The sequence below is a fragment of the Pseudomonas sp. ZL2 genome, assembly GCF_054788455.1.
Map to the genome: position 1 here is coordinate 56,289 of NZ_JBGOGX010000011.1, position 112,293 is coordinate 168,581.

The window sequence follows — 112,293 nt, forward strand, 5'->3', positions numbered from 1 at the left end:
CGCTACTGTCTGGTGGTTCCGTGCGCTATCGCCTATACGCCCGTCACGGCATAGGCGCCGCCGAAGTCGCCCGGATGACCCTGTTCGCCAGCCTTTCCCTCGGTTGTGCCCTGCCGCCTCTCGCGGCCCTGGCGACCTTGAGCAATCTGCCGGCTGCCGCTGCAGCCTTGCACCTCTCGCCTGCGCTGCTGGCTACGATTGCCCTGGCCGTGCTTGGCTTGAGTGCGGCGCTGGTCTACGGACTTTATCGCCGACGGCTGCCCGAACAACCACTGGCGGACAATCTGCTGGTGCAGGCAGGCCGACGCACCCTGCGCTTGCCGGGCACGCGCCTGACCCTGCTACAACTGTTCATTACCGCCCTGGACGTTGCCGCTGCCGCCATCGTGCTTTACCTGCTGCTGCCGCAAGCACCGCCGTTTGGTGCCTTCCTGCTGGTCTACCTGCTGGCGCTGGCAGCCGGGGTACTCAGCCATGTGCCCGGCGGTGTCGGGGTGTTCGAAGCGATCCTGCTGGCGGCCTTTGCCGACAAGCTCGGCGCTGCGCCACTGGCCGCCGCACTGCTACTCTATCGCTTGATCTATGTGGTGTTGCCGCTGCTGCTGGCCTGCATTCTGCTGCTCGCCAGCGAAGCCCGGCGCCTGTTGTTTGCCCAACAGGCGATCAGGGCTGCTTCCGGGCTGGCGGCACCGGTGCTGGCGGTACTGGTATTTTTGTCCGGCGTGGTGCTGCTGTTTTCTGGCGCCACCCCGGAGATCGACGGACGCCTGGAACACCTGGGCTTTCTCGTACCGCACCGACTGATCGACGCCTCGCACTTCGGCGCCAGCCTGATTGGCGTGCTGTGCCTGCTGCTGGCCCAGGGCCTGCGGCGGCGCCTGTCGGCCGCCTGGATCCTGACCACCATCCTGCTACTGGTCGGCGCCCTGCTCTCGCTGCTCAAAGGCTTTGACTGGGAAGAGGCCAGCATCCTGACCTTGACCGCGTGCCTGCTGGCCGTCTTCCGGCGCTCTTTCTACCGACCCAGCCGCTTGCTCGAGCTACCGTTCTCACCGGTCTACCTGGCGGCCAGCGCCTGCGTCCTGGGTGCGTCGGTGTGGCTGCTGCTGTTCGCGTACCAGGACGTGCCCTACAGCCATCAGCTGTGGTGGCAGTTCACCCTCGACGCCGATGCCCCGCGCGGCTTGCGCTCGGCCCTGGGCAGCGCGGTATTGCTGGTGATCGTCGCCCTGACCTGGTTGCTGCGCACCGCACGTCCGGTGATCCACTTGCCGTCGGCCGAAGAACTGCAACGGGCCAGCACTATCCTGCAGGCCTCCGACCAACCCGACGGCGGCCTGGCACTGACCGGCGACAAGGCGCTGCTGTTCCACCCCAACGACGATGCCTTCCTTATGTACGCCCGGCGCGGGCGCAGCCTGGTGGCGCTATACGACCCCATCGGGCCGGCCCACGAGCGTGCAGAAATGATCTGGCAGTTCCGCGACCTGTGCGACGTACATCACGCCCGCCCGGTGTTCTACCAGGTCCGGGCCGAGAACCTGCCCTTCTATATGGACATCGGCCTGACCGCGATCAAACTGGGCGAAGAAGCCCGGGTCGATCTCAAGCGCTTTGACCTCGAAGCCAAGGGCAAGGAAATGAAAGACCTGCGCTACACCTGGAACCGCGGTGGCCGCGACGGGCTCAGCCTTGAGGTGCACGAGCCAGGCCAGGCGCCGATGGATGAGCTCAAACTCATTTCCGATGCCTGGCTCAGCGGCAAGAACGTGCGCGAGAAAGGCTTCTCCCTCGGTCGCTTCAGCCCAGAGTACCTGCAGCACTTCCGGATTGCCCTGATCCGCTTCGAGGGCCGCCCGGTGGCCTTTGCCAACCTGCTGGAGACCCGCAGCCTGGAACTGGCCAGCCTCGACCTGATGCGCGCCCACCCCGAAGCGCCGAAGTTGACCATGGAATTCATGATGATCGGCCTGATCCAACACTATAAGCAGCACGGCTATGGGCGCTTCAGCCTCGGCATGGTGCCGCTTTCCGGCCTGCAACCACGTCGCGGCGCGCCACTGACCCAGCGCCTGGGCTCGATGGTGTTCCAGCGCGGCGAGCAGCTTTACAACTTCCAGGGCCTGCGTCGCTTCAAGGACAAGTTCCAGCCGGACTGGGAACCCCGCTACATGGCCGTGCCGGCCGGACTCGATCCACTGGTGGCACTGGCTGACACTGCCGCCCTGATCGCAGGCGGCCTGACTGGATTGGTGAAACGCTGATGATTCGACGCTACTGGCTGTATGTACTGATCCCCTTGCTGCTGGCCCTGCTGGCCGCAGCCCTTGGCTTCTGGCTATGGACCCGCCCGGCACCCGAGGCGACCCTGGAGCACCTGAGCCTGACTAATGGCAGCAGCCTGATCCGGGTCAACCCAGGTACCCGTGCCAAGGCGCGAGTCGCCATCGCCGTGCCCCAGGACCAGGCCCTGAGCGAGAAACAACTGCTTGACCTGAGCCAGAGCGGCGAAGCGCAGCTGGTCCAGCTGATCCTCCCACCCGCCGATTGCAGCAAGCAGCAACAGGCCATGCAGCAGGCCCTGCAACAACTCAAGGGCGCTCCGACGCTGGTTGCCGGTATCGGCCCAGGCGCGGCCCAGGCCTGGAGCTGGCTGGCCAGCCAAAGCGATGACAAGGCCCAGGCAATCTCGGTGGACTTCAATCTGGAGCAACCCGGCTGCGCCACGCCACTGCCCAAGTCTGCCGCCCACGGCCACTGGAGCGTGGCCTGGAACGACAACCCGGATGACGCCAGCGCGGCCTTCGTGCGTGATCAGCCGAATGCCGAGACCAGCATCAGCGACTACGACATCCACCTGCCGCAGGTGCTCAAGGCCCAGTTGACCCAGGCGCTGGTCGGCGACGATGGCAACGCCATGAGCATCCCGGTGGTCGAGGTGCCGGCCGGGCAAACCACCGATACCGTGACCCTGTTCCTCTCCGGCGATGGCGGCTGGCGTGACCTGGACCGCGACGTGGCCGGTGAGATGGCCAAGCTCGGCTACCCGGTGGTCGGCATCGACACCCTGCGTTACTACTGGCAGCACAAGAGCCCGGAACAGAGCGCTATCGACCTTTCGGAACTGATGCAGCACTACCGGCAGAAATGGGGGACCAAACGCTTCGTGCTGACCGGCTACTCGTTCGGCGCCGACGTGTTGCCGGCGATCTACAACCGCTTGCCGGCCGAAGACCAGAAGCGCATCGATGCAGTGATCCTGCTGGCCTTTGCCCGCAGTGGCAGCTTCGAGATCGAGGTCGAGGGCTGGCTGGGCAATGCCGGTAAAGAAGCGCCGACCGGCCCGGAAATGGCCAGGCTGCCAGCCGCCAAGGTGGTCTGTGTGTATGGCGAGGAAGAGGCGGACGAGAGCGGCTGTACCGACCACACTGCCGTCGGCGAGCGCCTGAAGCTGCCCGGCGGGCATCACTTCGACGAGAACTACCCGGCACTGGCCAAGCGCTTGATTGGCGACATCGAGAACCGCCAGGGCAAGACCCGCGTCGCCGAGCAGGATTGAAGCGCGCCCCGGCGCGCAGCTGCAAGCTGTCAGCCTCAAGCTGCAAGCTAGAGCCAATCGCGCACGGCTCTTGCTTGCAGCTTGAGGCTTGTAGCTTGCAGCTACCTATATCTCTACCTGTGTACCCAGCTCGATCACCCGGTTCAACGGCAAATTGAAGAACCTCAGATTGCCGTTGGCATTCTTCAGCAAAAAGGCAAACAACAGCCCCCGCCAACGCGCCATGCCCACCAGCCGCGACGCAATCACCGTCTCGCGGCTGAGGAAGTAGGTGGTACGCATCGGGCTGAAATCCAACCCCTCAAGATGGCAGAGCTTCAACGCCGCTGGCACATCCGGCTCGTCCATGAAGCCAAAGTGCAACAGCACCCGGTAGAAACCCTCGCCATATGCCTCGACTTCAAAGCGTTCCTGCGCCGGTACCCGCGGCGTATCCTCACTGACCACGGTCAGCAGCACCACCTGCGAATGCAGCACCTGGTTGTGCAGCATGTTGTGCAGCAAGGCATGTGGCACCGCATCCGGGCGCGCAGTGAGGAACACCGCAGTTCCCTCGACCCGATGCGGCGGCTGCACGCGAATGCTGCCGATGAACAGCGGCAACGGCAGGCTGCCTTCGTCCAGGCGCTCGACCAGGATCTGCTTGCCGCGCTTCCAGGTGGTCATCAGGACGAACAGGACAATCCCCGCCAGCACCGGAAAGGCCCCGCCCTGCACCACTTTCGGCACGTTGGCGGCGAAGAACAGGCCATCGACAAAGAGAAAGCCCAACAGGATCGGTACCGCCAGCAGCGGCGGCCACTTCCACAGCAGCAACATCACCGTGGACACCAGCAAGGTGGTCATCAACATGGTCCCGGTCACCGCCACGCCGTAGGCCGAGGCCAGCGCCCCGGAGGATTCGAACCCAAGCACCAGAAGAATCACCCCGATCATCAGCGACCAGTTCACTGCCCCGATGTAGATTTGCCCCTGCTCGTCACTGGAGGTGTGCTGGATCTGCATGCGCGGCACATAGCCAAGCTGGATCGCCTGGCGGGTCAGGGAGAAGGCCCCGGAAATCACCGCCTGGGAGGCGATCACCGTGGCCAGGGTGGACAAACCGACCAACGGTATCAGCGCCCAGTTCGGCGCCAGCAAGTAGAACGGGTTGCGCGCCGCCTCCGGGTTCTGCAGCAGCAAGGCACCCTGGCCGAAGTAGTTGAGCACCAGCGCCGGCAGCACCAGGGCGAACCAGGCGCGGGCAATGGGTTTACGGCCGAAGTGGCCCATGTCGGCGTACAGTGCTTCGGCGCCAGTCAGTGCCAGCACCACGGCGCCGAGAATCGCCACGCCCATGCCTGGGTGGACGATAAAGAAGCGCACCGCCCAGACCGGGTTGAAAGCCTTGAGCACCTCAGGGCTCTGGATGATGCCATGCACACCCAAGGCGCCGAGCACCACGAACCAGGTGACCATCACCGGCCCGAAGAGGATGCCGATGCGCGCCGTACCGTGCTTCTGGATCAGGAACAACGCCACCAGCACGATCAACGCCACCGGAATGACCCAGTGATCGATGCCGTCGAAGGCCAGTTCCAGACCCTCCACCGCCGACAGTACCGAAATCGCCGGAGTGATCATGCTGTCGCCGTAGAACAGCGCCGCGCCGATCAGCCCACAGCCGACCATCAGCACCTTGAGTTTCGGGTAGGGCGCCGAGGCCCGCCGGGCCAGGGCGGTAAGGGCCATGATGCCACCTTCACCCTGGTTGTCGGCGCGCAGGATGAACAGCACGTACTTGACCGACACCACCCAGATCAGCGACCAGAGGATCAACGCCAGGATGCCCAGCACGCCGTCATGGTTGACCGGCACGCCATAACCGCCGGAAAAAACTTCCTTGAGGGTATACAGGGGGCTGGTGCCGATATCGCCGTACACCACCCCTACGGCTGCCACCAACAGGCTCAGCGGCTTTGCCGACGAATGCCCGCTATCGGTCTGACTGCTTGCCTGAACCATCCACCACTCCCGCAACCAAGACCCTTGAGGCCGGTAAGATTCGCGCCAGACGCTATGATTTCTGCTATCGCGCCGCCGGCACTGTCAGGGCCCGATGCAAACGCAGGCATATCGCCGCGAAGCATAGCTGAGCGTTCGTCGTATTTCTGCTGGTCAAGTGACTTTGCGCTCGCTAGAATTGCGCACTTTTTGATCAGAGGCGCCCAAAGCGCCCATCAGGTTTGCCCGCCTGTCCGGCCAGGCAAGCCCTTCAACACCGAGGTTAGTCATGTCCACCACCCCTACGCCCACCACGCCCAAGGTCGGCTTCGTTTCCCTGGGTTGCCCCAAGGCCCTGGTCGATTCCGAGCGCATCCTGACCCAGCTGCGCATGGAAGGCTATGAAGTCGTGCCCACCTACCAGGACGCCGACGTGGTGGTGGTCAACACCTGCGGCTTCATCGACAGCGCCAAGGCCGAATCCCTGGAAGTGATTGGCGAAGCCATCAAGGAAAACGGCAAGGTCATCGTCACCGGCTGCATGGGTGTCGAGGAAGGCAGCATCCGTGACGTGCACCCGAGCGTGCTCTCGGTGACCGGTCCGCAGCAGTACGAGCAGGTGGTCAATGCCGTGCATGAAGTCGTGCCGCCGCGCCAGGACCACAACCCGCTGATCGACCTGGTGCCACCACAGGGCATCAAGCTGACTCCGCGCCACTATGCCTACCTGAAGATTTCCGAAGGCTGCAACCACAGCTGCAGCTTCTGCATCATCCCCTCGATGCGCGGCAAGCTGGTCAGCCGCCCGGTCGGCGAAGTGCTGAGCGAGGCCGAGCGCCTGGTCAAGGCCGGGGTCAAGGAAATCCTGGTGATCTCCCAGGACACCAGCGCCTACGGCGTCGACGTCAAGTACAAGACCGACTTCTGGAACGGCCGTCCGGTCAAGACGCGCATGCTCGAGCTGTGCGAAGCGCTGAGCAGCCTGGGCGCCTGGGTGCGCCTGCACTATGTGTACCCGTACCCGAACGTCGACGACGTGATCCCGCTGATGGCTGCCGGCAAGATCCTGCCGTACCTGGACATCCCGTTCCAGCACGCAAGCCCCAAAGTGCTCAAGTCGATGAAGCGTCCGGCCTTCGAAGACCGCACTCTGGCGCGCATCAAGAACTGGCGCGAGCAGTGCCCTGAGCTGGTCATCCGTTCGACTTTCATCGTCGGCTTCCCGGGTGAAACCGAAGAAGACTTCCAGTATCTGCTCGACTGGCTGACCGAAGCCCAACTTGATCGCGTCGGCTGCTTCCAGTACTCGCCAGTTGAAGGCGCCCCGGCCAACGACCTGGGTCTGGATGAAGTCCCGGACGACATCAAGCAGGAGCGCTGGGACCGCTTCATGGCCCACCAGCAGGCCATCAGCACCGCGCGACTGCAACTGCGCATCGGCAAGGAAATCGACGTGCTGATCGATGAAGTTGAAGAAGAAGGCTCGGTTGGCCGCAGCTTCTTCGATGCCCCGGAAATCGACGGCAACGTGTTCATCGACGGCAACCACGGCTTCAAGCCGGGTGACACGGTACGCTGCCGGGTGACCGACGCCGACGAGTACGACATGTGGGCCGAACCGATCTGATTCGGCGCCGATAAAAAAAGCCCTGCCAGCAATGGCGGGGCTTTTTTTTGCAACTATGGTTTCTTCAGTTGCCCCGAGGAGACCACCGCAATGCGCAGGCATATGACCGTGCAGACCCCTGGCCTGCGTGACTACCCGGAGCTGGCGCGGGTGTGGGAAGCGTCCGTGCGTGCCACCCATGACTTTCTCCCCGACAGTTACATCTGCCTGCTGCGCGAGCTGCTGCTCAGCCAGTACCTGGACGCGGTGATGCTGATCTGCTGTAAAGATACCAGGCAGCGTGTCCATGGCTTTGCCGGGGTCGCCGGCGGGCGCGTGGAGATGCTCTTCATCGACCCCGAGATGCGCGGCCAGGGCCTGGGCTCGCGACTGCTGCGGGTGGCCATCGATGAACTGCACGCCGAGCAACTGGACGTCAACGAGCAGAACGCCCAGGCCCTGGGCTTCTACCTGCGCCAGGGCTTCGAGGTGGTGGGCCGCTCAGAAACGGACGGCATGGGCCAGCCCTATCCCCTACTTCACATGAGGCTGATTCGTACGCAGTCTGCCCGCACCGGCTGAAGGTCTGTGTAATCCCTCTCTGAAAAATGACGAAACTGCAGATTAATGGCCGGATCAACGAATGTTCCCGGCCCCAACCCCGCCGGGGCAGTTACAATGGGCACCTTTCCCTGTGTCTACGGCTGTCGTCATGTCTGAACCCATTCGCCTTTCCAAACGCCTTATCGAACTGGTCGGTTGCTCCCGGCGGGAGGCCGAGCTGTACATCGAGGGCGGCTGGGTCACGGTGAACGGCACCGTGATCGACGAGCCGCAGTTCAAGGTCACCGAGCACAAGGTCGAATTGCGCCAGGGCGCCAAGGCCGAAGCCCTGGAGCCGGTCACCCTGCTGCTCAACCAGCCCGCCGAGCTCGACCTCGACAGCGCCTGTGCCAGTATCAGCGCCGATAGCCTCTCGCAAGAGCACAGCTACAGCCGTCGCCCGCTCAAGGGCCACTTCGCCCGCCTGAGCTGCGCCGCCCCCTTGCAGCAAGGTGCCAGCGGCCTGCAGGTGTTCACCCAGGACTGGCGCGTGACCCGCAAGCTTGATGCCGACCTGGCCAAGCTCGAACAGGAATACATCGTCGAAGTCAGCGGCGAAATGATTGCCCACGGCCTGGAGCGCCTGAACCGTGGCTTCAACTGGAAAGGCAACGAACTGCCGAAGATCAAGGCCAGCTGGCAGAACGAAACGCGCCTGCGCATGGTCCTGAAAAACCCGCCAGCCGGGCTCATCAACCTGCTCTGCAGCAGTGTTGGGGTCACGCCGGTGAGCATGCGCCGGATTCGCCTGGGCGGGGTCGCCATGAGCAAGCTGCCACTGGGCCAGTGGCGCTACCTGGCAACCAGCGAAAGATTCTAAGCAACACGGCGCCGTCACCCAGACGGCGCCCCTGAACAGGATTGTCCCCATGATTCACAACGATGTACTGCGCAGCCTGCGCTACCTGCTGGACGTCAACGACGCCAAGCTCACCGATATCATCAAGTTGACCGGCTTCGAGGTGTCCCTCGCCGACATCGCCTCCTACCTCAAGAAGGAAGACGAAGAAGGCTTCGTGCGCTGCCCGGACGAAGTCATCGCTTACTTTCTCGACGGCCTGGTGATCTTCAAGCGCGGCAAGGACGACAGCCGCCCGCCACTGCCCATCGAACTGCCGGTGACTAACAACATCGTCATGAAGAAGCTGCGCGTGGCTTTCGAGCTGAAGGAAGACGACCTGCATGCGATCCTCAAGGCCGCCGACTTCCCTGTATCGAAACCGGAGCTCAGCGCCCTGTTCCGCAAAGTCGGCCATAACAACTACCGCCCATGCGGCGACCAGTTGCTGCGCAACTTCCTCAAGGGCCTGACCCTGCGGGTTCGTGGCTGATTCCCCGATGAACTACAGCGTTGCACCAATCGGCCACGTTCGCTCCTGTTTCAAGGAAAAGTTCGCCATTCCGCGCCAGCCACAACTGGCACCGGCTGCCCGTGGGGTATTGGAGTTGCTGCCGCCCTACGACAACGGCGAGGCCGTGGCCGGGCTGGAGCAGGTCAGCCATGTCTGGCTGCTGTTCCTGTTCCACCAGGCCCTGGAAGACAAGCCACGGCTGAAGGTGCGCCCGCCACGGCTGGGCGGCAACAAGTCCATGGGCGTGTTCGCCACCCGGGCTACCCACCGGCCCAACGGTATTGGTCAGTCGGTGGTCAGGCTGGAGAAGGTCGAGGCCGGTCGCTTGTGGTTGTCTGGTATCGACCTGCTCGATGGCACGCCGGTGCTCGATATCAAACCCTACGTGCCCTACGCCGATTCGGTGGCCGGAGCGGTCAACCTCATGGCTGATGCGCCGCCTGCGCCGATTGCGGTGAGCTGGAGCGATACTGCCCTGTCCCAGGCACGCGAGCACGCCCTGCGCCTCGCCGAGCCACTGGTGGAGCTGATTGAACAATGCCTGGCCCAGGACCCGCGCCCGGCCTACCAGGTACCGCCACCCGAGCGCGTGTACGGGGTCAAGTTCTGGGATGTACAGGTGCGCTGGCACTACCCGCAGCCGGATCAGATCCGCCTGCTGGAAGTGGTGATGGACCAGTAGGGCACAAAAAAAGCAGGCCGAAGCCTGCTTTTTTTGTTTTCAGCGCCGCTTACTTCTCGACGAATGCACGCTCGATCAGGTAATCACCCGGCTCGCGCATACGCGCCGAGATCTTCAGGCCGAAGCTGTCGAGCACTTCGCTGGTCTCGTCGAGCATGCTCGGGCTACCGCAGATCATCGCTCGGTCGTCCTGCGGGTTGATCGGTGGCAGGCCGATGTCGCTGAACAGCTTGCCACTGCGCATCAGGTCGGTCAGGCGACCCTGGTTTTCGAACGGCTCGCGGGTTACGGTCGGGTAGTAGATCAGCTTGTCACGCAGCGCCTCGCCGAAGAATTCGTTCTGCGGCAGGTGCTCGGTGATGAATTCGCGGTAGGCGACCTCGTTGACGTAGCGTACGCCGTGGACCAGGATCACTTTCTCGAAACGCTCGTAGGTTTCCGGGTCCTGGATGACGCTCATGAACGGCGCCAGGCCAGTACCGGTGCTGAGCAGGTACAGGTGCTTGCCCGGGTTCAGGTCGTCGAGTACCAAAGTACCGGTAGGCTTCTTGCTGATGATGATCTCATCGCCTTCCTTCAGGTGCTGCAGCTGGGAGGTCAGCGGGCCGTCCGGCACCTTGATGCTGAAGAACTCCAGATGCTCTTCCCAGTTCGGGCTGGCAATCGAGTAGGCGCGCATGAGCGGGCGGCCATTTGGCTGTTGCAGGCCGATCATCACGAACTGACCGTTCTCGAAGCGCAGGCCCGGGTCGCGGGTGCACTTGAAGCTGAACAGGGTGTCGTTCCAGTGGTGAACACTGAGGACACGTTCGTGGTTCATGTTGCTCATGTACGGGCTCCTGAAGAAAAACGCGGCGCTAAGCGAGAGCGCGATTGCGCAATAGTCTAGTGCCAGCGACAATATCTGTTAAATGAATTATCAAGATATGTCTTATCGGTTATATAGATATGCGATTTACCCTTCGTCAGCTCCAGGTGTTCGTTGCCGTCGCCCAGTACCAAAGCGTCTCGCGGGCCGCTGGGATACTGGCGTTATCGCAGTCGGCCGCCAGTACATCGATCACTGAACTTGAGCGCCAGTCCAGCTGCCAGCTGTTCGACCGCGCCGGTAAACGCCTGAGCCTCAACGCCTTGGGCCATCAACTGCTGCCCCAGGCGGTGGCCCTGCTCGACCAGGCCAAGGAAATCGAGGACCTGCTCAATGGCAAGTCGGGTTTCGGCTCGCTGGCGGTGGGCGCGACCCTGACCATCGGCAATTACCTGGCCACCCTGTTGATCGGCAGCTTCATGCAGATTCACCCGGAAAGCCAGGTCAAGCTGCATGTACAGAACACTGCGCATATCGTGCAACAGGTTGCCCATTACGAAATTGATCTGGGTCTAATCGAAGGCGACTGCAACCATCCGGATCTGGAAGTCCAGCCCTGGGTCGAAGATGAACTGGTGGTGTTCTGCGCACCCCAGCACCCGCTGGCCAAACGCGGCCAGGCAAGCATGGAAGAGTTGACCTACGAGGCCTGGATCCTGCGCGAACAAGGCTCCGGCACGCGCCTGACCTTTGATCAGGCCATGCGTCACCACCGCTCGAACCTCAACATCCGCCTGGAGCTGGAACACACCGAGGCGATCAAACGGGCGGTCGAGTCGGGCCTGGGCATTGGCTGCATCTCGCGCCTGGCCCTGCGCGACGCATTTCGTCGCGGCAGCCTGGTGCCGGTGGAAACCCCCGAACTGGACCTGGCCCGGCAGTTCTTCTTCATCTGGCACAAGCAGAAGTACCAGACTTCCGCCATGCGCGAGTTTCTTGAACTGTGCAGAAGCTTTACCGCAGGCGTCAGCCGCAGCGACGAGATCGTCCTGCCGACCATTGCTTAAAGCAGGATCACCGCCCAGACCAGGCCGACCATGCTCAGGGCGACGAACTGGGCAGCACTGCCCATGTCCTTGGCATTTTTCGACAACGGGTGGCGATCGAGGGAAATACGATCGATCGCTGCCTCCACCGCCGAATTCAGCAGTTCGACAATCAGGCCCAGCAAGCACACCGCGATCAGGATCGCCCGCTCGGCGCGGCTGACATCCAGCCAGAACGCCACCGGGATCAGCAAGACGTTGAGCAGCACCAGCTGCCGGAACGCAGCCTCGCCAGTGAAAGCGGCGCGCAGGCCGTCAAACGAATAGCCCGCGGCATTGAAAATACGTTTAAGGCCGGTCTGGCCCTTGAAAGGCGACGACATAGAAGATCACTTATTCCACTGAAAGCGCTGCAGCCTAGTGTAGATCGGGTTAAAAAAGCGTGAAGGCCAATGGCCTTAACTGGCTGAAACCGATTCCAGTTGTTGCAGCAGCAAGGCGGCCTGGGTACGGGTACGAACGCCGAGCTTGCGGAAGATCGCCGTGACATGGGCCTTGATAGTCGCTTCCGACACGTTAAGCTCGTAAGCGATCTGCTTGTTCAGCAAGCCCTCACAGACCATGGTCAGCACCCGGAACTGTTGCGGCGTCAGGCTCGCAAGGCCTTCACTGGCGGCCTTGGCCTCGGCGGACACGTCGACTTTCTCGAAGGCCTGCGGCGGCCACCAGACCTCACCATCAAGGACCTTCTGCACGGCGTCCTGAATCACTTCCAGCGGGCTCGATTTGGGGATGAAACCACTGGCGCCGAACTCACGCGACTTGACCACGACTGCGGCTTCTTCCTGCGCCGAGACCATCACCACCGGAATCTGCGGATACTGCCCGCGCAACAGGACCAGCCCGGAGAACCCGTAGGCTCCAGGCATGTTCAGGTCCAGCAGCACCAGGTCCCAGTCGGACTTTTCAGTCAGGCGGGTTTCCAGTTCGGCGATGCTTGCCACTTCAACCAGACGTACATCCGGGCCCAGGCCCAGGGTGACGGCCTGGCGCAACGCACTGCGAAACAGCGGGTGGTCGTCGGCAATCAGGATTTCGTATGTGGCCATCGATCTAATGATCCTGTTCTGTGCAGGCGCAGGAAGGAAGAATAGGCGCCTGGCGGGCAACTCGAGGCTACGGCAACGCCGTAAGCCCAAAAGGCACATCGAGGCCAGGAAAAACAGCGTTTCAAGCCTTCGTCGTGCCCGAATCGGCGCCAAGGATGCCGAGCCTGGATCGGGTGGTCAAGTTCAATACCCGCCCCTGCTCGCCCCCCTGGCCACCAATCCGAGCATTATGCCGCAAAGTGCCGCGCCTGCCCCTTGTACTATAGGAAGGTATGCAAACGCTGGTGCACGGTGTCCTGTTCATCCAGCGGCAATTGATGCTTGGCACTCAGGTAATGGGTGGTGAACACGTCCAGGTAGGCGTCCAGCGCCTCGGCAGCGCGTTGATCACCCGCCAGTTCCAGGCACATGGCCGCCACTTCGGCGGTGCAAAAGTGATCGTCACGCTTGGAGCGGCGCAGGCGATAGCGCGAAATCTGCTCCGGTTGCAGGCTCAGTACCGGAAAACGGTTCAGGTACGGGCTCTTGCGAAACATCTTGCGGGCTTCGGTCCAGGTGGCGTCCAGCAGGATGAACAGCGGACGCTTGCCCGGTACGCGCGCCACCTCGTTGACCACCCGCCCAGGCTCGACGAACTCGCCGGGGAAGACAATGTAAGGCTGCCAGTGCGGCTGCTCGAGCAAGGCCAGCAAGGACTCGTCGACGGCCGTACGCTGCCAGCCGAATGCCGAGGTGTCGGCAATCAGGTCGGCGATCAGCCAGCCGGTATTGGTCGGTTTGAGTGGCTCGGTGTCATGCATCAGCAGGCACATGCCTGAATCGGCCGGCACTTGCGGGCGCCAGGCACACAGGCAATAGCTGAAAATCACCCGGCATTGAGGACAGCGCGGCGCCCGGGAGCCGCGGGCAACGAAGGGTTTGACACTGCGCGCCAGGCGTTCGGCGCGCAGGCGCGATACGGCATGGCTCATGACTGGGCACAACGTGGGCAAGAAAGGGATGGCACTGCTCGGACTCGGCAAGACAGGAAACCCGCACAGTTTACCAGAGCCTGCCTACTGGTTGACGGGATTTGCCGTGCAGCTCTAGCGCCGACTCCCTATAATCCTCAACCTGTCGCTACCCGCTGGCATTGCCGTTGCGCCCGTGACGGAACACCGTGCGCCGTTGTTGGTCCAATTGCCAGTTACCGAACCAGGAGAGATTCATGCTGCGTTTCATCGCCCCGTCCCTGAGCCTGTTGCTCGCCCTGCCACTGGCGGCAAATGCTGCGTCCAAGCAGGAATACGAGCTGAGCCAGATGCTGCAAAAAGTTGCCAAGCAGAGCAGCGTTGGCACGCCGCGGGCGATCAACGAAGACATCCTCGACCAGGGCTACACCGTCGAAGGCAAACAGCTGATCAATCACCTGAGTGTGCTCCCCAGCCATGCGCAAAAAATGCAGGCCGACCCGAACAGGGTGCGCAGCCAGTTGGGTGACAGCGTGTGCAAGAACTCCGGCTTTCGCCAGTTGCTCGCCAAAGGCGCGGTGCTGACCTACCGCTTCACCGAGTACAAAACCAACCGCCCGGTTAGCGAACAGGCATTCAATGCCGCCAGCTGTGGCCTGAAAATCCAGAAATAACTGTTTTAGGCCACTCGCTCCCTGTCGCGCCGCTGTTTTTCATCGGCGCGCAGTTCGGCCACCAGCGCCTGGATATACCGCGAGTGCCGCTCCCCTCCCCCCAGCCGTCGCAGGCACTCCTGTTCAAGGCTCAGGTTATTGGCCTGCGCCGCGCGCTCAAGCATCCGGTACAGCTGCTCGTCGAGCTCTAGGTTAAGCCGTTGCATGCTGCAGCCTCCCTGCACCGCGACTGTCGCTCTGGACTTTCAGTTAACCAGACCCACGCAATGATTGGATCCTGGCTGACGAGCGGTCCCTGCTCATGCCCGGTTCAGAGCGGATCATCCTGCATAAACACGCGCCAGGGTCTAGATTGATAGCAACCACCCTGTATTTTTCGGGCAAGCAAAGGGGGTTGCCCATTGCTGCTATGCGTTGCACTTGAAGACATGAAGAACAATAAGTTGTATGCACCCATTACCACTGCACTGAGACCTTGCAGGTCTACTGCAATGCTCGGGGGCCACACTCGAGCCACGGCAGCCAGCGACACATGCAGTGTCGCGGCCGGGCAGCCCATTGCCACCCGGTCAGAGGTTTTGCTGCAGAAGGAGACGTTTGAATGCCTTACCAACCGAACGAACTGCTATCGAGTCACTTCAGGAACAACGGAATCGACCTGAGCAAGATTGAAGAACAACTGAACCTGGTCGCGCCCAACAGCCCCAACCTGCCGCTGTACCGCGACATGATGCTGACCGTCCTGCGCATGGCCCATGACGACCGCAACCGCTGGAACGCCAAGATCACCCTGCAAGCCCTGCGCGAGCTTGATCACGCCTTTCGCACCCTTGAACAGTACAAGGGGCGCCGCAAGGTCACGGTGTTTGGCTCGGCTCGAACACCCATTGAACACCCGATGTATGCCCTGGCCCGAGAACTTGGCGCAACCCTGGCACGCTCCGACCTGATGGTGATTACCGGCGCCGGTGGCGGCATCATGGCCGCCGCCCATGAAGGCGCAGGGGTGGAACACAGCCTGGGCTTCAACATCACCCTACCCTTCGAGCAACATGCCAACGCCACTGTGGACGGCACCGACAAGTTGCTGCCGTTTCATTTCTTCTTCATTCGCAAGCTGTTCTTCGTCAAGGAGGCCGACGCCCTGGTCCTGTGCCCAGGCGGGTTCGGTACCCTGGATGAAGCCCTGGAAGTACTGACCCTGATCCAGACCGGCAAAAGTCCGCTGGTGCCGGTAGTACTGCTGGATTCGCCAGGCGGCACCTTCTGGCAGGAAGCCCTGAATTTCATCACCCGCCAACTGGAAGAGAACCGCTACATCCTGCCCAGCGACATGAAACTGCTGCGCCTGGTGTACACCGCCGACGAAGCGGTGGAAGAAATCAACCAGTTCTACAGTAACTACCACTCCAGCCGCTGGCTGAAGAACCAGTTTGTGATCCGCATGCAGCATCCGCTCAGTGAAGCGGCATTGTTTGATTTGCAGGAAGGGTTTGCCGATTTGCGCCTGAGCGGCAACTTTCATCAGCACGCCTACGGAGGCGAGCAGCATGACGAAGCCCGCTTCAGTCATTTGACACGCCTGGCCTTTGCCTTTAACGGACGCGATCAGGGACGCCTGCGCGAACTGGTGGACTTCATCAACCTGTCGGAGAACTGGGCCAAGCCGGAGCCCATGCACACCACCCAACGGGCACGTGAAGCGCTGAAAGTCACCTGAGCCGTCAGTCGTCCAGCCCTCGGCCGCTCAACAGGCGGCCGACCGACTCCATGGAGAAGCCACGGTAAACCAGAAAACGGGTTTGCTGTGCGCGGCTGCGCGGATCGACAGGTAACTGGCCGGCAAACTTGCGCTGCCAGACATCCAGTAACCGGGCCGACCAGTCCACCCCGCATTCACGCAGGGCCTGGTCGATATCACCACGGTGCAGCCCGCGCTGGCCCAGCTCTTCACGAATACGCGCAGGGCCATAGCCCGAGCGTGAACGGTAGCTGATGAAGCTTTCCAGGTAACGGGCTTCACTGAGCAGGCCCTCTTCCGTCAGACGGTCGAGCTCCTGATCAATCAATTCGGGGGGAGCGCCGCGCTGACGCAACTTGCGCGTCAGCTCGACTCGACCGTGCTCGCGACGTGCGAGCAGGTCCATGGCTGTCCGCCTTACGGCGACGGGGGTATCGAGTACGGCGGACATGGGGGCGATCAGTAGGCGTCAGCTTCGGCCACATCGTCTTCAGGCTCAGCAGTAACCGCAGCAGCTTTGCCAGCCGCTTCAACGGCACCGGCATTCAGCAGCTTGTCGCGGATCTGCTTCTCGAGAGTCGCGGCGATTTCCGGGTTCTCCTGGAGGAACTTGGCCGAGTTGGCCTTGCCCTGACCGATCTTGCTGCCCTGGTAGCTGTACCAGGCACCGGCTTTTTCCAGGAAGCCGTGCAGCACGCCGAGGTCGATGATTTCGCCGTTGCGGTAGATGCCCTTGCCGTAGAGGATCTGGAACTCAGCCTGACGGAATGGCGGTGCCACCTTGTTCTTGACGATTTTGACCCGGGTTTCGCTGCCGACCACTTCGTCGCCTTCCTTCACCGCGCCGGTACGGCGGATGTCGAGACGGACCGAAGCATAGAACTTCAGCGCGTTACCACCGGTGGTGGTTTCCGGGCTGCCAAACATCACGCCGATTTTCATGCGGATCTGGTTGATGAAGATCACCAGGCAGTTGGCATTCTTGATGTTACCGGTGATTTTACGCAGCGCCTGGGACATCAGACGAGCCTGCAGGCCCACGTGCATGTCGCCCATTTCGCCTTCGATCTCGGCCTTGGGTACCAGGGCTGCCACGGAGTCGACGATGATCACGTCAACAGCGTTGGAGCGCACCAGCATGTCGGTGATTTCCAGGGCCTGTTCGCCGGTGTCCGGCTGCGAGACCAGCAGGTCGTCGACGTTGACGCCCAGCTTGCCGGCGTATTCCGGGTCCAGGGCGTGCTCGGCGTCGACGAAGGCACAGGTAGCGCCAGCTTTCTGTGCCTGGGCAATCACCGACAGGGTCAGGGTGGTTTTACCGGACGACTCAGGGCCGTAGATTTCGACGATACGACCTTTTGGCAGACCGCCAATGCCCAGGGCAATGTCCAGGCCCAGGGAGCCGGTGGAAATGGCCGGAATCGCCTGGCGCTCGTGATCGCCCATGCGCATGACCGCGCCTTTACCGAATTGACGCTCGATTTGCCCCAGGGCCGCAGCCAAGGCGCGCTTCTTGTTGTCGTCCATTGAAGTCCTCACGTAATCGATAGGGCCTGACGGCCAGAACACCTGTATAAGTAGCCAGTATTATTCCACAGGGTTTTCTTCCCGCCTACCCCCGATGTGCGATTTACTCTGCACCAAGCTGTAACAAGCCCTCTAGCGCGGCGATTACCGTTTGTCGGCGAACCGCGTCACGGTCGCCGTCGAAGTGCCTGCGCTCGCTGCTGACATCGCTGCCATCGGCCCAGGCCAGCCATACCGTACCCACCGGTTTCGTCGGCGAGCCGCCATCAGGCCCGGCCACGCCGCTGACCGCCACGGCAAAACGCGCGCCACTGGCGGCCTGGGCGCCACGGACCATGGCCTCGACCACTTCCTGGCTGACCGCCCCTACTTGAGCGAACAGCGCCTCGGGCACCGCCAGCTGGCGGGTCTTCTGGCTGTTGGAATAAGTCACGTAACCGGCCTCGAACCAGGCCGAGCTGCCCGGAATGCGGGTAATGGCCTCGGCAATGCCACCACCGGTGCAGGATTCGGCCGTAGTCACCTGGGCATTGAAGCGGCGCAGATGTTCCCCCAGGCGGGCGGACAGTGCAGTGATCGGGTCCATGACAAGCTCCTTGTTCAGTGCAGATGCTTGCGCCGCGCCAGTACCTCACGAGGGAAGCGAAACAGCAGGTTGTAACTGAAGAATGCCATCACATAGAACGCCAACAGTGACAGCATCGCGACAAATGGAAAGAACGCCACGCTCAACCCGAAAAAGCGAAATTTCCTCGAGTGAGTGGCAAAGTCGGTGAACGTAAAATAGTTCTGGTAGATCAGAAAAGCATCCAGCAGCACACAACCCAAGGCGATCACGGCATATTTGCCGATAGAGACCTGAGGAGGCGCAGCCGGCTGCAGCCGCGATCGCCTCATGATACCTACCGTGATCCACAAGGAGAAAACCGGAGCCGCCACGGCAATGTAGTTGCCGATTGCCTTGGCCGTCAGCGGGAAGAGCGACGACCAGACACCCACCTGGCCAAACAAACAGCCATCGAGAAATCGGTCAAGCTCGAAGTAGAAGCCCTCATGTGCCTCGGCAGGTACCCGCCAGGCCAACAGCAAGATCGGTAGCAGGCTGACGGCAATCAGCAGGTACGGGATATGCAGGTAGGCCCCCTGCTGTTCGCTCCCTTTCAGCACATTCATCCTTCAATCCGCCCTTTCATTTGCTCGTCAGGGTGCTACTGCATTGAGCACCATCTGATTGAATGACTCCATTGCCTGCGCATCGATATAAGACGAAACGGCAGCCAGAATCACCCCCGTGGCAATGATACCCGCACCAGCGGCCAAGCCGGGTGCCAGCACCAGCGCCAGGCCCGCCCCCAGCACTGCACCGGCGGCAGCCCCCACCAGCGTACCCACGGCAATGCTTTCAAGCTCGAGAAAAAACGGTTTCCATTCACCGCTGCTGAAACCGCTGGCCGCCTTCTGCGCCAGGGTCGTTGCCTGGACCACTTTACCGGTGACGCCAAAGGCCTTGCCCAAGCGTTGCAGGTTGTCGGCATAGGTTGCCGCATCCAGGGCGTTGAGGGCCTGGGCGATGGTGGCGGTGTCCTTCTGGTTCATCTTGAAGCCCGGGTTGCGCGTGAGTTTTTCAAACGCCTGCATGGCTTGATCGTAGCTTTTGACCGTCTTGCCAGCGATGCCTTGCTTCAGTTCCTCTGCAGCCTTGCCCATCTGTGTGCCGAAGCGGCTGGAGACTTCCTTGCCGACATCACTGGCAAAGGCCAACGCACTTTTGTACGCCTCCTGCTCCGCGACCTCGCGCGCTTGCGCCTGCAGCTTGTCGAGCTTTTCCTGAAGCATGGCATTGGCACTGAGGTCGACATGCAGGCTCAAGCCAGCGGTCAGCACGTCCAGTACCTGGTCGATGGCAGGCGGGATCTGCTCGTCGTCGAGGGTTTTCAACTCAGCGACCATCTTGTCGATGTTGCGCTCAAGCAGCTCGCTGCCGGGCGAGGTGGACAGACGCAGGCGGTTGAACTTGATCAGTTCATCGCGCTTGGCCATCATCCCTTTCACCGCACTGACGGAGCGTTCAAGCTTTTGTGCCGGGCTCAGGGCAGCATCACTGCCTGCCGCGGCTTCGGCGGCTTTTTGCTCGGCGTCGAGGGTAGCCGGCAGGTTGCGCTCCTTGACCACGAAACTGCCGCGAATCTCGTCGCGCACTTCCAGGATCTGGTAGGGAAGAATGCCCCAGACCCCGACGCCAACATCGTAGTAGGCGTCGATACTGGGCCAGCCGTCCCCGGACAACACCGATTCGACGATGGTGGAGTTGAACACCACCGCGCCATTGAACGCCGGGCCGGCGGTTTTGCTGACGCCGTCGATCGATACCGACACGGAACCGACCACGGAGCTGATATCACCAGCGCCCCAGAAGCCGCCGAGTATCCCGCCACTACCGGCACCACCACTGCCGTTGCCGGTGTTGCCCGGCGGAATGCCACGATCGACAACAATATTTTTTTCACCCATTACAAAGTCCTTTTCGTTGAAACGTCATTAAATAGATGTGCGTTCAGCGCACCAGCCCGCGCACGTACGCCTGGCAAGCGCGCAAGGCGATCAGTCCGCGGTCACCGTCTTCGGTGATGGCGATAATTCGTCGAGCATGCGCCGGGTCAAGTCGGGCGCGTACGGGGTCATGATCCACGCTGCCGGTGCCGGCGGTGGCAGGCAGGCCGGCGCAACCGGCGGCGTCGCGCTCGACCAGGACCGACAGCCGCAGGTCAGCAGTAGCCAGGCGATCACGCAGGCGTGCCTGAGTCTGTTGGGCATCGAGTAGCTCCTGATAATGGTGTTGCTCACTGACCTCCAACCGTTGCGCCAGCCCCTGGCGTTGCAGGCGTTCGGCGACCAGTTGCGCGGCAGCGGATTCGGCCTGTGCTTGCCATTCCCGCCCATGCAGTTCGGCTTGCTCCGCCAATTGCCGGCCCATGCGCCAGCCCTGGACCTGCCAGGTCAGCGCACAGGCCAGCAGCGTCAGCAGCAGCAATGCTCCGAGCTGCAGGCGGTTCAACACAGCACCTCACGGGCCCGCGCCCAGAGTCTCAGGCGATCCTCCAGGCCGTTGAGCCCGCCATTGATATGCCGGGTGATACGATTGAATTCGCCGCGGTCTGCCAGTTGATTGAGGCCGCGCGAGTGCCAGAACCAGGCCGCCGACTCAGCCGCCCATTGCGGCTGTTCGAGCAGTTGCGGTTGCTTGAGCAGGCGCTCGTCACTGAACAGGGCCATGCTGCAGGCCCGATAGTTGTTGCGCCCGGTGACCTGGATCAGGCCGCGGCCGCAATACAGCTGGCCGTCGCCATCAGCTTCGGGGGTATTGCCCAGGCGCAGGGCCAGGGTGCCGGTGTCGTAGCGCGCCAGGTAGCGATCGTTGCCCAGCTCTTTCACATAGCGCAACTGGCCGGACTCATGCCCGATCTGGGCGAGGAAAGCCGCTTTGCGCCGCGGGGTGTCGATTTCCCAACGGGCCATGGCGACTTTCAACGCAGGAACGAAAACGCCCGCTTGCTGGCGGGCGTCGGGGAAAATCAATTTCAGCGTTTTTTCAGTTAGCTCCATAGATTCCTCACGCGTATTGCTAAGTCCATTCAACGGGAATCACCGCCCTTGCGCGGTCTGGCGCCCTTGGCCCGGGCCTTGCCCTGCTTGCCACCATTGCATTCGACCGTGGTCGTCCAGCCGGAAGCCGTGAACACCTGCTCCACCGACTCCACCAGGTACTCACCATCGAGTCCGATCTTGAAGCCCTTCAATTCCACGCTCCGCTCGGTAAACACATCTGTACGCCCGGGCATATCCAGACGGACACTGGCGGTACTGCGGTTGAGCGCCGCCAGCCTGGCTTTGGCCACCTGCTCGGCGGAGGCCTTGTCAGGGTAAAGGTGGCGGTCAGTGTGAACCGGCGCCATCCCCTGCGGCGTCTCGTCGTTCGCCAGGTCGACCACCACGAGCTGACCACTACGCTTGTCCTGATGGCGGGTCTGCACCGCCTTGTAAGTCCCCTTGTCGGCCAGGCGAAACTGCCAACGGGTGACGTCCGCACGACGCAGGCCAACCACGCCAAGCGCCTTGCCACTAGCGCTCTGCCCACCCTGACGCGGCAGCACCAGCAGGACGCCGTCGCCAATCTTGGCGGTGCAGTCGTACTGCTTGGCCAGGCGGGTGATGAAGTTGAAGTCCGACTCGTTGAGCTGATCGACCCGTAGCACCCTGGTCAACACCGGGCACGCCGGCTGCCAGCCGTTGCGTGCGGCAATGTCGCGCACGATCTGCTGCAACGGGATGCCCTCCCAGCTGCCGCTGCGCGTGGTCTTGCCGGTACCGCGCATGTCGCTGGCCTTGCCACGGATGACGATGCTGTCAGGCGGGCCGGATAACTCGACTTCATCCACCGTGTAGCGCCCCAGACGGGTCAACGTCTGACCGGCGTACCCCAGATGAACCTCGATGAGTGCCCCGCGTGCAGGCAAGGTAACCGCGCCATCGCGATCATCGATACGCAACTCGAAATCGTCCGACTCCATGCCAGGCTTGTCCGAGGTGCGCAGCAGCAATAAGCGATCATTGATTAGCGCAGTAATGTCGTTGCCATCGGCGACGATACGAAACACAGGTTGCATGGCTCATGCTCCAGAAAAGCAGACCCCGCACGAAGCGGGGTCTGCTGGTTGTACGCAAGTCCGGAGCGTCAGTCCCATAGCTGCACCGTGGCATTGGCAGCGTTGATCAGCTCTGGCAATTGAACCAGCACCCCGGCACGAAATGGCTGGGGTTCGTCGGCCAGCCCCTGATTGGCATTGAGCACCGTCTCGACGCTGCCATTGAGATGCCCGTAGTAGTGATGGCAAAGGGTGTCGAGCACGTCCCCTTCAGAGGTTCTGCAGGTCGTCGCCATAACTCACAAACTCCAATGTGAAACCCTGTTTTCGCGGGATGCCACCCGCCAGTAAGTTGCTCTGGTCTTCATCGATGCCGAGCAGGCACCAGTTGCCCAGCACCTCGCCGTAACCGGTGATCAGGCTCAGGGGACGTAACAGCCGTCCGATGCTGCGCAACGTCTGTAACTGGCCAAGGCCACCCTTGAAGGTCGGGAATATCGCCCCCCTGATATTAATTTTTTCCTCGCCAAGGCCCACCGCCTGCTGGGCAGCACTGCGCGTCAGGCGCTCCTGGCCGACCCAGCGAAAGCTGGTCTGGCGACGCAGCTCTTCGAAGGCCGCCGTATCGAGGTTGAAGTAGTAACCCGGCGACTCGCCATCCAGCGGTTGCAGGATCAACAAGTGCGGGAACGGTTTGACTGCCTCCGCAGCCGGTGTCACCTGGGGCGCAAAACTGCCGGTGGGCAGGATATTGCCCAGCGACGGGCTGATCTTGCCGGCAATTCGGTTGATCGTCGCCGCGGCCTTTGCAGCCTGCTCGCCGAATGCCTGAACCCGCTCCTGCACCTGCACCACCACGGCCAATCCCTGGTCGTATTTGGCCGAGACACGGTTGACGGTCGCTTGTGCGCTATGAATGGCGCGCATCGTACGTTGCAACTTTGCCCCGATGATCGGCCCGACAAAAGGGATGGCCTCAAGCTCGGCGACTGCGCCGCTGATGTCGCTGACAGCACCGTTCATGGGCGCCAGCATTTCATCGGCGCTCCGCCGCCCCGCCTGCCCTGCCGCCACCACGGAGCTCAGCGCCGACTGTAACTGCTGCATGTAGGTCATGGACTCTCCTTAAACATACACATGTGGAACGTCGGACAACTGCCGAGAGGTCGCCATGCGCATCAGCTCCTCGAACTCACGGCGGACCAGGGCCTGCAGGTTCTGGGCGAGCAGCGCAGGGTCGGTAACACTGCCCTGGACCGTGATGGGCATGCTGGGGGTAAAGGTGAATTGCTGGGTGACCGATTGCGGCTGGGCAATGCCCTCCCCCGTTGGCTTGATGGGCGCTTGCAGAGCGTCGCTTGCAGGCATGGCACTCGCCAGAGAACGCGCGACATCGCCAGGCTGTGCCGCCACCGGTTTGCTGCTCTGATCCTGCTTGTCTGCAGGCTCTGCCTCTTGATCGGAAGACACCATGCGCTTGCCCAGCCAGCCACCAATTGCCTCGCCGGCCATGCCACCGAGCACGGCGCCAATCGATGTACCGATTACCGGGACGAACGAGCCGACGACTCCACCGATGACGGACCCGACCAGACCGCCTGCGGCGGCACCGTAACCCTCGGCTTTTTCTTCCGGGGTGTCGGCAGTCATGAACGTGGCGACAGTATTGATACCCGCCGTCAGCAACGCCGGGCCGCGAACGCCCTTGATCGCCGCACCAATCTTGCCAGCTGTCCCCACCGGGCTGGCGGGAGGCGCTGGCGGTGGTGTGGACGGACCTGGCGCAGGTGCTCTGGGCGACGGAGCCCGCCGAGTCGTTGAACGAGGCTGGCGTTGCGGTGCCCTGCGTTGTGACGTCCGGCCTTGCGGCGCCTTTCGTCCGTTTCGGGACGGCTTGCGTCGCTGACCCGGCTTTCTCACGCAACAACCCATGTCACTGGCATTGACGACGAACACATTGAGCGGGTCATTGAGCACATTCACGTTCGACAGATCACTGCCCTGCCCCGGATCATCCGCTGCGCCCACCGACGTCGGCTTGCCTTTGAGCCATTCAAGGCCTTTGCTCAACACACCCTTGGCAGCTTCACCGCCTTTGAGTGCGAGGAACGTCGTACCGAGCACCGTGGCACCCGCTATCAACCACTTGATCGCATCCGGAGCGCCAGTGAATGCCTTGGCCGTGCCAGTCACGGTCTCGGCCAATCCATCCGTCAACGGCCGCATGGAATCACCCAGGCTGCGCAGCGATTCGTCAACTGCGTTGGACGCTTCGGTCAAACGCTGATCGGAAGTCCCCCGGCGTGCGACCAGATCCCTGTCGAGCACGCCCCTGGCCTTCGAGGGTTCCTTACTGTCCAGGGCCTGGTCCAATCCTTGGTTCTGCGACGCAGACAGGCTGTCGGTAACTCCTTCGCCGGTACCCTTGCGCTGAAACACAATGTGCTCCAGCGCCTTTTCCAGTTCATCCGGTCCACGCACCCGAGGGTTCTTCTGAACCTCGCCGACCAGGCGTGCCGCCTCCTTGGCTGACACATCCTGGCCAACCGAGAACTTGGCCGTCGCGGGGGCAAAGTCCAGGGCTTTATCCAGGCCCATCCCCGTGTCGAACAACTGCTTGATCAGCTCGGCTGCCTGGTTACGCTCCATCCCGGTTGCCTCGGTGATCGCCGCCACCTTGGCGATGATCGCCTGCTCCTGCGCCGAAGGGTCCGCTCCGTCGGCTCCCCCGGCGCTGATCGCAATGTCGCGGGTGATCTTTTGAAACTGTGCGCTGATCTGGGTGGGTAGCAGCAACGCCCGAGAGATCTTCAATGCCTCGCCGAGTACCGGAAGGTCCTCGATGACTTTCAGGTTGTCTCTCTCGGGTGCTACCTCCGTTGCCGGCGGCCCGGCCTTGTCCACAGCCATCACTACTTGCTGCTGACGAAACTGGCCCAGCGCGACGACTTGCTGCTCAAGCAGGTTCAGCGTTGCTTGCAGGTAGGGCCGCAGCTCACCCAACCAGGCGAAGCTGCCTTGCGACGCAGGCGTCCCGCCGTTGCGCAAGCTTAAGAGCCCAGCGTAAATGCTCTCCAGAACCCTGGTGTTTTTCTTGATTCGGTCTTCGACCGACTTGAACGCAATGCCTACCGTGAATGCGGCGGTGGCACCAAGCTCCAGTTTCAATGGCGGATTGCTCGTCATCTGATTCCCCTATAGCCACGCCACAGGCTTAATCCGAGAGCCACCAGACCATATCGCTGAACGACATGGTCATGATTTCAGCGGCAGTAAAGTTCAGCTCCCTGGCCAGTCGCTTTGCCGCCGCCCTCTGCACCCTGGGGTCAAACCTCGTCGTCTTGCACCAGGCGAAAATAACCGGCCTGCAAGCGGCTGTAGTCTTTCAGGGCAAGCCCTTCAAGGTCCTTGACCCCCACCTCGGCCAGCGAGGCAAAAAGGTTCAGCTCACGTTGCTCATCGTCACTGTTCGCCACCGATTGCGCGGCACGAATGTCACGTACGGTCGGTGCCCGCAGGGACAGGCTGTCGACGTGAACACCATTGGCCTCGGACGGCCTGGTCAACGTCACGACAACCCGCTCGGCGCTCACGGCCAGCCAGCTCGGCGTCTTGTTTGCTTGAGTCATGTGATCTCCTTACAGGCCCAGGGCCGAACGTTGGGCGGCGAGTTGGTCGACGCCGTTGATGACGCGCTTCATGCCCAGCGGATCGATTTCGTAGACCAGGCGGCCATCGACTTCGAGCTTGTAGTAGGTCACGGCCACGTTGTGCTTGATCTCGGCCTTGTCGCCCGGCTTCCAGTCGCCCATGTCGACTTCTTTCAGCGCCCCGCGCAGGGTGACGATGACCGGGGTGATCTTGCCTTTGAGGCCTTTGAAGGCACCGCGGAAGGTGCCGTTGAAGGCCGAGCCGTCGGCCAGGCCGAAAAACTTCAGCGACTCGCGGCGCACGCCGGTGGTGACGAAGCCGGCTTCCTGCTTCTCCATGCCCTGGTCGATTTCAATCGCCATGTCCATGCCGCCGGCACGGTGCTCCTCCATCTTCAGGGTGAGCTTTGGCAGGGTCAGGCTGGGGACGTCACCTTGAAAGCTGACGCCATCGACGAACAGGTTCAGGTTCGCCAGGGTTTCGGGAATCATTGCCATGGTTATTGCTCCTTAAACGGCTTGGTCGAGGACTTCGGTCAACCACTGGTTGGTGACCTCGACACGGAAGTTCGGGTTCTCGGCTGGCGGCACGTCGGTGAAACGGATGTTCCAGTAGACCTTGCCTTGCTCCAGCTGGCTGGCGGTGTTCAGCTCGGGGTCGGCGAACACTTCGAAATTGATGATTGCGCCCTGGGCTTTCAGATCACGCATGAACGCCTGCAGACCTTCGGTCACATCCTTGACGTAGGTTGCGGTGATCGAGCGGTCGACTGCCCACTTGTGGCCGTAGAGGATCGCGTCCATGACGATGTCCATGGTCCGCACGCGGGTGACGAAGGCCCACTTCGGATCGCTGCTCAGGGTACGGTTGCCCCACAGGCGGAAACCGTCATCGCGGATCACGGTGGTGATGTTGGCGTTGTTGAGCAGGTTGGCCCGGCAGGTGGCATCGCCATCCAGGTATTCGATCGCGCGGCTGGTGCCGGTGATGCCGACGAACTCCTTGTTCGATGGCGAGGCCCAGAAGCCGTACTCGCTGTCGGTCCAGGCGAACAGACCGGCAACCCAGGCCGACGCAGGGGCATCGAGGGTCGCGCTCTTGCCGGTGTCCCAGTACTGCACGCCCGGGTCGACCAGGTAGGCACGCTTGGCGCCGAAGTTCTCGGCGTAGGCGATGGCCGCCTCGTCGGTGGTGTTCGGGCCATCGATAATGGCCAGGCCGCGCAGCTTGTCGGCCAGGGCCACCAGGGCAGTACCGACCGCCAGGGTGGCGCTGTGTTTTGGCGTCACCAGCAAGCGAGGCTGGGCGTTGAAACGGCTTTTGCCGTCCAGCAGCGCCTGCAGGCCGGTGCGTTTGCCGTCGGCCAGCACGCCGCCGATGATGGCCGAGGTCTGCGCCGCCTCTTCTTCAAGCTTGGCCACGCCGCAAGCGACGATCACCGCCTTGGCGCGGCTATAGATGGCCTGGCAGGCGCGGGTGATTGCCGCATCGGCGCCGAACGCGGCGATGGCTTCACGCTCGCTGGTAATCAGCACCAGGTCGTTGGCCTTGGCGGTTGCGCCCGGGCCTTCGGTGAAGGTGTCGACCAAGCCGATGATCGAGGAAGAAGGCAGCGCGATGGTACGTGCGCCGGTGTCGACGTTGGTAACGGTAACGCCGTGGAAGAATCCACTCATGGGTAAGTCTCCAGAAATGCAAAGGCCCCGCGGTGCGGGGCCTTCAGAGGGTTTGTTGCGGATAAGAAAAAGCCCCGGCGGTGCGGGGCTTTATTGGGTTTGGGTGGTGAGCCAGGTGGGGGCGCTCGGACGTTTGGATGATTCGGGGAAATTACTGGTCTGCGGCCAATCGCGCAGCTCCTGGCGGTAAGTCAGCACTTCGCCGTATTGGCCACTGGTCAGCGTCGTGGATCGCCCTATGCCTTGCTCATCACGGTGACGAGTCGTCAGCCATTCAGTTGCCTGCAGCTCACCATCACGCCAATCCCGCTCTAACTTCGCGAAATCCGGCACCACTTCGAGAAGCGGCTCTTTCTGAATAGCGCCGTCAGCTTTAAGCCGCCACACGCCATCCTGCTCGTTGACCAGCCGGAACCATAGTTCATCTGCAACTTTTATCGCGTGTGCAGGAATATCGTGCACCCCCTCAATGAGGCGGTACTGCAGCGAACCGTCTTCGTTAAACGTTGCGTATTTCATTAGCACCCCACTGAAAAGACCCAGCTACCAGCAGCCGAACCCGCACTAGACCGGATAATAAATTGTGCCTTATTGATGATAGCCGCCGCGTGGTAGTTGAGCACTCCACTACCGGGCGTGTAACCACAGGTGGCAAACACAGCGAGCGGACCATTGGGATAGGGAATGACGAAGTTATGAGTTGTGTCGACCCCGTTCCCAATCGGGCCTGGCTGCCATTGCAGGATAAGTCCACCTAGCCAGGTCGGAAAAATCACATAACCAACTCCAGACGGGTAAAACTGGAACCCAAGGCGCATCTTTTTGGGCGTTACCGCCACATCATCACCTGTACCCGTATCGACTTGGCCCTGCGTACCGATTTTCAGCCAACCTGGCACCGTCTCGGTTGCCTGCTTCAAAACTTTGGCAATGGCCTGAAATACCCGAAGGGCCGTCATAGGCTTGGCTGCATCGGTCCCAGCCTCGGCCTCGGCCTGGCTAGCTACATTTATTCCATAACCAGCCAAAGTGGTGGCCTTATCTGCTTTAGTGTCTGGCTCGAAATTTCCCGAGTGCCAAATATTTCGCCAGGTTCCAATCCCCTCAGGATCTGTACGCCGAAATGCTAGTAAGTCACTACCTAGGTTATAAGCAAGGGTGAAACTGTAGTCTTCATACGCATGATGAAAGGCTGCCGATCCCGAAAAATCTTGTGGACGATTTGGTGTATCTCCTCGCCCAAGATGATAAAGCCCGGTATTGGAAACATCGTTGTAATCGCTGCGAAAAATAGAGTTGGCAAACCCATCCACAATACCATACTCAGCCAACGTAGTAGGGTTGAAGCCTTCTTGCACGACACCACGATCGTTAATCCTGACCCTATTGTAAGTCCCTGCATTTTTGTTTACAGGTAGTACATTCAAGATACCCGAGTCAACATACTCACGAGTCGCTAGCACAACGGCCGGATCAATCTTGAGCAGCACATTGGCCGTGCTGGTAACAATAATGTTGAGCCGTACCACCTGAGTCTTGCCGGTACCCTGATTGAGCAATGGCTTGAAACTCGGTGCACAGTTGGCCACCGCAACCAAGTCACCATCCACGTCGTACAGGCCGATCTCCCGAATCCACCAGCCCCCCACGTCCGGCGGTATCACTTGCTCGGCAATGATGATGCTGGCGTTGTCCGGGTCAACCTTGACCTGGTTGAGCGGCGCCCTGCGGCGTTCGTTGATGAGCTTTTTCTGATCCCTCGATGGGATCGGGTCGGTCAGGTTGGCATCACCAACCCCCATTTGTGCAAAGGTCCAAGGCACGCCCAGGGCGTTGGCGTTGGCCTGCTTAGCCTCCCCCGCCGCCGTGAGAATGGCGAAGAACTGGCTTGTCTGGTCAGTCATGAGTACACGTCCAGGGTTTCAATTTGGTGTTCACGGCCCACAAGGCCATAGCTGCCGCTGACTTCAATGTCGCGAGAGGTCGGCGGATAGATGTCGATTTCATCGCCTTCAGAAAGGCTTATTCCCAGGCGCAGATAGCCACTGCTGGCGAGCGTGATCGCAAGCCCCGTCAGGTGGCGACTGACCGGCTTGGCGTCATCGATCAGCCGGGTCAGCTCCTGATACATTTCCTCGGAGATTCCGTTCTCCAGTACCCCGACCTGAAGCGCAAAAGTGCCCGGCACGCCTTGCGGTGCCGTCTGCCACCACTCCTTCACTTCGATCAGGTAACCCAGCGGCTCCACCACCCGGCGCAACGCGCCGATAGTCCCTTTGTGCGCATGCACATAGAACGCCGAGCGGATCACCGAGCGCTTGATTGCCTCCGGCCAGGTTTCATCCCAGCGGTCTACCGACCAGGCCCAGGCCAGTTGGTGCAGCAAGTGCGCCGGGCAGGTGTCGGGGTTGTACAGCGCACGCAGGGGTATTTCGGTAGTTTCAAAACCAGCGGCCTCGATGGCCTGTTCGAGATCGGTACCGTTGAGCGGGAGCAGACTGTCCATGTCAGCTTCCTCGCGTCACAGTGATCCCTTCGCACCAGGCCGCTTGCGCCCGGGTCGGGCGGAGGTCGGCCCAGTTGTTCAGGTCGACCCGGCTGACGCCGTTGATGTGCAATTGGGCATCCACGCCCGAACGGGCCACTTCGACACCCAGGCGCCGGCGCGGATTGATCCAGGCTTGCAGCCGGCGTTTGCACTCGGCAAGCGTCGCTTCGATCTCCGGGCCGTTGCCGCTCATGTGCACCACCGCATCGATGCGGTAGCGCAGAATCTGCGCGCCTTGCACCGTCAGGCGGTCACCAACCGGACGCACGTCATCGTCATTGAGCTTGAGCCGTACGGTGTCCAGTAGCTCGGCTGCGGCGCTGCCATCGCCCTCGAGCGCCAGCACCGTCACCACCACCTGGGCCGGCAACGGGCTTTCGGCCGTGGCATCGGCCACCTGCCCGGAAGCGTTGCGGGCATGCAGGATATAGCTGTTGCGCGGCCCCGCCGTGGTCAACCCTTCATAGACCAGTTGCACCCGCTCGCGCAGGGCGTCGTCTTCTTCGAGCACCTGTGGCGTTGGCGGTACCGTGCCGGGGTCTTGTGCCTGCACCACCAGCCGCTGCAGCTGCACATTGGCCGCCAGTTGATCCAGGTCGGAACCCTGCGCATAAGCCAGCAACAGCGCCTTGGCGGCATCGTTGACCCGCGCGCGGTTGAGCAGCTTGCGATAGGCGCCGACTTCCAGCAGCTTGGTCACCGGATCGCTTTCGACTGCGGCGTCCCAGTTGTCGCCCATATGCGACCGGAAGGTCGCCAGGTCAGCCTGGAAGAGCGCCTCGAAATCGAGGTCTTCCAGCACCTGCGGCGCGGGCAGCGCCGAAAGATCCACACTACTCATGCCGTCACCTCCAAAGTCTGGTTGGCTCCCAGGTACTGTCCGCTCAGTTGCAAAGTGATCCGCCCACCAACCACCCCCGTTACCCTGACCCGCTCCAGCTTCAGACGCGGCTCCCAACGGCCCAGTGCGCGAGCCACCTCCGCCTGCACCGCGCTTTTCCAGCCTTCGTTGACCGGCAGATCGACGAAGCGGCGCAGCTTGCTGCCGTATTCCGGGCGCATGCGCCGGCTGCCGAGCGGTGTGGTGAGGATGTCTTCGATGGACTGACGCAAATGTGCAATGCCGGATAACGGCTGGCCGCTCCGGCGATCCATGCCGATCATTGATGTTCTCCAGGCGTAAAAAAGCCCGCAGTGGGCGGGCTGGTTTTCAGTGTTTGTGATTGGCGGTGTTGCCGCCCGTGTCGATGATCTTGCCGCCACCGAGGATGTCGCCGGTTACCCGCAGCGGACCGTTGATCTGCACCTCACCGGTCAGGGTGATGCTGGCGGCTTTCGCCTCGATGGCCTGGTCGGTCACCACTGCCGAACTGCCGCCGACCTTGATGCTGACGGTACCGCTGGGCAACTCGATGCTGTAACTGCGGGCCTGCCAGTCGTAGACCAGCGAGCCACCATCGTCGAAACGCCAGACCTCGACATGCTCGCGGTTGTCCGCTGGTGCGCCGGCGTTACCGTACAGGCCCGGCACGAAGGTGCCTTGGGCCGGCTCGCCACTTGGGCTGATCAACACCCCTTGCTCGTTAAGGCTGGGTGCGCGCCAGTGGCGGGCCTTGCCGGCGGCCTGGCTATGCCAGCGCAACCAGGCGCTGGTCCAGCCGGCGCCGTCGGACACCCGCACCCGGGCGGCGGCAAGGTCAACGGCGACCACCCGGCAAGGAATCACCAGGCCGGCGAGCATGCGGTCGTGCATGGCACTGGCGTAGCTCATTGCATGTCCTCCGGCGATTGGTAATCCGCTTCATAGCCCGGACCGGTGTCGGGGCTGAAGGCAAAAGCAAGTGGGCCCGGTTGATCAGGCCATGGCCACTGCACGGTTCCCAGGTGCAGGATCTGCTGCCATTGCACCAACCAGCCAACGGCAGGGGTTGCCCCCGGAACCGGTTGAACAGGCTCGGCCAGCACACTCATCGCCCCTTCAACAAACTCCAGCTCCCAGAATTGTTTGCGCAACAGTACGATCAGCTGGGTAGCCAAAGTGACAGCTTCCAATGCCGCGTGTTGGCGACCGGAGTCAATCACGATGCGCGCTTCAACGGTCGCGATGACGCACGAACGACCGTCGCCTGGATCATTTGCCGGTTTAAGGCTGGAAATGGAATGAAACAACGCTGGCAGCGCTGTGTGCTGGTCCGCCGCCCCATAGGCGTCGACGGTTTCAAACTGAGGCAAGGCGGCCTTGATAGTCGCGCTGATCGCCTCATGCAAGCGGTTCAGTTCGCTCATGATCAGTCCTGTGTCGTGGAGCTCGCAAAGGCTATTCGCGGCTAAAAACAGGCAAAAATAAACCCGCCATAAGGCGGGTTCATCGAAGCTGTTGTAAAGGCACCCATGAGCACCCGTTAGTTATCGGCTAGCCCGTAACAAACGTGTCTGGCGAAACCAGAGCACACCGGCGAAGCTGCAGCAGATAAGCGTCATCATCATAAAGTAGGAAAAATAACGAATCAGGTCGTGGTTCTTGATTGAAGTGATCCGACGATCAAAGCGCTCATCGAAGACAACGCGCCCGTCACTATTCAGAACTTCGCGAATCTTCAGTTCGTCCACCCCACCACTCGCAAAAACATCAACCATCACCCCAGGCGCCAGATCCGCGGCTTGGTAGAGTTCTTTCGAGACATAGACTATCTGTTTGGACGAGGGGCGCAGGTTCGCTTCAGTCAGTCGAACCTGAAAGTACACGATCGAACTGTCTTGGCGCATCTCGGTGGGGGCACTGACAATCTGCCCTTTGAACAGAGTCGGTGCTTCATCCCCGAGTTCGTCAAATGATTGAACAAAAAGCAGGAAGGTAAGCCCCATCAACAAAAAAACACCTGCCATCCCTAGCAGAACCCTGATTTGCTCGTAGACTGTTTTTCCACGAAACAACGACAGCCAAGAGTCAGACATGCACCATTCGCTTTTGCTGCAAAAAAGGATGCCCAACATCCATGGGCATCCGTCACCCTAACATAGAACCTCTGGCTGCTCGTTTATCAACCACGCCAATGAAAATATCCATTTTTCCTGACACGATTATCTCCCTCGCCCAGCCCCCCGCAATGAAGGTATGCCAACACGGCCTGGAATGAGTGGCCGTATTGACTGGCCAGCCATAGCGCCAGACCTTGTCCGGGTGTTGAACTCAGTGTTCACTCTCCCCCTTTGCACCACTTGCAGGTTCAACCCCCAAGCGCTTCGCCGCCCATCGTTCATAAAGGCCGATGGCGACATCGGCGCCGGCCATGGCGGTAAGGCAGCCGAAGGCGCTGGCGCTCCAGATCGACATGCCGCTGGCGTACAGCAGCATCACCGTGGACACGCCGCAGACCATGCAGGCCCCCGAGCGCAATACCAGGCGCCGAAAAAGCGCCCAGCCCCGAGCGCCGGCCTTGTCCGCGCGCCACATCTCTCCGGAAAGGCCGCCCAGCAAGGCCAGGACGATCACCAGCCAGATCGGCATTTCCAGCAACGTCTGTTGCTCGTTTGTCACTGTCCTGTCTCCTTGGTAGTTCCGCTCGGCAGCTTGCCAGCGGCGTTTGTTGTAGAACCGATCACTCGGCATTCCAAAAAGCCCGGCCTCCCCAGGCTTTTCAGTAATGCGTTGTCGAACCGCCCGCCACGACTGGTGCGCTGGGCAACTCCGCTTCAAATTGTTCCTCCGGCCGCGGCCACCTGCCCGCCGGATAACTGCTTCTGGTGCTTTACGCTGCGCACCCGGGCCAGTTGCCAACCCTCTGAACAGTTCAGGCCTGTTCATCGCTGCCTTTGTCACTGCCGGTGTCGACCGGCGTGAGGCAAAGATTATGCATTGATGCATATGCAGTCAATGCATTTGTGGAAATATTTATGCATAAGAAAATGCACCTACGCATGTAAGCCTTGATCTGCTTGGGCTGGATTGCTTTTCTGAAGGCGAAAAAAAACCCGCCAAAGCGGGTTTTCAAAAGAAACAGCCTACTCAGCGGGCGTACATGCCCCACCAGAACACATGCCCAAGGATGCTGATCTGCTCTTCCTGCATCTGCTGGAAGCTGTAGTCTTCATCCGGGTGCTCATCGCGGTTGAAGCTGCGCAGGCGAATGCCGGTAGGCAGGCGATAGAGCTGCTTCACCCGCAACTGGCCGTTGTGGTTGATGGCATACAGATCGCCGTCGACGATATCGCCGATGCCGCTCTTGCCGGCATTGACGCCGACCGTGGCGCCATCACGCAATACCGGCAACATGCTGTTGCCGCGCACCGTCACGCACTTGGCCTGATCGAACTGCACACCATTGTGACGCAGGCTGCGCTTGCCGAAACGCAAGCTGGCCTTCTCGCTTTCTTCGATGACGAATCTTCCTGATCCTGCTGCCAACTCGACCTCGCGAAGAAACGGAATGGACACTTCGTCGTCCTCGACGGGGGTGTCGTCATCCCACAGGCTGATGTCGTGCAACTCGGCGTGGCTACGCGCCGGCGCGGCTTCACGGCTTTCGCCGAGCTCGACGCGACCGCGCAGCTGGTCGGTGCTTACACCGAAATACTCGGCGATCTTCGACACGTGCTTGTCGGACGGATCGACGATTTTCTCGCTGAGGATGCGCGACAGGGTGGATTGCGGCACGCCGGTACGCCGGTGCAGCTCCGTGGGGGAGAGACCGTGGCGATCGAGCAATGCTCTTAAGACGGATGCTACGTTGCGTTTTTGCATAAAATGCATAATGCCGGGGCCTTCAATAGAATGCAAACCCTGTTATGCACGGATATGCACGGACAAATGGTCGCGCCCGCCCGTTTGCCCTCGGCAGCCCAGGCAAAATCCCTGTACCATTGCCCGCTTGCCTTTGGTCTACAACGACACTGCGAGCCAAGTTTTTGCAATGAGCGATCTTTCCGCACACACCCCGATGATGCAGCAGTACTGGAAGCTGAAAAACCAGCACCCGGACCAGCTGATGTTCTACCGCATGGGCGACTTCTACGAGATCTTCTACGAAGACGCGAAGAAGGCCGCCAAACTCCTGGACATCACCCTGACCGCCCGCGGCCAGTCGGCGGGCCAGTCGATTCCCATGTGCGGTATCCCCTTCCATGCGGCCGAGGGCTACCTGGCCAAGCTGGTGAAGCTGGGCGAATCGGTGGTGATCTGCGAGCAGATCGGCGACCCGGCCACCAGCAAGGGCCCGGTCGAGCGCCAGGTGGTACGCATCATCACCCCCGGTACGGTCAGTGACGAAGCGCTGCTCGACGAGCGTCGCGACAACCTGATCGCCGCCGTGCTGGGTGACGAGCGCCTGTTCGGGCTGGCCGTGCTGGACATCACCAGCGGCAACTTCAGCGTGCTCGAAATCAAGGGCTGGGAAAACCTGCTGGCCGAGCTCGAACGCATCAACCCGGTCGAGTTGCTGATTCCCGACGACTGGCCCCAGGGCCTGCCGGCAGAAAAACGCCGTGGCGCCCGTCGCCGTGCACCGTGGGATTTTGACCGCGATTCGGCACGTAAAAGCCTTTGCCAGCAGTTCGCCACCCAGGACCTCAAGGGGTTTGGCTGCGAGAAGCTGACCCTGGCCATCGGCGCCGCGGGTTGCCTGCTCGGCTACGCCAAGGAAACCCAGCGTACCGCCCTGCCGCACCTGCGCAGCCTCAAGCATGAACGCCTGGACGACACCGTGGTGCTCGACGGCGCCAGCCGCCGCAACCTTGAGCTGGACGTGAACCTGGCCGGCGGCCGCGACAACACCCTGCAATCGGTCATTGACCGTTGCCAGACCGCCATGGGCAGCCGCCTGCTGACCCGCTGGCTGAACCGCCCGCTGCGCGACCTGAAGGTGCTGCAGGCGCGTCAGGGCTCGATTCGCTGCCTGCTCGATGGCTATCGTTTCGAGAAACTGCAACCGCAGCTCAAGGAAATCGGCGACCTCGAGCGGATCCTCGCCCGTATCGGCTTGCGCAACGCCCGGCCACGGGACCTGGCACGCCTGCGTGATGCCCTCGGCGCCCTGCCTGAACTGCAAAACGCCATGGCCGAGCTGGAGGCGCCGCATCTGGCGCGCCTGGCGGCCATCGCCGGAACCTACCCGGAACTGGCCGACCTGCTGGCAAAAGCCATCATCGACAATCCGCCCGCGGTAATCCGTGACGGCGGCGTACTCAAGACCGGCTACGACAGCGAGCTGGACGAGCTGCTGGCCATGAGCGAGAACGCCGGGCAGTTCCTGATCGACCTGGAAGCCCGCGAGAAAGCCCGCACCGGCCTTGCCAACCTCAAGGTCGGCTACAACCGCGTGCACGGCTACTTCATCGAGCTGCCGAGCAAGCAGGCCGAGCAGGCGCCCGCTGACTACATCCGTCGCCAGACCCTCAAGGGCGCCGAGCGTTTCATCACGCCAGAGCTGAAAACCTTCGAAGACAAGGCGCTGTCGGCCAAGAGCCGCGCACTTGCCCGCGAGAAGATGCTCTACGACGCCTTGCTCGAGAACCTGATCGGTCACCTGGCGCCGCTGCAGGACACCGCTGCGGCCCTGGCCGAGCTGGATGTACTGAGCAACCTCGCCGAGCGGGCGCTGAACCTGGACCTGAACTGCCCACGCTTCGTCGACGAACCGTGCATGCGTATCACCCAGGGCCGTCACCCGGTGGTCGAGCAGGTGCTGACCACGCCGTTCGTGGCCAACGACCTGGCGCTGGATGACAACACTCGGATGCTGGTGATCACCGGCCCGAACATGGGCGGTAAATCCACCTACATGCGCCAGACTGCACTGATCGTGCTGATGGCGCATATCGGCAGCTTCGTCCCGGCCGCTGCCTGCGAGCTGTCACTGGTCGACCGCATCTTCACCCGTATCGGCTCCAGCGATGACCTGGCGGGCGGCCGTTCGACCTTCATGGTCGAGATGAGCGAAACCGCCAACATCCTGCACAACGCCACCGAGCGCAGCCTGGTGCTGATGGACGAAGTCGGCCGCGGTACCAGTACCTTCGACGGCCTGTCGCTGGCCTGGGCCGCCGCCGAGCGCCTGGCCCAGTTGCGTGCCTACACCCTGTTTGCCACTCACTACTTCGAGCTGACGGTACTGCCGGAGAGCGAGCCGCTGGTGGCCAACGTGCACCTGAACGCCACCGAGCACAACGAGCGTATCGTGTTCCTGCACCACGTGCTGCCCGGCCCTGCCAGCCAGAGCTACGGTCTGGCCGTGGCGCAACTGGCTGGCGTGCCGTCGCCGGTGATCCAGCGTGCCCGTGAACACCTCGGCCGGCTGGAAACTGCCAGCCTGCCCCACGAAACACCTGCCTTGCAGCAAGGTGCGCCAGCTGTACCGCACCAGAGTGACCTGTTTGCCAGCCTGCCGCATCCGGCCATCGAGAAGCTCGGAAAGCTGGACCTGGACAACATGACGCCGCGTCAAGCTATCGAAATGCTCTATACACTGAAGACTCTGTTATAACGCGCGCCCGCACAAGCTGATAGAATCCCGCGCGGTTTGGCGGCGCTGCAGGTTACTAGCCTGGCCTGCAGCCGAACAACCAAACCGAGCGGCCCTGTCTGGAAGGGCACCGCTGCCGTCGCCTGAGGAGAGAATTAGAAATGACCTTCGTCGTCACCGACAACTGCATCAAGTGCAAGTACACCGACTGCGTAGAAGTCTGTCCGGTGGACTGCTTCTACGAAGGCCCGAACTTCCTGGTCATTCACCCGGACGAGTGCATCGACTGTGCACTGTGCGAGCCTGAATGCCCCGCCGTCGCCATTTTCTCGGAAGACGAAGTGCCTGCCGGCATGGAAAACTTCATCGAGCTCAATGCCGAGCTGGCGGAAATCTGGCCGAACATCACTGAAAAGAAAGACTCGCTGCCAGATGCCGCCGAATGGGATGGCAAGACCGGCAAGATCGCCGATCTGGAGCGCTAAGCGCGCGGATCAACAAAAAAGGCCCTTCAAGGGCCTTTTTTCATGTTTATTGCGGGCAAAAAAAAGGGGCGGTTTGACCCGCCCACATTTTTTCCGTAGTCCCTCTGTTCCCTTTCATCATCCTGATGAATCGCATCCTGCGATGTCCTTGGCTTTCATCCTTGAGAGCCTGTGTCAGTCCGTAGACACAGGACAAATATTAGCGCTTCCAAGATTTACCACAACAGCACAAAGCTCTCAAAAAGCTGCGGTAACCATATTGTCATAAACAAAATATTCGTTATATATCAGTAGCTTAAACAAACGCGCACACTGAAAACGACAACGATTTACTACAGCGTACAGCTATGACTTACATCACGGGTAAGCGATGGCTTACATGAACTAGAACAGTACCAACATCGCCGTCGGATTGCGCCCAAACCCGGATGTTTCAACAACGCCATCGGGAAGCCGTTCACGGGTAATCTGTGTTCTGCAGATGCAAAAACGCCCCGACTTGTCGGGGCGCTCTTCACAACGATATCGCAGTATTATTGAAACAGCGACTCGCTGGACAGGCCGTTCTTCTCGAGGATCTCGCGCAAGCGCTTGAGGCCCTCTACCTGGATCTGCCGCACTCGTTCCCGGGTCAGGCCGATTTCCAGGCCAACATCTTCAAGCGTACTGCTTTCATGACCGCGCAGGCCGAAACGGCGGATCACCACCTCGCGCTGCTTGTCGGTCAGCTCGCTGAGCCACTGGTCGATGCTCTGGGACAGATCGTCATCCTGAAGCAGCTCGCACGGATCAGTAGGACGGTCATCGGTCAGGGTATCGAGCAGGGTTTTATCCGAATCAGGCCCCAGGGACACGTCCACCGACGATACCCGCTCGTTGAGCCCAAGCATGCGCTTGACCTCGCCGACCGGTTTTTCCAGCAGGCTGGCGATCTCTTCCGGGGACGGTTCGTGATCGAGCTTCTGGGTCAGTTCACGGGCGGCGCGCAGGTAGACGTTGAGTTCCTTGACCACGTGAATGGGCAGACGGATGGTCCGGGTCTGGTTCATGATCGCCCGTTCGATGGTCTGCCGGATCCACCAGGTGGCGTAGGTAGAGAAACGGAAGCCGCGTTCCGGGTCGAACTTCTCAACCGCACGAATCAGGCCGAGGTTGCCCTCCTCGATCAGGTCGAGCAGCGAAAGCCCGCGGTTGACGTAACGCCGGGCGATTTTAACCACCAGACGCAGGTTGCTTTCGATCATGCGTTTGCGCCCGGCCGGATCGCCACGTTGCGACAGGCGCGCAAAGTGCACTTCTTCTTCCGGTGAGAGCAATGGCGAGAAGCCGATTTCATTGAGGTAAAGCTGGGTCGCATCAAGTGCCCGAGTGTAGTCGATGTACTTGTGCTGTTTGAGCGTAGAGCCTTGTTTGGCCCTGGTCCGAACCGTAGATACAGCAGGTTCGCCTAACATCTCATCATCCGTTTCCAAAACAATGCCGGTCTCCATCAGGAGAACATCATCGTCGATGTCAGACTCCGGCACTTCTTTACTGAGAGCCATTGTTATAGTCCTTTGCTGAGTTCGAACTCAGACTCAAGCGACGCCTATATCCTTGGCAGCGCTGGAGCCTGTCCCCTCTACGCGAGGAACAGGCCGGGCCTAGCAATCAACGACGTGGCAGGAATTGCAGCGGATCGACAGGTTTGCCCTGGCGGCGAATTTCAAAATGAAGCTTCACCCGGTCAGTACCCGTGGACCCCATTTCGGCAATTGTCTGCCCTACCTTGACCTGCTGTCCCTCCCGAACCAAAAGCCTGCGGTTGTGGCCGTAGGCACTGACGTAGGTATCGTTGTGCTTGATGATTACCAACTCGCCGTAGCCCCGCAAGCCACTCCCGGCGTAGACAACCGAACCATCAGATGCAGCAAAAACAGGCTGTCCCAAATCACCGGCGATATCAATGCCTTTATTCAAACTACCGTTTGAAGCAAATTTTCCAATCAACACGCCGTTGGCCGGCCAGGCCCAGCCGGCCGTGGAGCGCCCTGCAGGGGGGACTTGCACGGGTGCGGTGGTAGCCACCACCGGGGCAACTGGCGGGGTGTTTGGCGTGGTTGCAGGCGCTGTAGTGGCCGGAGGCGTTATCGGCTTGCCGGTGCTGTCCAGCGGACGCTTGATGATGGTGGTCTTGCTCGAGGACGATGGCGAGCTGGTCACCACTGTGGTGCCAGCAACCGGCGCCGGGCCACTGGAGCGTCCGTCGAAACGGATCGCCTGGCCCGGGCGAATGGTATACGGCGGTGCGATACCGTTACGCGCGGCCAGGGCCTTGTAGTCCCAGCCATAGCGAAAGGCAATGGAAAACAGCGTATCACCGGGACGCACCACGTACTGACCGGTGGTGACCACGGGGCGCTTAGGGGCGGCGTTGTTGCGATCGACCACGCGAACGCTGTTGGAGGACGTGCTGGAGCACCCCGTCACCAGCGTGCCCACGGCCAGTGCAATCAGCAGAAGCTTGAAGCTTGATGGATCCTTGCGCTGCCGAATGATTGTGTGACCCACCCGCCGCTCCCTCTAAATGGTGACCGATGTTAGAAATGCAATATTGTTGCAATTATACCCGAGCGCGCCGCCCTGCGGACGTCAGGCCTTGTGCCAAACGTGATCTGCAACAGACTATGGTAGCCCGCCAGATAGACAGGGCAATGCCGCCGAAATTCGCCCGAGCGAAAAAAAAGCCCGGTCAGGCCAGTGGCCCGGTCAGCAATGGCACAAAACGCACGGCGCCCAGTACCCGTCGCGAGAAACCGTGCTCTTCACGCACGATCAGCATCAATTGCTGGGTCTCGCCGGCCGGCCCCACCGGTATGACCATGCGCCCGCCCGGGGCAAGCTGGTCGAGCAAGGCCTGGGGCACCTCTGGCGCCACGGCGGTGACGATGATGCCGTTGTACGGCGCCAGTGCCGGCCAGCCCTCGCAGCCATCGCCCCAGCGGAATACCACGTTGCGCAGATTCAGCTCGATCAGGCGCTCCTTGGCGCGATCCTGCAAAACCTTGATGCGCTCCACCGAAAATACCCGCTCGACCAGTTGCGCGAGAATCGCGGTCTGGTAACCGGACCCGGTGCCGATCTCCAGCACCTTGTCCAACGGGCCGGCTTCGAGCAGCAGTTCGCTCATGTGCGCAACCATGAACGGCTGGGAGATGGTCTGGTTGTTGCCAATCGGCAACGCCGTGTCTTCGTAGGCACGGTGGGCCAAGGCTTCATCGACGAACAGGTGACGGGGCGTACGGCGCAGTACGTCGATCACCTTGGGGTTGGACACCCCTTCTTCGATCAGGCGCTTGATCAGCCGCTCGCGGGTTCGCTCAGAGGTAAAACCGATACCATGGCGCATCAGATCATCCTGTTCGCGCATCAGAGTAATCCCTCCAGCCAGCCATCGAGGCGCTCGAAGGCATCGTTGAAGGTCCGGTCGAGCTGCAGCGGGGTGATCGAGACATAGCCCTGCATCACCGCATGGAAATCCGTACCCGGGCCACCGTCTTCGGCATCACCGGCCACGGCGATCCAGTAGCCTTCCTTGCCCCGCGGGTTGACCACCTTGGTCGGTGCCGCTGCGCGTGCGCGATGGCCCAGGCGGGTCAACTGGATGCCGCGGATGTGCTCCAGCGGCAGGTTGGGGATGTTGACGTTGAGTACCGTGCGCGGCGGCAGCTCGAGGCTGGTATGGGCCTCGACCAGTTTACGCGCGAAATAGGCGGCCGTCGGCAGGTTGTCGGGCAGGCGCGAGAGCAACGAGAAAGCGAACGAGGTACCGCCGAGAAAGCGCCCCTCGAGAGCGGCGGCCACGGTGCCGGAATACAGCACGTCATCGCCCAGGTTGGCCCCCAGGTTGATACCCGACACCACCATGTCCGGGGTGGTCTCCAGCAGGCCGTTGAGGCCCAGGTGGACGCAATCGGTCGGCGTGCCGTTGAGGCTGATAAAACCATTGGCCAGGGTTTGCGGGCACAACGGCCGATCAAGCGTCAGCGAACTGCTGGCGCCGCTTTTGTCCTGGTCCGGGGCGATCACCACACATTCGGCATAATCCGCCAGCGCAGCATGCAGCGCGGCGAGACCGGGTGCGGTAACCCCGTCGTCGTTCGAAATCAGAATACGCATGGGCTGTCCGTCTGCCCTGCCGGCACCAGATCAACAAGCTCGCGCACCACCACGGTGGCGAAGCATCCGGCCGGAAGGACGAATTCCAGTTGCAGGATATCAGGCTCGGGATAATGCCACGTCAGCCCGCTAATGGGCAGTCGCAGAATGCGTCGTTCGTGACTCATGCCCGCCCGGGCCAGCCACTGGCACAAAGCCGCATGCTGCTCACCGATACGTTGTTCGAGCTCGCCGGCCGCACCCGTGGCGCCCGACTGCCCTTCGCCCCACAGCGGACCGGTAGGGTGCAGGTCAAGAATCGCCAGGCGCGGATCGGAACATTCGGCCTCGCCCGCCGGAAAAAAGCTGCGGCTGTCGGTAAACGCCAGCAGATCACCGACCTGGGCCTGCTGCCAGCTGCCATCGGCGACACGCTGGGCCAGCACCTGGTTGAACAGATAGCTGCGGGCGCTGGAAAGCAGCCTCGAACGGACGTTACGTTGTTCCGGCAGCGCCTGGCGGCTGGCCCAGTCGCGGGCATCGTGCACATTGCCACCACCATGACCGAAGCGCTGGGTGCCGAAATAGTTCGGTACGCCCTGGCTGCGGATCTGCTCAAGTCGTGCATCCAGGGCCGCACGCTCAGCCTTAAGGCCCGTCAGGCGCAAGGTAAAACCGTTGGCCGAATGCGCGCCACGCTGCAGTTTGCGCGAGTGGCGGGCCTGTTTGAGGATACTCAGGGTTTCGTTTTCGGCCGCGCTCAGGTCCGGGTCGGCCTTGCCCGGCAGGTGCAGGCTGAACCACTGGCGGGTCAGGGCCTGGCGATCCTTGAGGCCGGCGTAGCTGATGCTGCGTACCGGCACACCGGCGGCGCGGGCCAGGCGACGGGCCGCCTCTTCGGTATTCAGGTCACGTTTTTCGACCCACAGCCACAAGTGTTCACCGGCCCCGCTCAGGGGAATGTCGAGCACTTCATCGACCTGGAAGTCTTCAGCGGTCGCCTTGAGAATTGCGCTGCCCAGCGCTTCGCCCGCGGCACGCGGGCCCAGCAGTTCGAGTTCGGTCATGCCGGCAGCAACAGGGCAACGGCGTGAACGGCAATGCCTTCCTCACGCCCGGTGAAGCCGAGTTTTTCGGTGGTGGTGGCCTTGACGTTGACCTGGTCCAGTTCGACCTGCAGGTCTTGGGCGATCAACTGGCGCATGGTGTCGATATGCGGGGCCATCTTCGGCGCCTGGGCGACGATGGTGGCGTCGACATTGCCGACCTTCCAGCCCTTGGCCTGGACGATCTGCACCACGTGGCGCAGCAGCACGCGGCTGTCGGCGCCCTTGAACTGCGGATCGGTGTCGGGGAAGTGCTTGCCGATATCGCCCAGCGCCGCAGCGCCAAGCAGGGCATCGCTCAGGGCGTGCAGCAGGACGTCGCCATCGGAATGGGCCAGCAGCCCGAACTTGTGCGCAATGCGCACCCCACCCAAGGTGATGAAATCGCCTTCCGCGAAGCGGTGCACATCGTAGCCGTGGCCAATACGCATAAAAAAACGCCCTGATTGAGTCAGGGCGTGATTCTACCTGCTTTGCCGGCGCTTGGGCTTGATTTGTAGGATCAGTTACCCGCACCTGTCAGCGCTGCGGCATGATGACGCAAGTGGTCATCGATGAAGCTGGCGATGAAGTAGTAGCTGTGGTCATACCCCGGCTGCAGCCGCAAGGTCAGCGGATGGCCCGCCGCCCTTGCAACCTGCTCCAGCATCTGCGGTTTGAGCTGATTGTCGAGGAAGTCATCGCGATCGCCCTGGTCAACCAGCAGCGGCAAGCGCTCGCTGGCTTGGGCAAGCAACACGCTGGCATCCCATTCGCGCCAGCGTGTACGGTCCTCACCCAGGTAACGGCTGAAGGCCTTCTGCCCCCAGGGGCAATCCATCGGGTTGCTGATCGGCGCGAACGCCGACACCGAACGGTAACGTCCGGGGTTGCGCAGGGCGCAGACCAGCGCGCCATGGCCGCCCATGGAATGACCACTGATACCGCGCTGGTCGGAAGCCGGGAAATGCGCCTCGACCAACGCCGGCAGCTCCTCCACCACATAGTCGTGCATGCGGTAGTGCTGGGCCCAGGGTTGCTCGGTAGCGTTGAGGTAGAAACCGGCACCCAGGCCAAAATCCCAGGCGCCGTCCGGATCAGCCGGCACCTGCGGGCCACGCGGGCTGGTGTCGGGGGCGACGATGATCAATCCCAGCTCGGCAGCCAGCTTGTGTGCACCGGCCTTCTGCATGAAATTTTCGTCGGTGCAGGTCAGGCCGCTCAGCCAGTACAGCACCGGCAGCTTGCCGCCCTGCTCGGCCTGCGGTGGCAGGTACACGGCAAACACCATGTCGCAACCGAGCACCTGGGAGCGATGGCGGTAGCGTTTATGCCAGCCGCCGAAGCTCTTCTGGCAAGAGATGTTTTCCAGGCTCATGGCAGACCTCAGAAGTGGATGACGCTGCGAATGCTCTTGCCTTCGTGCATCAGGTCAAATGCCTTGTTGATGTCTTCCAGGCCCATGGTGTGGGTGATGAAGGTATCCAGCGGGATCTCGCCTTTTTCCGACATTTCCACATAGCTTGGCAGCTCGCTGCGGCCACGCACGCCACCGAAGGCCGAACCGCGCCAGACCCGGCCGGTAACCAGCTGGAACGGACGAGTGGCGATTTCCTGGCCGGCACCGGCAACGCCGATGATCACCGACTCGCCCCAGCCCTTGTGGCAGCATTCCAGCGCCGCACGCATCAGTTGCACGTTACCCACGCACTCGAAGGAGAAGTCCACACCGCCATCGGTGAGGTCGACGATCACGTCCTGGATCGGGCGGTCATAGTCTTTCGGGTTGACGCAGTCGGTGGCGCCCAGCTGCCTGGCGATTTCGAACTTGCCCGGATTGATGTCAACGGCAATGATCCGCGAAGCCTTGGCCTTGACCGCACCGATGATCGCCGACAGGCCGATGCCGCCCAGGCCGAAGATGGCCACGGTGTCGCCCGGCTTGACCTTGGCGGTATTGAGCACCGCACCGATACCGGTGGTCACGCCGCAACCGAGCAGGCAGACCTTCTCCAGCGGCGCTTCTTTCTGGATCTTGGCCACGGAGATTTCCGGCAGCACGGTGTACTCGGAAAAGGTCGAGGTACCCATGTAGTGGAACAGCTGCTGGCCCTTGTAGGAGAAACGCGTGGTGCCGTCGGGCATCAGGCCCTTGCCCTGGGTTGCGCGGATGGCCTGGCACAGGTTGGTCTTGCCGGAGCGGCAGAACTTGCACTGGCCGCACTCGGGGGTGTACAGCGGGATCACGTGATCGCCGACAGCAACCGAGGTCACACCCTCACCGATGGCTTCGACAATGGCACCGCCTTCATGGCCAAGGATCGACGGGAAGATGCCTTCCGGGTCGGCACCGGACAAGGTGTAGGCGTCGGTATGGCAGACACCGCTGGCGACCACGCGCAGCAGCACCTCGCCGGCCTTGGGCATGGCCACGTCGACTTCGACGATCTCCAGCGGTTTCTTGGCCTCGAAGGCAACGGCGGCACGGGACTTGATCATCAATCTTCTCCAGCAAAGGGTCAGTTCAGGCTTGCAGTGTAATTCATCGTTATTTGATGAATAATCCAGGCAAAGACAAAACATTATTGCTGCACAGGGATAATCAATGAGCAATCGCTGGGAAGGCATCGACGAGTTCGTTGCCGTCGCCGAGTCCGGGCAGTTCACTGCTGCCGCCGAGCGCCTGGGGGTGTCATCGTCCCACGTCAGCCGGCAGATCGCCCGCCTTGAAGAGCGCCTGCAAACCCGCCTGCTGTATCGCAGCACCCGGCGGGTGACCTTGAGCGAAGCCGGGCAGACCTTCCTGCAACACTGCCAACGCCTGCAGGATGGCCGCGAAGAAGCCTTGCGCGCCATGGGCGACCTGACCAGCGAACCCAAGGGCCTGCTGCGCATGACCTGCGCCGTGGCCTATGGCGAACGCTTTATCGTGCCGCTGGTGACGCGTTTCATGGCGCTGTATCCGCAATTGCGGGTGGACATCGAACTGAGCAACCGTCCCCTGGACCTGGTGCATGAAGGCATGGACCTGGCGATTCGCCTGGGCCGTTTGCAGGATTCGCGGCTGGTGGCGACGCGCCTGGCGCCACGGCGCATGTACCTGTGTGCGTCACCTGCCTATCTGGAACGCTACGGCCGGCCCCACAGCCTGTCGGAGCTGGCGCGGCACAATTGCCTGATCGGCAGCGCCGACATCTGGGCACTGCAACTGGACGGGCGGGAAATTGGCCAACGGGTTCAAGGCAACTGGCGCTGCAACAGTGGCCAGGCGGTGCTGGATGCGGCGTTGCAGGGAATGGGCTTATGTCAGTTGCCAGACTATTACGTACTCGAACACCTCAAAAGCGGCGCGCTGGTGTCGCTGCTTGAGGGGCATCAGCCGCCGAATACAGCGGTGTGGGCGCTGTATCCGCAGCAGCGGCATCTGTCGCCGAAGGTGCGCAAGCTGGTGGATTATCTGCGCGAGGGATTGGCGTTACTGCCTGAGTATCGAGGTGCCTGATAGATCATCGCCGGCAAGCCGGCTCCCACAATAGACCTGTGTACCCTGGACCTGTGGGAGCTGGCTTGCCAGCGATCGAGCGCACAGCGGTCATCACAGGCAATGCCGGTGCTCAACCGCGCTTGGCCCAGCGCTGGCGCAGCCACTCCAGGTCTTCGGGGCGGGTGACCTTGATGTTGTCGCTGCGCCCTTCGATCAAGCGCGGCGCCTGCCCGGCCCATTCGATAGCCGAAGACTCGTCGGTAATCGCCACATCGGCCACCAGGCTGTCGGCCAGGGCCCTATGCAAGGCACCGAGGCGAAACATCTGCGGCGTATAGGCCTGCCAGACGGTGCTGCGGTCGATAGTGGTGCTGACCCGGCCATTGGCATCCGCGCGCTTGAGCGTGTCGCGCGCCGGTACCGCCAGCAGCCCACCCACCGGATCATCGGCAAGCTCCGCCAGCAGGCGGTCGAGGTCACTGCGTGCCAGGTTCGGCCGGGCGGCGTCGTGCACCAGCACCCAGTCGGAATCCGCCGCGCCCTGGGCGTGCAGCAACAACAAGGCGTTGAGCACCGAATCGGCACGCTCCTGGCCGCCTTCGGCGCGCTGGATGCGTGGGTCGCTGGCGCAACGCAAACCGGGCCAGAAAGGATCGTCAGCGGCAACGCTGACTACCACCCCTTTGACACAGGGATGGTCAAGAAAACAGTCGAGGCTATGCTCGAGAATGGTCTGCCCGCCCAATTGCAGGTACTGCTTGGGACGGTCGGCAGCCATGCGGGCACCGACGCCCGCGGCGGGAATCACGGCCCAGAAGGCCGGCAAGGTCTGGTTCATTGGGCAAGCTGGTAGAGGGTTTCACCCTCCTTGACCATACCCAGTTCGTGGCGAGCCCGTTCTTCGACGGTTTCCATACCTTTCTTCAGCTCCAGCACTTCGGCATCAAGCACGCGGTTACGCTCCAGCAAACGCTCGTTTTCAGCGTGCTGGTCAGCGATCTGTTGCTTGAGTTCGGTGACCTGGGCCAGGCTGCCATTGCCCACCCACAGACGATACTGCAGGCCACCGAGCAGCAGGAGCAAGACGAGGAACAACCAATAAGGACTGCGCATCAGGGTATCCAGTGGAAAAGACCGCCACATCTGCAGGTCGCTGATGGCACGAAGCCTGGCCGAAGCCAGGCTTTGTGTTCAGACACCTGCAGCAAGGGCCTCTGAACGATCAGTATGACCGTTCGGCGCCGCTTTGCTGCTGTCTTTTTACCATCTCTTGCTTAGCCGCGAAACTCGGCACGGCCACGGTACACAGCCTTGCTGCCCAGTTGCTCTTCGATACGCAGCAGCTGGTTGTACTTGGAGACGCGGTCGGAACGGCACAGCGAACCGGTCTTGATCTGGCCGGCAGCGGTACCCACGGCCAGGTCGGCAATGGTCGAGTCTTCGGTTTCGCCCGAACGGTGCGAGATCACTGCGGTGTAACCAGCAGCCTTGGCCATCTGGATGGCTTCCAGGGTTTCGGTCAGCGAGCCGATCTGGTTGAACTTGATCAGGATCGAGTTGGCGATGCTCTTGTCGATGCCTTCTTTCAGGATCTTGGTGTTGGTCACGAACAGGTCGTCGCCGACCAGTTGCACCTTGTCACCGATCTTGTCGGTCAGAATCTTCCAGCCAGCCCAGTCGGACTCGTCCAGGCCGTCTTCGATCGAGATGATCGGGAAACGCTCGGTCAGGCCTTTGAGGTAGTCGGCAAAACCGGCGGCGTCGAAGGACTTGCCTTCACCGGACAGGTTGTACTTGCCGTCTTCGTAGAATTCGCTGGCCGCGCAGTCCAGGGCCAGGGTCACGTCGGTGCCCAGCTTGTAACCGGCGTTGGCGACGGCTTCGGCGATGGCCGACAGTGCGTCTTCGTTGGACGCCAGGTTAGGCGCGAAACCACCTTCGTCACCGACAGCGGTGTTCAGGCCACGGGCCTTCAGCACAGCCTTGAGGTGATGGAAAATCTCGGTGCCCATGCGCAGCGCGTCGGAGAAGGTCTTGGCGCCAACCGGCTGAACCATGAACTCCTGGATGTCGACGTTGTTGTCGGCGTGCTCGCCGCCGTTGATGATGTTCATCATCGGAACCGGCATCGAGTACTGGCCCGGGGTGCCGTTGAGGTTGGCAATGTGCGCGTACAGCGGCAGGTCCTGATCCTGGGCAGCGGCCTTGGCGGCAGCCAGGGACACGGCGAGGATGGCGTTGGCGCCCAGCTTGGCTTTGTTCTCGGTACCGTCCAGCTCGATCATGGCGCGGTCGAGGGCTTTCTGGTCAACCGGGTCCTTGCCCAGCAGCAGGTCGCGGATCGGGCCGTTGATGTTGGCAACTGCCTTCAGTACGCCCTTGCCCATGTAACGGCTCTTGTCGCCATCACGCAGCTCCAGCGCTTCGCGCGAGCCAGTGGAAGCACCGGACGGCGCGCAGGCGCTGCCGATGATGCCGTTGTCGAGCAGTACGTCCGCTTCTACGGTGGGGTTACCACGCGAATCGAGAACTTCACGACCTTTGATGTCGACGATTTTTGCCATTGTTGTAAGCACTCCAGAATTGACGAAAACAACGCAGCTGAGAAAAATCTTGCCGCTCGCCGGGCAATTTGAAACAGGCAGGCCCGGCGAAAGCAGACCCCTGACCCGAGGGTCAGAGGTTGAACGGGGGGTACTTTACCGGAGAATCGAGGATTACGCGGTTTCTACCGTCGGAAAACTCTTCACCAGGTCATCAAGTTGCTTGAGCTGGGCCAGGAAAGGCTCCAGTTTGTCCAGGCGCAGGGCGCATGGACCGTCACACTTGGCGTTGTCCGGATCCGGATGCGCCTCGAGGAACAGGCCGGCCAGGCCCTGGCTCAGGCCCGCCTTGGCCAGGTCGGTGACCTGGGCGCGGCGACCACCGGCGGAATCGGCGCGGCCACCCGGCATCTGCAGGGAATGGGTCACGTCGAAGAACACCGGGTACTCGAACTGCTTCATGACGCCGAAGCCGAGCATGTCCACCACCAGGTTGTTGTAGCCGAAGCTCGAACCACGCTCGCAGAGGATCAACTGATCGTTACCGGCTTCTTCGCACTTGGTCAGGATGTGTTTCATTTCCTGGGGTGCAAGGAACTGGGCTTTCTTGATGTTGATCACCGCGCCGGTCTTGGCCATGGCCACGACCAGGTCGGTCTGGCGCGAGAGAAAGGCCGGCAACTGGATGATGTCGCAGACCTTGGCCACCGCGGCAGCCTGCTCCGGCTCGTGCACGTCGGTGATGACCGGCACGTTGAAGGTCTTCTTGATCTCCTCGAAGATCTTCATCCCCTCTTCCAGGCCCGGGCCACGGTAGGAGTTGATCGACGAACGGTTGGCCTTGTCGAAGCTGGCCTTGAACACGTAGGGGATACCGAGCTTCTCGGTAACCCGAACATACTCTTCGCAGACCTTCATGGCCAGGTCACGGGATTCCAGCACGTTCATGCCGCCGAACAGGACGAACGGCTTGTCGTTGGCGATCTCGATGTTACCGACGCGAATGATCTTCTGGGTCATGTATCAGGCCTTGTTCTTTTGAGCCAGTGCCGCCTTGACGAAACCGCTGAACAGCGGATGGCCGTCACGCGGGGTCGAGGTGAACTCCGGGTGGAACTGGCAAGCGACGAACCATGGATGATCCTGGGACTCGACCACTTCGACCAGCGCACCGTCGCCGGAACGACCGGAGACTTTCAGGCCGGCTTCAACCAGCTGCGGCAGCAGTTTGTTGTTCACTTCGTAACGGTGACGATGACGCTCGACGATCACGTCCTTGGCGTAGCAATCATGAACCTTGGAGCCGCTTGCCAATTGGCACTCCTGGGCGCCCAGACGCATGGTGCCGCCGAGGTCCGAAGCTTCGGTACGGGTTTCGACCGCGCCGGTGGCATCTTCCCACTCGGTGATCAGGCCGACGACCGGGTGACCGCTGTTGCGATCGAACTCGGTGGAGTTGGCATCTTTCCAGCCCATGACGTTACGGGCGAACTCGATGACCGCCACTTGCATGCCCAGGCAGATACCCAGGTACGGGACTTTGTTCTCGCGAGCGTACTGCACGGCCGTGATCTTGCCTTCGACGCCACGCAGGCCGAAACCGCCTGGAACCAGAATGGCATCGGCGCCTTCGAGCAGGCTGGTGCCCTGGTTCTCGATGTCTTCGGAGTCGATGTAGCGCAGGTTGACCTTGGTACGGTTCTGGATGCCAGCATGGCTCATCGCTTCGATCAGCGACTTGTAGGCGTCCAGCAGCTCCATGTACTTGCCGACCATGGCGATGGTGACTTCGTGCTCGGGGTTGAGCTTGGCGTCGACGACCTTTTCCCACTCGGACAGGTCGGCACCGTTGCATTGCAGGCCGAAACGCTCGACGACGAAGTCATCCAGGCCCTGGGCGTGCAGCACGGCCGGGATCTTGTAGATGGTGTCGACGTCTTCCAGGGAGATCACCGCACGCTCTTCGACGTTGGTGAACAGGGCGATCTTGCGGCGCGAAGACACATCCACCGGATGGTCGGAGCGGCAGATCAGCACGTCTGGCTGCAGGCCGATGGAGCGCAGCTCCTTGACCGAGTGCTGGGTCGGCTTGGTCTTGGTCTCGCCAGCGGTGGCGATGTACGGGACCAGGGTCAGGTGCATCAGCATGGCGCGCTTGGAGCCCACTTCGACGCGCAGCTGACGGATAGCCTCGAGGAACGGTTGCGACTCGATGTCACCCACGGTACCGCCGATTTCCACCAGGGCCACGTCGGCATCGCCGGCACCCTTGATGATGCGGCGCTTGATCTCGTCGGTGATGTGCGGAATGACCTGGATGGTCGCGCCCAGGTAATCACCACGGCGCTCCTTGCGCAGCACGTGCTCGTAGATACGGCCGGTGGTGAAGTTGTTGTTCTGGGTCATGGTCGTGCGGATGAACCGCTCGTAGTGGCCCAGGTCCAGGTCGGTCTCGGCACCGTCGTGGGTGACGAACACTTCACCGTGCTGGAACGGGCTCATGGTGCCCGGGTCGACGTTGATGTACGGGTCCAGCTTGAGCATGGTGACCTTGAGCCCCCGCGCCTCCAGGATGGCCGCCAATGAAGCCGAGGCAATGCCTTTCCCCAATGAAGAAACAACACCGCCCGTGACGAATATGTAGCGCGTCATGAAAAACCCTAGAAGTCTGCGTTAAAGCGGTCAGTGCCGCCGGGGAAAGCGAAGGAAGGCCGAAGCCCCCGATCACCTGCGTCAATCACAGTGCATCTTAAAAAACTGCCGCGTCTGGTCACACCGGGGGTTGGATACCCGGTTAGGAGCTCGCTAAACATTTTTAGAATCGCCCAGCAAAAAACTGCTTGGTAATCGGCAACTGCTGTGATTTCGGGGAAGCCACAGAAGCTGTATCAAGAAGGGAGCGTAGTCTACCCGAATGTGCCTTTCATCTCAAACCTTGCTCGCTCGTCGGCGCATGCCAATGCAATTGCCAGTCACCCTGGCTCAACCCCGGCAGGTTGGCCACCGCCAGCAATTGCTCGCCACAATACAGCAACGGCAGGCGCGAACGGACGAATGACGGCAGTTGCGACTCGTTGAGCAGGCGCTTCAGATCACGTTGGCCGCGGCCGTTGATTGCCAGAGTTTCGCCGCCCTGGCGGTAGGCAATGTGCAATGGCCCCTGCGGCAACGTGCCGCTGAGGCTGACGCTGCCGTTATGGCTCAACGACAGCGGTTTGCCCGGATTCGGCCACGCCGCCTGGCCGCCTGCAGGGTTCAGCCAATCCCCCTCCAGCCACCAGATACGTGCATTGGCGCGATGCAGCTCACCGTCGGTCAGGCACCACAGTGGCCGTCCGTCGGATGCTGCATCGCGCAGGGCGTCCCAACCGGCCCAGTGGCGACTATCGGGCAAGCGTGTGCGCGGGGCCAGCCAGTACTGCAGGGCGTTGCGCTGACGGGCCGGGGATAGCTGGCGCAGCACCCCGAGGTCCAGCGAGTCCAGGCCTAGCCAGTCGAACGGTGCCGGGGTCGCAGCCTGGGCCAGATCCTCCAGCGCCAGCTCATCGAGCAGGCCCTGGGCTTCGCTCAGGTGCTGGGCGCTGCGTGCCAGGTTTTGCGCCGCTTGCGGCCAGCGCTGCAAGAGCGCCGGGAACACCTGGTGACGCAGGTAGTTGCGGGAGAACTGCGTGTCGTGGTTGGACGGGTCTTCGATCCAGGTCAGGTGCTGTTCCTGGGCGTAGCACTGCAGCTCGTTGCGCGAAACGCCCAGCAACGGCCGCACCAACATGCCCTGCCCTAGCGGCCGCCGCTCGGGCATCGCGCTCAGGCCACGCAGCCCGGCACCGCGCAACAGGCGAAACAGCAGGGTTTCAGCCTGGTCTTCGCGGTGCTGGCCGGTCAGGAGGATTTCGCCGGGACACAAGGCAGTGCTGAAAGCGGCGTAGCGCGCATCACGGGCGCCCTGTTCGATGCTGGCGCGGGGGGCGACCTGCACACGGATGACCTGCAGTTCGACACCCAGATCGTCGCACAGGCGCTGGCAATGATCCGGCCAGGCATCAGCCGCAGCTTGCAAGCCGTGGTGGATGTGAATGGCGCGCAGTGGAGGCAAGGTTTGCTGGCGGGACAGGGTTGCCAGCAGGTGCAGGAGGACGGTGGAGTCCAGGCCGCCGGAGAGGGCGATGCACCAGGAGGGGGCGGTGAGCCAGGGGGACAGCCTTGAGTAGAGATCGAGCATCGGGTAGACCTCTTTTACGAGTGCTGCGCACTCGTTCGCTGGCAAAGCCCGCTCCCACAGGTCAGGCAGTGAATCCAATTCCTGTGGGAGCGGGCTTGACCCGCGATTGTCAGATCAGAGCCCGTAGCTCATCAGACGGTCATAACGGCGCTTGAGCAGCGCGTCGTTGTCGAACTTCTTGAGCATGTCCAGTTGCTCGATCAGCTCGCCGCGAACGCTGGCGGACATCTTCGCCGGATCACGGTGCGCGCCGCCCAGAGGCTCGGCGATGACCTTGTCGACGATACCCAGGCCTTTCAGGCGCTCGGCAGTGATACCCATGGCTTCGGCAGCGTCCGAGGCCTTTTCGGCGGTCTTCCACAGGATCGAGGCGCAACCTTCCGGCGAGATCACCGAGTAGGTCGAGTACTGCAGCATGTTCAGCTGGTCGCAGACACCGATGGCCAGTGCACCGCCGGAACCACCTTCACCAATTACGGTGGCGATGATCGGGGTTTTCAGGCGGGCCATGACCCGCAGGTTCCAGGCAATGGCTTCGCTCTGGTTGCGCTCTTCGGCGTCGATGCCTGGGTAGGCACCCGGGGTGTCGATGAAGGTCAGGATCGGCATCTTGAACCGCTCGGCCATTTCCATCAGGCGGCACGCCTTGCGGTAGCCTTCAGGGCGCGGCATGCCGAAGTTGCGGCGAACCTTCTCGCGCACTTCGCGGCCTTTCTGGTGGCCGATGACCATCACCGGCTTGTCGTCCAGGCGGGCGATACCACCCACGATCGCGGCGTCATCGGAGAAGTGACGGTCACCGTGCAGCTCGTCGAACTCGGTGAAGATGTGCTCGATGTAGTCCAGGGTGTACGGACGGCGCGGGTGACGGGCCAGGCGGGCGATCTGCCAACTGGTCAGGTTGCCGAAAATGCTTTCGGTCAGGGTGCTGCTCTTGTCTTGCAGACGGGCGATCTCATCGCCGATGTTCAGCGAGTTGTCATTGCCAACCAGGCGCAGCTCTTCGATCTTGGCTTGCAGGTCAGCAATCGGCTGTTCGAAATCCAGAAAATTCGGGTTCATAGGCATCCGTCTTGGGTCTACGGCCAGGCGGCCGGCCGGTTGATCCGTTTGGCGCCCTACCTTAAGGGATCGGGCGCATTCAGGTCGAGATTAAAAATTCATCGATATTGCAAAAAGACGTTCTCACGTCCGAACTGGTCACGCAGGGCCTGAATCAGGCCATCGGCAGGGTCGATACGCCAGCTTTCGCCGAACTGCAGCATGGCCTTGGCATCGCTGCCGGTGTATTCCATGGTGATCGGGCAGGCGCCGCGATGACGCTTGAACAGCTCACCCAGCCAGTTCAGGCGGTCGCCCTTGAGGGCATCGGTGTGCACCTTCAGGCGCAGGCTTTCGGCCAGGTTGGTGCGGGCATCTTCCATGCTCATCACCCGCTTGACCCGCAGGCGCAGGCCGCCGGAGAAATCATCGTTGCTGACCTCGCCTTCAACCACCACCATAGCATCGGTCTGCAGCAGCGCCTGGTTGGCCATGAAGGCGTCGGCAAACAGCGAAGCCTCGATCCGCCCGGAGCGGTCGTCGAGGGTGACAAAACCCATCTTGTCGCCCTTCTTGTTCTTCATGACGCGCAGGGCAATGATCATCCCGGCGACAGTCTGGGTGTCGCGTGCAGGTTTCAGGTCGATGATGCGCTGGCGGGCAAAGCGGCGGATCTCGCCTTCGTACTCGTCGATCGGGTGACCGGTCAGGTACAGGCCCAGGGTGTCTTTTTCACCACGCAGGCGCTCCTTGAGGGTCAGCTCGCGGGCCTTGCGGTGGTTGGCGTAGACGTCGGCATCCTCTTCGACGAACAGCCCGCCAAACAGGTCGGCGTGACCACTGTCGGCAGTACGTGCGGTCTGCTCGGCCGCCTTGATCGCCTCTTCCATCGCGGACAGCAGCACTGCGCGGTTGCGGTCGATGTTGGCCTGGTAGGCCTTGAGTTCATCGTGGAAGTACGGCCCCAGGCGGTCCAGCGCGCCACTGCGGATCAGCGCGTCGAGGGTGCGCTTGTTGATGCGCTTGAGGTCGACCCGCTCGCAGAAGTCGAACAGGTCCTTGAACGGCCCCGTCGCGCGGGCTTCGACGATGGCCTCGACTGGCCCCTCGCCCACGCCCTTGATCGCGCCCAGGCCATAGACGATGCGGCCGTCGTCATTGACGGTGAACTTGAAGTCGGAGGTGTTCACATCCGGCGCATCGAGGCGCAGCTTCATGCTGCGCACTTCCTCGATCAAGGTCACGACCTTGTCGGTGTTGTGCATATCCGCCGACAGCACCGCGGCCATGAACGGCGCCGGGTGGTGGGTCTTGAGCCAGGCGGTCTGGTAGGAGACCAGGCCATAGGCGGCGGAGTGGGATTTGTTGAAGCCGTAACCGGCGAATTTCTCTACCAGGTCAAAAATGTTACCGGCGAGGTCCGGATCGATGTTGTTGCTGGCACAACCTTCGATGAAACCGCCGCGCTGCTTGGCCATTTCCTCGGGTTTTTTCTTACCCATGGCCCGGCGCAGCATGTCCGCACCGCCGAGGGTGTAACCGGCCATCACCTGGGCGATCTGCATCACCTGTTCCTGGTACAGGATGATGCCGTAGGTCGGGGCCAGAACGGGCTTGAGGCCTTCGTACTGGTAGTCCGAATGCGGGTAAGCCAGTTCGGCACGACCGTGTTTACGGTTGATGAAGTCGTCAACCATGCCCGATTGCAGCGGGCCGGGACGGAACAACGCCACCAGTGCGATCAGGTCTTCGAGGCAGTCGGGCTTGAGCTTCTTGATCAGCTCCTTCATGCCCCGCGATTCAAGCTGGAACACCGCCGTGGTTTCAGCTTTTTGCAGCAGGTCGTAGGTCTTTTTGTCATCCAGCGGGATGAAGTCGATGTTCAGGTCATCCAGGCCTTTCTTGGCCTGTTCGCGGTTGATGGTTTCCATCGCCCACTTGATGATGGTCAGGGTCCGCAGGCCCAGGAAGTCGAACTTCACCAGGCCGGCGGCCTCGACGTCATCCTTGTCGAACTGGGTGACCAGGCCGCCGCCCTCTTCATCACAGGCGATCGGCGAGAAGTCGGTGAGCTTGGTCGGCGCGATAACCACACCACCGGCGTGCTTACCGGTACCCCGGCAGACGCCCTCGAGCTTGAGGGCCATGTCCCAGATTTCCTTGGCGTCTTCGTCGCTCTTGAGGAAATCGCGCAGGATCTCTTCCTGCTCGTAGGCTTTTTCCAGGGTCATGCCGACTTCGAAGGGGATCATCTTCGACAGGCGGTCAGCCAGGCCGTAGGACTTGCCCTGCACCCGCGCCACGTCACGCACCACCGCCTTGGCGGCCATGGTGCCGAAGGTGATGATCTGGCTCACGGCGTTGCGCCCGTAGGCGTCGGCCACGTATTCGATTACCCGGTCGCGACCGTCCATGCAGAAGTCGACGTCGAAGTCGGGCATCGATACCCGTTCCGGATTGAGGAAACGTTCGAACAGCAGGTCATAAGCCAGTGGGTCGAGGTCGGTAATCTTCAGCACGTAGGCGACCAGCGAGCCGGCACCCGAACCCCGGCCCGGGCCGACCGGCACGCCGTTGTTCTTGGCCCACTTGATGAAGTCCATAACGATCAGGAAGTAACCGGGGAAGCCCATCTGGATGATGATATCCAGCTCGAACTTCAAGCGGTCGAGGTAGACCTGGCGCTTCTCTTCGTAATTCGGCGTGGTTTCTTTCGGCCACAGTACCGCCAGACGTTCTTCCAGGCCTTCGTGGGAAACGTGGCGCAGGTAGTCGTCGATACCCATGCCGTTGGGCGTCGGAAAGTCGGGCAGGAAGTGCTTGCCCAACTGCACCTGGATGTTGCAGCGCTTGGCGATCTCGACGGTGTTGGCAATCGCCTCGGGCAGGTCGCTGAACAGCTCGGCCATTTCCTCCGGGCTTTTCAGGTACTGCTGGTCGCTGTAGTTACGCGAACGGCGCGGATCGTCCAGGGCCCGGCCTTCACCGATGCACACTCGGGTTTCGTGGGCGTCGTAGTCGGACTGCTTGATAAAGCGTACATCGTTGGTCGCCACCAACGGCGCGCCCAGCTTGTCGGCCAGGGCCACGGCGGCGTGCAGGTATTCTTCGTCACCGGCGCGGTTGGTGCGCTGCACCTCGACGTAGAAGCGCTCCGGGAACATCTGCAGCCAGTCGCGCAGCAGCGCTTCGGCTTCATCCGGGTTGCCATTGAGCAACGCCATGCCGATGTCGCCTTCCTTTGCCGCGGACAGGGCAATCAGCCCCTCGCTGGCCTCAACGATCCACTGGCGCTCGATGATCACCAGACCATTGCGCTGGCCATCGACCCAGCCGCGGGAAATCAACTCGGTAAGGTTGCGGTAGCCCTTGGCGTCCATGGCCAACAGGCAGATGCGCGACAGCGGTGCATCCGGGTCGCTGTTGGCCAGCCACAGGTCGGCACCGCAGATCGGCTTGATACCGGCGCCCATGGCGTTCTTGTAGAACTTGACCAGCGAGCACATGTTGCTCTGGTCGGTAACCGCGACCGCCGGCATGTTCATCGCCGCCAATGCCTTGGCCAGCGGCTTGATCCGCACCAGGCCATCGACCAGCGAGTATTCGGTGTGCAGGCGAAGATGAACGAAAGAAGCCGACATGATGATCCTATAGCAGCACAAAACAACAAGGCCCGGATTGTACCGGGCCTTGATCAAAACAACAGCCAGTGCGGGGCGATCCTGACTACTGACGCCCGTCGCGTCCGGTCAGACCTCGGCAAACCCGCCGTTGATGGCATCGCGGGCTTCGAAAGCGGCACGCACCGGTGCGAACGAGCGCCGGTGAATCGGCGTCGGCCCCAGGCGCGCCAGGGCTTCGAGGTGCACCGGGGTCGGGTAGCCCTTGTGCCCGCCGATGCCGTAGCCGGGGTAGATCAGCTCGAACGCCGCCATCTCGCGGTCACGGGTGACCTTGGCCAGGATCGACGCCGCCGCAATGGCCGGCACCTGGCTATCGCCCTTGACCACCGGTGCCGCCGGCACCGACAGCTGCGGGCAGCGGTTACCGTCGATCAGCGCCAGTTTCGGCGTGACGCTCAGGCCTTCGACTGCACGCTGCATGGCCAGCATGGTGGCGTGGAGGATATTGAGCTGGTCGATTTCCTCGACCTCGGCGCGGGCGATGTAGAAGCTCAGGGCTTTTTCACAGATTTCGTCAAAGAGCTTTTCACGCTTGGCTTCGGTGAGCTTTTTCGAGTCGTTGAGCCCCAGAATCGGCCGCTGTGGGTCGAGAATCACCGCAGCGGTCACCACCGCGCCGCACAGCGGGCCACGGCCCACTTCGTCGACACCGGCGACCAGGTCCTCGACCAGGTTGAAGTCCAATCCCATTTGCATCTATCGGTTTTCCAGCAGGGCCAGCACCGCGTCAGCTGCCTGGTTCGAGGCATCGCGGCGCAAGGTACGGTGAATCTGGTCAAAGCCTTCGGTCTGCTGCACACCGCCATGCACCAGCGGCGCCAGGGTCTGGGCCAGCGCTTCGGCGCTGGCCGCTTCCTGCAGCAACTCGGGCACCAGCATGCGCTGGGCCAGCAGGTTGGGCAGCGACACGTACGGGCTTTTTACCAGGCGTTTCAAAATCCAGTAGGTCAGCGGGGCCAAACGATAGGCCACGACCATTGGCCGCTTGAACAGCAAGGCTTCAAGGGTCGCAGTACCGGAAGCGATCAGCACCGCATCGCAGGCGGCCAGGGCCTGGTGCGAGCGACCGTCAAGCAGGGTCACCGGCAAGTCGCGGCCCTGGAGCATCTGCTCAAGCTGGGCACGGCGTTCGGCATTGGCGCACGGGGAAACGAAACGCACCCCCGGCACCAGCTCGCACAGGCGCTGGGCGGTATCGAGGAACAGCGCACCCAGGCGACCAACTTCGCCGCCACGGCTGCCCGGCATCAACGCCACCAGCGGCCCCTCAGCCAGGCCCAGCTGTTCGCGCGCAGCGGCACGGTCAGCGTCCAGCGGAATGCTGTCGGCCAGCGGATGGCCGACAAAGCGTACCGGCACACCCTTCTCTTCATAGAATTTGGCTTCGAACGGAAACAGCGTGAGCATCAGGTCGCAGCCTTCGCGAATCTTCAGCACGCGCTTCTGCCGCCAGGCCCAGACCGAAGGGCTGACGTAATGCACGGTCTTGATCCCGGCCTTGCGCAGGTTCAGTTCGATATTGAGCGTGAAATCCGGGGCATCGATACCGATAAAGACGTCCGGACGCTCGGCGATCAGGGTCTGGATCAGTTCCTTGCGACGCTTGAGCAGCTCGCGCAGGCGCCCTAGCACCTCGACCAGCCCCATCACCGCCAGGCGCTCCATGGGGAAGTACGAGCTCAGGCCTTCAGCCTGCATCAACGGCCCACCCACACCAATGAAGCGTACTTGCGGATGACGCGCCCTGAGCGCGCGCATCAGCCCGGCGCCGAGAATATCGCCGCTGGCCTCACCGGCCACCAGCGCTACACAAAGCTCGGCCATATCAGCGGGTGATGCCGCGAGTGGAGTTCTGGATCGACTTGAGGAACACGTCGACTTCAGGGAACTGGGTAGCCGGCTCGACAAGCTCGGCAATCGCCTGCTCGACGGTCAGGCCCTGGCGATAGACCACCTTGTAGGCCCGGCGCAGGGCGTGAATGGCGTCTTCGCTGAACCCGCGACGGCGCATGCCCTCGAAGTTCATGCTGCGCGCTTCAGCCGGGTTGCCGAACACGGTGACGTAGGCCGGTACATCCTTGCCGATCGCCGTGCCCATGCCGGAAAAGCTGTGGGCGCCGATATGGCAGAACTGATGCACCAGGGTGAACCCGGAGAGGATCGCCCAATCGTCGACATGCACATGGCCAGCCAATGCAGTGTTGTTGACCAGGATGCAATGGTTGCCAATGACGCTGTCGTGACCGATATGGGCATAGGCCATGATCAGGTTGTGATCACCCAGGGTGGTTTCCGAGCGGTCCTGCACGGTGCCACGGTGGATGGTCACGCCTTCGCGGATCACGTTGTGATCGCCAATCACCAGGCGTGTGGCTTCACCCTTGTACTTGAGGTCAGGGGTGTCTTCGCCTACCGAGGAAAACTGGTAGATGCGGTTGTGCCGACCGATGCGGGTCGGCCCTTTGAGAATCACGTGTGGACCGATGACGGTCCCCTCGCCGATCTCGACTCCGGCACCGATGATCGACCAAGGGCCTACCTCGACTCCGTCGGCGAGCTTCGCCGATGGATCGATGATTGCCCGAGGGTCAATCAAACTCATAGTTTGCGTTCCGCGCAGATGATCTCGGCCGAGCATACCGGCTTGCCGTCGACCGACGCCTGGCACTCGAACTTCCAGATCTGGCGCTTGCAGCTGATGAACTTGGCTTCGAGGATCAGCTGGTCACCCGGCAGCACCGGCTGGCGGAAGCGCAGCTTGTCGGAACCGACGAAGTAGTACAGGGTACCGTCCGCAGGTTTGACGTCGAGCATCTTGAAGCCGAGGATGCCGGCCGCCTGGGCCATGGCCTCGATGATCAGCACGCCCGGCATGATCGGATGCGCCGGGAAGTGACCATTGAAGAAAGGTTCGTTGATGCTGACATTCTTGTAGGCACGAATGCGCTGGGCCTCGACGTCCAGTTCCACCACCCGGTCCACCAGCAGGAACGGGTAACGGTGAGGCAGGTATTCGCGAATCTCGTTGATGTCCATCATTTCGGGGGGAAGCCTGTAGTAAAGATAGGGAGCGCCGGTTTTCACACGGCGCTCCTTTAGCAAATCAAAGAGTCAGTCTAGGGCTGTTCACTCTTGATCAGGAAATGGTATCAGCCTTCTGATGAAGCTTTATCGCCGGAGGTCACGGCGGCGAGACGCTTTTCCAGCTGTTGAAGGCGTTTTGACATCTCGTCCAGCTGGCGAATTCGTGCGGCGCTCTTGCGCCACTCGGCCAGCGGCTGCATCGCCGTACCGGAAGAATAGGCGCCTGGCTCGGTAATCGAGCGCGTCACCATGGTCATCCCGGATACGAAAACGTTGTCGCAGACATCGATGTGTCCAACCATGCCGACACCGCCGGCAATGGTGCAGTGCTTGCCAATCTTGGTGCTGCCGGAAATTCCGACACACGCCGCCATCGCCGTATGATCGCCGATCTGCACGTTGTGGGCGATCTGGATCTGGTTGTCGAGCTTGACCCCGTCACCGATGCGGGTATCGGCCAGAGCGCCGCGGTCGACCGCGGTGTTGACGCCGATCTCGACATCGTCACCGATGCTCACACCACCGATCTGGGCGATTTTCTGCCAGACGCCTTTCTCGTTGGCAAAGCCGAAGCCTTCGCCACCGATCACCGCGCCCGACTGAATGACCACACGCTTGCCGATACGCACGTCGTGGTACAGGGTCACCCGCGGGGCCAGCCAGCCGCCCTCGCCGATCACGCAACGCGCGCCGACGAAACACTGGGCACCGATGGTCACGCCCGGGCCGATCTGCGCACCGCTCTCGATCACTGCACAGGCACCCACACTGGCGCTGGCATCGACCTGGGCATCGGCGGCAACCACGGCGCTGGGATGAATTCCCGCTACAGCCCTGGGCTTTGGATCGAACAGGTGGGAGATGCGCGCGTAGGCGAGGTACGGATCGGGAACGATCAGGGCGTTACCGGCAAAACCCTCGGCGTCGGCCGGCTTGAGCAGGATCGCTGCCGCGTGGGTTTCAACCAGGTACTTGCGGTACTGCGGGTTGGCGAGAAAGCTCAACTGCCCCGGCCCGGCTTCCTGAAGGGTCGCCAGGCCAGTGATTTCCAGCTCCTCGGGGCCACTCAGGGTGGCGCCGAGGAACTCGGCCAGCTGACCGAGTTTCATGGTCACGGTCATGATCAACGGGACTGATTCATGCGCTCGATAACCTGGCGGGTGATGTCGTACTGAGGTTTGACATCAATGACCGCGCCACGCTCGAGAACCAGGTCGAAACCGCCTTTCTTGATCACTTCTTCAACCGCGCCATCCAGCTTCGGCTTCAGTTGTTTCAGCATTTCGCGATCAGCCACGGCCTTGGACTCGTTCAGCTCCTTGGACTGGAACTGGAAGTCACGGGCTTTCTGCTTGTATTCAAGCTCCAGGCGCTCGCGCTCAGGCTGGGCCATCTTGTCGCCACCGGCACGGATCCGGTCGGCAATGCCCTTGGCGCTGCTTTCCAGGTTCTTCAGCTTGGTCAGCTGCGGGCCGAATTTCTTCTCGGCATCGACTGCGTACTTCTTCGCCGCGTCCGACTCGAGCAGAGCCATTTGATAGTTCAGCACGGCAACTTTCATTTCGGCGAAAGCCGGGGTTGCGATCAGGGTCGCAGCCAGTACTGCCAGTTGAGTCAACTTACGCACGATGCACTCCTACAGAATCCGTTGTCGTTAGCAAGGGGCAGACCTTAGAAGGTCTGACCCAGAGAGAATTGGAACACCTGGGTATCGGCTTCGTCCGGCTTCTTCACCGGCATTGCCAGGCTGAAGCTCAACGGACCGAGCGCGGTAATCCAGGTCACGCCCAGGCCGACGGAGCTGGCCAGACCCGACAGGCCGACCTTCTCGCAGTTCGGCTTGGAACCGCAGTTGGTGTCGAAAACGTTACCCACGTCCCAGAAGACCGAGGTGCGCAGCGAGCGTTGGTCCTTGACGAACGGCAGCGGGAACAGCAGCTCCACACCACCCTGGACGAGGACGTTACCACCGAACGGCAGCGGATCCTGGTCCGGGTCTTCAATGGTACCGGGCTTGTTGCCCTTGCTCGGGGTACTGCGTGGGCCCAGGCTGCTGTCCTTGAAGCCACGTACCGAGTTGAAACCGCCGGCATAGTAGTTCTCGTAGAACGGCAGACCGGAGGTCGAACCGAAGCCATCACCATAGCCCAGCTCGGTGTGCAGGCGCAGGGTGTAGTCGTTGGTGATCGGCTTGAACAGCTGGCCACGGTAATCCAGTTTGAAGAACGACAGGTCGCTACCCGGAGTGGTCGCTTCCAGCACCAGGCTTTGCGAGTGACCACGGGTGGCCAGCACGCCCTTGTTCAGGGTCGACTCGGACCAGCCGGCCGAGGCCTTGAAGTTCAGGTACTTGTCGCCTTCCTTGTCGACGAAGTCAAAGATCTCGTCAACGGTGTACTTGCCGGTCTTGATCTCGTCCTGCTGTACGGTCAGGCCGAAGGTCAGGCGCGAGGTCTCGCTGATCGGGTAGCCAACACTGACACCGGCACCCAGGCTGTCAACCGCATAGCTGGCCACGTCGACGTCGAGGTCATCGTAGTCGGTGGTGCGATAGAAAGCGTTGTAGCCCAGGCTGACGCCATCGGCGGTCCAGTAGGGGTCAACGAAGCCGAAGTTGTAGCGGCTCTGGTATTCACTGCGGGTCAGACCGATGGAAACCTTGTTACCGGTACCGAGGAAGTTGGTCTGGCTGATCGAACCACCGAGGATCAGGCCGGCGCTCTGGGCGAAACCGACGCTGGCGGTGATCGAACCGGAAGCTTGTTCTTCAACACTGTAGTTGACGTCGACCTGGTCGTCGGTGCCCGGTACGGCCGGGGTCTCGACGTTGACTTCCTTGAAGAAGCCCAGGCGCTCCAGACGGGTCTTGGACTGGTCGATCAGGTAGGTCGAAGCCCAGCCGCCTTCCATCTGGCGCATTTCACGACGCAGCACTTCGTCTTCGGACTTGGTGTTGCCGCGGAAGTTGATACGGTTGACGTAGGCACGCTTGCCCGGGTCGACCACGAACATGATATCGACAGTGTGGTCATCGTCGTGCGGCTGTGGCACACCGTTGACGTTGGCGAAGGTATAGCCTTCGTTACCCAGACGGCGGGTGATCAGCTCGGAGGTGGTGGTCATCACCTTGCGCGAGAACACCTGGCCTGGTTGGACCAGCAGCAGCGACTTGATCTGGTCTTCCGGCACCTTGAGGTCACCGGAGAGCTTGACGTCACGTACCGTGTACTTCTCGCCTTCGTTGACGTTGACGGTGATGTAGACGTGCTTCTTGTCCGGGGTGATCGACACCTGGGTGGAAGCGATGTCCATGTTGATGTAGCCGCGGTCCAGGTAGTAGGAACGCAGACGCTCCAGGTCACCGGAGAGTTTTTCGCGGGCGTACTTGTCATCGTTCTTGAAGAACGACAGCCAGTTGGTGGTCTTGAGCTCGAACAGGCCGATCAGGTCTTCATCGGGGAAGACGGTGTTGCCGACCACGTTGATGTGCTGGATCGCAGCGACAGTGCCTTCGTTGATCTTGATCTTCAGGCCCACGCGGTTACGCGGTTGCGGCACCACCTCGGTGTCGACCTCGGCCGAGTAGCGGCCCTGGGCAACGTACTGGCGTTGCAGTTCGTTGCGCACACCTTCAAGGGTGGCACGCTGGAAGATCTCGCCTTCGGACAGACCGGACTGCTTCAGACCTTTCATCAGGTCTTCGGTGCTGATCGCCTTGTTGCCTTCGATCTCGATGCTCGACACCGAAGGACGTTCGACCACGGTAATGATCAGGACGTTGCCGTCCCGGCTCAGTTGGATGTCCTGGAAGAAACCGGTCTTGAACAGGGACCGGGTCGATTCCACCAGGCGCCGGTCATCGGCCTCATCGCCGACGTTCAATGGCAAGGCACCAAAAACGCTGCCCGCGGAAACCCGCTGCAGACCATTGACACGAATATCGGAGATGGTGAAGGACTCGGCGTGAACTTCAGCGATCATCAGTACGGCGAGAACCGCAGTTAGCAGCAGACGTTTCATGAAGTCCTTTCTTATTCCAACTGGCAATAAACGACCCACCGCGGGACGCGGCAGGTTCGCAATTGAGCGAAGCTTTACAGTCGACCCAAATCGTTGATCAGGGCAAGCAACATCACCCCGACTACCAAACTGATACCGATCTGGATCCCCCAACCTTGCACCCGATCCGAAAGCGGACGACCACGCGCCCACTCGATCAGGTAGAACAGCAAATGCCCCCCATCCAGTACAGGAATGGGCAGCAAATTAAGAACCCCCAGGCTAATGCTCAGGTAGGCGAGGAAATTCAGGAAATCCCCAACACCGGACTGGGCCGAAGCGCCCGCCACTTTAGCAATGGTTATCGGTCCGCTCAAGTTTTTTACCGAGAGCTCGCCGAACAGCATTTTCTTCAGCGATTCCAGGGTCAGGACACTCATGTTCCAGGTCCGCGAAAGCCCCTCCCCTACAGCCTCGAGCGGCCCGTAACTGACTTCGCGAAGCATGGCATCCGGCCACTTCACCGCTTTGACCCCGGCACCGAGATAACCCGTGGCCGATTTGCCTTCACCGCGACTGGCCAACGTCACCGGCAGCTCCAGCGGCGCCCCGTCACGCTCGATGCGCAGGACGATCTTGCTGCCAGCCCGGCCACGTACGGTATCGACCACTTGCTGCCAGTTGTTCAGCGCCTGGCCATCGAGCGCCAGCAAACGGTCACCGGTTTTCAACCCGGCAGCATTTGCTGGCCCCTTCGGGTCGAGTTCAGCCAGCACCGGCGGCAATACCGGGCGCCACGGGCGTAAGCCCAGCGAGCGAATCGGGTCCGGATCGTCGGCGCCCTTGAGCCAGTTATTGAGGGTCAGCACGTGCGGGCTGTCAACGGACGCGCCCTCCTCGCGCACACTGATGTGCAACTGGCCGCTTTCACCCAGACGGCGGATCAGTTGCAGGTTGACTGCCGCCCAGCCACTGGTTGGCTTGCCATCAATGGAAACAATTTCCTGGCCAGCTGTGAGCCCGGCCACTTCGGCGATACTCCCCGCCTCGACCGCACCGATGACCGGACGCTCCTGCTGGGTGCCGACCATGGCCAGGACCCAGAAGAAGAAAAACGCCAGGAGAAAGTTGGCCACCGGGCCCGCGGCAACAATCGCGATGCGCTGGCGCACGGACTTGCGGTTGAACGATTGCTCGACCTGATCGCGCGGCACCTCGCCTTCGCGCTCGTCGAGCATCTTGACGTAGCCGCCCAGCGGAATGGCCGCCACCACGAACTCCGTGCCATGGCGGTCATGCCAGCGCAGCAGCGGCATGCCGAAACCGACGGAGAAACGCAAAACCTTGACGCCGCAACGCCGGGCCACCCAGAAGTGACCGAATTCGTGAAAGGTGACCAGCACACCCAATGCCACCAGGGTGCCGATAATCATGTAGAGCGCACTCATGTCTTTCTCCGAATGACGTTCAGCGGCACCGGGCCTGACGCACTGATGCGCCAGGCCTCAGCGACCGTGATGAGCCAACCATTGTCCGGCCAGTTGCCGCGCACGCTGATCAGCGGCAAACACCGCATCAAGCGACTCGACGGCAACCACCGGCTCCTGATCGAGCACTTGTTCGATCATACTCGCGATCTCGGGGAAGCGGATGCGCCGCTGGAGAAATGCCTCCACCGCCACTTCGTTGGCCGCGTTGAGCATGGCCGGCGCGCTGTTACCCGCCTCGGCCGCCTCACGGGCCAGGCGCAGGCAAGGGAAACGCTGCTCGTCCGGCGCCTTGAAGTCCAGCCGGGCAATCGCGAACAGGTCCAGTGGCGCCACGCCTGAATCGATACGCTCCGGCCAAGCCAGAGCATTGGCGATCGGCGTGCGCATGTCCGGATTGCCCAACTGGGCCAGCACCGAACCGTCGACATAATCGACCAGCGAGTGGATCACACTTTGCGGGTGCACCACCACCTCAACCTGGCTCGGCCGGGCATCGAACAGCCAGCAGGCCTCGATCAGCTCCAGGCCCTTGTTCATCATGCTCGCCGAGTCGACCGAGATCTTGCGGCCCATGGACCAGTTCGGGTGGGCGCAGGCTTGCTCGGGACTGACATCCACAAGCTCGGCCATCGGCGTTTCGCGAAACGGCCCGCCAGAGGCGGTCAACAGGATACGGCGCACGCCAACCTGAGCCAGGCCGCGGGAGTAATCACCCGGCAGGCACTGGAAGATCGCATTGTGCTCGCTGTCGATCGGCAGCAGCACCGCACCACTGCGACGTACCGCCTGCATGAACAAGGCGCCGGACATCACCAGCGCTTCCTTGTTGGCCAGCAACACCTTCTTGCCCGCCTCGACTGCCGCCAGGGTCGGGCACAGGCCCGCAGCGCCGACGATCGCGGCCATCACGGCATCCACCTCGGCAGCTGCGGCCACCTGGCACAAGCCATCTTCGCCAACCAGCACTTCAGTGGCCAAGCCGGCTGCCGCCAGGCCTTCACGCAGTTGCTGCGCAGATTCGGCTGTCGGCACCACGGCAAACACCGGGGTATGGCGCACGCACAGGGCCAGCAGCTCTTGCAGGCGCGAATAACCGCTCAGGGCGAACACCTGGTAACGATCCGGATGGCGGGCAATCACATCGAGGGTGCTCAGGCCGATGGAGCCAGTCGCACCCAGCACGGTAATACGTTGCACGCCGCTCACATCGCGCCCCAATTGGCTGCCCAGAGCAGCACGGCAAACACCGGAATAGCCGCGGTGAGGCTGTCGATACGGTCCAGCACGCCACCGTGGCCGGGCAGCAGATTACTGCTGTCCTTGATCCCCGAGCGGCGCTTGAACATGCTTTCGGTCAGGTCGCCAACCACCGACACCAGCACCACCACTGCAGCGCCGAACAGGCCAAGCATCAGCTCGCCTGCGCTCCAGTCACGGTAGATACCCACCGCAGCGGTGATGACCAGACTCAGGACCAGGCCGCCATAGACGCCTTCCCAGCTCTTGCCCGGGCTCACTTGCGGGGCCAGTTTGCGCTTGCCGAAGGCGCGGCCGGAGAAATACGCACCGATGTCCGCCCCCCAGACCAGCACCATGACCGCCATGATCAGCCAGTTGCCCAGCGGCCACTGCTTGAGCAGCACCAGGCCTTGCCAGGCCGGCAGCAGGATCAGCAGCCCGATCAGCAGGCGGCAGGCAGCACTGGCCCACAGCTCGCTGCTGCGCGGATAGGTGAGCACCAGCCAGGTGGCCAGCCCCCACCACAATACCGACGCGCCCAGCACCCACGGTGCCAGGTCGGGCATCAGGTAGAGCAGCATCAGCAGCCCGGCGACGACCGCCGCATAGGCTACCCGCAGGGATTGCGCGACCAGGCCGGCCAGGCGTGCCCATTCCCAGGCGCCCAGGGTCACCACCACACCGATGAACAGGGCAAAATCGCCACCGTTCAGCAGGAAGAAGCCACACAAGGCGATCGGCAGCAGGATCAGCGCAGTAATGATGCGTTGTTTAAGCATTAAGCACGGGCTCCAGCTTCGACCTGCTCGCTGGTTTTCCCGAAGCGGCGCTGGCGCGAAGCGAAATCGGCCAGCGCGGTGCGCATGGCCTCGTGTTTGAAGTCCGGCCAGAACAGGTCGGAAAAGTACAACTCGGCGTAGGCCAGCTGCCACAACAGGAAATTGCTGATGCGGCGCTCACCACCGGTACGGATGCACAGATCGGGCAGCGGCAGGTCGCCTGTGGCCAGGCAGGTCTGCAGCAGCTCGGGGGTGATATCGTCCGGACGCAGGTGACCGGCCTGGACTTCCCGCGCCAGGCGCTGGGCGGCCTGGGCGATATCCCACTGACCGCCATAGTTGGCGGCGATCTGCAGGATGAAGCGGTTGCTGCCAGCGGTCAGCGCTTCGGCTTCACGCATGGCGGCCTGCAGCTCAGGGTGAAAGCGCGAGCGGTCACCGATGATGCGCAGGCTGATGTTGTTGTCGTTGAGGCGCTTGGCTTCCCGGCGCAAGGCCGAGAAGAACAGCTCCATCAACGCCCCGACCTCTTCAGCCGGGCGCTGCCAGTTTTCACTGGAAAAGGCGAACAGGGTCAGCACCTCGACCTTGGCCTCGGCGCATACCTCGATGACCGCGCGCACCGCGTCCACACCGGCCTTATGCCCGGCGACACCGGGCAACAGGCGCTTCTTCGCCCAGCGATTATTCCCATCCATGATGATCGCGACATGGCGCGGCACCGATGGGGACACACCTTGCTTGGTCTTTTCCATTGAAAAAAGTCCCGACCCTTAAACGGCCATCAGGTCCTTTTCTTTCTGCTTGACGGCAACTTCGATCTCAGCCACGAATTTGTCAGTCAGCTTCTGGATTTCGTCGGCGGCACGGCGTTCGTCGTCTTCGCTGATTTCCTTTTCCTTGACCAGATCCTTGAGCTGGCTCAGTGCATCGCGACGGATATTGCGCACGGCAATACGGCCATCTTCAGCGGCGTCACGAGCCTGCTTGGTGAAACCCTTGCGGGTCTCTTCGGTCAGCGCCGGCATGGTGATCAGCAGCAACTCGCCCAGGTTGGTCGGGTTGAGGTTCAGACCCGCACTGCCGATAGCCTTGTCGACAGCGCCCAGCATATTGCGCTCGAACGCCACGACCTGCAGGGTACGGGCATCTTTCACGGTGATGTTGGCCACTTGCTTGATCGGCGTATCGGCACCGTAGTAAGGAACCATCACACCTTCCAGAACGCTAGGATGCGCCTGGCCAGTACGGATTCGGCTGAAAGCGTGCGCCAAGGACTCCAGCGACTTTTGCATGCGCTCTTGAGCGTCTTTCTTGATTTCGTTGATCATTTTTGAACTTCCTCGATCAGAGTTCCTTCAGCGCCGCCATGCACGATGTTCAGCAGGGCGCCGGGCTTGTTCATGTTGAAGACGCGCAGCGGCATCTTGTGGTCGCGGCACAGGCAGATTGCCGTCAGGTCCATCACGCCCAGCTTGCGATCCAGCACTTCATCGTAGGTCAGATGATCGAACTTCTCGGCATGCGGGTCTTTGAATGGATCTGCAGTGTATACACCATCGACCTTGGTTGCCTTCAATACCACGTCGGCATCGATTTCGATGGCGCGCAGGCAAGCGGCGGAGTCAGTGGTGAAGAACGGGTTGCCGGTACCGGCAGCGAAGATGACCACTTCTTTCGAGTTCAGGTGGCGCATGGCTTTGCGGCGATCATAGTGATCGGTCACGCCTACCATGGAGATGGCCGACATGACGATCGCGGTAATGTTCGCCCGCTCCAGCGCATCGCGCATGGCCAGGGCATTCATTACGGTCGCCAGCATGCCCATGTGGTCGCCAGTGACGCGGTCCATGCCGGCTGCACTGAGCGCCGCGCCACGGAACAGGTTGCCACCACCGATCACCAAGCCTACCTGAACACCAATGCCGACCAGTTGGCCGACTTCCAGCGCCATGCGATCCAGGACCTTGGGGTCGATCCCGAACTCTTCCGAGCCCATCAGGGCCTCGCCGCTAAGCTTGAGTAGAATGCGTTTATAGCGAGCTTGATAACCACTGCCCTGCTGAGCCATTGCGAATCTCTCCTGCGGCGTTTGTAAAAAAATCTGGCGGGCTGTTTTCAGCCTGCGCGTAACTCTAGCGTGGCGCAGCTACTGCGCCAGCGAAAGGCGGTCTCGTAAACCGCTCCCGCTTTGACAAAGAGGCTGCGCGCGTGAGCGGGCAGCCTCTTCGGGGCGACAGAGGTGAATCTGTCTTATTGCTTGGCAGCAGCCAGCTGAGCGGCAACTTCTTCAGCGAAGTTGTCGACCGGCTTCTCGATGCCTTCGCCTACTTTGAAGTAGGTGAAGGAAACGATTTCAGCGCCAGCTTTCTTGGCCAGCTCACCGACCTTGATTTCCGGGTTCATGACGAACGCTTGCTCGACCAGGCTGGCTTCGGCCAGGAACTTCGAGATACGGCCTTTGACCATGTTCTCGACGATGTTCTCAGGCTTGCCCTTGATCTTCTCTTCGTTCAGGGTCAGGAAGACGTTCTTCTCGCGCTCGATCGCTTCAGCCGAAACTTCCGATGGCAGCAGGAACTCAGGGTTGCTTGCAGCCACGTGCATGGCGATTTCTTTGGCCAGCTGGACGTCGCCGCCCTTCAGGACAACAGCAACACCGATCTTGTTGCCGTGCAGGTAGGTGCCGACAACGTCACCTTCAACGCGCACCAGGCGACGGATGTTGACGTTCTCGCCAACCTTGGCAACCAGGGCTTCACGAGCCGATTCGCGGGAAGCGATCAGCGGAGCCGCGTCAGTCAGCTTCTCGGCGAAGGCTTGCTCAACGCTTTCGGCTACGAAGGTTTTGAAGTCGTCTTGCAGGGCCAGGAAGTCGGTCTGCGAGTTGACTTCCAGCAGAACGGCGGACTTGTCGTCGGCCTTGATGGCGATAGCGCCTTCAGCGGCAACGTTGCCGGCCTTTTTAGCGGCCTTGATGGCGCCCGAAGCGCGCATGTCGTCAATGGCTTTCTCGATGTCGCCGCCGGCCTTTTCCAGGGCCTTTTTGCAATCCATCATGCCTTCGCCGGTACGCTCACGCAGTTCTTTGACCAGCGCTGCAGTAATTGCTGCCATTTCAAATTCCTCTTGGATAGGTTTTCAACCATTCCACCCGATACTTGACGGGCGTTCAATTCTGTAAATCCACTTACCAGCACTCATGCAGTAACAAGATTGCAACGGCGATGCTGACAAGAGGATTTCAAGGTGGCAAAAAGGGGGCAAAGCCCCCTTTTCGCGTGCCGAGTAGACGCTAAGCGTCAGCTACTCAGGCTTCGGCAGCCGGTGCTGCTGCTTCTTCGGCGTACACTTCGGTACCGCCAGCAACGTTGTTGCGGCCACGGATAACGGCGTCAGCCATCGAACCCATGTACAGCTGGATAGCGCGGATGGCGTCATCGTTACCTGGGATGATGTAGTCAACGCCTTCTGGGCTGGAGTTGGTATCGACAACGCCGATGACCGGGATGCCCAGCTTGTTGGCTTCGGTGATAGCGATGCGCTCGTGGTCAACGTCGATCACGAACAGGGCATCAGGCAGGCCGCCCATGTCCTTGATACCACCCAGGCTGCGATCCAGTTTTTCCAGATCGCGCGAACGCATCAGGGCTTCTTTCTTGGTCAGCTTGGCGAAAGTGCCGTCTTCGGACTGGACTTCCAGGTCGCGCAGACGCTTGATCGAAGCACGGATGGTCTTGTAGTTGGTCAGCATGCCGCCCAACCAGCGGTGATCGACGTACGGCGAACCGCAACGTGCTGCTTCTTCAGCAACGATCTTGCCAGCGGAACGCTTGGTGCCGACGAACAGAATCTTGTTTTTGCCCTGGGCCAGGCGCTCTACGAAGGTCAGTGCCTCGTTGAACATTGGCAGGGTTTTTTCAAGGTTGATGATGTGAATCTTGTTACGCGCGCCGAAAATGTACTTACCCATTTTCGGATTCCAGTAACGGGTTTGGTGACCGAAGTGCACACCGGCCTTCAGCATATCGCGCATGTTGACTTGGGACATGATAGTTCCTTGATAAGTCGGGTTGGGCCTCCACGTATCCCAATGACCAACCCGCGACCCTAAGATCGAAGGCACCCAGGTCATCGTGTCGACACGTGTGTGGGTTTAGTGCTTCCGGAGCTATCCCCGGAAAGCGGCGCATTTTATACCACAGATGCCCGCCAAGCGAAACCCGAATTACCATAGAACGTCACAGGCTTTTGCACACACCGCCCATTCGCGCCAGAATGGCCCTTATATAAAGGCTGTATCAGCGCCATAGCCGCCTGAATCGGGCATGGCTCTGTTAGAATCCGGCCTTTCCCCAGATTATTCGCGCCTTGCTGCGCCGTAGAGAGCCTGTAATGACCGTTACCATCAAAACCGCCGAAGACATCGAAAAGATGCGCGTCGCCGGCCGCCTGGCCGCCGAAGTCCTGGAGATGATCGAAGAGCACGTCAAGCCCGGTGTCACCACCGAAGCGCTCGACCGCCTGTGCCACGACTACATCGTCAACGTCCAGAAAGCGATCCCGGCGCCACTCAACTACAAGGGTTTCCCCAAGTCGATCTGCACCTCGGTCAACCACGTGGTCTGTCACGGCATCCCCGGTGACAAACCGCTCAAGGATGGCGACACCCTGAACATCGACGTCACGGTGATCAAGGACGGCTACCACGGCGACACCAGCCGCATGTTCCACGTCGGCAGCGTGCCGGTGTGGGCCGAGCGCCTGTCCCAGGTCACCCAGGAATGCATGTACAAGGCCATCGAACTGGTCAAGCCGGGCTGCCGCCTGGGCGACATCGGTGAAGTGATCCAGAAGCACGCGGAAAAGAACGGCTTCTCGGTGGTGCGCGAGTTCTGCGGCCACGGCATCGGCAAGGTGTTCCACGAAGAGCCGCAGATCCTGCACTACGGCCGCGCCGGCACCGGCATGGAGCTCAAGGAAGGCATGACCTTCACCATCGAGCCGATGATCAACCAGGGCAAGGCCGACACCAAGGTGCTGGGCGACGGCTGGACCGCCATCACCAAGGACCGCAAGCTCTCGGCCCAGTGGGAGCACACCCTGGTGGTAACCGCGACCGGTTACGAAATCTTCACCCTGCGTAAAGACGACACCATTCCCCGCACATCGGCCTGACTCTTACAGGAAAGCCTCTCGATGCCCCAGGTGGATCCCGAGCTGTTCGATCGCGGCCAGTTCCAGGCGGAACTGGCCCTCAAGGCAAGCCCCATCGCTGCCTTCAAGAAAGCCATCCGCCAGGCCGGCGAGGTGCTCGACAACCGTTTTCGCAGCGGTCGCGAGATCCGCCGGCTGATCGAGGACCGCGCCTGGTTCGTCGACAACATCCTGCAACAGGCCTGGAATCAGTTCACCTGGAGCGAAGACGCCGATATTGCCCTGATCGCCACCGGCGGTTACGGGCGCGGCGAGCTGCACCCCTACTCCGACATCGACCTGTTGATTCTGCTCGACAGCGCCGACCATGAAGTCTTTCGTGACTCGATCGAACGCTTTTTGACCCTGCTCTGGGACATTGGCTTGGAAGTGGGCCAGAGCGTGCGCTCAGTCGATGAATGCGCCGAACAGGCCCGCGCCGACCTGACGGTTGTCACCAACCTGATGGAAAGCCGCACCATCGCCGGCCCCGAGCACCTGCGCCAGCGCATGCTCGAGGTGACCAGCACCGCGCACATGTGGCCGAGCAAGGAATTCTTCCTGGCCAAGCGTGCCGAGCAAAAGGCCCGGCACCACAAGTACAACGACACCGAGTACAACCTGGAGCCCAACGTCAAGGGCTCACCGGGCGGGCTGCGCGACATCCAGACGGTACTGTGGATCGCCCGCCGCCAATACGGCACCCTCAACCTGCATGCCCTGGCCGGCGAAGGCTTCTTGCTGGAAAGCGAGAACAACCTGCTGGCCTCGTCCCAGGAGTTTCTCTGGAAGGTGCGCTACGCCCTGCACATGCTGGCCGGGCGCGCCGAAGACCGCCTGCTGTTCGATCACCAGCGCAGCATCGCCGCCCTGCTCGGTTTTGGCGACGAGAACCCCAAGCGCGCCATCGAACAGTTCATGCAGCAGTACTACCGGGTGGTGATGAGCATCGCCGAGCTCAGCGACCTGATCATCCAGCACTTCGAAGAAGTCATCCTGGACGACGACAGCGGCAGCGCCCAGCCGCTGAATGCGCGCTTCCAGCTCCACGACGGCTATATCGAGGCAGTGCGCACCAACGTTTTCAAGCGCACGCCGTTCGCCATGCTGGAAATCTTCGTGCTGATGGCCCAGCACCCGGAAATCAAGGGCGTGCGCGCCGACACCATTCGCCTGCTGCGTGAACACCGGCACCTGATCGACGACGACTTTCGTAACGATATCCGCAACACCAGCCTGTTCATCGAGCTGTTCAAGTGCGAGATCGGTATCCACCGCAACTTGCGACGAATGAACCGCTACGGCATTCTCGGCCGCTACTTGCCGGAGTTCGGCCTGATCATCGGGCAGATGCAGCACGACCTGTTCCACATCTATACAGTCGATGCGCACACCCTGAACCTGATCAAGCACCTGCGCAAACTGCAGTACACCCCGGTTTCGGAGAAATTCCCGCTGGCCAGCAAGCTCATGGGCCGCTTGCCCAAGCCGGAGCTGATCTACCTGGCCGGGCTCTACCACGACATCGGCAAGGGCCGCCAGGGCGACCATTCGGAGCTGGGCGCAGTGGATGCCCAGGCCTTCTGTGCACGCCATCAGTTGCCGAGCTGGGATAGCCGCCTGATTGTCTGGCTGGTGCAACATCACCTGGTGATGTCGACCACTGCCCAGCGCAAGGACCTCTCCGACCCGCAAGTGATCCACGACTTCGCCCAACTGGTCGGCGATGAAACCCGCCTGGACTACCTCTACGTGCTGACCGTGGCGGATATCAACGCCACCAACCCGAGCCTGTGGAACTCCTGGCGCGCCAGCCTGCTGCGCCAGCTCTACACCGAGACCAAGCGCGCCCTGCGCCGCGGCCTGGAAAACCCGCTGGACCGCGAAGAACAGATTCGCCAGACCCAGGGCGCGGCCCTGGACATCCTCATTCGCGAGGGCACCGACCCGGACGACGTCGAGCAACTGTGGTCGCAGCTGGGCGATGACTACTTTCTGCGCCATACCGCCGCCGACGTCGCCTGGCACAGCGATGCCATCCTTCAGCAGCCGGCCGATGGCGGACCACTGGTACTGATCAAGGAAACCACCCAGCGCGAGTTCGAGGGCGGCACCCAGATCTTCATCTATGCCCCCGACCAGCACGACTTCTTCGCCGTGACCGTGGCGGCCATGGACCAGCTCAACCTGAACATCCATGACGCGCGGATCATCACCTCGAGCAGCCAGTTCACCCTCGACACCTATATCGTGCTCGACAACGATGGCGGCTCTATCGGCGACAATCCCGTGCGGGTCAAGCAGATTCGCGACGGCTTGACCGACGCCCTGCGCAACCCCGACGACTATCCGACCATCATTCAGCGCCGGGTACCGCGCCAGCTCAAGCACTTCACCTTTGCCCCGCAGGTGACCATCCATAACGATGCCCAGCGCCCGGTGACCATCCTCGAACTCAGCGCCCCCGACCGCCCCGGCCTGCTGGCGCGGATCGGCAAGATCTTCCTGGAGTTCGACCTGTCGCTGCAAAATGCCAAGATTGCCACCCTCGGCGAACGGGTCGAAGACGTGTTCTTCATTACCGACGCCGACAACCAGCCCCTGTCCGACCCGCAACTGTGCAGCCGCCTGCAGGATGCGATCGTCGAGCAACTGCGCGTCGACCAGGCGACCGGGGTGCCTTTGACCCGCCTGACCATTTGACCGTTTGACGAGACCTTGCGCCGATGAACAATGCTTTGAACCAGCTTCAGCCCTACCCGTTCGAGAAACTCCGTGCGCTGCTCGGCAGCGTTCAGCCAGCAGCGGACAAACGCGCCATTGCCCTGTCGATCGGTGAACCGAAGCATGAGTCGCCGGCCTTCGTCGCCCAAGCCCTGGCCGACAGCCTCAAGCAGATGGCCGTGTACCCGACCACTGTCGGCCTGCCGGCCCTGCGCCAGGCCATTACCCGCTGGTGCGAACAACGCTTTGGCGTGCCGGCCGGCTGGCTGGATGCCGACAAACACGTGCTGCCGGTCAACGGCACCCGTGAAGCGCTGTTCGCCTTCACCCAGGCCGTGGTCAATCGCAGCGACGACGGCCTGGTGATCAGCCCCAACCCGTTCTACCAGATCTACGAAGGCGCAGCCCTGCTGGCCGGCGCCACCCCGCACTACCTGCCGTGCCTGGACAGCAACGGCTTCAACCCGGATTTCGACGCGGTGTCGGCCGAGACCTGGCAGCGCTGCCAGATACTTTTCCTCTGCTCCCCAGGCAACCCCACCGGCGCCCTGGTGCCGATGGAGACCCTGAAAAAGCTGATTGCCCTGGCCGATCAGTACGATTTCGTGATCGCCGCCGACGAGTGCTACAGCGAGCTGTACTTCGACGAGCAAAGCCCGCCGCCGGGCCTGCTCAGCGCCTGCGTGGAACTGGGCCGCAGCGACTTCAAGCGTTGCGTGGTGTTCCACAGCCTGTCCAAGCGCTCCAACCTGCCGGGCCTGCGCTCAGGCTTCGTGGCCGGCGACGCCGAGATCATCAAGCCGTTCCTGCTCTACCGCACCTACCACGGCTGCGCCATGCCGGTACAAACCCAGCTGGCGAGCATTGCCGCCTGGAACGATGAAGAACACGTGCTGGCCAACCGCGACCTGTACCGCGAAAAGTTCGATGCAGTACTGGCGATCCTCGCCCCGGTACTGGACGTTCAGCGTCCGGACGGCGGCTTCTACCTGTGGGCCAAGGTGCCAGGCGATGACGCCGCGTTCACCCGTGACCTGTTCGAAGCCCAACACGTGACCGTGGTGCCGGGTTCGTACCTGTCGCGCGAAGTGGATGGCGTCAACCCGGGTGCCGGGCGGGTGCGCATGGCATTGGTAGCGCCATTGGCCGAGTGTGTAGAAGCAGCCGAGCGGATTCGCGCGTTCTTGCAGAAGTAAACGGCCCCATCGCGGGGCAAGCCCGCTCCCACAGATGATGGTAGGAGCGGGCTTGCCCCGCGATGCTTTACTTCACCGGCCCCAGATTCGCCTCACTCATGTCCAGCTCCCCCAGCACCTGACGCACCACGTCATCACCGATCTGATGCTGGCGATGCAGGTTGTACAGCTCCAGACGCTGGGCCCGCAGCGCGCGCAGGCGCAAGCGCCGTTCGAGTTGGTCCATTTGCGCGGCCAGGGCCTGGGCTTCGGCGCTGTCGTTGAAGGTATCGAGCTGATGCCGGTATTCAGCCATCAACCGCGCCTTGAGTTCAGCCGCCAGCGCTGCCTGGGAGGCATCCAGCGGGGTACCGGCCTCGGCCAGATCTTCTGCCTCAAGCGCGTGAATCGCCGCCTCGGCCGTGCGTCGCCAGGCCTCCTGGGCTTCCTGGCGCAGGGCGTCATCCGGGCTTTTGGTGACACCGCGCAACAGCAGCGGCAAGGCGATGCAGGCGGCGACCAGCGACAGCAGAATCACCCCGGCAGCGATGAAAATCAGCAGATCGCGCTCCGGGAAGTCCTTGCCGGCGCTGATCAACAGCGGCACCGACATGACACCGGCCAGGGTCACTGCCCCGCGCACGCCGCCGACGGTCAACAACCAGCAGGAACGGGCGTTGGGTACCAGCACCAGGTCTTCTTTGCCGCGCCAGCGGCGGATCACGCCAATCAGGCGCCAGATGCTCTGCACCCAGATAAAGCGCAGGGCCAGCAGTACCGCAAAGATCGCCACTACATCCAGGCAGCGCCATAGCAAGGTCGGCCACAGCGAGGCTTCGTGACTGGTCACCGCCTTGATGATGTCGGGCAACTGCAAGCCCAACAACAGAAAGATCAGACCGTTGAAAGCGAACTCCAGCAGCGACCAGACGCTGCGGTTGAGCAGGCGCGTGCTGGTCTGCCGGGGCAGCAGGTCGAGCCAGCTCTGCATCATCCCCGCCGCTACTGCCGAGAGAATGCCGGAGGCACCCAGGCGCTCGGCCAGCACATAAGCGGCAAACGGCAGCAGCAACATGAACACGACATGGGTGGCCGGGTCATCCCAGCCGCGGGCGATCATCCAGGCGCGCAGGCGGCCGACCAGCCAGCTCAGGGCCACACCGATGGCCAGGCCACCGACGGCGACCAGCACGAAGGTCAGGCTGGCCTCGGCCAGGGAGAACACGCCGGTGATTGCCGCCGCCAGGGCGAACTTGAAGGTCACCAGGCCCGAGGCGTCGTTCATCAGCGCCTCGCCCTGGAGCATGTGCATCAGGGGCGTCGGCAGGCGGTCCTGGGTGATTGCCGAGACCGCCACGGCGTCGGTGGGCGACAGTACCGCCGCCAGGGCAAAGGCCACCGGCAGAGGAATGCTGGGCAGGATCCAGTGAATGAAATAGCCGGCACCTACTACGGTAAACAGGACCAGGCCGACCGCCAGGGTCAGGATCGGCCCGCGTAGCCGCCAGAGGTCGCGCTTGGGCATCCGCCAGCCATCGGAAAACAGCAGCGGTGGCAGGAACAAGAACAGAAACAATTCCGGGTCCAGGGCCACGTGCAGGCCCAGGGTCGGCCACGCCAGCAAGGCGCCAGCGGCAATCTGTACCAGCGGCAGGGGCAGCGGGATCATCCGCCCGACCAGTTTGGAAACACTCACCAGCATCAGCAGGATGAGAACGGTGTAGGCTGATTGCATTCAGCGAGTCCTGTTCAATTCAAACGCATTCAATAACTTATGCGGGGCTGGGCACGGCATTGCCATTGAAACGACATATTAGCCGCTTAGGCTGCCGGCGCACCGCTGCACAAAAGTCGCAGAACCGTCCAGAACCTGTAACACAATGCTACAAAGAGCCGTGGCAACGCCAACCCAAAGCCGCCGACCATGGCATAATCCTTCACCATTTTTTCCCAGGGGGGCAAGACATGACCAAACGCGACACGCCATTGCACCTTTATGGAATCAAGGCCTGCGACACCATGAAGAAAGCCCGCACCTGGCTCGAAAACCAGGGCCTGGGCTACGATTTCCATGACTACAAGACCCAGGGCATTGACCGTGCGAGCCTTGAGCGCTGGTGCAATGAACATGGCTGGCAAACAGTACTCAACCGTGCTGGCACCACCTTCCGCAAACTAGACGACGCCCAGAAGGCCGATCTCGACCAGCTCAAGGCCATCGAACTGATGCTGGCCCAACCGTCGATGATCAAGCGCCCTGTGCTCGACCTCGGTAAGCGGACCCTGGTCGGCTTCAAGCCTGATCTGTACGCGGCCGCCCTTCAGTAACCCGGCGCCGAGCTTTCATTCAATTTCGCAAGAGGTAACTGCATGTCCACTTCCCTGTTCAGCCTGGCCTTCGGTGTCGGCACCCAGAACCGTCAAGGCGCCTGGCTGGAAGTCTTCTACGCACAACCGCTGATCAACCCGGCTGCCGAACTGGTCGCTGCCATCGCCCCGGTCCTGGGCTATGAAGGCGGCAACCAGGCGATCGCCTTCAGCACCAGCCAGGCTGCCCAGCTGGCCGAAGCCCTCAAGGGTGTCGATGCTGCCCAGGCCGCACTGCTGACCCGCCTGGCCGAAAGCAACAAGCCGCTGGTGGTCACCCTGCTGGCCGAAGACGCCGCGCTGACGTCCACCCCGGAAGCCTACCTGAAGCTGCACCTGCTTTCGCACCGCCTGGTCAAGCCACACGGCCTGAACCTGGCCGGTATCTTCCCGCTGCTGCCGAACGTGGCCTGGACCAGCCAGGGCGCCGTCGACCTGGCGGAGCTTGCCGAGCAGCAACTGGAAGCGCGCCTGAAGGGCGAGCTGCTGGAAGTGTTCTCGGTAGACAAGTTCCCGAAAATGACCGATTACGTAGTCCCTGCCGGCGTGCGTATTGCCGACAGCGCCCGTGTACGCCTGGGCGCCTACATCGGCGAAGGCACCACCATCATGCACGAAGGCTTCGTCAACTTTAACGCCGGCACCGAAGGCCCGGGCATGATCGAAGGCCGCGTTTCCGCGGGCGTCTTCGTCGGCAAGGGTTCGGACCTGGGCGGCGGCTGCTCGACCATGGGCACCCTGTCCGGCGGCGGCAACATTGTCATCAAGGTTGGCGAAGGCTGCCTGATCGGCGCCAACGCCGGTATCGGCATCCCGCTGGGCGACCGCAACACCGTTGAAGCCGGCCTGTACATCACTGCCGGCACCAAGGTGAACCTGCTGGACGAGAACAACCAGTTGGTCAAGGTCGTCAAAGCCCGCGACCTGGCCGGCCAGACCGACCTGCTGTTCCGCCGCAACTCGCTGAACGGTGCCGTGGAGTGCAAGACCCACAAGTCGGCCATCGAGCTGAACGAAGCGCTGCACGCCCACAACTAAGTGGTACCATCGGGTCTGGCCTAACGCCAGGCCCGATTTTCAGGTCCGATCATCATGTTCCAGCCCTCCCCCTGGCGCGCTGACTTTCCAGCCATCGACGCCCTGCAACGCCAGCACCAGACCTACCTGGACAGCGCCGCTACCACGCAAAAACCGCAAATCCTGCTCGATGCCCTGAGCCACTACTACGGCCATGGTGCTGCCAATGTGCACCGTGCCCAACACTTGCCCGGCGCCCTGGCGACCCAAGCCTTCGAACGCAGCCGGGAAAAGGTCGCCGGCTGGCTGAACGCCGTCGACAGCCAGCAAATCGTCTTCACCCATGGCGCCACCTCGGCCCTGAACCTGCTCGCCTATGGGCTTGAGCCGCTGTTCGAGGCCGGTGACGAAATTGCCATTAGCGCCCTGGAGCACCACGCCAACCTGCTGCCCTGGCAACAGCTGGCACAGCGCCGCGGACTCAAGCTGGTGGTGCTGCCACTGGACAGCCGCGGCCTGATCGACCTCAACATCGCCCTGCAACTGATTGGCCCGCGCACCCGGGTGCTGGCGGTCAGCCAGTTGTCCAACGTACTTGGTGCCTGGCAGCCGCTGGAGCCCCTGCTGGCCCATGCCCAGGCCCAGGGCGCGCTCACCGTGGTCGATGGCGCCCAGGGCGTGGTCCACGGCCGTCATGACGTACGCCAGCTGGGCTGTGACTTCTACGTATTCTCCAGCCACAAGCTGTATGGCCCTGACGGCGTCGGCGTGCTCTACGGCCGCAGCGAGGCCCTGGCGCGCCTGCGTCATTGGCAATTCGGCGGCGAGATGGTGCAGATCGCCGACTACCACAGCGCCAGCTTTCGCCCGGCGCCGCTGGGCTTCGAAGCAGGTACCCCGCCGATTGCCAGCGTGATCGGCCTCGGAGCCAGTCTCGATTACCTGGCGGGGCTCGATGCCCATGCGGTCGCCGAGCATGAAGCCGGCCTGCACCGGCATCTGCTGCGCGGCCTCAACGACCGCGAAGGCATCCGCCTGCTTGGCCAGCCGCAACTGGCCCTGGCCAGCTTCGTGGTCGACGGTGTGCACAACGCTGATCTGGCCCATATGCTCACCGAACAAGGCATCGCCGTGCGCGCCGGCCATCACTGCGCCATGCCATTGCTCAAAAGCCTCGGCCTGGACGGTGCGATCCGCGTGTCCCTGGGCTTGTACAACGACTCCGACGACTTGCAGCGTTTCTTCGAAGCTCTGGATCAAGCCCTGGAGTTGCTGCGATGAGCCTGCCGATGGCCGCACAGGAAGCCCTGAATGTCTTCGAACAGGCGGCCGGCTGGGAACAGCGCGCACGGTTGCTGATGCAATGGGGCGAGCGTCTGGCGCCCTTGAGCGAAGAGGAAAAGTCCGAATCCAATCGTGTTCATGGCTGCGAAAGCCAGGTCTGGCTGGTGGCCGAGCAGCAGGACGGCCAGTGGCGCTTCAAGGGTGCCAGCGATGCGCGGATCATCCGCGGCTTGCTGGCGCTGCTGCTGGTACGGGTCGAAGGGCTGTCCAGCGCCGAACTGGCGCAACTGGATCTGCCTGCCTGGTTCAATCAGCTGGGCCTGGGCCGCCAGCTCTCGCCTTCGCGCAGCAACGGCCTGAACGCCGTGCTGCAACGCATGTCTCAGCTCGCCGCGGGCGCCTGAGCCTTGCGCTCGGACGGGCGGCGGGCGCCGCCCACAAGCTTTTCCACCGCCTTGCTGGCGGCGACCATGCCGAAGGTTGCAGTGACCATCATCACCGCGCCGAAGCCGCCGGAGCAGTCCAGCTTAACCCCCTCGCCGACAAAGCTCTTCTGCAGGCAGACGCTGCCGTCGCCTTTGGGGTAGCGCAGCTGTTCGGTGGAGAACACACAGGGCACGCTGTAGTTGCGGGTCACCGTGCGGGAAAAACCATAATCGCGACGCAGGGTCGAACGCACCCGCGAAGCCAGCGGGTCGTTGAAGGTCTTGTTCAGGTCGGCGACGCGGATCTGGGTCGGATCGATCTGCCCTCCAGCACCACCGGTGCTGATGATGGTGACCTTGTGGCGCTTGCACCAGCCAATCAGCGCGGCCTTGGCCATGACGCTGTCGATGCAGTCGATCACACAGTCGATGTGCTCGCCGATGTACTCGGGCAGGGTTTCCTTGGTGACGAAATCCACCACCGCATGCACCTTGCACGCCGGGTTGATGGCCCGCAGGCGCTCGGCCATGACCTCGGCCTTGGCGCGGCCGATATTGCCCTCCTGGGCATGCAACTGACGGTTGGTATTGCTGACGCAGACATCATCGAGGTCGAACAGGGAGATTTCGCCCACGCCGCTACGGGCCATGGCTTCGGCCGCCCAGGAGCCGACCCCGCCGATACCGACGATGGCCACGTGGGCCTCGCGCAGGCGCTGCAGGCCGTTGTCACCGTACAACCGGGCGACACCGGCAAAGCGTGGATCTTCTGTACTCATGGCCCAACCCCGAAAAAACCGGCGCGTATTATAGGCCTCTTACGACGCGATGGCACCCTGCTGTACCCGCCGCCTGAGTCGTGCAATTGGTAAAGGTAGTTGTAATCCTGCTTTAATGTCCCATGCAATCCAAAGACTTGGACGACAAAAGTACGGGCTAAGAACTTCAGCTCCTGAAGCCAATCCAATCTTCTGCCACCGACCTGTTCTCACATTGCCAGGACAGGACGCACGCAGGATTCGCGCCCTCCGGCGCCCGCCCGTTCCACCTTTCGGAACCCGAACTATCTATGTCATCGCGTAAATTTGGTATCAACCTGGTGATAGTCATGGCCATCGCCGCGCTATTCACCGGGTTCTGGGCGCTGATCAACCGCCCGGTTTCCGCCCCCAACTGGCCGGAGCAGATTTCCGGTTTCTCCTATTCGCCGTTCCGCCAGGGCGAGAGCCCGCAAAAGGGCCAGTACCCGAGCGAGGACGAACTGCGCCAGGACCTCGAACAGCTCAGCAAGCTGACCGACAGCATCCGTATCTATACGGTGGAAGGCACACAGGCGGAGATTCCCCGCCTGGCCGAAGAGTTCGGCCTGCGCGTGACCCTGGGGGTGTGGATCAGCCCGGACCTTGAGCGCAACGAGCGGGAAATCGAGAAAGCCATCGAACTGGCCAACAGCTCGCGCAGTGTCGTGCGGGTCATGGTCGGCAACGAAGCGCTGTTCCGCAAGGAGATCACCCCGGAGGCGCTGATCCAGTACATGGACCGGGTGCGCGCGGCGGTAAAGGTACCGGTGACCACCAGTGAGCAATGGCACATCTGGAAAGAACATCCGGAGCTGGCCAAGCATGCCGACCTGGTGGCTGCGCACATCCTGCCATACTGGGAATTCATCCCGATGAAGGATGCCGGCCAGTTCGTCCTCGACCGTGCCCGCGACCTCAAGCAACAATTCCCACGCAAACCGCTGCTGCTGTCTGAAGTCGGCTGGCCAAGCAACGGCCGCATGCGTGGCGGTGCCGAAGCGACCCAGGCCGACCAGGCCATCTACCTGCGCACCCTGGTCAACAAGCTCAACCGCCAGGGCTACAACTACTTTGTCATCGAAGCCTACGACCAGCCGTGGAAAGCCAGCGACGAAGGCTCGGTGGGCGCTTACTGGGGCGTATTCAATGCCGCACGCCAGCAAAAATTCAACTTTGAAGGCCCGGTTGTAGCCATTCCGCAATGGCGCGTGCTGGCGGTCGGTTCGGTGGTACTGGCGATGCTCTCGCTGACCCTGCTGCTGATCGACGGCTCGGCCCTGCGCCAGCGCGGCCGGACCTTCCTGACCTTTATCGCCTTCCTTTGCGGTTCGGTACTGGTGTGGATCGGCTACGACTACAGCCAGCAATACAGCACCTGGTTCAGCCTGACCGTGGGCTTCCTGCTCGCCCTCGGCGCCCTCGGCGTGTTTATCGTGCTGCTCACCGAGGCCCATGAGCTGGCCGAAGCGGTGTGGATTCACAAGCGCCGCCGGGAATTCTTGCCGGTGCAGGCCGACGCGGCCTACCGTCCCAAGGTCTCGGTGCATGTGCCGTGCTACAACGAGCCGCCGGAGATGGTCAAACAGACCCTCAACGCCCTGGCGGCGCTGGATTATCCGGACTACGAAGTCCTGATCATCGACAACAACACCAAGGACCCGGCGGTCTGGGAGCCGATCAAGGCTCACTGCGAGATGCTCGGCGAGCGCTTCAAGTTCTTCCACGTCGCGCCCCTGGCCGGTTTCAAGGGCGGTGCGCTGAATTTTCTGATCCCGCACACCGCCAAGGATGCCGAAGTGATCGCAGTGATCGACTCGGACTACTGCGTCGACCGCAACTGGCTCAAGCACATGGTGCCGCACTTCGCCGATCCGAAGATCGCCGTGGTGCAATCGCCCCAGGACTACCGCGACCAGAACGAAAGCACCTTCAAGAAGCTGTGCTACAGCGAATACAAGGGCTTCTTCCATATCGGCATGGTCACCCGCAACGACCGTGACGCGATCATCCAGCACGGCACCATGACCATGACCCGGCGCTCGGTGCTCGAAGAGCTGGGCTGGGCCGACTGGTGCATCTGCGAGGATGCAGAGCTCGGCCTGCGGGTGTTCGAGAAAGGCTACTCGGCGGCCTATTCCCACGAGAGCTATGGCAAGGGCCTGATGCCTGACACCTTCATCGACTTCAAGAAGCAGCGCTTCCGCTGGGCCTACGGCGCCATCCAGATCATCAAGCGCCATGCCGCAAGCCTGCTACGCGGCAAGGACTCGGAACTGACCCGTGGCCAGCGCTATCACTTCCTCGCCGGCTGGCTGCCGTGGATTGCCGATGGCATGAATATCTTCTTCACCGTCGGCGCCCTGCTGTGGTCGGCGGCGATGATCATCGTGCCGCAACGGGTCGACCCACCGCTGCTGATCTTCGCCATTCCGCCACTTGCGCTGTTCGTCTTCAAAGTCGGCAAGATCGTGTTCCTCTACCGCCGTGCGGTAGGCGTGAACCTCAAGGACGCTTTCGCCGCAGCCCTGGCCGGCCTTGCCCTGTCGCACACCATTGCCAAGGCGGTGCTGTACGGTTTCTTCACCAGCAGCATCCCGTTCTTCCGCACGCCGAAGAACGCCGACAGCCATGGTTTGCTGGTGGCGCTTTCCGAAGCCCGTGAAGAGCTGTTCATCATGTTGCTGTTGTGGGGTGCGGCGGCCGGGATCTACCTGGTTCAGGGCCTGCCGAGCAACGACATGCGCTTCTGGGTGGCCATGCTGCTGGTGCAGTCGCTGCCGTACCTGGCGGCACTGATCATGGCCATGCTGTCATCGCTGCCCAAGCCGGTGGATGCCGCGCAGCCGGCCCAGGCCTCCTGACCCCGGGGCGGCCTTGCCGCCCTTTCGCCGGCAAGGCCGGCTCCCACAGGACGGGTAAACACCCAACCTGTGGGAGCTGGCTTGCCAGCGATGAGGCGCTGACAAACAGCGCAGATCCAAGGTCCTCAACCCCTGCTTTTGCTATAAGATAACCCCCCTCGAATTCGTGCCCTGCCTTGCCCCGGAGCTCCCCATGACGGCCCCAGCCGACCTCTCGCCTACCCTTGAACTGGCCTGCGACCTGATTCGCCGTCCGTCGGTAACCCCGCTGGACTTCGATTGCCAGAAACAGATGATGCAGCGCCTGGGCGATGCCGGTTTCATGCTCGAACCGATGCGGATCGAAGACGTCGACAACTTCTGGGCCACCCATGGCACCCAGGACGGTCCCGTGCTGTGCTTCGCCGGCCACACCGACGTAGTCCCGACCGGCCCGGTGCAAGCCTGGCAGAACGATCCGTTCGACGCCCTGATCGATGCCGATGGCATGCTCTGCGGGCGTGGCGCTGCCGACATGAAGGGCAGCCTGGCGGCCATGGTGGTGGCCACCGAGCGCTTCGTCGCCGACTATCCCAACCATCGCGGCAAGGTCGCCTTCCTGATCACCAGCGATGAAGAAGGCCCGGCCCACCACGGCACCAAGGCCGTGGTCGAGCGCCTGGCAGCACGCAACGAGCGCCTGGACTGGTGCATCGTCGGCGAGCCATCGAGCACCAGCCTGGTCGGTGACGTGGTCAAGAACGGCCGTCGCGGCTCGCTCGGCGCCAAGCTCACCGTGCGCGGCGTACAGGGCCATGTGGCCTACCCGCACCTGGCGAAGAACCCGATCCACCTGGCCACTCCGGCCCTGGCGGAACTGGCTGCCGAGCACTGGGACGAAGGCAACGCGTTCTTCCCGCCGACCAGCTTCCAGATCTCCAACCTCAACTCCGGCACCGGCGCCACCAACGTGGTGCCGGGCGAGCTGACCGCACTGTTCAACTTCCGCTTCTCTACCGAATCGACGGTCGAAGGCCTGCAGCAGCGAGTTGCCGCCATCCTCGACAAGCACCAGCTGGATTGGCACGTGGACTGGGCCTTGTCGGGCCTGCCGTTCCTCACCGAGCCGGGCGACCTGCTCGACGCCGTATCGGCGAGCATCAAGGCGGTCACCGGCCGTGAAACCAAGGCGTCGACCAGCGGCGGCACCTCCGACGGGCGCTTCATCGCCACCCTCGGCACCCAGGTGGTCGAGCTGGGCCCGGTCAACGCCACCATTCACCAGGTCAACGAGCGGATCCTGGCCAGCGACCTCGACGTGCTGACCGAAATCTACTACCAGACCCTGACCCGGTTGCTTGCCTGATGCTCACCTGCCCAATCTGCAGCGCCGCGCTGAGCACCCTCGACAATGGCGTGGCCTGCCCGGCCGGCCACCGTTTCGACCGTGCCCGACAGGGTTACCTGAACCTGTTGCCGGTGCAGCACAAGAACAGCCGTGACCCGGGCGACAACCAGGCCATGGTCGAGGCCCGCCGCGACTTTCTCAACGCCGGGCATTACGCCCCGGTGGCCCGGCGCCTGGCCGAGCTTGCCGCTGAACGCGCGCCGGCACGCTGGCTGGATATCGGCTGTGGCGAGGGTTACTACACCGCGCAGATCGCCGCAGCGCTGCCCGAGGCCGACGGTTATGCCCTGGACATCTCCCGCGAAGCGGTCAAGCGTGCCTGCAAGCGCAACCCGGCGCTGACCTGGCTGGTGGCGAGCATGGCCCGGGTGCCGCTGGCCGATGCCAGTTGCCAGTTCCTGGCCAGTGTCTTCAGCCCGCTGGACTGGCAGGAAGCCCTGCGCCTGCTGAGCCCCGGCGGCGGCCTGATGCGCGTCGGCCCGACCAACGAGCACCTGATCGAGTTGCGCCACAAGCTCTACGATGAAGTGCGCGACTACGCCGACGACAAACACCTGGCACTGGTGCCAGCGGGCATGCAGCACGCCCATAGCGAAACCCTGAAATTCCGCCTCAGCCTTGCCGATAGCAAGGCCCGCGCCGACCTGCTGGCCATGACCCCGCATGGTTGGCGCGCCAGCGCCGATAAACGCGCGCGCGTCATCGACCAGGCCGAGCCTTTCGAGGTCACGGTATCGATGCGTTACGATTACTTTGTGCGCCAAGACTGAGCGCACCCGGAGCCCCTATGCGCCAACCCGATATCGAGATTTACCTGAAAGACGCCGACGTCGACCACAAGCAGATCGCCGCCTGGCTCACCGAGGCACTCGGCCCGTGCAGCGACTGGCAGCAGAAAGGCCAGACCTACAAGTGCAAGGCCGGTAACATTCCAGTTACCTGGTTACCGAAGGCTGTGGGCAAATGGAACAGTCTTTACCTGGAAAGCGACCAGACGCCGTGGGACGACGACATTGCCTGCGCGCGCGCCGCCTTTGCCGCGCTGAGCGTCGAAGTGCGCTGCGCACCGGGCACCTGGGTCGAGGAAGAAGGTGAAGAGGATGCCGATCGCTGGATCCGCATCAGTGCCGACGGTGAAGAGGAAATCACCTGGCGTACCAACTGAAATTGCTTCTTCGAAAAGGCCCGCCCCGGTTGTCCGGCGGCGGGCCTTTTCGCTTGTGGGCCCAGGCTCGAGGCTTGTGGCCCGGCGCTTACAGCCCGACTACGTCTTCTGCCTGCAGGCCTTTCTGGCCCTGAGTCAGATTGTATTCGACCTGCTGCCCCTCAAGCAGGGTGCGATGACCCTCCCCGCGGATGGCACGGTAGTGAACAAACACGTCCGCGCCACCTTCACGCTGAATGAAGCCGTAACCTTTGGCGTCATTGAACCACTTTACACTTCCAGTCTCACGAGACGACATCTGAACTACTCCGGATTTTTATTTTGGAATCGCCTGGCATGCAGAGAGGTCACGGCCCCCTGCCGACGCAGCTTGCACAAATCTCTTGCAAGCGGCGGACCGAGTATATGACACACTTAAATTAATTTTCATGACCGGGGCGCTTTTTGCTGAACTTGCGCAGATACGGCACACTAACCGACTGAGCAATCACTCGAAAATCTCATCCAGAGCACACACCGTATGACCCGTTCCCCCCTGCGCCGCCTGATCTTCGGCGCCCTGCGTCGCCTGTTGTACCTGTGGGTTCGCTCCGAGACCATCAACCAGTCGTCCTTCACCCTGAACCTGGATCGCAGCCGGCCGGTGTTCTACGCCCTGCAGTCGCCGTCGCTCACCGACCTTGCCGTGCTCGACCGCGAATGCACCAAAGCCGGGCTGCCACGCCCGGTGTTGCCCACCGCCGTTGGCACCCTGCAAGAGCCCGCTGGATTCTTCTACTTGACCCCGGAGCCCGACTGGCTCGGCCGCCAGGACAAGCGCGGCGCCCCGCCAACCCTGGCGCGGCTGGTCAACGCCATCAGCCAGCATGCCGAGGAAGACGCGCAGATCATTCCGGTCAGCGTGTTCTGGGGCCAGTCGCCGGCCAGTGAATCCAGCCCCTGGAAGCTGCTGTTCGCCGACAGTTGGGCGGTTACCGGGCGCCTGCGCCGGTTGCTCACCGTACTGATCCTCGGGCGCAAGACCCGCGTACAGTTCTCGGCACCGATTCACCTGCGCGAGCTGGTGCAGCACAACAAAGGTCACGAGCGCACCGTGCGCATGGCCCAGCGCCTGCTGCGCGTGCACTTTCGCAACCTCAAGTCCGCCGTCATCGGCCCGGACATTTCCCACCGCCGTAACCTGGTCAAGGGCCTGGTGCACGACCCGCTGGTGCGCCAGGCCATCGCCGATGAGGCCGAGCGCGAAAAGATCCCGCTGGCAAAAGCCGAGGCCCAGGCCCTGCGCTACGGCAACGAGATCGCCTCGGATTACACCTATACCGCCATCCGCTTCCTCGAAGTGGTGCTGAGCTGGTTCTGGAACAAGATCTACGACGGCATCAAGGTCAACCACATCGAGCAGGTGCAGGGCATCGCCCCGGGCCACGAAGTCATCTACGTGCCGTGCCACCGCAGCCATATCGACTACCTGCTGCTGTCCTACCTGCTGTTTCGCAACGGCCTGACCCCGCCGCACATCGCCGCCGGGATCAACCTCAACATGCCGGTGATCGGCGGCCTGCTGCGCCGTGGCGGGGCGTTCTTCATGCGCCGTACCTTCAAGGGCAACCCGCTGTACACCGCGGTGTTCAACGAGTACCTGCACACCCTGTTCACCAAGGGCTTCCCGGTCGAGTACTTCGTCGAAGGCGGCCGCTCGCGCACCGGGCGCATGCTGCAGCCAAAAACCGGCATGCTCGCCATTACCCTGCGCAGCTACCTGCGCTCATCGCGCACCCCGATCGTCTTCGTGCCGGTGTACATCGGTTATGAACGGGTGCTCGAAGGCCGCACCTATCTGGGCGAACTGCGCGGGGCGAGCAAGAAGAAAGAATCGATCTTCGACATCTTCAAGGTCATCGGCGCGCTCAAGCAGCGCTTCGGCCAGGTGGCGGTCAACTTCGGCGAGCCGATCCGCCTCGGCGCCTTCCTCGACCAGCAGCAACCCGGCTGGCGCGAGCAGGAGCACGGCCCGCAGTTCCGCCCGGCCTGGCTCAACGAAACCACCTCGCGCCTGGGCGAGAAAGTCGCCCGGCACCTGAACGAGGCAGCGGCGATCAACCCGGTCAACCTGGTGGCCCTGGCGCTGCTTTCCACCAGCCGCCTGGCCCTGGACGAACGCGCCCTGACCCGCGTGCTGGACCTGTACCTGGCGCTGTTGCGCAAGGTGCCCTACTCGCCGCACACCACGCTGCCTGAAGGCGATGGCCTGGCACTGATCAGCCACGTCAAGGGCATGGACCTGCTGGCCGAACAGAGCGATGCACTGGGCAAGATTCTTTACCTGGACGAGCAGAACGCCGTCCTGATGACCTATTACCGCAACAACGTGCTGCATATTTTCGCCCTGCCGGCCTTGCTGGCGAGCTTCTTCCAGAGCAGCTCGCGAATGAGCCGCGAGCTGATCCTGCAGTACACCCGGGCGCTGTACCCGTACCTGCAATCGGAGCTGTTCATTCGCTGGGAGCTGGATGAGCTGGACGCGGTCATCGACCAGTGGCTGGAGGCCTTCGTCGAGCAAGGCCTGCTGCGCTTTGAAAACGGCGTGTACCTGCGCCCGGCGCCGAGTTCGCGGCAGTTCGTGCTGCTGACCCTGCTGGCCCGGGCCATCACCCAGACCCTGCAGCGTTTCTACATGGCCACCGCCCTGCTGCTCAACAGCGGCCAGCACACCCTGAGCGCCGAAGAGCTGGAAGACCTCTGCGTGATCATGGCCCAGCGCCTGTCGATCCTGCACGGCCTGAATGCACCGGAGTTCTTCGACAAAACCCTGTTCCGCCACTTCATCCAGACCCAGATCGAGCAAGGCGTACTGCGTCCGGATACCAATGGCAAACTCGGTTACCACGAAAAACTCAGTGAACTGGCCGAAGGCGCAGCCAAGCGCGTGCTGTCGGCGGAAATACGCCTGTCGATCCGCCAGGTGGCCCTGCAGCGCAGTGAAGAGGCCACCGAAACCGCGGCATAGGCCATACTGGCCAGTGTCTTTGGAGCAACACGAATCAAACCGCCGGGCGACCGCAACCGCGGCGCCGGCGCTAAGGAGCTACTGATGAAAAAACTGTCCCTGATCCTTCTTGGCAGCCTGCTGGCCGCGTGCAGCAGCACCCCTGAAGCGTCCAAGGCCAGCCTTGATGGCGAAGTCTTCTACCTGCAGCGCATTGCCCTGCCGCCTGCCGCCACCCTGAGCGTCGCCCTGCAGGACGTGTCGCTGATGGACGCTCCCGCCGTTACCCTGGCCAGCCAGAGCGGCCCGGTCAAAGGCAATGTGCCGCTGCCCTTTCACCTGAGCTACGACCCGGCCCAGGTCAAGCCCGGCCACCGTTATGCAGTCAGCGCGCGGATCGAACTGGATGGCAAGCTGCTGTTCATCAACACCGAACACCACGGCGTTCAGCTTGATGGCAACGACCCGCAACCGGTGCGTATCAAGGTCGATGCCGTTCGTTGATTGATTGTTCTGCCCTTCGCATAAGGATGCTGCCATGTTTCGCCCAGCTCTAACCTTTACCGGCCTGTGCGCCGGCCTGCTGCTGTCGGCAAGCGCCCTGGCGCTGTCGCTCGGCGACCTCTCGCAAAAAGATGCCTCCACTGGCCTGAAGGACGCCCTGACCCAGGGCGCCCAGGTGGCGGTGAAACAACTGGGCACCCCCGGTGGTTTCAGCAATAACCCGGATGTGCGTATCGAGTTGCCGGGCAACCTTGGCAAAGCCGCCAAGAAGATGAAGGCGTTCGGCATGGGTGCCCAGGTCGAGCAACTGGAAACCAGTATGAACAAGGCCGCTGAAGCTGCCGTGCCGCAGGCCCAGGCGCTGCTGGTCGATGCCGTGAAGAAGATGACCGTGGAAGATGCCAAGGGCATCCTCAGCGGCGGCAACGACTCGGCCACCCAGTACCTGAGCAAGACCAGCCGCGAGCAGATTCGCGCCAAGTTCCTGCCGATCGTCAAGAAGGCTACCGACCAGGTCGGCCTGGCCCAGCAATACAACAGCTTCGCTGGGCAAGCGGCGACACTGGGCGTGCTGGATGCCAAGAATGCCAACGTCGAAGGCTATGTAACCGAGCAGGCGCTCAACGGCCTGTTCGAGATGATTGCCAAGCAGGAAGAAACCATCCGCCAGAACCCGGCTGCTGCGGCCACGAGCATTGCCAAGAAGGTGTTTGGCGCGCTTTGAGCCTCTCGCTCCAAAGGGCTGCTTGCGCAGCCCATCGCCGGCAAGGCCGGCTCCCACAATAGATCTGTGTCACCGCCCTCAGGCTTTCTTGACCCTGAACCACGCCGCATACAGCGCCGGCAGGAACAACAGCGTCAACGCCGTCGCCACGATCAACCCCCCCATGATCGCCACCGCCATCGGCCCGAAGAACACGCTGCGTGACAGCGGGATCATCGCCAGCACCGCCGCCAGGGCGGTCAGCACGATCGGCCGGAAGCGCCTTACCGTCGCCTCGATAATCGCCTGCCAGCGGTCCAGCCCGGCAGCGATGTCCTGTTCGATCTGGTCGACCAGGATCACCGAGTTGCGCATGATCATCCCCGACAGGGCAATGGTCCCGAGCATGGCGACAAAGCCGAACGGCTGGCGGAACACCAGCAGGAACAGGGTTACGCCAATCAGCCCCAGCGGTGCGGTGAGGAACACCATCACCGTGCGCGAGAAGCTGCGCAATTGCAGCATCAGCAGGGTCAGCACCACAACGATGAACAGCGGTACCCCGGCGTTCACCGACTTCTGCCCGCGAGTGGAGTCTTCCACCGTGCCGCCTACCTCTAGCAGATAGCCATCGGGCAGTTCTGCACGCACCGGGTCCAGGGTCGGCAGGATCTGCTTGACCAGGGTAACCGGTTGCTCTTTGCCGTAGATGTCGGCGCGCACGGTGACATTGGGCAGACGGTTGCGGTGCCAGATCACGCCTTCTTCAAAGCCGTATTCCAGGGTTGCCACCTGCGACAGCGCCACACTGCGGCCATTGTCGGTAGGCACCGCCAGGCTTGGCAGGTTGGCAAGCTCGCTGCGCTCCTGCTGGGTACCGCGCAGGAGGATCTCGATCAGCTCGTTGTCCTCACGGAACTGGCTGACCGCAGAGCCGGTCAGCGAGCTTTGCAGAAACTTCGCCAGGTTCGCCGTGCTCACTCCCAGGGCGCGGGCGCGGTCCTGGTCGATGTTCAGGTAAACCACCTTGCTCGGCTCTTCCCAGTCGAGGTGGACGTTGACCACATGGGGGTTCTCGCGCACCTTGGCCGCCACTTTGCGGGCCAGGGCGCGGACTTGCTCGATATGCTCGCCGGTGACCCGGAACTGCACCGGGTAGCCCACGGGCGGGCCGTTTTCCAGGCGCGTGACCCGCGAACGCAGGTCGGGGAATTGTTCATCGAGGGTGGCGATCAGCCAGCTGCGCAGTTGTTCACGCTCCTCGATGGTTTTCGCCAGCACGACGAACTGGGCGAAACTTGGCGCTGGCAGTTGCTGGTCCAATGGCAGGTAGAAGCGTGGCGAACCCGTGCCCACATAGGCTACATAGTTGTCGATGCCGGCGCGTTCCTTGAGCAGCGCTTCCAGACGCTTGACCTGCTCGGCGGTATTACTCAGCGAGGCGCCTTCGGCCAGCTTCAGGTCAACCATCAGCTCCAGGCGCCCGGAAGCCGGGAAGAACTGCTGGGGCACGAAGCGGAACAACAAAATACTGCCGATAAACAGGGCGATAGTCGCCACGATCACCGTCTTGCGCCGCTCCACGCACCAGCCGACCAGGCGCCGCACGCGCTGGTAGAACGGTGTGCCATACGGATCTGGCCCACCTTCGGCAGTGCCATGCTTGGCCGCGTGCAGCTTGGCCAGGTCCGGCAGCAGGCGCTCGCCCAGATAGGGCACGAACACCACCGCGGCAATCCACGAGGCGAGCAAGGCGATGGTTACCACCTGGAAGATCGAACGGGTGTATTCGCCCGTTCCGGACTGCGCGGTGGCAATCGGCAGGAAGCCGGCGGCGGTGATCAGGGTGCCGGTCAGCATCGGGAAGGCGGTGCTGGTCCAGGCATAACTGGCCGCCTTGAGCCGGTCGAAACCCTGCTCCATCTTGATTGCCATCATCTCCACGGCAATGATGGCGTCATCCACCAGCAGGCCCAGGGCCAGCACCAGCGCGCCGAGGGAGATCTTGTGCAGGCCGATACCGAAGTAGTACATGGCGGCAAAGGTCATCGCCAGTACCAGCGGAATGGCCAGGGCCACCACCAGGCCGGTGCGCATCCCCAAGGAGAAGAAACTCACCAGCAAGACGATGGCCAGGGCCTCTACCAACACCTGGACGAACTCGCCAACGCCGGTCTTCACCGCTGCCGGCTGATCGGACACCTTGCGCAGCTCCATGCCGGCCGGCAGATTGTGGGCGATGCGGGCGAACTCGGTTTCCAGGGCCTTGCCCAGCACCAGGATATCGCCGCCGGCCTTCATCGATACCGCCAGGCCGATGGCATCTTCGCCCATGAAGCGCATGCGCGGTGCGGGCGGATCATTGAAGCCTCGGCGCACATCGGCGACATCGCCAATACGGAAGGTGCGGTCACCGACCCGGATCGGGAACTGCTGGATCTGCTCGACCGTGGTGAAGCGCCCGCTGACCCGCAACTGCAGGCGCTCGGATGGAGTCTCGAAGAAACCCGCGGTGCTCACCGCGTTCTGCTCTTCCAGCGCCTGCTGCACCGCTGCCAGGGGCAGGCCGAGGGTGGCCAGCTTGAGGTTGGACAGCTCGATCCAGATCTTCTCGTCCTGCAGGCCAAGCAGCTCGACCTTGCCGACGTCCTTGACCCGCTGCAACTGGATCTGCACCCGGTCGGCGTAGTCCTTGAGCACGGCGTAGTCGAAGCCATCACCGGTCAGCGCGTAGATGTTGCCGAAGGTGGTGCCGAATTCATCGTTGAAGAACGGCCCCTGAATACCCTGGGGCAAGGTGTGCCGGATATCGGCGACCTTCTTGCGGATCTGGTACCAAAGCTCGGGGATGTCGGCCGAATGCATCGAATCGCGGGCCATGAAGGTGACCTGCGATTCACCGGGCCGTGAGAACGAGACGATCCTCTCGTACTCGCCGGTTTCCATCAGCTTCTTTTCGATGCGCTCGGTCACCTGGCGCGAGACTTCCTCGGCGCTGGCACCAGGCCAGATGGTGCGAATGACCATGGCCTTGAAGGTAAAGGGCGGGTCTTCGCTCTGCCCCAGTTTGGTGTAGGACAGCGCGCCGACCACGGCCAGCAGAATCATCAGGAACAGCACGATCTGCCGATTGCGCAGGGCCCAGGCGGAAAGGTTGAAACCCATCGGGACTTACTCCTTGGCCGCCAGATTCACCACACGATTGGACCGATCCACCGGACGTACCTGCTGCCCCTCCTGGAGCACATGCACGCCGGCCGCCACCACCCAGTCCGAGGCATTCAGGCCTTCAAGCACCGGCACGCTGTTTTCACCGTAGGCACCGACCCGTACCGGCACGCGCTTGAGGGTGTTGTTGGCATCGACACGCCAGACATAGGTCTGGCCGTTCTCTGCGGTCAGCGCCGAGAGCGGCACCGCCAGCGGAATCTGCTCGGCGTGCTGGATGAACACCCGGGCACTCTGGCCAAGCTCGGCCGGCACCTTGCCGGCGGTAAAGGCGATGCGCGCCGCAAAGGTTCGCGAGCGTGGATCGGCCGAAGGTGACAGCTCACGAATACGGCCATTGAAGCGTTGATCCGGTTGCGACCAGAGCTCCACCGACACCGGCTGGCCGACCTTGAAGCGCCCGAAGTTCTGCTCCGGCAGGCCGATCAGCACTTCACGCTCGCCATCGGTGGCCAGGGTGAACACCGTCTGGCCAGCGGACACCACCTGCCCCACTTCGACCTGGCGCTTGGCAATCACACCATCCTGAGAGGCCCGCAGCACAGCGTATTCCGCCTGGTTGCCGGCGACGTCGAACTCGGCGCGCACCTGTTTGAGCCGGGCCAGGCCCGCGCGGTAAAGGTTTTCAGCATTGTCATATTGCGAACGGCTGACCATCTGCCGGTCGAGCAGGGTCTTGTAGCGGTCGCGCTCGGCCTTGACCAGGCTCAGGTTGGCTTCGGCGGCGGCCAGTTGGGCACGGCTGGCTTCCAGTTGCAGGCGCACATCCTGGGGGTCGAGCTCGGCCAGCGCCTGCTCGGCCTTGACCCGCTGCCCCTCCTCGACCAGGCGCTTGCTGACCTTGCCGCCGATGCGGAAGGCCAGCTCCGGTTCGAAGCGCGCCCGCACCTCGCCAGGGTAGCTGTCGGCAGCGGCGCTGGCCGGCTGCGGCTGTACCACCATGGCCGGACGAAGGGAAGTCTGCGGTGCGCTTTCCTGCCCGCAGGCAGCAAGCAACAGCACAAGACTGACGGGCAAAGCGAGGGGCAAGGCAAGGCGCAACATGATGAATGACCTTTCGCGAATGGCGCTTTGAATATTTATACTGACGGGTATATTAAATCAGGGAGCCGGACCGGGGAAGCAGGCGTCCGAGAGAAATCCCATATTTATGCCGGGAGCAGCGCGTCGATATTTGCCCGCCGAAAGACCGGTCGCGATGTACCATGTGCACTTACTGGAATATGTATCTTTTCACTCATGCCCAAAGTCACCGCTCCCACCGGCCCCGGCCGGCCCAAGGACCTGGCAAAACGCCAGGCCATTCTCGAAGCAGCCAAGGCGCTGTTTCTAACCCTTGGCTATGCCAACACCAGCATGGATGCGGTCGCGACAGCGGCAGGTGTGTCAAAACTCACGGTCTACAGCCACTTCACCGACAAGGAGACGCTGTTCTCCTCGGCGGTGGTCGCCACCTGCACGGCGCAGCTGCCCGAACTGATCTTCGAGCTGCCTGAAGGCGTGCCGCTGGAGCAGGTATTGGTGAAGATCGGCCGCGGCTTTCAGGCGCTGATCAGCAGCGACCTGTCGGTCAAGTTGCACCGCTTGATCATGGCCCTGGGTAATCAGGACCCAAAGCTCAGCCAGATCTTCTTCGAGGCCGGCCCGTTGCGGGTCCTGCACGAGATGGAGGCGCTGTTGCGCCAGGCGGATGCGCGCGGGTTGCTGTGCATCGAGCTGCCGGCCAACGCCGCCGAGCACTTCTTCTGCCTGCTCAAGGGCGCGGCCAACTTCCGCTTGTTGCTCGGCTATGCCCCGGCGCTGGATGCCGAGGCTGCCGAGGCCCATGTCCAGGAAGTGGTGGCGCTGTTCATGCGCGCCTACCGGCCTTAAGGCTTGAGGGCTTTTTTCGGGTAGATGTCGTAGCGGCTGGATTTGCCTTCCAGGCTGTGGCTGGGCTTGGGGCCGTCGATGATCGGCGCCTTGCGCGGGCGCTTGACCACCACCCGGTGGCTGGCCAGGGCCAGGGCGGCTTCGAGCAGTGCCGGCGCATCGAGGTCGTCACCGACCAGCGGGCGGAACACGCGCATTTCCTTTTTCACCAGGGCGCTCTTGTCGCGGTGCGGGAACATCGGGTCGAGGTAGATCACCTGCGGCGGCTCGCCTTGCCAGTTGCGCATGTGCTCGATGGCATTGCCGCTGAGCAGCTGCATACGCGCGACGATCGGGCCGACCTCGGCGTCGCTGCGGGCGCGGGCCAGGCCATCTGCGAGCAAGGCGGCGACCAGCGGCTGGCGCTCGATCAGGGTCATCTGGCAGCCCAGGCTTGCCAGCACGAAGGCGTCCTTGCCCAGCCCCGCCGTGGCGTCGAGCACCTGCGGGCGTACGCCCTGGGCGATACCCACGGCCTTGGCGATCATCTGCCCGCTACCGCCACCGAACACCCGCCGGTGGGCCGCCGCGCCTTCGACGAAATCCACCCGCACCGGCCCTGGCGCTTGCGGGCCCAGTTGCTGGATCTGCAGGCCATCGGCGCCGACCTGCACGGCAAAGCCTGCGTTGTCATCGCTCAGCGGCAGCTCCAGGCGCTGCGCCCACTCGGCAGCCAGGGCCTGATAATCGGCCGTCAATGCCTCGACCCGGATGCCGCCGTCCGCCAGTTGCTCCACCATCAAATCCTGTACTCAAAAAAATTAAATGATCGTCGGCCACGGCCGATATACGAAGTATTCGCTATTTTGCCAGACCAGAACGCTCTGCGACTGCCATGACCGACATTCTTCAGCTCAACTCAGGTTATATCTCGCCCGTCGGCGACTATGGCCGGCACAATACCCAGGCATTGGGTGGCGTCAGCCACCTGTGGCAGGATTTTTTTGCCCGCGCCCTGGCTGAGCAGCAAGGTGAAGACGGCGCGGCCGAGGCCGTGGCCGCCGAGCAGTTCGACAAGGTCACTGGCGAGCCGCTGGGCGGCAGCCAGGTGCTGGCGCAGATTCACAGCCAGCGTCTGTGCGATGTGCATGACACCGAACTGGCCCCGCCTGAGGCACTGTTCCTGCCCATCGCCGAGCTGGAGCCTGAACTGCTGGAAAAACTCGCCCCGCCGTTCAGCGCCGCCGAACTGATCGAGCAGCAACGCCAGCTGGATATCAGCAACACCTGGGTACGCCCGGTGGTCATGAGCCAGGGCCACCCGCTCCCGGAACCAGGCCCGGCGCCACAGGCCAAGCCGCTGTACCTGCCGATTGCCGAGTTCGAGATGGACCTGCTGGACAAGGCGCCCGAGCCTTTCGACGAAGCCACCATGGCCGTGCAGCAATCGCAGCTGGACTTCGACAATCGCTGGGCACGCCCGGTGGTGCTGAACAACGTACGCATCGCCGCCTGAGCCTCAGCGGCAGATTTGCCAGAAGCCCATGTCCAGATGAAAGTGATTGCGGTGCGCGGCGTTGTAGTCGGGCCCCAGCACCGTGTTGAAACTGTCGCAGGCACTGGCGTGCAGATCCTTTAGAAACTTCGCTTTGACACCCTCCCCCGGCCAGTCCTTGAGCAACTGGATGCGCTGCCCGTCGGCCAGGCGAAAGCCGGCGATGTCCAGGGCGTTGGCCGTGGCATGCTGGCTGAGGCGACCATTCTTGCGGTTGTACATGTTGCGACAGGCGAAGCTGCCCAGGTGATCGACTTGCACCACCGGCTGGGCAAAGGCGCGCTGCGCCGCCGGCTGCAGGGCATGGCGCTCGAACAGCGCGTAGGCCACCGCCAGCGGGCAACTGGCGAGAAAGCTGCTGCTCAGGCGCACCGACGAGCCCTCGACCCGCAGCACGTTTTCCAATGGGCAGGGCGCATTGGCCGGGCTGTCGGCCTGCTTGCGGTAACGCAAATTCGAAGTCGCCAGCGCCTGTTCGCACAGCTGCGGATCATCCTGCAGGCGGCCCAGCTTGTACGGTGTAAGCAGGTTCGGCGGCTCGCGCACATCGAGTGCCGCCCAGGGGTTCCAGGCATCCGGCAGGCGCCACCCCAGGCGCCAGGCAGCCACGGATACAGCAATCAATATCAGGCACAGCACGACGAGCAATCCTTTGCGCATGAGCGATCAGCGCCTGAACAACTGGTTGAGCTGGTCGAATGACAACGCCTGGTCGGCATAGTCAAAACGGCCTTGATCGTGAATCCGTTGCGCGGCGTTGAAGAACGCCCCATAGGCCGCCCGCGCCAGCGACGAACCGACGCTGATGCGCTTGACGCCCAGGGCCTGGACATCGCCAAAACTCAGCTGCACGCCGCTCAGGCCCATCAGCACGTTGACCGGTTTGGGCGCCACCGCCAGCACTACCCGACGGATCTCTTCAGCCGTACGCAGGCCCGGCGCATAGAGCACATCGGCACCGGCTTCGGCGAAGGCCTGCAGGCGGGCAATGGTGTCGTCCAGGTCGATGCGTCCATGCAGCAGGTTTTCAGCACGGGCGCAGAGCATGAACGGGAAGTCCAGGCTACGGGCAGCGGCGACGGCCGCCTCGACCCGCTCAACCGCGTGATGGAAGCTGTAGATCGGCTCGTCGGCGTTGCCGCTGGCATCCTCGATTGAGCCACCCACCAGACCGACGGCGGCGCCCTGCAGGATCGCCTCGGCGCAACCCTTAGGATCGTCGCTGAAACCGTTCTCCAGGTCGGCGGCCACCGGTAATGCCGTGGCATCGACAACAGAGCGCGCATTCGCCAAGGTTTCATCCAGGGTCATCGCCCCTTCGGCGTCCGGACGCCCCAGGGAGAACGCCAGGCCAGCGCTGGTGGTGGCCAGCGCCTCGAAGCCGAGGCTGGCCAGCAGCTTGGCGGAACCGGCATCCCACGGGTTGGGGATGACGAAGGCGCCATCGCGCTCATGCAGGGCTTTGAAGGCTTCGGCACGCAGGGTTTGCACATCCATGATCACGACTCCCGGGCAGGCGACAGGACGCGTTCAGAGCAGACCAAGTTGTTCGGCTTCTGGCGTCCTGTCCAGTTCAGGCAAGGCCGCAAGCCCCGGCAGGCGTTCCATCAGGCCCTGATGGAAACGCCGGGCCAGGGCGGCGGCCAGGCGGTTGTCGGCAGTATGCAGGAAAACATAGGGGCTGCGCCCCTCCTCGATCCAGGCCGCGACCTTGTCCAGCCAGGGCAGCAGGAACGGCTCGTTGGCGGCAAGCTCAGGGTGGCCGATGAAGCGGATCTGCGGGTGCTGGGTGAACGCGGTCGGGCGTGGCGGCACGCGCGGCTTTTTCGACTGGGCGTGGAGCACTTCGGGGCTGCGCGCGGTACAACTGAACAAGGCCCGGGGATCAAGGCAGATACGCTCCACGCCTCGCTCGAGCAGCAAGCGGTTGAGCAAGCGCTCCTCATCGCCCTTGCTGAAGAACGCCGCGTTGCGCACCTCTACCGCAATCGGTACACCGACCTCGTCAAGGAAAGTCACCAGCTCGCCCAGCCGCGCCGGGCCGAAGGTTGCCGGCAGCTGCAGCCAGTACGGCGCAACGCGTGCACCGAGAGGCTTGAGCAATTCGATGAAGGACTGAGCGGCGGCCAGTTGACCGTGCAGGTCACCGCCGTGGCTGATATCGCCGGGGAACTTGGCAGTAAAACGAAAATGCGCGGGCATCACTTGCGCCCACCGCTCGATAGTCGCTGGTGCCGGGCGGGCATAAAAGGTGGTGTTGCCTTCTACGGCATTGAAAACCTGGCTGTAGAGCCCGAGAAAGTCGCCGGTTCTGGCGTCCGCCGGGTACAGGTACTCGCGCCAGGCGTTTTCACTCCAGGACGGACAACCGACAAAATAGGGAAGCGTGGACAGACTCATCCATCAAATGTACAGGTCCAGCCCCAGTACTTCCATCTCCCAGTCAACGAAACCGGCAGTGGTCAGGTAGCTGGCCAGGGCATGGGCGGTGCGCTTGTTGCGCGCCCGCGGGAAGATCATGTCCTGGGGCCGTGCCGGCAGGCCACCGGTGCGCGCCTGGCCTTGGCTGGCGCTGGCTTGCGGCTGCACTTCGAACTCGCCCGGCAGATCCTCGTCTTCCACGTCATCGCTGCGCACCGGCGCTTTGCGCGGGGCACGCTTGATGGGGTAGGATTGCGAGGAAAAACCGTCGATACGCATGGCGATTACTCAAGAGCAATGATGGCAATTTAGCAGCATCGTTGATCCTTCGCTAATGCCCGATTGATAACTGGACCACAGTTCGGGCAAAAGGTTTTACTTGGCCTGAGAATAGTCGACGAGTTGCACTCAGCGCGCTTTCGGCGTGGCCACTTTGTCGCGCAGGTACACAGGCTGCGCAAGGTCCGCGGCAATGGCCTCGCCACGCTGCCAGGCGAAGGTCGCCAGGCTCAGCAGGTCCTGGGCATGGGGCAGCAGGCTGGCATCCTGAGCGTTGACCTTGACCGCCAGGCGCTCGGCATAGCCCCAGCCGGTGCCTGCACCGAACCAGTCGCCGCTGGCGCCCGCCGGCAGTGCGACCTGCTCTGGCGGCAACACCGCTTCATTGCCCTGCAGGCGCATTTCGCCGTCGACGTTCCGATAGCAGCCCCAGTACACCTCGTCCATGCGCGCATCGATTGCCGCCGCCACCTGCTGCACACCCTGCTCGCGCATGGCGCGCTGGGCCAGCACCGCCAGGTTGGACACCGGCAGCACCGGACGCTCCAGGGCAAAGGCCAGGCCCTGGACCACACCGATGGCAATACGCACGCCGGTAAAGGCGCCCGGGCCACGGCCAAAGGCGATGGCATCGACCTGCTGCAGGGTGACACCGGCGTCGGCCAGCAACTGCTGGATCATCGGCAGCAGCTTCTGCGCGTGCAGGCGTGGAATCACCTCATAGTGGCTGGAAACCTTGCCGTCATGCAGCAAGGCAACGGAGCAGGCTTCAGTGGCGGTATCGAGGGCCAGCAAGGTGGTCATCGGAGAATCCAGGGGCAAGAAAAAAGAGCGGCATTATAAACAACAACGGCCCGCAAGCGGGCCGTTGTCTGCACTACCGAGCGTCGATCAGCTCAGTGCGGCCAGGACCTTGGCGGTGATCGCATCTACCGAGCCCACGCCTTCGATATGGCTGTACTTCGGCTTGCCGCCATTGGCAGCCGAGAGCTTCTGGTAGAAGTCCACCAGTGGCTTGGTCTGGTCGTGGTAGACCGACAGGCGATGACGCACGGTTTCTTCGGTGTCGTCTTTACGCTGTACCAGCGGCTCGCCGGTTTCGTCGTCCTTGCCTTCAACCTTTGGCGGGTTGTAGACCACGTGGTAGACGCGGCCCGAACCTTCGTGCACACGGCGGCCAGCGATACGCTGAACGATTTCTTCGTCTTCGACGGCAATTTCGACCACGGCATCCAGCTCGACGCCGGCAGTCACCAAAGCTTCAGCCTGAGGAATGGTGCGCGGGAAACCGTCGAACAGGAAGCCATTTGCACAGTCAGCCTGGGCAATGCGGTCCTTGACCAGGTTGATGATCAGCTCGTCGGAGACCAGCTTGCCAGCGTCCATGATTGCCTTGGCTTCCAGGCCCAGCGCAGTGCCGGCCTTGACTGCGGCGCGCAGCATGTCGCCAGTGGAAATCTGTGGAATACCGAACTTCTCGGTGATGAACTTTGCCTGAGTACCTTTACCGGCCCCGGGAGCTCCCAGCAGAATTACGCGCATCTCGTGCTCCTCATTTTTTTGTAAGCAAATCAGTGGGTTTGCCACGCAGGGCCAATCCCGGAATTTGGGTGATGATCGTAATTTCGATCAAAAGGCTGCTCAAGATACACAGCGCCCGCAAGCCACACAAGCGGTCGAAAGTCGGAAAAACCCACGCACGGTGGCCACTTGAAGCACAGGTTGCGCCGGGCGCAACCTGTTGCTTTACAAGCATTCTGCCCTTCTTGGGTAGACGATCGGCAGGCCGGATTTTTAACTCAGCCAGTATTGCGCAAGCCTGCCGCGATGCCGGCCACGGTGACCAGCAAGGCCTGTTCCAACGGGCTATCCAGAGCGGCTTCACGCCCGCGCGAGCGCGCCAGCAGTTCAGCCTGCAATAGATGCAGCGGGTCCAGATAGGTGTTGCGCAGGCGGATGAATTCCAGGGTCTCGGGGCTGTGCGCCAGTAGCACCGGCTGCCCGGTCAACCCCAGCACCACCTGGCACGCCTGCGACAATAGGTCGCGCAAATGTGCACCCAAAGGTCGCAGTTCTGGTTGCACTAGACGTTCGTCGTAGGAGCGGGCGATGTCGGCGTCGGCCTTGGCCAGGACCATCTCCAGCATGTCGATGCGTGTGCGGAAAAACGGCCACTGCTCGCGCATCTCGGCCAGCAACGGCCCCTGGCCGCGAGCCAGAGCGTTGTTCAGTGCCGCTTCCCAGCCAAGCCAGGCGGGCAGCATCAGGCGGGTCTGGGTCCAGCCGAAAATCCACGGGATCGCCCGCAGGCTTTCGATGCCGCCGGCGCGACGCTTGGCCGGGCGGCTGCCCAGCGGCAGGCGGCCGAGTTCCTGTTCGGGGGTGGACTGACGGAAGTATTCGACGAACTCGGGGTTGTCGCGCACTACGCCGCGGTAGGCCTTGACGCCGTCGGCAGCCAACTGGTCCATCAGCGCGCGCCAGGCCGGTTGTGGCGGCGGCGGTGGCAGTAAGGTCGCTTCCAGCACCGCGGCCAGGTAGAGGTTGAGGTTCTGCTCGGCGATGTCCGGCAAGCCGAACTTGAAGCGGATCATCTCGCCCTGCTCGGTGGTACGGAAGCGCCCGGCTACCGAGCCCGGTGGCTGCGACAGGATCGCCGCGTGGGCCGGGCCGCCACCGCGGCCAACGGTGCCGCCACGGCCGTGGAACAGCAGCAGTTCGACCTGCTGTTCGCGGCAGATGCGCACCAGGGTTTCCTGGGCGCGGTACTGGGCCCAGGCCGCGGCCGTGGTGCCAGCATCCTTGGCCGAGTCGGAATAGCCGATCATCACTTCCTGCGGGCCGTGCAACCCGGCGCGGTAACCCGGCAGGCCGAGCAGGCGTTCCATCACCGGGCCGGCGTTGTCCAGGTCGGCGAGGGTTTCGAACAACGGCACCACGCGCATCGGCCGCAGCACGCCGGCTTCCTTGAGCAGCAACTGCACGGCCAGCACGTCGGAAGCGGCGCCGGCCATGGAGATCACATAAGAGCCCAGCGAGGCTGCTGGCGCTGCGGCAATCTCGCGGCACGTGGCGAGCACTTCGGCGGTGTCGGCCTGGGGCTTGAAGTAGCTTGGCAACAGCGGGCGACGGCTGTTGAGTTCCTGCTGCAGGAAGGCAACGCGCGCGTCTTCATCCCACTCGGCATAGCGGCCAAGGCCCAGGTATTCGGTGATTTCGCTCAGCGCCGAGGTGTGCCGGGCGGCGTCCTGACGCACATCAAGGCGCACCAGGAACAGGCCGAAGGTCACTGCCCGACGCAGGCAATCGAGCAGCGGGCCATCGGCAATCACGCCCATGCCACAGGCATGCAGCGATTCGAAGCACAGCTGCAGGGGTTCGAACAGGTCGCGGTTGTCCTGTAGCACCTCGGGTGCAGGGGCCTGCGCGGTGGTCAGCGAGGCTTGGGCCCAGGCGCGAGTGACCCGCAAGCGCTCACGCAACTGCTTGAGCAAGGTGCGATAAGGTTCGGCCGACTCGCCTACCTTGGCCCTGAGCGCTTCGCTGGCCTGCTGCATCGACAGCTCGGCGGCCAGGGCATCGATATCACGCAAGAACAGGTCAGCGGCCATCCAGCGCGCCAGCAACAGCACTTCACGGGTGACCGGCGCGGTGACATTGGGATTGCCATCACGGTCGCCGCCCATCCACGAGGCAAAGCGGATCGGCGCTGCCTCCAGTGGCAGGCGCAGGCCGGTGGCTTGGTGCAGGGCCTTGTCGACCTTGCGCAAATGGTGCGGGACCGCCTGCCACAGCGAATGCTCGATCACCGCAAAGCCCCATTTGGCTTCGTCCACCGGGGTCGGTCGGGTACGGCGGATTTCTTCGGTGTGCCAGGCTTCGGCGATCAGGCGCTGCAGGCGCTCGCGGATCTGCTCGCGCTCGGCGGGGATCAGGTCGCGGTGATCCTGGGCAGCCAGTTGCGCGGCAATCGCGTCGTACTTCTGGATCAAGGTGCGCCGGGCCACTTCAGTCGGGTGGGCGGTCAGCACCAGTTCGATGCTCAGCTTGCCCAATTGCCGGGCCAGGGCATCGTCGCTGTGGCCGGCGGCCTTGAGCCGCGCCAGCAACTCGGGCAGCACACGGGCTTCGAAAGGTTCGGGCTGGCCGGCGTCACGGCGGCGAATCAATTGATACTGCTCGGCGATGTTGGCCAGGTTGAGAAACTGGTTGAAGGCCCGGGCCACCGGCAGCAGCTCGTCTTCAGCCAGATCATTGAGGGTCGAGCTCAGTTGCTCGGCACCGCCACTGCGGTCGGCCTTGGCACTACGGCGAATGTCCTCGATGGTCTGCAAAAACGCTTCGCCGTGCTGCTCGCGCACGGTGTCGCCCAACAACTCGCCCAACAAATGAACATCTTCACGCAAGCGCACATCGATATCAGTCATCAGCCCTGTCTCCGGCATTCGGGAAAACCGCTCTGGGACCAGAGTGCCCCAGTACCGGCCGAGCTTCAAGGCAGAGTCCGGGCTGAACTACGCTCAACACAGGCACACAGGAGAACATCATGAAAATCCGTGATCTTGCCCAGCATTGGGAACAGCACGCCAAAGGCTCGCTGAGCCCCACCGGCCATGTCCTGCACCTGGACATGGAAGCGGCGGCGCGCCTGGCAGCCCTGGCCGAGATGTACCCCAAGCGCCGGCCCGAAGAACTGCTCGGCGAACTGCTGGGGGCAGCGCTTGAAGAGCTGGAAGCGAGCTTCCCGTATATCCAGGGCTCGCAGGTGATTGCCACCGATGAAGAGGGGGATCCGCTCTATGAGGACATCGGCCCGACCCCGCGTTTTCTTGCGTTGTCACGCCGCTACCTGCACGAAATGAGCAACGCCAAAGATGCCGGCAACCCTTGATTGACCCCGCCTTCACCCGCGTTCCGAGCGCCCGCGCAGGCGCTCGCGTACCGCAGGCATGCCTGGAAGTTCAACGAAAAACCCACTGACCGATCAGTCAGAAAAAACCGCGAACACGCGGTATTTTTTTCTGAACTATTCAAAAAACGCTTCGGTCACAGCCAATAGCCATCACGGCAAAACCCTCTCAGAACCGGGTGAGAGCAGTCCCCGAAGCTGACGGGTCGCGCCGATGGACTGTTACGGAATTCGTTGTTCATCAGGAGTGATCCAATGGAGTTGACCACCATGAAGACCCGCACCGCAAACACCTCATCCACCCATCTGCGCGGGCTCAAGCTGGCCGCGCTGGCACTGGGCAGCAGCCTGGTCCTGGTCGGCTGTGCCGGCAACCCACCCACCGAGCAGTACGCAGTGACGCAATCGGCGGTCAATTCCGCTGTCAGCGCCGGCGGTACCGAGTTCGCCGCCGTCGAAATGAAGGCCGCGCAGGACAAGCTGAAACAGGCGGAAATCGCCATGCACGACAAGCAGTACGACGACGCCAAGCGCCTGGCCGAACAGGCCGAGTGGGACGCCCGCGTCGCCGAGCGCAAGGCCCAGGCCGCCAAGGCCGAGAAAGCCGTACAGGATGCCCGCCAGGGCGTTCAGGACCTGCGTGAGGAAGGCATGCGCAGCGTCGAATGACGCCCGCCCGCCGACCCGTGCATTCGTAATCGATCAAAGGATGAACCATTATGCGTAAACACGTGATGATCCCAGCCCTTCTGGCCCTGAGCGTTGGCCTGGCCGCCTGCTCGACGCAGCCGAACGCCAACCTGGAATCGGCCCGGACCAACTTCTCTGCCCTGCAGAGCAACCCGCAGGCCGCCAAGGTCGCGGCCCTTGAAACCAAGGACGCCCAGGACTGGCTGAACAAGGCCGACAAGGCCTACATGGACAAGGAAGACCAGAAGAAGGTCGACCAGCTCGCCTACCTGACCAACCAACGGGTGGAAGTGGCCAAGCAGACCATTGCCCTGCGTACCGCCGAAGGCAACCTGAAAAACGCTGCCGCCCAGCGTGCCCAGGCCCGCCTTGATGCCCGCGATGCGCAGATCAAGAAGCTGCAGGACAGCCTCAACGCCAAACAGACCGACCGTGGCACCCTGGTGACCTTCGGTGACGTGCTGTTCGACTTTGACAAGGCCACCCTCAAGAGCAGCGCCTACCCGAACATCACCAAGCTGGCGCAGTTCCTCCAGGAGAACCCTGACCGCAAGGTGATCGTCGAGGGCTACACCGACAGCAAAGGCAGCGCCAACTACAACCAGACGCTGTCCGAGCGTCGCGCAGCTTCGGTGCGCGCGGCGCTGGTACGTGCCGGGGTAGATCCTGCGCGCATCGTCGCCCAGGGTTATGGCAAGGAATATCCGGTTGCCGAGAACACCAGCAACTCGGGCCGCGCCCAGAACCGTCGGGTGGAAGTGACCATTTCCAACGACAACCAGCCGGTGGCACCGCGCTCGGTGAGCCAGCTGAATTGATGGTTGCTGAGCAGTAACAAGAATCCCGCCGAGTCTGGCGGGATTTTTGTTTGTGTTGCCGGCCTCATCGCTGGCAAGGCCAGCTCCCACAAATGGATCTGTATACGCCGCCCAACCTGTGGGAGCCGGCCTTGCCGGCGATTGGGCTGCAAAGCAGCCCCGGGGCTTACTGGATTTCTTGCGGGGTCTCCTGCCCCAGGCAGCGCACGGCCTGCTTCTTGTTGTTCACCAACACGCCAGTCAGGCCCTTCTGCGCGGTATCGAACATCACCAGCACGCCATCAACGCATTGCGCCACCTGGCTGGCCGGCTGCAGGGAGATCTTGTAGTCCTCGCCCGGTATGGTCTTGAGCATGGTGAAGTCGGACAGCAGCAAGGCATCCTCCGGCTTGGCGAAATGCAGGTAACCGTAGTACCACAGGGCCGCGACGGTACCGATGATGCTGCAGACACCGGTAATGATCAGCGGGATGGCGTTGCGTTCTTCACTCATTGCGACTTCTCGTCAGGGTAATTGGGGACTTCGGCCAGGCGCCGCAGCCCGTTGAAACGACTCGGGTCGTCCAGAAAGCGCAACATGACCTGGCGCCAGGTCTTGTCGGCAAAGGTCTGCACATGCCCGCCACGGGTTAGCTGCAACACCCTCGGTGGTGGCGCAGCCTGATACAACTGGATGCCGTTGGCCAGCGGCACGATGGGGTCGTCGATGCTGTGAAAGAACAGCTTGGGCGGCGTTTTGATCCGCGCAATCGAATGGATCGCACTGTCGCCATCAGGCACCAGCCACGACAACGGCACCTGCAACGGCCAGGTCATCCAGGAATTGCTCAAGGCAAACCGCCCGACCTGGCGATAGCTGGCCGGCACGCCATCGAAGACCATGGCCTTGAAGCGCTCGGCCTGGCGGGGATGCTCGGCCAGGTAATGGATGGCCATCGAGCCGCCCAGGCTCTGGCCCAGCAGGATCTGTGGCTTGCCCTGCACCTCGGGCGCCTTGTCCAGCCAGTCCAGCGCCGCGGCGATGTCCTGGTAGACCTCGGGCAGCTCCGGCTTGCCCTCGGACAGGCCATAGCCGCGGTAGTCGAGCAACAGCACCTGATAGCCCTGCTCCGGCAACCACCAGCTGCCGCCCAGGTGCCAGGCCAGGTTGCCGCCATTGCCATGCAGGTGCAGCACTGTGCCCTTGACCTCGACACCGGGCTTGGCCGGCAGCCACCAGCCGTGCAGGCGGGTGCCGTCGGCCGCGGTCAGGGTGACGTCACGGTATTGAAGCTTGGCTTTCTCGGGGGTGAACGGCTGGCCAGGCTCGGGATAGAACAACAGCGAACTGCAGCCGCCCAGACTCAGCAGCACCAGCAGCAGGCCCAGGGGCCTGCGCCATGCCTCAGAGAATGTTCGAGTAATCGGCTTCAATCCGGTCCAGGCTCAGGTGGTTGAGGAAGTTGGAGAAACACATCCAGGCCGACAGCGCGTTGAGGTCGCGGAACTGCTCCGGCAGATACTTGGGCGGTTCCACCAGGCCTTCGTCGACCAGTTGGCGCAGGGTGCGCATGTCTTCAAGGGTGGTCTTGCCGCAGAACAACAAGGGGATCTGTTCGAGCTTGCCCTTGCGCACGGCCAACTGAATATAGTTGTAAACCATGATAAAGCCCTTGAGATAGGACAAGTCCTTGGTAAACGGCAGGCCGTTCGGGACCGATCCGCGGAACACCCGGCTGGCGTTGCCATAGCTTTCGGCCATCTCGAAGCCCTGGGCACGGAAGAACTCGTAGACCTGCATGAAGTCGGCGCCCTCCTCGACCATATGGATGGCCCGGGTACGGTTGGTCAGCTTGCGCAGGCGGCTGGGGTAGGAGGCGAAGGCGATCACCTCCATGAGGATCGCCAGGCCTTCCTGGGTCACGGTCGATGAGGGCGGGCCCTTGGCCAGGAAGGTGCAGATCGGCTGGTTGAGACCGTTCAGGGTGGTGCCAACGTGCACCAGGCCTTCGTGAACCTCCAGCGCACGCACGTCGCGGCTGTTGAACATGGCGTCGGCGCGGATCTTGATGTAGTCGGCGCCGGCAGCGGCGTCGGCGACGATACCGTCGGACTCGAATACGCGAATGGTGTCTTCAGCCTCGTTGAACACCTTGTTCAGGCGGCCCTGGAGCATCTCCACCGCCTGCTTGGCGGTGAGGTTCTTCGGCTCGTCCTTGAGGTCGCCACGGCCGTCGATGTTGTTCAGGTAGTCCGAGAGCATCAGGCCCAGGTCGGCCAGGGTCGGGTCACCGGCATGGAAGGCATCGGAGGCGGCGCCATACAGCTCCTGGGAGATCAGCCCGAAATCCTCTGTGCCGCGCGCCTCGAGCATGCGCACCACCATGCGGTATTCCTTGCACATGCGCCGCATGATCTGCCCGACCGGGTTGAACTGGCCGAGCTGGCGGGTGATGTCGCGTTCGATGTTCTGGAACTCGAGCTTGACCGCGGCGGAGTCGAACGACAGCGGCCGGCCCTGGTAATAGGCGCGGTCTACCGCTGGCGGCTCCTTGCCCTTGCTCTTGAGGAAACCCTGGCGGATGTTGTCGTCCCACTTCACCGCATCGAGCACGCGAATGGGCGTTTGCGCCAGGACAATGCGATCAGACAGGGCGCGTATCGTCTGCTGGTACTCGTCCACCCTACACTCCTTGAGTTGCAATCATTACTTGCCGGCCCGCTTGAAGCGCGCCACTTCGATGAACAGGTCGGAGTTGGCCGGGTCGTCCAGGTAAGCCAGGACGCGCTCGGCCGGGCTGTCGATAAGAATGCCTTCGCCGTTGTCTTCCGGCACCTCGATGGTCCGGCCGCTGAGTTCTTTCTTCTGTACAGCCTGGTTGACCTGCTCGACGTCGAGGTTGTAGATCACCAGTTCCTTGTCGTCGAGTACTTCAAAGCCGCCAATCAGGAAGTTGCCACCCAGGCGCTTGGGCACACCGGCCGAGAGGTACCAGCGGTTGCCGTGCTGGGACACAGTGAAGGCGTACTCGTCGCGCTTCTTGTCCTTGCCGATGGCCACCGCCTTGTAGGCGTTGCCACCGCTG

Annotated in this window: 110 protein-coding genes (2 of these 110 running past the window's edge); 32 read left to right on the forward strand and 78 right to left on the reverse strand. The window is 62.2% G+C overall.

All coding sequences use genetic code 11. The features are described 5' to 3' along the window. Positions 1-2,264, forward strand: partial view of a bifunctional lysylphosphatidylglycerol flippase/synthetase MprF gene (gene mprF, locus ABM562_RS11200; protein WP_460421991.1) — the 3' portion only. The gene continues 379 nt to the left of window position 1, outside the view; only the last 2,264 of its 2,643 coding nucleotides appear in the window; the start codon falls outside the window, past its left edge; its stop codon occupies positions 2,262-2,264. Next, on the forward strand, positions 2,264-3,559 hold the full coding sequence (locus ABM562_RS11205; RefSeq protein WP_460421993.1) for a virulence factor family protein: 1,296 nt from the start codon (positions 2,264-2,266) through the stop codon (positions 3,557-3,559). Before mprF ends, ABM562_RS11205 begins: the two co-directional genes overlap by 1 nt. A 105-nt stretch (positions 3,560-3,664) precedes the next feature. On the opposite strand, the gene ABM562_RS11210 is transcribed toward ABM562_RS11205, so the two are convergent. After that, the gene (locus ABM562_RS11210; RefSeq protein ID WP_115088321.1) at positions 3,665-5,563 is read right to left on the reverse strand and encodes a potassium transporter Kup; all 1,899 of its coding nucleotides are present in this window, start codon (positions 5,561-5,563) and stop codon (positions 3,665-3,667) included. 268 nt (positions 5,564-5,831) lie between these two features. Here ABM562_RS11210 and rimO point away from each other — a divergent pair, with 268 nt between their 5' ends. The 5 genes from rimO (at position 5,832) to tsaA (ending at position 9,785) form a co-directional block, all read left to right on the forward strand. Next, positions 5,832-7,169 (forward strand): 30S ribosomal protein S12 methylthiotransferase RimO, encoded by a 1,338-nt coding sequence (rimO, locus tag ABM562_RS11215; RefSeq protein ID WP_346616707.1) that lies wholly within the window; start codon positions 5,832-5,834, stop codon positions 7,167-7,169. Between the two features lie 90 nt (positions 7,170-7,259). After that, a complete protein-coding gene (locus ABM562_RS11220) occupies positions 7,260-7,730 on the forward strand; it encodes a GNAT family N-acetyltransferase (RefSeq protein WP_115088324.1) in 471 nt (156 codons plus the stop codon). A 130-nt stretch (positions 7,731-7,860) separates the two neighbouring features. Then, on the forward strand, positions 7,861-8,571 hold the full coding sequence (locus ABM562_RS11225; protein ID WP_115088325.1) for an rRNA pseudouridine synthase: 711 nt from the start codon (positions 7,861-7,863) through the stop codon (positions 8,569-8,571). Between the two features lie 49 nt (positions 8,572-8,620). After that, positions 8,621-9,082, forward strand: coding sequence for a YehS family protein (locus tag ABM562_RS11230; protein ID WP_115088326.1), 462 nt, complete (start codon positions 8,621-8,623; stop codon positions 9,080-9,082). Positions 9,083-9,089: 7 nt separating this feature from the next. After that, positions 9,090-9,785 (forward strand): tRNA (N6-threonylcarbamoyladenosine(37)-N6)-methyltransferase TrmO, encoded by a 696-nt coding sequence (gene tsaA, locus ABM562_RS11235; protein WP_460421996.1) that lies wholly within the window; start codon positions 9,090-9,092, stop codon positions 9,783-9,785. 49 nt (positions 9,786-9,834) lie between these two features. Here tsaA and fpr read toward each other — a convergent pair whose 3' ends face one another. Further along, positions 9,835-10,614 (reverse strand): ferredoxin-NADP reductase, encoded by a 780-nt coding sequence (gene fpr, locus ABM562_RS11240; RefSeq protein ID WP_003222277.1) that lies wholly within the window; start codon positions 10,612-10,614, stop codon positions 9,835-9,837. Between the two features lie 119 nt (positions 10,615-10,733). Here fpr and ABM562_RS11245 point away from each other — a divergent pair, with 119 nt between their 5' ends. Continuing rightward, positions 10,734-11,660 (forward strand): LysR family transcriptional regulator, encoded by a 927-nt coding sequence (locus tag ABM562_RS11245; RefSeq protein ID WP_460421998.1) that lies wholly within the window; start codon positions 10,734-10,736, stop codon positions 11,658-11,660. Here the strand turns inward: ABM562_RS11245 and ABM562_RS11250 are convergent. The 3 genes from ABM562_RS11250 to ABM562_RS11260 form a co-directional block, all read right to left on the reverse strand. Further along, positions 11,657-12,022, reverse strand: coding sequence for a diacylglycerol kinase (locus ABM562_RS11250; protein ID WP_115088328.1), 366 nt, complete (start codon positions 12,020-12,022; stop codon positions 11,657-11,659). The genes ABM562_RS11245 and ABM562_RS11250 overlap by 4 nt on opposite strands. A 75-nt stretch (positions 12,023-12,097) precedes the next feature. Next, complete coding sequence (gene erdR / locus ABM562_RS11255) at positions 12,098-12,748, reverse strand: response regulator transcription factor ErdR (protein WP_115088329.1); 651 nt, start codon at positions 12,746-12,748, stop codon at positions 12,098-12,100. 260 nt (positions 12,749-13,008) lie between these two features. Further along, positions 13,009-13,719: a tRNA-uridine aminocarboxypropyltransferase gene (locus ABM562_RS11260; RefSeq protein ID WP_115088330.1), complete on the reverse strand. Its 711-nt coding sequence runs from the start codon at positions 13,717-13,719 to the stop codon at positions 13,009-13,011. A gap of 236 nt (positions 13,720-13,955) precedes the next feature. Here ABM562_RS11260 and ABM562_RS11265 point away from each other — a divergent pair, with 236 nt between their 5' ends. Continuing rightward, entirely contained in the window at positions 13,956-14,372 is a 417-nt protein-coding gene (locus ABM562_RS11265; RefSeq protein ID WP_115088331.1) for a quorum-sensing-regulated virulence factor family protein, read from the forward strand. Between the two features lie 5 nt (positions 14,373-14,377). Here ABM562_RS11265 and ABM562_RS11270 read toward each other — a convergent pair whose 3' ends face one another. Then, on the reverse strand, positions 14,378-14,578 hold the full coding sequence (locus ABM562_RS11270; RefSeq protein ID WP_115088332.1) for a hypothetical protein: 201 nt from the start codon (positions 14,576-14,578) through the stop codon (positions 14,378-14,380). 395 nt (positions 14,579-14,973) lie between these two features. Between ABM562_RS11270 and ABM562_RS11275 the strand changes: the two genes are divergently transcribed. Further along, on the forward strand, positions 14,974-16,092 hold the full coding sequence (locus ABM562_RS11275) for an LOG family protein (RefSeq protein ID WP_115088333.1): 1,119 nt from the start codon (positions 14,974-14,976) through the stop codon (positions 16,090-16,092). A 4-nt stretch (positions 16,093-16,096) separates the two neighbouring features. Here the strand turns inward: ABM562_RS11275 and recX are convergent, their stop codons facing one another. The 24 genes from recX to ABM562_RS11395 all read right to left on the reverse strand — a co-directional run bounded on the left by recX (position 16,097) and on the right by ABM562_RS11395 (position 34,908). After that, entirely contained in the window at positions 16,097-16,564 is a 468-nt protein-coding gene (recX, locus tag ABM562_RS11280) for a recombination regulator RecX (protein WP_038996683.1), read from the reverse strand. 8 nt (positions 16,565-16,572) lie between these two features. Further along, a complete protein-coding gene (recA, locus tag ABM562_RS11285; protein ID WP_115088334.1) occupies positions 16,573-17,640 on the reverse strand; it encodes a recombinase RecA in 1,068 nt (355 codons plus the stop codon). A gap of 103 nt (positions 17,641-17,743) precedes the next feature. Beyond that, positions 17,744-18,226 carry a CinA family protein gene (locus ABM562_RS11290; RefSeq protein ID WP_115088335.1) on the reverse strand — a complete coding sequence of 161 codons (483 nt, stop codon included), beginning with the start codon at positions 18,224-18,226 and terminating at the stop codon, positions 17,744-17,746. Between the two features lie 14 nt (positions 18,227-18,240). Continuing rightward, the gene (locus tag ABM562_RS11295; protein WP_134063968.1) at positions 18,241-18,813 is read right to left on the reverse strand and encodes a hypothetical protein; all 573 of its coding nucleotides are present in this window, start codon (positions 18,811-18,813) and stop codon (positions 18,241-18,243) included. Between the two features lie 27 nt (positions 18,814-18,840). Further along, positions 18,841-20,151 carry a colicin-like pore-forming protein gene (locus ABM562_RS11300; RefSeq protein WP_460422002.1) on the reverse strand — a complete coding sequence of 437 codons (1,311 nt, stop codon included), beginning with the start codon at positions 20,149-20,151 and terminating at the stop codon, positions 18,841-18,843. A 43-nt stretch (positions 20,152-20,194) separates the two neighbouring features. Next, a complete protein-coding gene (locus tag ABM562_RS11305) occupies positions 20,195-20,695 on the reverse strand; it encodes a lysis system i-spanin subunit Rz (RefSeq protein ID WP_115088338.1) in 501 nt (166 codons plus the stop codon). Further along, complete coding sequence (locus tag ABM562_RS11310; RefSeq protein WP_258578865.1) at positions 20,692-21,243, reverse strand: glycoside hydrolase family 19 protein; 552 nt, start codon at positions 21,241-21,243, stop codon at positions 20,692-20,694. Before ABM562_RS11310 ends, ABM562_RS11305 begins: the two co-directional genes overlap by 4 nt. A gap of 29 nt (positions 21,244-21,272) precedes the next feature. Next, positions 21,273-22,304: a phage late control D family protein gene (locus ABM562_RS11315; RefSeq protein WP_258578864.1), complete on the reverse strand. Its 1,032-nt coding sequence runs from the start codon at positions 22,302-22,304 to the stop codon at positions 21,273-21,275. 68 nt (positions 22,305-22,372) lie between these two features. After that, positions 22,373-22,579 (reverse strand): tail protein X, encoded by a 207-nt coding sequence (locus tag ABM562_RS11320; protein WP_115088341.1) that lies wholly within the window; start codon positions 22,577-22,579, stop codon positions 22,373-22,375. Continuing rightward, the gene (locus ABM562_RS11325; protein ID WP_115088342.1) at positions 22,554-23,399 is read right to left on the reverse strand and encodes a phage tail protein; all 846 of its coding nucleotides are present in this window, start codon (positions 23,397-23,399) and stop codon (positions 22,554-22,556) included. The genes ABM562_RS11320 and ABM562_RS11325 overlap by 26 nt, the downstream gene beginning before the upstream one ends. Positions 23,400-23,408: 9 nt before the next feature. Next, the gene (locus ABM562_RS11330; protein ID WP_460422005.1) at positions 23,409-25,469 is read right to left on the reverse strand and encodes a hypothetical protein; all 2,061 of its coding nucleotides are present in this window, start codon (positions 25,467-25,469) and stop codon (positions 23,409-23,411) included. A gap of 140 nt (positions 25,470-25,609) precedes the next feature. After that, positions 25,610-25,912, reverse strand: coding sequence for a phage tail assembly protein (locus ABM562_RS11335; RefSeq protein WP_115088344.1), 303 nt, complete (start codon positions 25,910-25,912; stop codon positions 25,610-25,612). A 9-nt stretch (positions 25,913-25,921) separates the two neighbouring features. Next, positions 25,922-26,431, reverse strand: coding sequence for a phage major tail tube protein (locus tag ABM562_RS11340; RefSeq protein WP_038996697.1), 510 nt, complete (start codon positions 26,429-26,431; stop codon positions 25,922-25,924). A gap of 12 nt (positions 26,432-26,443) precedes the next feature. Beyond that, a complete protein-coding gene (locus tag ABM562_RS11345; protein ID WP_115088346.1) occupies positions 26,444-27,610 on the reverse strand; it encodes a phage tail sheath subtilisin-like domain-containing protein in 1,167 nt (388 codons plus the stop codon). Positions 27,611-27,700: 90 nt separating this feature from the next. Continuing rightward, the gene (locus ABM562_RS11350; protein WP_460422008.1) at positions 27,701-28,129 is read right to left on the reverse strand and encodes a phage tail assembly chaperone; all 429 of its coding nucleotides are present in this window, start codon (positions 28,127-28,129) and stop codon (positions 27,701-27,703) included. After that, positions 28,129-29,514, reverse strand: coding sequence for a phage tail protein (locus ABM562_RS11355; protein ID WP_460422010.1), 1,386 nt, complete (start codon positions 29,512-29,514; stop codon positions 28,129-28,131). Before ABM562_RS11355 ends, ABM562_RS11350 begins: the two co-directional genes overlap by 1 nt. Beyond that, a complete protein-coding gene (locus ABM562_RS11360) occupies positions 29,511-30,116 on the reverse strand; it encodes a phage tail protein I (RefSeq protein WP_460422011.1) in 606 nt (201 codons plus the stop codon). The genes ABM562_RS11355 and ABM562_RS11360 overlap by 4 nt, the downstream gene beginning before the upstream one ends. A gap of 1 nt (position 30,117) precedes the next feature. After that, positions 30,118-30,999: a baseplate J/gp47 family protein gene (locus tag ABM562_RS11365; protein WP_115088349.1), complete on the reverse strand. Its 882-nt coding sequence runs from the start codon at positions 30,997-30,999 to the stop codon at positions 30,118-30,120. Next, positions 30,996-31,322, reverse strand: coding sequence for a GPW/gp25 family protein (locus ABM562_RS11370; protein WP_134063988.1), 327 nt, complete (start codon positions 31,320-31,322; stop codon positions 30,996-30,998). The genes ABM562_RS11365 and ABM562_RS11370 overlap by 4 nt, the downstream gene beginning before the upstream one ends. Before the next feature lie 46 nt (positions 31,323-31,368). Further along, the gene (locus tag ABM562_RS11375) at positions 31,369-31,929 is read right to left on the reverse strand and encodes a phage baseplate assembly protein V (protein WP_134063990.1); all 561 of its coding nucleotides are present in this window, start codon (positions 31,927-31,929) and stop codon (positions 31,369-31,371) included. After that, the gene (locus tag ABM562_RS11380; protein WP_460422013.1) at positions 31,926-32,444 is read right to left on the reverse strand and encodes a hypothetical protein; all 519 of its coding nucleotides are present in this window, start codon (positions 32,442-32,444) and stop codon (positions 31,926-31,928) included. Before ABM562_RS11380 ends, ABM562_RS11375 begins: the two co-directional genes overlap by 4 nt. 120 nt (positions 32,445-32,564) lie before the next feature. Continuing rightward, on the reverse strand, positions 32,565-33,113 hold the full coding sequence (locus ABM562_RS11385; RefSeq protein WP_460422015.1) for a hypothetical protein: 549 nt from the start codon (positions 33,111-33,113) through the stop codon (positions 32,565-32,567). A gap of 235 nt (positions 33,114-33,348) precedes the next feature. Then, positions 33,349-33,696, reverse strand: a complete 348-nt coding sequence (locus ABM562_RS11390; protein WP_115088354.1) for a phage holin family protein — start codon at positions 33,694-33,696, stop codon at positions 33,349-33,351. Between the two features lie 468 nt (positions 33,697-34,164). Continuing rightward, entirely contained in the window at positions 34,165-34,908 is a 744-nt protein-coding gene (locus tag ABM562_RS11395; RefSeq protein WP_115088356.1) for a LexA family transcriptional regulator, read from the reverse strand. A 160-nt stretch (positions 34,909-35,068) separates the two neighbouring features. Here ABM562_RS11395 and mutS point away from each other — a divergent pair, with 160 nt between their 5' ends. Together mutS and fdxA are read left to right on the forward strand one after the other, a co-directional pair. Continuing rightward, positions 35,069-37,636 carry a DNA mismatch repair protein MutS gene (mutS, locus tag ABM562_RS11400; RefSeq protein ID WP_346616731.1) on the forward strand — a complete coding sequence of 856 codons (2,568 nt, stop codon included), beginning with the start codon at positions 35,069-35,071 and terminating at the stop codon, positions 37,634-37,636. A gap of 140 nt (positions 37,637-37,776) precedes the next feature. After that, entirely contained in the window at positions 37,777-38,100 is a 324-nt protein-coding gene (gene fdxA / locus ABM562_RS11405; RefSeq protein ID WP_038996711.1) for a ferredoxin FdxA, read from the forward strand. A gap of 533 nt (positions 38,101-38,633) precedes the next feature. Here fdxA and rpoS read toward each other — a convergent pair. The 8 genes from rpoS to ABM562_RS11445 all read right to left on the reverse strand — a co-directional run bounded on the left by rpoS (position 38,634) and on the right by ABM562_RS11445 (position 45,821). Then, positions 38,634-39,644: an RNA polymerase sigma factor RpoS gene (rpoS, locus tag ABM562_RS11410; RefSeq protein ID WP_115088360.1), complete on the reverse strand. Its 1,011-nt coding sequence runs from the start codon at positions 39,642-39,644 to the stop codon at positions 38,634-38,636. 106 nt (positions 39,645-39,750) lie between these two features. Beyond that, positions 39,751-40,650 (reverse strand): peptidoglycan DD-metalloendopeptidase family protein, encoded by a 900-nt coding sequence (locus tag ABM562_RS11415; RefSeq protein WP_115088361.1) that lies wholly within the window; start codon positions 40,648-40,650, stop codon positions 39,751-39,753. A 181-nt stretch (positions 40,651-40,831) separates the two neighbouring features. Next, entirely contained in the window at positions 40,832-41,509 is a 678-nt protein-coding gene (locus ABM562_RS11420) for a protein-L-isoaspartate(D-aspartate) O-methyltransferase (protein ID WP_115088362.1), read from the reverse strand. Beyond that, the gene (gene surE / locus ABM562_RS11425) at positions 41,509-42,258 is read right to left on the reverse strand and encodes a 5'/3'-nucleotidase SurE (protein ID WP_115088363.1); all 750 of its coding nucleotides are present in this window, start codon (positions 42,256-42,258) and stop codon (positions 41,509-41,511) included. Before surE ends, ABM562_RS11420 begins: the two co-directional genes overlap by 1 nt. Next, the gene (gene truD / locus ABM562_RS11430; protein WP_115088364.1) at positions 42,246-43,304 is read right to left on the reverse strand and encodes a tRNA pseudouridine(13) synthase TruD; all 1,059 of its coding nucleotides are present in this window, start codon (positions 43,302-43,304) and stop codon (positions 42,246-42,248) included. Before truD ends, surE begins: the two co-directional genes overlap by 13 nt. After that, on the reverse strand, positions 43,301-43,774 hold the full coding sequence (gene ispF, locus ABM562_RS11435; RefSeq protein WP_115088365.1) for a 2-C-methyl-D-erythritol 2,4-cyclodiphosphate synthase: 474 nt from the start codon (positions 43,772-43,774) through the stop codon (positions 43,301-43,303). The genes truD and ispF overlap by 4 nt, the downstream gene beginning before the upstream one ends. Before the next feature lie 71 nt (positions 43,775-43,845). After that, positions 43,846-44,700 (reverse strand): S-formylglutathione hydrolase, encoded by an 855-nt coding sequence (fghA, locus tag ABM562_RS11440; protein ID WP_134064000.1) that lies wholly within the window; start codon positions 44,698-44,700, stop codon positions 43,846-43,848. 8 nt (positions 44,701-44,708) lie between these two features. After that, entirely contained in the window at positions 44,709-45,821 is a 1,113-nt protein-coding gene (locus ABM562_RS11445; protein WP_233673338.1) for an S-(hydroxymethyl)glutathione dehydrogenase/class III alcohol dehydrogenase, read from the reverse strand. Between the two features lie 106 nt (positions 45,822-45,927). On the opposite strand from ABM562_RS11445, the gene ABM562_RS11450 reads away from it, so the two are divergent. After that, entirely contained in the window at positions 45,928-46,824 is an 897-nt protein-coding gene (locus ABM562_RS11450) for a LysR substrate-binding domain-containing protein (protein WP_460422019.1), read from the forward strand. Between the two features lie 112 nt (positions 46,825-46,936). On the opposite strand, the gene ispD is transcribed toward ABM562_RS11450, so the two are convergent. The 23 genes from ispD to rpsB all read right to left on the reverse strand — a co-directional run bounded on the left by ispD (position 46,937) and on the right by rpsB (position 72,934). Then, positions 46,937-47,644: a 2-C-methyl-D-erythritol 4-phosphate cytidylyltransferase gene (gene ispD / locus ABM562_RS11455; protein WP_115088369.1), complete on the reverse strand. Its 708-nt coding sequence runs from the start codon at positions 47,642-47,644 to the stop codon at positions 46,937-46,939. Further along, entirely contained in the window at positions 47,641-47,919 is a 279-nt protein-coding gene (ftsB, locus tag ABM562_RS11460; RefSeq protein WP_038996723.1) for a cell division protein FtsB, read from the reverse strand. The genes ispD and ftsB overlap by 4 nt, the downstream gene beginning before the upstream one ends. 161 nt (positions 47,920-48,080) lie before the next feature. Continuing rightward, the gene (gene eno / locus ABM562_RS11465) at positions 48,081-49,370 is read right to left on the reverse strand and encodes a phosphopyruvate hydratase (protein WP_115088370.1); all 1,290 of its coding nucleotides are present in this window, start codon (positions 49,368-49,370) and stop codon (positions 48,081-48,083) included. Positions 49,371-49,523: 153 nt separating this feature from the next. Further along, positions 49,524-50,369, reverse strand: coding sequence for a 3-deoxy-8-phosphooctulonate synthase (kdsA, locus tag ABM562_RS11470; protein ID WP_115088371.1), 846 nt, complete (start codon positions 50,367-50,369; stop codon positions 49,524-49,526). A gap of 3 nt (positions 50,370-50,372) precedes the next feature. After that, positions 50,373-52,001: a CTP synthase gene (locus ABM562_RS11475; protein ID WP_115088372.1), complete on the reverse strand. Its 1,629-nt coding sequence runs from the start codon at positions 51,999-52,001 to the stop codon at positions 50,373-50,375. A 271-nt stretch (positions 52,002-52,272) separates the two neighbouring features. Further along, positions 52,273-53,568: a tRNA lysidine(34) synthetase TilS gene (tilS, locus tag ABM562_RS11480; protein ID WP_115088373.1), complete on the reverse strand. Its 1,296-nt coding sequence runs from the start codon at positions 53,566-53,568 to the stop codon at positions 52,273-52,275. Between the two features lie 114 nt (positions 53,569-53,682). Further along, the gene (locus ABM562_RS11485) at positions 53,683-54,630 is read right to left on the reverse strand and encodes an acetyl-CoA carboxylase carboxyltransferase subunit alpha (RefSeq protein WP_134064008.1); all 948 of its coding nucleotides are present in this window, start codon (positions 54,628-54,630) and stop codon (positions 53,683-53,685) included. Between the two features lie 98 nt (positions 54,631-54,728). Further along, on the reverse strand, positions 54,729-58,250 hold the full coding sequence (gene dnaE, locus ABM562_RS11490) for a DNA polymerase III subunit alpha (protein ID WP_115088375.1): 3,522 nt from the start codon (positions 58,248-58,250) through the stop codon (positions 54,729-54,731). Positions 58,251-58,358: 108 nt separating this feature from the next. After that, positions 58,359-58,988: a ribonuclease HII gene (gene rnhB, locus ABM562_RS11495; protein ID WP_460422021.1), complete on the reverse strand. Its 630-nt coding sequence runs from the start codon at positions 58,986-58,988 to the stop codon at positions 58,359-58,361. Beyond that, on the reverse strand, positions 58,989-60,116 hold the full coding sequence (lpxB, locus tag ABM562_RS11500) for a lipid-A-disaccharide synthase (protein WP_115088377.1): 1,128 nt from the start codon (positions 60,114-60,116) through the stop codon (positions 58,989-58,991). A gap of 1 nt (position 60,117) precedes the next feature. Continuing rightward, positions 60,118-60,894: an acyl-ACP--UDP-N-acetylglucosamine O-acyltransferase gene (gene lpxA / locus ABM562_RS11505; protein ID WP_115088378.1), complete on the reverse strand. Its 777-nt coding sequence runs from the start codon at positions 60,892-60,894 to the stop codon at positions 60,118-60,120. Next, the gene (gene fabZ / locus ABM562_RS11510) at positions 60,891-61,331 is read right to left on the reverse strand and encodes a 3-hydroxyacyl-ACP dehydratase FabZ (protein ID WP_010224833.1); all 441 of its coding nucleotides are present in this window, start codon (positions 61,329-61,331) and stop codon (positions 60,891-60,893) included. Before fabZ ends, lpxA begins: the two co-directional genes overlap by 4 nt. Positions 61,332-61,441: 110 nt before the next feature. Further along, positions 61,442-62,497, reverse strand: a complete 1,056-nt coding sequence (gene lpxD / locus ABM562_RS11515) for a UDP-3-O-(3-hydroxymyristoyl)glucosamine N-acyltransferase (protein WP_115088379.1) — start codon at positions 62,495-62,497, stop codon at positions 61,442-61,444. A 2-nt stretch (positions 62,498-62,499) separates the two neighbouring features. Further along, positions 62,500-63,003, reverse strand: coding sequence for an OmpH/Skp family outer membrane protein (locus ABM562_RS11520; protein WP_038996736.1), 504 nt, complete (start codon positions 63,001-63,003; stop codon positions 62,500-62,502). Positions 63,004-63,047: 44 nt separating this feature from the next. Then, a complete protein-coding gene (gene bamA / locus ABM562_RS11525; protein ID WP_115088380.1) occupies positions 63,048-65,396 on the reverse strand; it encodes an outer membrane protein assembly factor BamA in 2,349 nt (782 codons plus the stop codon). 74 nt (positions 65,397-65,470) lie between these two features. After that, a complete protein-coding gene (rseP, locus tag ABM562_RS11530) occupies positions 65,471-66,823 on the reverse strand; it encodes an RIP metalloprotease RseP (protein WP_115088381.1) in 1,353 nt (450 codons plus the stop codon). A gap of 57 nt (positions 66,824-66,880) precedes the next feature. Continuing rightward, positions 66,881-68,071, reverse strand: a complete 1,191-nt coding sequence (gene ispC, locus ABM562_RS11535) for a 1-deoxy-D-xylulose-5-phosphate reductoisomerase (RefSeq protein ID WP_460422024.1) — start codon at positions 68,069-68,071, stop codon at positions 66,881-66,883. Continuing rightward, positions 68,068-68,883 carry a phosphatidate cytidylyltransferase gene (locus tag ABM562_RS11540; protein ID WP_115088383.1) on the reverse strand — a complete coding sequence of 272 codons (816 nt, stop codon included), beginning with the start codon at positions 68,881-68,883 and terminating at the stop codon, positions 68,068-68,070. Before ABM562_RS11540 ends, ispC begins: the two co-directional genes overlap by 4 nt. Beyond that, entirely contained in the window at positions 68,883-69,638 is a 756-nt protein-coding gene (gene uppS, locus ABM562_RS11545; RefSeq protein WP_115088384.1) for a polyprenyl diphosphate synthase, read from the reverse strand. Before uppS ends, ABM562_RS11540 begins: the two co-directional genes overlap by 1 nt. An 18-nt stretch (positions 69,639-69,656) precedes the next feature. After that, entirely contained in the window at positions 69,657-70,214 is a 558-nt protein-coding gene (frr, locus tag ABM562_RS11550; protein WP_038996742.1) for a ribosome recycling factor, read from the reverse strand. After that, entirely contained in the window at positions 70,211-70,954 is a 744-nt protein-coding gene (gene pyrH, locus ABM562_RS11555; RefSeq protein ID WP_038614006.1) for a UMP kinase, read from the reverse strand. The genes frr and pyrH overlap by 4 nt, the downstream gene beginning before the upstream one ends. Positions 70,955-71,136: 182 nt before the next feature. After that, the gene (tsf, locus tag ABM562_RS11560) at positions 71,137-72,000 is read right to left on the reverse strand and encodes a translation elongation factor Ts (RefSeq protein ID WP_115088385.1); all 864 of its coding nucleotides are present in this window, start codon (positions 71,998-72,000) and stop codon (positions 71,137-71,139) included. Positions 72,001-72,193: 193 nt separating this feature from the next. Further along, entirely contained in the window at positions 72,194-72,934 is a 741-nt protein-coding gene (rpsB, locus tag ABM562_RS11565) for a 30S ribosomal protein S2 (RefSeq protein WP_115088386.1), read from the reverse strand. A gap of 344 nt (positions 72,935-73,278) precedes the next feature. Here rpsB and map point away from each other — a divergent pair, with 344 nt between their 5' ends. Genes map through dapC form a run of 3 tightly spaced genes read left to right on the forward strand, consistent with a single transcriptional unit; the run spans position 73,279 to position 77,999 of the window. After that, positions 73,279-74,061 carry a type I methionyl aminopeptidase gene (gene map / locus ABM562_RS11570; protein WP_115088387.1) on the forward strand — a complete coding sequence of 261 codons (783 nt, stop codon included), beginning with the start codon at positions 73,279-73,281 and terminating at the stop codon, positions 74,059-74,061. 21 nt (positions 74,062-74,082) lie between these two features. Next, entirely contained in the window at positions 74,083-76,782 is a 2,700-nt protein-coding gene (locus tag ABM562_RS11575) for a [protein-PII] uridylyltransferase (protein ID WP_115088388.1), read from the forward strand. Between the two features lie 23 nt (positions 76,783-76,805). Continuing rightward, positions 76,806-77,999, forward strand: coding sequence for a succinyldiaminopimelate transaminase (gene dapC / locus ABM562_RS11580; protein WP_115088389.1), 1,194 nt, complete (start codon positions 76,806-76,808; stop codon positions 77,997-77,999). A 67-nt stretch (positions 78,000-78,066) separates the two neighbouring features. Here the strand turns inward: dapC and ABM562_RS11585 are convergent, their stop codons facing one another. Further along, positions 78,067-79,713, reverse strand: a complete 1,647-nt coding sequence (locus ABM562_RS11585) for a Na+/H+ antiporter (protein ID WP_134064016.1) — start codon at positions 79,711-79,713, stop codon at positions 78,067-78,069. Positions 79,714-79,943: 230 nt separating this feature from the next. On the opposite strand from ABM562_RS11585, the gene ABM562_RS11590 reads away from it, so the two are divergent. The 4 genes from ABM562_RS11590 to ABM562_RS11605 are packed head-to-tail and all read left to right on the forward strand — an operon-like array spanning position 79,944 to position 83,050. Beyond that, entirely contained in the window at positions 79,944-80,306 is a 363-nt protein-coding gene (locus ABM562_RS11590; protein WP_115088392.1) for an ArsC family reductase, read from the forward strand. 42 nt (positions 80,307-80,348) lie between these two features. After that, entirely contained in the window at positions 80,349-81,383 is a 1,035-nt protein-coding gene (dapD, locus tag ABM562_RS11595) for a 2,3,4,5-tetrahydropyridine-2,6-dicarboxylate N-succinyltransferase (RefSeq protein WP_115088393.1), read from the forward strand. Between the two features lie 54 nt (positions 81,384-81,437). Next, complete coding sequence (locus ABM562_RS11600; protein ID WP_115088394.1) at positions 81,438-82,643, forward strand: aminotransferase class V-fold PLP-dependent enzyme; 1,206 nt, start codon at positions 81,438-81,440, stop codon at positions 82,641-82,643. Continuing rightward, the gene (locus ABM562_RS11605; RefSeq protein WP_134064018.1) at positions 82,640-83,050 is read left to right on the forward strand and encodes a SufE family protein; all 411 of its coding nucleotides are present in this window, start codon (positions 82,640-82,642) and stop codon (positions 83,048-83,050) included. The genes ABM562_RS11600 and ABM562_RS11605 overlap by 4 nt, the downstream gene beginning before the upstream one ends. Here the strand turns inward: ABM562_RS11605 and tcdA are convergent. Then, complete coding sequence (gene tcdA / locus ABM562_RS11610; RefSeq protein ID WP_134064020.1) at positions 83,029-83,850, reverse strand: tRNA cyclic N6-threonylcarbamoyladenosine(37) synthase TcdA; 822 nt, start codon at positions 83,848-83,850, stop codon at positions 83,029-83,031. The two genes, ABM562_RS11605 and tcdA, sit on opposite strands and share 22 nt — an antisense overlap. Before the next feature lie 290 nt (positions 83,851-84,140). On the opposite strand from tcdA, the gene ABM562_RS11615 reads away from it, so the two are divergent. The 4 genes from ABM562_RS11615 (at position 84,141) to ABM562_RS11630 (ending at position 89,284) form a co-directional block, all read left to right on the forward strand. After that, the gene (locus ABM562_RS11615; protein WP_460422030.1) at positions 84,141-86,732 is read left to right on the forward strand and encodes a glycosyltransferase; all 2,592 of its coding nucleotides are present in this window, start codon (positions 84,141-84,143) and stop codon (positions 86,730-86,732) included. A gap of 193 nt (positions 86,733-86,925) precedes the next feature. Next, positions 86,926-88,077, forward strand: coding sequence for a succinyl-diaminopimelate desuccinylase (gene dapE, locus ABM562_RS11620; RefSeq protein ID WP_115088398.1), 1,152 nt, complete (start codon positions 86,926-86,928; stop codon positions 88,075-88,077). Beyond that, positions 88,077-88,889, forward strand: coding sequence for a putative RNA methyltransferase (locus ABM562_RS11625; protein WP_115088399.1), 813 nt, complete (start codon positions 88,077-88,079; stop codon positions 88,887-88,889). Before dapE ends, ABM562_RS11625 begins: the two co-directional genes overlap by 1 nt. 17 nt (positions 88,890-88,906) lie before the next feature. Continuing rightward, positions 88,907-89,284, forward strand: coding sequence for a hypothetical protein (locus tag ABM562_RS11630; protein WP_115088400.1), 378 nt, complete (start codon positions 88,907-88,909; stop codon positions 89,282-89,284). 88 nt (positions 89,285-89,372) lie between these two features. Here ABM562_RS11630 and ABM562_RS11635 read toward each other — a convergent pair whose 3' ends face one another. Then, on the reverse strand, positions 89,373-89,582 hold the full coding sequence (locus ABM562_RS11635; RefSeq protein ID WP_038996759.1) for a cold-shock protein: 210 nt from the start codon (positions 89,580-89,582) through the stop codon (positions 89,373-89,375). Positions 89,583-89,804: 222 nt separating this feature from the next. On the opposite strand from ABM562_RS11635, the gene plsB reads away from it, so the two are divergent. The 3 genes from plsB to ABM562_RS11650 all read left to right on the forward strand — a co-directional run bounded on the left by plsB (position 89,805) and on the right by ABM562_RS11650 (position 93,498). Continuing rightward, entirely contained in the window at positions 89,805-92,291 is a 2,487-nt protein-coding gene (plsB, locus tag ABM562_RS11640) for a glycerol-3-phosphate 1-O-acyltransferase PlsB (RefSeq protein ID WP_460422032.1), read from the forward strand. An 84-nt stretch (positions 92,292-92,375) separates the two neighbouring features. After that, positions 92,376-92,774 (forward strand): YbaY family lipoprotein, encoded by a 399-nt coding sequence (locus ABM562_RS11645; protein ID WP_010224875.1) that lies wholly within the window; start codon positions 92,376-92,378, stop codon positions 92,772-92,774. A 34-nt stretch (positions 92,775-92,808) separates the two neighbouring features. Further along, positions 92,809-93,498, forward strand: a complete 690-nt coding sequence (locus tag ABM562_RS11650; RefSeq protein WP_115088402.1) for a DUF4197 domain-containing protein — start codon at positions 92,809-92,811, stop codon at positions 93,496-93,498. Between the two features lie 78 nt (positions 93,499-93,576). Here ABM562_RS11650 and ABM562_RS11655 read toward each other — a convergent pair whose 3' ends face one another. Further along, positions 93,577-96,642 (reverse strand): efflux RND transporter permease subunit, encoded by a 3,066-nt coding sequence (locus ABM562_RS11655; protein WP_115088403.1) that lies wholly within the window; start codon positions 96,640-96,642, stop codon positions 93,577-93,579. Positions 96,643-96,648: 6 nt separating this feature from the next. Beyond that, positions 96,649-97,749 carry an efflux RND transporter periplasmic adaptor subunit gene (locus ABM562_RS11660; protein WP_115088404.1) on the reverse strand — a complete coding sequence of 367 codons (1,101 nt, stop codon included), beginning with the start codon at positions 97,747-97,749 and terminating at the stop codon, positions 96,649-96,651. Between the two features lie 195 nt (positions 97,750-97,944). Between ABM562_RS11660 and ABM562_RS11665 the strand changes: the two genes are divergently transcribed. Continuing rightward, the gene (locus ABM562_RS11665; protein WP_115088405.1) at positions 97,945-98,577 is read left to right on the forward strand and encodes a TetR/AcrR family transcriptional regulator; all 633 of its coding nucleotides are present in this window, start codon (positions 97,945-97,947) and stop codon (positions 98,575-98,577) included. On the opposite strand, the gene ABM562_RS11670 is transcribed toward ABM562_RS11665, so the two are convergent. Beyond that, on the reverse strand, positions 98,574-99,356 hold the full coding sequence (locus ABM562_RS11670) for a class I SAM-dependent methyltransferase (protein WP_115088406.1): 783 nt from the start codon (positions 99,354-99,356) through the stop codon (positions 98,574-98,576). The two genes, ABM562_RS11665 and ABM562_RS11670, sit on opposite strands and share 4 nt — an antisense overlap. Positions 99,357-99,451: 95 nt before the next feature. Here ABM562_RS11670 and ABM562_RS11675 point away from each other — a divergent pair, with 95 nt between their 5' ends. Next, the gene (locus ABM562_RS11675; RefSeq protein WP_134064024.1) at positions 99,452-100,072 is read left to right on the forward strand and encodes an energy transducer TonB; all 621 of its coding nucleotides are present in this window, start codon (positions 99,452-99,454) and stop codon (positions 100,070-100,072) included. A 3-nt stretch (positions 100,073-100,075) separates the two neighbouring features. Here the strand turns inward: ABM562_RS11675 and ABM562_RS11680 are convergent, their stop codons facing one another. The 7 genes from ABM562_RS11680 to ppc all read right to left on the reverse strand — a co-directional run bounded on the left by ABM562_RS11680 (position 100,076) and on the right by ppc (position 107,238). Beyond that, positions 100,076-100,771: an extensin-like domain-containing protein gene (locus ABM562_RS11680; protein WP_115088408.1), complete on the reverse strand. Its 696-nt coding sequence runs from the start codon at positions 100,769-100,771 to the stop codon at positions 100,076-100,078. Between the two features lie 6 nt (positions 100,772-100,777). Further along, the gene (locus tag ABM562_RS11685; RefSeq protein WP_115088409.1) at positions 100,778-101,608 is read right to left on the reverse strand and encodes an isocitrate lyase/PEP mutase family protein; all 831 of its coding nucleotides are present in this window, start codon (positions 101,606-101,608) and stop codon (positions 100,778-100,780) included. 33 nt (positions 101,609-101,641) lie between these two features. Next, complete coding sequence (locus ABM562_RS11690; RefSeq protein ID WP_115088410.1) at positions 101,642-102,511, reverse strand: DUF72 domain-containing protein; 870 nt, start codon at positions 102,509-102,511, stop codon at positions 101,642-101,644. Between the two features lie 3 nt (positions 102,512-102,514). Continuing rightward, the gene (locus ABM562_RS11695; protein ID WP_115088411.1) at positions 102,515-102,811 is read right to left on the reverse strand and encodes a hypothetical protein; all 297 of its coding nucleotides are present in this window, start codon (positions 102,809-102,811) and stop codon (positions 102,515-102,517) included. Between the two features lie 129 nt (positions 102,812-102,940). Continuing rightward, positions 102,941-103,615, reverse strand: a complete 675-nt coding sequence (gene tsaB / locus ABM562_RS11700; protein ID WP_134064028.1) for a tRNA (adenosine(37)-N6)-threonylcarbamoyltransferase complex dimerization subunit type 1 TsaB — start codon at positions 103,613-103,615, stop codon at positions 102,941-102,943. 87 nt (positions 103,616-103,702) lie between these two features. Next, positions 103,703-104,353, reverse strand: a complete 651-nt coding sequence (gene adk / locus ABM562_RS11705) for an adenylate kinase (RefSeq protein ID WP_134064030.1) — start codon at positions 104,351-104,353, stop codon at positions 103,703-103,705. A 257-nt stretch (positions 104,354-104,610) separates the two neighbouring features. Then, complete coding sequence (gene ppc / locus ABM562_RS11710; protein WP_460422037.1) at positions 104,611-107,238, reverse strand: phosphoenolpyruvate carboxylase; 2,628 nt, start codon at positions 107,236-107,238, stop codon at positions 104,611-104,613. A 119-nt stretch (positions 107,239-107,357) separates the two neighbouring features. Between ppc and ABM562_RS11715 the strand changes: the two genes are divergently transcribed. From ABM562_RS11715 to ABM562_RS11725, 3 genes are all read left to right on the forward strand, one after another. After that, positions 107,358-107,702: a pilin assembly protein gene (locus ABM562_RS11715; RefSeq protein WP_115088415.1), complete on the forward strand. Its 345-nt coding sequence runs from the start codon at positions 107,358-107,360 to the stop codon at positions 107,700-107,702. A gap of 273 nt (positions 107,703-107,975) precedes the next feature. After that, positions 107,976-108,389, forward strand: coding sequence for a DUF4398 domain-containing protein (locus ABM562_RS11720; protein ID WP_115088416.1), 414 nt, complete (start codon positions 107,976-107,978; stop codon positions 108,387-108,389). 50 nt (positions 108,390-108,439) lie between these two features. Further along, positions 108,440-109,228 carry an OmpA family protein gene (locus ABM562_RS11725; protein WP_258578850.1) on the forward strand — a complete coding sequence of 263 codons (789 nt, stop codon included), beginning with the start codon at positions 108,440-108,442 and terminating at the stop codon, positions 109,226-109,228. A 166-nt stretch (positions 109,229-109,394) separates the two neighbouring features. Here the strand turns inward: ABM562_RS11725 and ABM562_RS11730 are convergent, their stop codons facing one another. The 4 genes in view from ABM562_RS11730 to ABM562_RS11745 are tightly spaced (at most 24 nt apart) and all read right to left on the reverse strand, a layout consistent with a single transcriptional unit that may run on beyond the window. Further along, the gene (locus tag ABM562_RS11730) at positions 109,395-109,721 is read right to left on the reverse strand and encodes a hypothetical protein (protein WP_115088418.1); all 327 of its coding nucleotides are present in this window, start codon (positions 109,719-109,721) and stop codon (positions 109,395-109,397) included. Beyond that, entirely contained in the window at positions 109,718-110,641 is a 924-nt protein-coding gene (locus ABM562_RS11735; RefSeq protein ID WP_115088419.1) for an alpha/beta hydrolase, read from the reverse strand. Before ABM562_RS11735 ends, ABM562_RS11730 begins: the two co-directional genes overlap by 4 nt. Beyond that, positions 110,613-111,890 (reverse strand): flavohemoglobin expression-modulating QEGLA motif protein, encoded by a 1,278-nt coding sequence (locus ABM562_RS11740; protein ID WP_115088420.1) that lies wholly within the window; start codon positions 111,888-111,890, stop codon positions 110,613-110,615. The genes ABM562_RS11735 and ABM562_RS11740 overlap by 29 nt, the downstream gene beginning before the upstream one ends. Before the next feature lie 24 nt (positions 111,891-111,914). Further along, a protein-coding gene (locus ABM562_RS11745; protein ID WP_115088421.1) for a hypothetical protein crosses the window boundary here: on the reverse strand, positions 111,915-112,293 show its 3' portion. It continues 167 nt past the right edge of the window; only the last 379 of its 546 coding nucleotides appear in the window; the start codon falls outside the window, past its right edge; the stop codon is at positions 111,915-111,917.

Excerpts from the sequence above, each read along its gene's own strand:
- ABM562_RS11205 (WP_460421993.1), top strand. The coding sequence starts at position 2,264 with ATGATTCGACGCTACTGGCTGTATGTACTGATCCCCTTGCTGCTGGCC.
- ABM562_RS11210 (WP_115088321.1), bottom strand. The coding sequence starts at position 5,563 with ATGGTTCAGGCAAGCAGTCAGACCGATAGCGGGCATTCGTCGGCAAAG.
- rimO (WP_346616707.1), top strand. The coding sequence starts at position 5,832 with ATGTCCACCACCCCTACGCCCACCACGCCCAAGGTCGGCTTCGTTTCC.
- ABM562_RS11220 (WP_115088324.1), top strand. The coding sequence starts at position 7,260 with ATGCGCAGGCATATGACCGTGCAGACCCCTGGCCTGCGTGACTACCCG.
- ABM562_RS11225 (WP_115088325.1), top strand. The coding sequence starts at position 7,861 with ATGTCTGAACCCATTCGCCTTTCCAAACGCCTTATCGAACTGGTCGGT.
- ABM562_RS11230 (WP_115088326.1), top strand. The coding sequence starts at position 8,621 with ATGATTCACAACGATGTACTGCGCAGCCTGCGCTACCTGCTGGACGTC.
- tsaA (WP_460421996.1), top strand. The coding sequence starts at position 9,090 with ATGAACTACAGCGTTGCACCAATCGGCCACGTTCGCTCCTGTTTCAAG.
- fpr (WP_003222277.1), bottom strand. The coding sequence starts at position 10,614 with ATGAGCAACATGAACCACGAACGTGTCCTCAGTGTTCACCACTGGAAC.
- ABM562_RS11245 (WP_460421998.1), top strand. The coding sequence starts at position 10,734 with ATGCGATTTACCCTTCGTCAGCTCCAGGTGTTCGTTGCCGTCGCCCAG.
- ABM562_RS11250 (WP_115088328.1), bottom strand. The coding sequence starts at position 12,022 with ATGTCGTCGCCTTTCAAGGGCCAGACCGGCCTTAAACGTATTTTCAAT.
- erdR (WP_115088329.1), bottom strand. The coding sequence starts at position 12,748 with ATGGCCACATACGAAATCCTGATTGCCGACGACCACCCGCTGTTTCGC.
- ABM562_RS11260 (WP_115088330.1), bottom strand. The coding sequence starts at position 13,719 with ATGAGCCATGCCGTATCGCGCCTGCGCGCCGAACGCCTGGCGCGCAGT.
- ABM562_RS11265 (WP_115088331.1), top strand. The coding sequence starts at position 13,956 with ATGCTGCGTTTCATCGCCCCGTCCCTGAGCCTGTTGCTCGCCCTGCCA.
- ABM562_RS11270 (WP_115088332.1), bottom strand. The coding sequence starts at position 14,578 with ATGCAACGGCTTAACCTAGAGCTCGACGAGCAGCTGTACCGGATGCTT.
- ABM562_RS11275 (WP_115088333.1), top strand. The coding sequence starts at position 14,974 with ATGCCTTACCAACCGAACGAACTGCTATCGAGTCACTTCAGGAACAAC.
- recX (WP_038996683.1), bottom strand. The coding sequence starts at position 16,564 with ATGTCCGCCGTACTCGATACCCCCGTCGCCGTAAGGCGGACAGCCATG.
- recA (WP_115088334.1), bottom strand. The coding sequence starts at position 17,640 with ATGGACGACAACAAGAAGCGCGCCTTGGCTGCGGCCCTGGGGCAAATC.
- ABM562_RS11290 (WP_115088335.1), bottom strand. The coding sequence starts at position 18,226 with ATGGACCCGATCACTGCACTGTCCGCCCGCCTGGGGGAACATCTGCGC.
- ABM562_RS11295 (WP_134063968.1), bottom strand. The coding sequence starts at position 18,813 with ATGAATGTGCTGAAAGGGAGCGAACAGCAGGGGGCCTACCTGCATATC.
- ABM562_RS11300 (WP_460422002.1), bottom strand. The coding sequence starts at position 20,151 with ATGGGTGAAAAAAATATTGTTGTCGATCGTGGCATTCCGCCGGGCAAC.
- ABM562_RS11310 (WP_258578865.1), bottom strand. The coding sequence starts at position 21,243 with ATGGAGCTAACTGAAAAAACGCTGAAATTGATTTTCCCCGACGCCCGC.
- ABM562_RS11315 (WP_258578864.1), bottom strand. The coding sequence starts at position 22,304 with ATGCAACCTGTGTTTCGTATCGTCGCCGATGGCAACGACATTACTGCG.
- ABM562_RS11320 (WP_115088341.1), bottom strand. The coding sequence starts at position 22,579 with ATGGCGACGACCTGCAGAACCTCTGAAGGGGACGTGCTCGACACCCTT.
- ABM562_RS11325 (WP_115088342.1), bottom strand. The coding sequence starts at position 23,399 with ATGACCTACATGCAGCAGTTACAGTCGGCGCTGAGCTCCGTGGTGGCG.
- ABM562_RS11330 (WP_460422005.1), bottom strand. The coding sequence starts at position 25,469 with ATGACGAGCAATCCGCCATTGAAACTGGAGCTTGGTGCCACCGCCGCA.
- ABM562_RS11335 (WP_115088344.1), bottom strand. The coding sequence starts at position 25,912 with ATGACTCAAGCAAACAAGACGCCGAGCTGGCTGGCCGTGAGCGCCGAG.
- ABM562_RS11340 (WP_038996697.1), bottom strand. The coding sequence starts at position 26,431 with ATGGCAATGATTCCCGAAACCCTGGCGAACCTGAACCTGTTCGTCGAT.
- ABM562_RS11345 (WP_115088346.1), bottom strand. The coding sequence starts at position 27,610 with ATGAGTGGATTCTTCCACGGCGTTACCGTTACCAACGTCGACACCGGC.
- ABM562_RS11350 (WP_460422008.1), bottom strand. The coding sequence starts at position 28,129 with ATGAAATACGCAACGTTTAACGAAGACGGTTCGCTGCAGTACCGCCTC.
- ABM562_RS11355 (WP_460422010.1), bottom strand. The coding sequence starts at position 29,514 with ATGACTGACCAGACAAGCCAGTTCTTCGCCATTCTCACGGCGGCGGGG.
- ABM562_RS11360 (WP_460422011.1), bottom strand. The coding sequence starts at position 30,116 with ATGGACAGTCTGCTCCCGCTCAACGGTACCGATCTCGAACAGGCCATC.
- ABM562_RS11365 (WP_115088349.1), bottom strand. The coding sequence starts at position 30,999 with ATGAGTAGTGTGGATCTTTCGGCGCTGCCCGCGCCGCAGGTGCTGGAA.
- ABM562_RS11370 (WP_134063988.1), bottom strand. The coding sequence starts at position 31,322 with ATGATCGGCATGGATCGCCGGAGCGGCCAGCCGTTATCCGGCATTGCA.
- ABM562_RS11375 (WP_134063990.1), bottom strand. The coding sequence starts at position 31,929 with ATGAGCTACGCCAGTGCCATGCACGACCGCATGCTCGCCGGCCTGGTG.
- ABM562_RS11380 (WP_460422013.1), bottom strand. The coding sequence starts at position 32,444 with ATGAGCGAACTGAACCGCTTGCATGAGGCGATCAGCGCGACTATCAAG.
- ABM562_RS11385 (WP_460422015.1), bottom strand. The coding sequence starts at position 33,113 with ATGTCTGACTCTTGGCTGTCGTTGTTTCGTGGAAAAACAGTCTACGAG.
- ABM562_RS11395 (WP_115088356.1), bottom strand. The coding sequence starts at position 34,908 with ATGCATTTTATGCAAAAACGCAACGTAGCATCCGTCTTAAGAGCATTG.
- mutS (WP_346616731.1), top strand. The coding sequence starts at position 35,069 with ATGAGCGATCTTTCCGCACACACCCCGATGATGCAGCAGTACTGGAAG.
- fdxA (WP_038996711.1), top strand. The coding sequence starts at position 37,777 with ATGACCTTCGTCGTCACCGACAACTGCATCAAGTGCAAGTACACCGAC.
- rpoS (WP_115088360.1), bottom strand. The coding sequence starts at position 39,644 with ATGGCTCTCAGTAAAGAAGTGCCGGAGTCTGACATCGACGATGATGTT.
- ABM562_RS11420 (WP_115088362.1), bottom strand. The coding sequence starts at position 41,509 with ATGCGCGAACAGGATGATCTGATGCGCCATGGTATCGGTTTTACCTCT.
- surE (WP_115088363.1), bottom strand. The coding sequence starts at position 42,258 with ATGCGTATTCTGATTTCGAACGACGACGGGGTTACCGCACCCGGTCTC.
- truD (WP_115088364.1), bottom strand. The coding sequence starts at position 43,304 with ATGACCGAACTCGAACTGCTGGGCCCGCGTGCCGCGGGCGAAGCGCTG.
- ispF (WP_115088365.1), bottom strand. The coding sequence starts at position 43,774 with ATGCGTATTGGCCACGGCTACGATGTGCACCGCTTCGCGGAAGGCGAT.
- fghA (WP_134064000.1), bottom strand. The coding sequence starts at position 44,700 with ATGAGCCTGGAAAACATCTCTTGCCAGAAGAGCTTCGGCGGCTGGCAT.
- ABM562_RS11445 (WP_233673338.1), bottom strand. The coding sequence starts at position 45,821 with ATGATCAAGTCCCGTGCCGCCGTTGCCTTCGAGGCCAAGAAACCGCTG.
- ABM562_RS11450 (WP_460422019.1), top strand. The coding sequence starts at position 45,928 with ATGAGCAATCGCTGGGAAGGCATCGACGAGTTCGTTGCCGTCGCCGAG.
- ispD (WP_115088369.1), bottom strand. The coding sequence starts at position 47,644 with ATGAACCAGACCTTGCCGGCCTTCTGGGCCGTGATTCCCGCCGCGGGC.
- ftsB (WP_038996723.1), bottom strand. The coding sequence starts at position 47,919 with ATGCGCAGTCCTTATTGGTTGTTCCTCGTCTTGCTCCTGCTGCTCGGT.
- eno (WP_115088370.1), bottom strand. The coding sequence starts at position 49,370 with ATGGCAAAAATCGTCGACATCAAAGGTCGTGAAGTTCTCGATTCGCGT.
- kdsA (WP_115088371.1), bottom strand. The coding sequence starts at position 50,369 with ATGACCCAGAAGATCATTCGCGTCGGTAACATCGAGATCGCCAACGAC.
- ABM562_RS11475 (WP_115088372.1), bottom strand. The coding sequence starts at position 52,001 with ATGACGCGCTACATATTCGTCACGGGCGGTGTTGTTTCTTCATTGGGG.
- tilS (WP_115088373.1), bottom strand. The coding sequence starts at position 53,568 with ATGCTCGATCTCTACTCAAGGCTGTCCCCCTGGCTCACCGCCCCCTCC.
- ABM562_RS11485 (WP_134064008.1), bottom strand. The coding sequence starts at position 54,630 with ATGAACCCGAATTTTCTGGATTTCGAACAGCCGATTGCTGACCTGCAA.
- dnaE (WP_115088375.1), bottom strand. The coding sequence starts at position 58,250 with ATGTCGGCTTCTTTCGTTCATCTTCGCCTGCACACCGAATACTCGCTG.
- rnhB (WP_460422021.1), bottom strand. The coding sequence starts at position 58,988 with ATGCAAATGGGATTGGACTTCAACCTGGTCGAGGACCTGGTCGCCGGT.
- lpxB (WP_115088377.1), bottom strand. The coding sequence starts at position 60,116 with ATGGCCGAGCTTTGTGTAGCGCTGGTGGCCGGTGAGGCCAGCGGCGAT.
- lpxA (WP_115088378.1), bottom strand. The coding sequence starts at position 60,894 with ATGAGTTTGATTGACCCTCGGGCAATCATCGATCCATCGGCGAAGCTC.
- fabZ (WP_010224833.1), bottom strand. The coding sequence starts at position 61,331 with ATGATGGACATCAACGAGATTCGCGAATACCTGCCTCACCGTTACCCG.
- lpxD (WP_115088379.1), bottom strand. The coding sequence starts at position 62,497 with ATGACCGTGACCATGAAACTCGGTCAGCTGGCCGAGTTCCTCGGCGCC.
- bamA (WP_115088380.1), bottom strand. The coding sequence starts at position 65,396 with ATGAAACGTCTGCTGCTAACTGCGGTTCTCGCCGTACTGATGATCGCT.
- rseP (WP_115088381.1), bottom strand. The coding sequence starts at position 66,823 with ATGAGTGCGCTCTACATGATTATCGGCACCCTGGTGGCATTGGGTGTG.
- ABM562_RS11540 (WP_115088383.1), bottom strand. The coding sequence starts at position 68,883 with ATGCTTAAACAACGCATCATTACTGCGCTGATCCTGCTGCCGATCGCC.
- uppS (WP_115088384.1), bottom strand. The coding sequence starts at position 69,638 with ATGGAAAAGACCAAGCAAGGTGTGTCCCCATCGGTGCCGCGCCATGTC.
- frr (WP_038996742.1), bottom strand. The coding sequence starts at position 70,214 with ATGATCAACGAAATCAAGAAAGACGCTCAAGAGCGCATGCAAAAGTCG.
- pyrH (WP_038614006.1), bottom strand. The coding sequence starts at position 70,954 with ATGGCTCAGCAGGGCAGTGGTTATCAAGCTCGCTATAAACGCATTCTA.
- tsf (WP_115088385.1), bottom strand. The coding sequence starts at position 72,000 with ATGGCAGCAATTACTGCAGCGCTGGTCAAAGAACTGCGTGAGCGTACC.
- rpsB (WP_115088386.1), bottom strand. The coding sequence starts at position 72,934 with ATGTCCCAAGTCAACATGCGCGATATGCTGAAGGCCGGTGTGCACTTC.
- map (WP_115088387.1), top strand. The coding sequence starts at position 73,279 with ATGACCGTTACCATCAAAACCGCCGAAGACATCGAAAAGATGCGCGTC.
- ABM562_RS11575 (WP_115088388.1), top strand. The coding sequence starts at position 74,083 with ATGCCCCAGGTGGATCCCGAGCTGTTCGATCGCGGCCAGTTCCAGGCG.
- dapC (WP_115088389.1), top strand. The coding sequence starts at position 76,806 with ATGAACAATGCTTTGAACCAGCTTCAGCCCTACCCGTTCGAGAAACTC.
- ABM562_RS11585 (WP_134064016.1), bottom strand. The coding sequence starts at position 79,713 with ATGCAATCAGCCTACACCGTTCTCATCCTGCTGATGCTGGTGAGTGTT.
- ABM562_RS11590 (WP_115088392.1), top strand. The coding sequence starts at position 79,944 with ATGACCAAACGCGACACGCCATTGCACCTTTATGGAATCAAGGCCTGC.
- dapD (WP_115088393.1), top strand. The coding sequence starts at position 80,349 with ATGTCCACTTCCCTGTTCAGCCTGGCCTTCGGTGTCGGCACCCAGAAC.
- ABM562_RS11600 (WP_115088394.1), top strand. The coding sequence starts at position 81,438 with ATGTTCCAGCCCTCCCCCTGGCGCGCTGACTTTCCAGCCATCGACGCC.
- ABM562_RS11605 (WP_134064018.1), top strand. The coding sequence starts at position 82,640 with ATGAGCCTGCCGATGGCCGCACAGGAAGCCCTGAATGTCTTCGAACAG.
- tcdA (WP_134064020.1), bottom strand. The coding sequence starts at position 83,850 with ATGAGTACAGAAGATCCACGCTTTGCCGGTGTCGCCCGGTTGTACGGT.
- ABM562_RS11615 (WP_460422030.1), top strand. The coding sequence starts at position 84,141 with ATGTCATCGCGTAAATTTGGTATCAACCTGGTGATAGTCATGGCCATC.
- dapE (WP_115088398.1), top strand. The coding sequence starts at position 86,926 with ATGACGGCCCCAGCCGACCTCTCGCCTACCCTTGAACTGGCCTGCGAC.
- ABM562_RS11625 (WP_115088399.1), top strand. The coding sequence starts at position 88,077 with ATGCTCACCTGCCCAATCTGCAGCGCCGCGCTGAGCACCCTCGACAAT.
- ABM562_RS11630 (WP_115088400.1), top strand. The coding sequence starts at position 88,907 with ATGCGCCAACCCGATATCGAGATTTACCTGAAAGACGCCGACGTCGAC.
- ABM562_RS11635 (WP_038996759.1), bottom strand. The coding sequence starts at position 89,582 with ATGTCGTCTCGTGAGACTGGAAGTGTAAAGTGGTTCAATGACGCCAAA.
- plsB (WP_460422032.1), top strand. The coding sequence starts at position 89,805 with ATGACCCGTTCCCCCCTGCGCCGCCTGATCTTCGGCGCCCTGCGTCGC.
- ABM562_RS11645 (WP_010224875.1), top strand. The coding sequence starts at position 92,376 with ATGAAAAAACTGTCCCTGATCCTTCTTGGCAGCCTGCTGGCCGCGTGC.
- ABM562_RS11650 (WP_115088402.1), top strand. The coding sequence starts at position 92,809 with ATGTTTCGCCCAGCTCTAACCTTTACCGGCCTGTGCGCCGGCCTGCTG.
- ABM562_RS11655 (WP_115088403.1), bottom strand. The coding sequence starts at position 96,642 with ATGGGTTTCAACCTTTCCGCCTGGGCCCTGCGCAATCGGCAGATCGTG.
- ABM562_RS11660 (WP_115088404.1), bottom strand. The coding sequence starts at position 97,749 with ATGTTGCGCCTTGCCTTGCCCCTCGCTTTGCCCGTCAGTCTTGTGCTG.
- ABM562_RS11665 (WP_115088405.1), top strand. The coding sequence starts at position 97,945 with ATGCCCAAAGTCACCGCTCCCACCGGCCCCGGCCGGCCCAAGGACCTG.
- ABM562_RS11670 (WP_115088406.1), bottom strand. The coding sequence starts at position 99,356 with ATGGTGGAGCAACTGGCGGACGGCGGCATCCGGGTCGAGGCATTGACG.
- ABM562_RS11675 (WP_134064024.1), top strand. The coding sequence starts at position 99,452 with ATGACCGACATTCTTCAGCTCAACTCAGGTTATATCTCGCCCGTCGGC.
- ABM562_RS11680 (WP_115088408.1), bottom strand. The coding sequence starts at position 100,771 with ATGCGCAAAGGATTGCTCGTCGTGCTGTGCCTGATATTGATTGCTGTA.
- ABM562_RS11685 (WP_115088409.1), bottom strand. The coding sequence starts at position 101,608 with ATGGATGTGCAAACCCTGCGTGCCGAAGCCTTCAAAGCCCTGCATGAG.
- ABM562_RS11690 (WP_115088410.1), bottom strand. The coding sequence starts at position 102,511 with ATGAGTCTGTCCACGCTTCCCTATTTTGTCGGTTGTCCGTCCTGGAGT.
- ABM562_RS11695 (WP_115088411.1), bottom strand. The coding sequence starts at position 102,811 with ATGCGTATCGACGGTTTTTCCTCGCAATCCTACCCCATCAAGCGTGCC.
- tsaB (WP_134064028.1), bottom strand. The coding sequence starts at position 103,615 with ATGACCACCTTGCTGGCCCTCGATACCGCCACTGAAGCCTGCTCCGTT.
- adk (WP_134064030.1), bottom strand. The coding sequence starts at position 104,353 with ATGCGCGTAATTCTGCTGGGAGCTCCCGGGGCCGGTAAAGGTACTCAG.
- ppc (WP_460422037.1), bottom strand. The coding sequence starts at position 107,238 with ATGACTGATATCGATGTGCGCTTGCGTGAAGATGTTCATTTGTTGGGC.
- ABM562_RS11715 (WP_115088415.1), top strand. The coding sequence starts at position 107,358 with ATGAAAATCCGTGATCTTGCCCAGCATTGGGAACAGCACGCCAAAGGC.
- ABM562_RS11720 (WP_115088416.1), top strand. The coding sequence starts at position 107,976 with ATGGAGTTGACCACCATGAAGACCCGCACCGCAAACACCTCATCCACC.
- ABM562_RS11725 (WP_258578850.1), top strand. The coding sequence starts at position 108,440 with ATGCGTAAACACGTGATGATCCCAGCCCTTCTGGCCCTGAGCGTTGGC.
- ABM562_RS11730 (WP_115088418.1), bottom strand. The coding sequence starts at position 109,721 with ATGAGTGAAGAACGCAACGCCATCCCGCTGATCATTACCGGTGTCTGC.